The sequence below is a fragment of the Bradyrhizobium erythrophlei genome, from assembly GCF_900129425.1.
GTDB classification, from domain to species: Bacteria; Pseudomonadota; Alphaproteobacteria; order Rhizobiales; family Xanthobacteraceae; genus Bradyrhizobium; species Bradyrhizobium erythrophlei_C.
The window spans coordinates 795,783-908,374 of record NZ_LT670817.1; the positions used below are offsets into that span (position 1 = coordinate 795,783).

Sequence of the window (112,592 nt, forward strand, 5' to 3'; positions counted from 1 at the left end):
TCTCGGCGGTGCCGGCCTCGATCTCGCGGCCGTCGACGAAATTGCCGTGGATTTCGACCTCGATGCCGGTGGGTTTGGCGGAAATATTCAAGCGTCTCTTCCTTCCACGATGATCGCGTTGCGCTTGAGCGCCGGCAGCACGCGTTTTTCGGTTTGACTGATATGGGCCTTGATGATGCGCGCCGCGCCGCGCCCGTCGCGGCGCTGCATCGCCTCGATCAGCGCGACATGCTCGGCCACCAGCTGGGTCGGATCGTGGCCGCGCACATTGGCGACGCTCACGCGCACCAGGCGGTCGGCTTGTCCGATCAGGTCGCACAGCGCCGCCGCCATGCGGCGGTTGCCGGACGCATGCGCCAGCGCGGAGTGAAAGGCGCGGTTGTAGGTGATGAAGTCCTCGTGGTTGCCTTCGAACAACCTGTATTCGTCGAGCGCCTTGAGGATATCGGCGGACGCATGCTCGATCGCCTCGGCGACACAGGCCGGCTCCAGCGCCAGCCGGAACCGGAGCAGGTCGCGTGCGTCGGCAAGCGAGATCGGGTTGACGCGATAGCCCTGACGCGGCTGCACGGTGACGAGATGCTCGCGCTCGAGCCGGAGCAGGGCTTCGCGCACCGGCTGGCGGCTGACGGCATAGCGCTCGGCGAGCTCCTGCTCACGCATATCATCGCCCGGCGCGAGGCGGCAGGTCAGGATATCAGAGCGGAGGTTTTCGTAGACGTTATCGCGCAAAAGCATCAGAATTCCCTTGAATTCGGCGGTAATCTGGCAGCCGTGAAATATCACGTCAAGTGACAAAGGCTTGAAAAGGCTGAAATTTGATTTATCAATCGGGAGCACACCGACCCCGATCGCTGCCAGCGGAGGTGGTTTCCCAACCTTGAAAGAAAGACCGGCATGGACAGACTTTTCGCCAACGGCGCGGTCAATGCGGGCCAATCCGGCAACGGACCGCCGCTGTTTCTGTTTCATTCGCTGCTGTCGGACCGGGCCAGTTTCGACGCCATCGTCCCGGACTTGTCGCGATCGTTCCGGGTGATCGTTCCGGAATTGCCGGGTTTTGGCGGGTCACAGACCGTCAGCGGCGGTCTCGTGGAGGTCGCCGACCGCATGGCCGAGGCCGTGCGGGATGGCGCCGGCGGCGACGCGGCGATCGTGCTCGGCAACGGCTATGGCGGGTTCGTCGCGCTGCAGATGGCCATTCGCCATCCGAAGCTTGCCAGCAAACTCATCCTCGCCGATTGCGGCGCCGCGTTTTCGCAAGCCGGCCGCGAGGCCTTCCGCAACATGGCGGAGGCTTCGAAGGCCAAGGGACTCGCCGCGATCACCGACGTCGCGATGCGCCGGCTGTTCGCCCGGGCGTTTCAGGAACAGCATCCGGACCTGATGCGCGACCGCCGCGAGGCATTTTTGCGAACCGACCCCGAGGTGTTCCGCGCCGCCTGCAACGCGCTGGCCGAACTCGATCTCCGGCCCGACCTCGGAAAGGTCACGGTTCCCGTCCTCGTGCTGGTCGGCGAACACGACGAGGCGACGCCGCCGCCAATGTCGCACGAACTCGCCGCGGGCCTGCCGAACGCGCATCTCGAGATTATTCAGGGCTGCGCCCACGTCCCGCAGCTGCAATCGCCCAAGCTCTTTCTGGATGCGATCGGAGATTTTTTGCGGGGCTAGGACGCCTCGTGTCCCGGACGCGGTGCGGCGCCTCTTCGCGCTGCGGTGCAGAGCCGGGACCCGTCATACGCACCACGCCGCAAGACATAGCGCGTCTTAGACGCGCGTGAACGCGCTGATGGCGCTGCGCTGCATCCGCGGCACGATGCCCTCTCCACGCGCAATGCTGGTAGCGAGTTTGCGGAGACGCCCCCCACCCCCGACCTCGAGAGCGAGCTTCGCTCGCCTCGGACCCCGCCACTCGCTTCGCTCGCGGGAGGAGGGGAGCGCACTGTCGGTGACCGCAACAATCCCACTCCTCAACCCTCCTTCCACAAGGAGAGAGGGAGCCGAGCGGAGTTTGGAGAAAACAGCTCGCAAAACGAGTTCGAATGCAGCCCCACCGACATCTCTTTCTGCTCCCCTCCCCCCGCGCAGCGGTGGGGAGGGGTCGGGGGTGGGGGGCTTCCGCGCTCAATGCTGGCAGCGAGCTCGCAGAGCCCTACGCCCGCGCCGTCGCCTGCGAAAACACCACTTCGATCAGCGTACCCGAATGCGCGGCGGTCTTGATGTGGAATTGCGCGCGGTTGGCTTCGACCAGCGCCTTGGTCAGGGAAAGGCTGACGCCGGAACTGTCGGAGGCCTGGTCCGACGGCGGATGGGTGCGGAACGGCTCCATGGCGGCGGCGACCTCGTTGTCGTTGAGCCCGTGGCCGGTATCGCGCACCCTTAAGACCACCTCGCCGAAATCCGACAGCGCGGTGGAGACGATGACCTGGCCGCCGGCATTGGCGAGATGGATCGAGTTGCCGATCAGGTTCAGCGTGATCTGGCGCAGCGCGCGGGCGTCGGCGATGACAGGCGGCAGCGCGTGCGCCAGCGATGTCCGGATGATGATGCGTTCGCGGTTGGCCCGCGGCTGCATCACCGCGACGCAATTCTCGACGAGGTCGTTGAGGTTCTGGCTGGCGAAGCTGAGGTCGAGCTTGCCGGTCTCGATCCGCGAGAGATCGAGCAGGTCGTTGATGATGGCGATCACGCGCTCGCCGGAAGCGCGGATATCCTTCATGTATTCGGCATAACGCTCGTTGCCGAGCGCGCCGAGCCGTTCGCCGATCATCACTTCGGCAAAGCCGATGATGGCGTTGAGCGGCGTGCGGACCTCGTGGCTGATCCGCGCCAGCATGTCGGCCCTGGCGTTCGCCGCGCGATCGGCCAGCCGCCGCGCCTGCACCAGTTCGCTCTCGCTCTTTTTTGTCTGCGACAGATCGCGAAACACCGCGAAGAAATTCGGACCGTCGGGCCTCGTCCTTCCCATCGTCATCGACAGCGGGATCAGGCCGCCCCCGCGCACCCGGCCCAGCGCGTCCCGGCCGGGCTCGAGGCTGGCGACGCCGGCGCCCTTGATGCTCTCGAGATAATCCAGCACCGCGCGCTGGCTCTCCGGCGCGAACAACTCGGCGAGATTGCGTTGCACCAGCTCGGCGCCGTCGTAGCCGAACAGCGCTTCGGCGCTGCGGTTGCACGAATTGAGGTTGCCGCCGGCGTCGAACATCACGATGCCTTCGGCCGTGGTGTCGAGGATGGCGCCGAGTTCTTCGGCATTGGCGTGGCCGACGGGCGACGGTGGCTCGGACGGTGGCTCCGGCGCAGGGATCGCTTCGGCAATCGCCGCGGCGATGTCGACGCCTTCCGCCCGCGCTGCCGAACAAATCAGGGCCAGCGCGGAATCGTCGTCCCATGTGATCGTGTAAAGCCGCGCGTCGGTCGGCGACGCCGGCGCGTGTTCCGGCGAAGCCTGGGTCGCGGAAATCGTCACCGGCGTGCCGGTGTCCGATGTGCTGCTGGCGGTGGAGACGCCGGGCTCGACAAAGAGCGCGTCGAGACCGCCGGCTTCCTCCAGCACCTGAAGGCTCGGATAGCCCATCCGCTGGAGAAAGGCCGGGTTGGCATAGAGCAGCCGGTCCAGCCGGTAAATCAGGACGCCCACCGGAAGCAGATCGAGCAGCGTCCGGTCGCGCCGGGTTTCGCCGCGCGCGGGCGGCTCGGGATGCACCAGCCATTCCGGTTGGTCGCTGACCGCTTCGGGAGCATCCGGCGCGGCGGGCTGATCGATAATTGTTTCGGTCGCGTCGGCTCGCGCTGTGGTCACGGGGGTGTCGCCGTCTTCGCTGTCGAGCCGCGCCGCCAATTGCCGGGCGAGTTCGTCGAAGGCGTTGCTTTCAACCGGCGTCAGGGCCGGCGATTTCGCGTCGCCGATCGGCCGGAACGGCAGCACGTTCTGCAATGTTTCCTTCAATGTTTCCTTGGGCGTTTCCTTGGGCGTTTCCACGGCTGTTTCCAAATCGGTTTGCGGTGAAGTCTCAACAGCAATCGGGTCAAGCGATTCACGGGTATTGAACGAAACAACATCAGGGTCTGCGGACGAGTCCGCGGCAAAGGAGGCTTTGGCCGTATTGGCCTGCACGATGTCGGCCGAAAGCGTTTGCGGCGGCGGCTCGCTGAACAATTCAAAGCGGCGCAACGCGGCGAGCCGCGCCAAGCCGTCGAGGTCGCGGCAGACGCCAAAGCCCCGATAGCCGGCAAAATTTCGTGCCCGATCATAGATCGGCAGCCCCGACAATTCCACCGGCAATCGGCCGCAGCCATCGACCGGCCAGTCCAAGGTGACGCCGCTCCAGGTATTGCGCGTTGCAACCGCCTTGACGACGCGCCCGTCGGGATCGAGCCCGAATACCTCGGCGATTTCGCTCCACAGCCGGCCGAAGCCCGCGGCGGTGCGCATGCCGATCAGGCGGGTGAATTCATCCGAGCCTAGCGAGAAGCGGCCTTCGGCATCCATCTGCCACATGAACCGCAGCGGGTGCCGGCGCGTATTCGGCGCGGGCTCGTCGAGCCATGACGGCGCCTTGATGGGCTCGGATGCGAGTACCGGTGAGGTGGACGCCTCGCCCTCCGCTGGCGGCTCCGTCACGGGCGGAGCTAACGGCTCGTCGGCAACCGCTTCGATCGGCTCATCGGCGACCGCTTCGACATAGGGCGAAGGCTCGTTCTGATGAACGTCGGTTTCAGGCGGCGCCTCCGGGATCGAATGTTCGACAACCGCCGCCGCGGGCGATGCCGCGAACTCGTCGATCAGCGCGAACTCGGCGGGGGCCTCGCCTGAAATGGCGGGCTGTTCAGAGTAGGGCATCGGCTGATCCTCCACCGGAGCGACCGGTTGCGGCGCCGGTTCGGCCGATGCGGCTTCCGGCAATGCCGATATAGTATGCCGGGCGTGCGCGGCCTGCGTCGCGCCAGGCGCGATCAGCGCAACCAGGCCGACATCCGCGCCGCTGCCGACGCGCTGCAGCACCAGGTGATCGATGCCGATCCGGGTCTCGACCCGGCCCTGCTTCAGCGCATCGCTGCGCGCTTGCTCAAGCCCGGCCTCGGCGAGATTGCGAAAACCGAACAGCCAGCGCGCGGCCTCGCTGGCGCCGACGAGCGTGCCATCGCGGGCGAACGCCGCGATCGGGGTATCGATGCCTTCGACCAGCCGTTGCAACCGCTCGACCAGCGGCATCGCGCGGCCGACCGGTTCGGCGGCCACAATCAGAATGCCGTGGCTGCCATCGGCAAAATCAAGCCGCGCGCAGGCACAGGTCGCGAGCATGCCGAGCGGAGCACCGAAGCCGCGCAGCCGCTCCAGCCGGATCGGGCCGATCGCCGGCAGCCTCCCTGCGAGTCGCGCCACCTGGCGCCGGTGCGGATCCGCCGGGCCGAAAAGCTTCCGGGTGAGCGCTGCGCCATTGGCGGCGCCGAACCGTTTCGCGCCGACCGGATTGGCCCACAGAACCCGCGTGCCGTCGGCCGACCAAAGCCATGCCGGGAGGGGGCTCGTTGCATGCACCGCCAGTCGCGGATCGCCTAGGCCTCGCAACTGAAATTCCAAATCATTCATTGCAGTGACATGACAGCACTTTGGCTGGGGCTCGACGATTGGCGGCAGAACTCGGCGGCCAAACGATGACAGCCTTAACGGACCGTTAGTATCGCCCGCGGGAGACGACAGGTCCACGGCTTGACAGAAGCGGAGCGATCAAAGCCTCGATAACGTTAATTCGGTGCAACCGTCGTGAACCCTTGCGCCGGCTTTCGCGTTGGAGTGTCGCAAACGGCGATCGAAGGGTCACGTTGGATCTCCAGTCATATCGGCGAAGCGTCTTGCCCATAGGTTGATGTGGAAGCTCGACTCGAACGGTTTGATTTGGGCGAACCGGCAACCCGGTAGATGGCCGTGGATACAGGATCAGGAGTGGGACCATGAGCGAACAAGCACAGGAGCGTTTCGAGATTCCAAAGGAAATGCGGTCGATGGCCGAAGCAAGTCTGGATCAGGCCCGCAAGGGATTTGAGAAATTCCTCGCCGGCGCACAGCAAACCGCCGGCTCGATCGAGCAACGGGGCGAGACGGTTCGCGCCGGCGCCAGGGACATCAGCTCGAAGGCGATTTCCTGCGCCGAAAAGAACGTGCAGGCCTCGCTGGACCATGCGCAGGCCCTGCTGCAGGCCAAGGATCTGACCGAAGTGATGCGGCTGCACAGCCAATATGTGCAAGCGCAAATGCGGTCGCTGGCCGAGCAGGCCAGCGAAATGGGCCAGATTGTCAGCCGTGCGGCGATGGATGCCGCCAAGCCGAGAAGCTGAAGGTTCCAGGACTACCGAGGGTTTCAAAGCTGGAACGCGCATCCAGGCCGGGTCTGCCATGCGGCGTCGCACCTTAAATTGCGGTGCGTTGCACAAAATTGCCACACTGTGGGTATCTCGTGTCGGTTGCCCGAGGAAGGGCATTTCCCGCTACGTGATCCGCGTCGACGCTCTCGGATTCGCTTTCCGGGCGCGCCAGGGGTCACATCTCACCCCCAGTTGCGAAGGATACATTGCATGGCAAGTCCGTCCGACCCGTTCTCCTCTTCCGTGATCCCGTTCGAAGTCCCCGAGCAGATGCGTGCGTTCGCCGAAAAGGGCGTTTCGCAGGCACGTGACAACTACGCCAGGTTCAAGGACGTCGCCGAGACCCACAACGGCACCATCGAAGCCGTGTTTACGACCGCCAGCAAGGGCGCCAGCGAATACTCCGCCAAGCTGATGGAAATGATGAAAGCCAATACCACCGCGACCCTCGACTTCGCGCAGGCCCTGATCGGCGTGAAATCGCCCTCGGAAGCCATCGAGCTGTGGACCGCGCACACCAGGAAGCAGTTCGAAGCGTTCACCGCCCATTCCAAGGAACTCGCCGAGCTGGCCCAGAAGGTTGCGACGGAAACCGCCGAACCGATCAAGGCCAACGCGTCGAAGCTGTTCAAGCCGGCCGCCTGATCGATCGGCACTCTCGATTGTCTAAAAAAAGCCCGGGCGGTCCGCCCGGGCTTTTTGTTTGGTTGTCGGCATCGACAGGCGACGGTTAAAAAGCTGGGATCGTCGCCCTGGCGGCCAATTGCGCTGGGAGCAGGAGGATCCATAACCGCCGGCAGCCGTTGTTTCTCCGGGCTCCGGCTTCATCGCCTCATCGAAGTTCTCGGCCCCGCGTGGGGCGTGGACGGCGCCCGAAGTCGAGGCCCGCTTGGCCTTGCCAAAGCGGTGCGTTGCACCTAGTTTCCGCCCCGTTCGGCGACCCCTTTTTGGGGCCCGGCAAAGGATGCAGTTGTAGCTCAGTTGGTTAGAGCGCCTGTCTGTGGAACAGGAGGTCGGTGGTTCGAGCCCACCCAACTGTACCAGGCAACATTCTGAAAATACTTGACTTTTTATAGAATGGCTCGGGGCCCAGCATTGCGGCGCCTCTAAAAGGTTCCACTAAGGTTCCAAAAGCGCGCGGTGTGATCTCCTATCGCCCTTGGCTCTCGTACTGCAGCACATGGTTGTTACTCTTCGCGATTGAAGCCGGTCGAACGGGCTCAGCTCGCCGGATGATCACGGACCGAAGGCACCATTCGGGTATATCGCCATGCGGCCGTTCGAGGCGACCCGGAATGTGGCGCGGCGCTGCAGCAGATCGTGGAAAGATTTCACTCGCGAACTGACGCCGCCCCGCGGTTGGCGATGTTTGCTCATAGGTCCGTATTTGTTGAGCCGGTGCTGATCTAGGTGCGCGAGCAGCGCATCGACTTGCGAGGCGTCTAAGGTTTCGAAGTCTGCGCCTACATTAATCCCGCAAGCTTTCAGGATATCGCGGGCGCGCTTCGCCTTTTCGTGTCCTTCATTCATTAGGGTAGTCCCGGGTTGACGAGGCAGCTGCCTTGCCCGCCAAGCATAGGTCAGTTTACCTCATAGTGTTAGCCTGGAAAATCGGACGTTGCGCATACTTGCCTATCGCAATGCCTTTTCGTCATGTCGTGCTGTCAGTCTCAAGCCTGCGGCCATAGCCGGATGGGTACGTCGAATGTCTTGCGTCACCACCAAACGGTCGGTGCTGGCGTAGTCATCGCGTGCCGATACGCTGCGTAGCTCGTCGCGAAGGGACCGGTCGACTGACCGTCCGGCGCATAGCCGCGTCGGCGCGACCACCAGAACCAGCCAGCGCCGCATCTGCCGAACGTTTCCAGCGTGCGGTCCGAATAAAACACCTCGATGCTGATGCCGGTCCAAGGGTGGACGTCGAAGAGCGGCTCACGGTGCGCGCGTTGTCTGGGGTTGGATAGCGCCAGCGGTGCCGTCACGCTGCCCTCTCCGAGGGCTCGGCAAGGGCCAAGCCGCGCAAGTAGTCCGCAGCCTTGGATGCTTGGCTGCACGCCGTGAAAAATGCCCGTTTGTCGGCCTTTAACAGCTCGATCCAATTGGCAATGTAGCCCGCGTTCCGGACGTCACCGTCAAAACCAAATTCTGCGCACAGGAACGCCGCACCCAATTCTGCGATCAGTTCCTCCGCCGCGTAGTTGCGTGAGCCGAAGCGGTTCTTCAAATCTCGATCAAGGCGCGACTTGTGTCCCGACCAATGCGTTAATTCGTGGAATGCCACGTTGTAGAAGTGATCCGCACCCTTGAACCCAGCGAATGCAGGCATCGAGATAAAATCTCGGCTCGGGATGTAGCAGGCTTCGCCGTGGCCCTCCCGGATGTCCGCGCCAGTTGAGTGTAGGAATGCGTCGGCAAGTTCGTCGCGCGCGTCGGGATTGCGAACGCGCATTGGCTTACCGGTGTTGACACTATCGGGAAGGTTTTCGCATTGGTCGACGTTGAAAACCGTATACTCCCGCATCATCGGGACTAGGCGCATTGAAGAGTTATCGTCCGCCCCCTTGTCCTGAACCTGGAGTTGCTTCACGAAATACACCTTCGTGCCGCGCTCGCCCTTGCGCACGTTGCCGCCTAATTCAAGGGCCTGCTTAAATGTGAGAAAGCGCGGCGTGCGATACCCGGCCGCTTGTGCCATCCACAACAGAACGACGTTGCAGCCAGAGTAGGGCCGATTGCTGGCTGCATTGCAGGGGGTATTCGCGCCGGGGGTTGCCGACCATGGCTTAACCCAAGGGGCGGCACCGGCTTCTAAGTCTGCAACAATGCGCGCCGAAACCTCCGCATAGAGATCACGTTTCATAGCCTGCCTCGCTGTTATGGCTGACGCGACCGGGATTGGCCGCGTGCCATAGCCGCGTTGGGCAAGGGTCTCAGTTGGGCGTCAGGCTAAGGGCGCAATTCTACCCGGGGGGTAGCCTGGACTGGCCCCCCGGTCTCGCGCGCGCGAGACGGGGCTGAGAAATATCCCCGGGTGAAAAAGCGATGTTAAGAAAGTATTAAGGTTTGACGGAAGCGCACTATCGTCATTTGATCTCAGAACGAACCCACGATCGGACTGTACCGCGGCGAGACAGCACGATGAAAAAACCAAGCAAAACAGGTGCCGAACTTGAAACCTCTATCAAGGTAGAAATGGAGGATATCTGCGATTGGCCGACCAATATGGCGATTTCCGTTCAGCCTGATGGCGCCAGTTGGCAGGTGGCAGTTATGCAAGAAGGGTCAGAAGACGATGCCGATCGTCGCAAAATGGTAGAGCAAATCGCTGCGCGGCTCAGAACCGAATATGACTTGAAGGGCTGACCTCGCCATGCCTGCTCATGTCGCCAACGCTCCATTAGGACGGTGACACCGTTCAATACCCGGACCAAATCGAGAGGTATTGGCAATGCAGCTTGCCCCACTCACATTCAAATCAATCAGGGCGCGAGCAGTAGTGCTCAAGCTGAAGCGTCCGGTTGTCGCCCGGATTGCAACCATCACCGACTGGCCGCTAATCCTAATCGACCTCATCACCGAAGAAGGCATCGTCGGGCGGAGCTATCTTGAGCCCTACACTATCAAGGCGATGAGATATCTGATCCCGGCCCTGCAAGATTTCGGCGCTATGCTAAAGGGGCGGCGCGTCGCACCGGTCGAACTCTACGATCTTGCACGCAAGTCGCTGCACTTTGTGGGATATCAAGGGCTTTCCATGATCGCGGTGTCCGGGCTGGATATGGCGGCCTGGGATGCCCTGGCAAAGGCGGGTGGCGTGCCGCTTTGCGTCCTGCTGGGCGGTTCGGTAGGACCAGTCAAGGCCTACAACAGCAACGGATTGTGGCTTCAGGCACCGGACGTAGTGGCAGCGGACGCGATCGCGTTGCGCGAGGAAGGAGGCTTCACCGCGCTGAAGCTGCGGCTTGGCCGTGATCGGGCGAGCGACGATTTGGCCACCATTCATGCCATCAGGGCTGTCGTCGGCGATGACATGGAGCTGATGGCCGACTTCAACCAGGGCTTAAATCTTGGAGAAGCTCTGCAGCGGTGTCACATGATTGATGACGAGGGTCTCGCGTGGGTCGAGGAGCCGATCGTTTACGACAATCTCGATGGTTACGCGCAGTTGACCGCCGAGCTAAAGACCCCGATCCAGATAGGCGAGAATTTCTATGGCCCCCGCGATCTGCACACCGCGCTGCAGAGAAAGGCGTGTGACCTTGTCATGCCGGATTTCATGCGTATTGGCGGCGTGACCGGTTGGTTAAGGGCATCGGCCATTGCGGGTGCAGGGGGCGTACCGATGTCCACTCATCTTTACCCGGAGGTGGCCGCGCACGTGATGCGCGTCACCGAAACCGCGCATTGGTTGGAATGGCAGGACTGGGCCGATCCCGTTTTACAGAAACCCTATGAAATTCGTGACGGATTGCTGCACATTCCTGACGTGCCGGGCGTTGGCCTTGAGTGGAATGAGGAAGCGGTCGCGGCTAGCCAAGCCAATCTGTAGGTTCATCACCTCGTAGCAAGGTGCCACGGTAAGACCGAGCATCAAGGTGACGGTGGGCCTGTGCCTCGGAAGCGGATAGTGTGGTCGATTTTAGAGGGTTACGTCACGGCGGTATGTTTTGCCCGCCATTGGCAGATCGCCGAGGGACAACGCGCGGGCCCCAGATGATGAGCGGTAGAGTGACAAGATAGTCCTCGAACCCAACGATAGGCCTATTTCGGCCCGCCACTTTGTCGGCCGACCCGTCGCCCAACGAGATTAGTCACGGTCTCAAAGGAAAAATGCGCTGGCATTTCCACTGACTAATCATGTAATGTTTAGGGATGGGATACGATGGGATACTTTGTCGCGCTTGCGATGCCTGATAATCAGTTTCCAGTCTTTGAAGTAGCCTTGGAGATGCGCCGTCGAAAATGGGAGTGGCGCGTCAGTACGTCCAAAGGGGATGTGGTCATGCAGGGCTCGGAAAGTAGCCGACCCGCTGCCAATTACAAAGCTAACAGGGCACTCTTCCTGCTGTTGCTCTCCGCGCCGTATCGATCGAGCCGACTGAGCACGCCTCCGCAGCCCAGAACACAGAGCGGCGCGAGTTAGAACCGCTTACAGCTGTTGCGCCCGTTAGCGCGGGTGCCGAGCAGTATATCGGTAACTTCCGAACAAACGGTTTGCTCAAAAAGGATCGGCGCCCGGGGCATAATCGTCACCTTCGGCCACTGCCAAGCGTCCTGTGTTGATCTCGTCAATACGGACGCATGTACAAAGATTAATTGAAACCTAAAATATCTGGGTATAGAGATAAACCTTCAAAAGGGGCGCGCGCTCATTTAGTCGCGCCTCTTTTCGTTTACACGCTACCATCTGCGGCCAGAACCGAATGATATCTTCTTCCAATAGGATTGCTCTGTTCATCGATGGCGCAAATCTCCACGCGACCGCCAAGACGCTGGGTTTCGACATCGACTACAAGCGCCTGCTCAGGGAATTCCAGAGCCGCGGAATCCTGCTACGCGCGTTCTATTACACCGCGATCATTGAGGATCAGGAATTTTCATCGATCCGTCCCTTGATCGACTGGCTCGATTACAACGGCTATACCGTCGTCACCAAGGCGACCAAGGAATTCATCGACCCCAGCGGGCGCCGCAAGGTCAAGGGCAACATGGACATCGAGCTTGCGGTCGATGCCATGGAAATCGCCGAGCACGTCGACCAGATCGTACTATTTTCGGGCGACGGCGATTTCCGTTCGCTGGTCGAGGCGGTGCAACGCCGCGGTGTCCGGGTCACTGTGGTCTCGACGATTTCGAGCCATCCGCCGTTGATCGCCGACGAGTTGCGGCGCCAAGCCGACGTCTTCACCGATCTGGTCGAGCTGCAATCCAAGCTCGGCCGCGATCCGTCCGAGCGTCCGGCTCCGCGCGAGCCGCGTCATCACGCGCCCCAATTCCTGCAGCGCCCGACTAAGACACCGCCGAGGGGCGATGACGACGACGATCGCGACAATTCCGACGATCGATAGAGCTGCCTTGGAGGACGCCCCGACGGGAGCTTCGACCTAATCCTGATCCTTAAACGTCCTGACGGGCCGCTCTCGAACCCCACGAGCACCAAGACAGTGGCGGCGGGGAATAGCGACCAAACTAGATCGCAAAACAGGACGCTGAGTGCGTTATCTGGTAGCTTTTGGTCGCGGCGCCTTTGTCGCGCGACTTGAGGATCAACTGGTCATGGCCCCTCAGACGTTTGTGCTCAATATTCCCGATGCAGCTATCGCCGACCTGAAAAACCGCCTTAGCCTAACTCGCTTCCCTGATACCGCCCCCGGTGAGCCATGGGCCTACGGCAGCAGTGTTGAGTATATTCGTGAACTAACGACTTACTGGAACGACCGCTTCGATTGGCGCGTTCAAGAAGCCGAGTTGAATGAGTTTCCGCAGTTTAAGGTGCCATTGCACGACATCGATCTCCATTACTTGCACGTTCCTGGAGTCGGGCCGAACCCATACCCGCTACTTCTAATGCACGGTTGGCCGGGCTCAGTTTTCGAATTCCTCGATATTATTCCTCGCCTGACCGATCCCGCTCGGTTCGGGGGCGACCCGAAGGATGCTTTCACTGTCATTGCACCGTCGCTACCCGGATATGGGCTTTCCTTTAGGCCGGGACAGAAGCGGTTTGTTCTGCAAGACATTGCCGACTGTTTGCACGACCTGATGACGAAGGTGCTCGGCTTTGAGAAGTTTGCAGCGCAAGGTGGCGACTGGGGTGCCGGGATTGCCTCGCTCATCGGACAAAAATACCCATCGTCTGTTTGCGGCATCCACCTGAATTTGTTATTCGCCCCTCGCGACAAGATCCCCGCTGGCCAATCAGAACAGGAAACTCGCTACAGCGAGCAGCTTGCGCACTGGCTTAAAGAAGAGACCGGGTACCAACAAATTCAGGGAACTAAACCGCAGACACTGGCCTTCGGCCTCACGGATTCCCCCGCAGGTCTCGCCGCATGGATCGTAGAGAAATTCCGCTCATGGTCTGATAATGACGGAGTGCCGGAAAGCGCCATCAGCCCCGATCGCATGCTGGGCAATATTTCCCTTTATTGGTTCACGGCTGCAATCGGTTCTTCGTTCTGGCCATACTATGGGCGTCTACACTCGGGTTGGCCGATCTCACCAGATAAACCGATTACCGTTCCAACAGGTTATGCTGCCTTCCCGAAGGAAATAATTGTGCCGCCACGCTCAATCGCTGAAAAGACTTACACCAATATTCAGCGCTGGACCGAGATGAAAAAGGGCGGTCATTTCGCGGCCATGGAGCAGCCCGCCGCGCTCGCCAATGAGATCCAGCAATTCTTCCGTCAACTTCGCCGACCTGCGGCTTAATTTGACCTACGGCGGCGTGGAAGGGTGATACCTTAGAAAAGGCCCCTGTTATCGCTATTTCGCTTGGCCCATTGGGACCATTGGGTCGCCGCTGGATAAGCCAAAACCGTCGTTTTGATTATATACAAGCTAGTCTAAAGTTGGGTCTAGATGCCGTGCCTTTCCTTTAAACCGGTGATTGAGGGGCGTATCGAGCGGCCATGCCTCAGTAAGTATGATCGCTCCCGGCGTGCGCGCACTCAAAAAGCATTCTACTGGTTGCGACATGCGTTCGTTGCTATTAATAAGCGACGGAGATGGTTGGGGGGAAGCGCCTATGTCGATTGCGGCGGACATCCACTATGATGAGGCCGCACTGCTTGAACGGCTCACCACGGGCATTCAGCGCTCAAACCAATCAGTCATATTCCTAGTAGGTTCAGCTTTAACTGCACCGATCAGGGAAGGTGTGGCAGGCGTTCCCGGTGTCCGTGGAGTGATCGACCTCATAAGGGCAGAGTTCGACGCTACACAACAGATCGAACTGGAGAGACAACTTAGCGCCAATGCCAACCCATATCAGGCTGCCTTCTCATTTCTTCTAGGTCGGCGCGGGCAGCAAGCAGCCAACCAAATTATAAAACGAGCCGTGTGGCAAGCTCGCTCCGCCGTTGCTACTAAACTCGCTAGTTCATTCTCACTTGGCGAAAACACGCCCGATGATGTCTGTCGTTCTCTCGATGCTGATCTGGACGGTTGGAACCTTACGCCCGGAGTAGAGGCAATTGGTGGACTGATCGCGAGATACCCTGATCACTTCGGTCGGGCAGTGTTAACGACCAACTTTGATCCGCTTTTGAGTGTCGCAATCGCTCAATCAAGAGGAACTTTTTTTCGAACCGTCCTGCATCGCGACGGTAACTTAGGTCAAACGGAAGGATCTGGCTGCCATATCATTCACCTGCATGGTTATTGGTACGGCGCAGACACGCTGCACACTCCCCGCCAACTAAACCAATTGAGACCTCGTCTAAAGGCCTCCCTCAGCTCGTTGTTGAAGGCGAAGACCATTGTCGTATCAGGATATGGCGGCTGGGACGACGTTTTCACCGACGCTCTGATGGAAGTCGTATTAGATGACAACGCATTTCCTGAAATAATTTGGACTTTTCATTCGGCTTCCCCAAAGCCTGATGAACGGCTGATTGCAAAATTAACTCCCGGAATGGATCGAGGACGCGTAACACTCTATTCGGGTATCGACTGCCAGAGCTTCCTCCCAAAGCTACTGGCAGGTTGGGAGATGTTGCGGCCCACAGAAAATCCATCGGTCGAAAAATATCAATCGCGTGAACTTAAACTCCTGGCGGCCCTTGATAATGTTGAGGATCAGTTAAGCGAAGCCTCTGCGATATTAGAGGGTGGCGAAGAAGACCGACCTCCGCAGAGCGACATTTGTGTTGGCCGCGAAAAAGAACTCGACGAAATTACTCAGTCTTCACAACGGGCCTGCTTCATTACTGGTTTTGGCGGGCAAGGGAAGTCTACAGTAGCAGCGAAGTATTTTACAATCGCACAGGAAACTGACGCGTTTGATCTGTTTGTTTGGAGGGATTGCAAAGAAGAGGGGGAAAGATTTGAAAACCAAGTGATCGATATAATTATTCGGCTGTCGGAAGGGACCGTTTCCGCGAACGAACTATCTCAGCGGTCGATGGAGACGCTGGCAGAATTGCTTGCAAAGCTAGGAGGCGCGAACAGAATACTTTTTGTTTTTGATAACGTCGATCATTATGTCGATCTTGAAAATCAGAAGCTCACCGGCAATGCGGACGCATTCCTTTATGCATTTTTGAACCTAACATCGGCCTCACGACTTGTTTTCACGTGCCGCCCTGACATGCGTTATCAAGACCAGAGGATATTGACCTTAAGCATTAGTGGATTGAACCTACCGGCCGCTATGGAGTTGTTCGGAAAACGCAACGCTCAAGCGCAGCCTGCTGAAATTCGAGAGGCCCACAAGGTTACAAATGGACACGCCTTTTGGTTAGATCTGATTGCTGCACAGACCGCTAAAAATACACCAGACCTCAGACTACGGGATATTCTAGACCAAATTATCCAAGGAAGCGGCACTTTGCCTGCTTCGACATTATCCACGCTGGGTTCGATTTGGGAAACTCTGCACGACCGGCAGAAAATCGTCTTGCAAACGATGGCCGAAACAGTGCGCCCAGAAACGGTTCTGACGGTGGGCGACTATCTTCGTGGGAGAATTAATTTTAATCAGGTCAACCGAGCGATAAGAGGGCTGCGCGACTTGAACCTAATCGTCGTAAAGCCGAGACGCGGATCTGAAGACCTTCTTGAACTGCATCCGCTGGTGCGAGAATTTATTAGGCGCACGTTTCCTCTTCAGGAACGGATGAGTTTTATTGATGCAATTATTCAGGTCTACTTACGGTTTATGGGTATTCATAAACAAGAGACGGAACGCTCATATAAGGTTTTGGAGCATTGGACGGAGAACGCCGAGTTATACGTTGAGGCTGGAAAGCTTGATGCTGCTTTCAACTGTTTGGCGGAAGTCGAGGCCGATTTTTATAAGAGCGCCGCTCCGGGCGAATTTGCCCGGGCAGCGAGAATTCTTTTCCGTGCCATTAACTGGTCAGAGCACGCTTCCTACAAACGCTTTGACAGGGTGTTCAACGCTTTCTTCAAAATTCTTGTCAATTTGGGGCGTACAGAAGAGTATCTGAAGCTGATAGAGCAATACGGCGAAACAGTCCCAACAAAGGATGTTAGGTATATTAACTATTGCGACTTGTGCTGCATGATGCACTGGACGCGGATGGAGTTCAGCGAGGCAGTCGAGTGGGGAGAAAAAGGCAAGGAATTGAAAGAAAAGACAAACGTCGATACCCAATTTTCCACCGAACATAATTTGGCACTCGCACAGCGAGACTATGGACGGCCTGATACTGCGATCACTGCTTTTCTCAAAGGCGTACCAATTGAAAAGGTAATTGACGCCGACGAATTCGACGAAGAAAAAGATCCTTCGTTCTACGGAAACGTCGGTCGTTGTTTGCACCTGACGGGACAAATCGATCCGGCGTTGGTTTGCTATAGAAAATCCGCTTTGTTGCTGCAAAAAGTTCGAAACCCGCATGTCGAAAATCAAGGCTTTGTCAGAAGTTGGATTGGGGAGCTCTTGGTAGCAAAAGGTGACTTCTGTTCTGCGAAAGCGTTCTTGCAAGCGGCCAAATCAAAATGGAGAATGGTTGCTCCGCAGCGGGCCCTCCTTCTAGACGAGAAGCTGAGGGAAATCGAAAGCCAAACGCGCCACTGCAGTCCTCTAAACGCTTCAAATTCGGAGCGATATGTACTCGCTTGGATCAATGAAAGGCAGCAATACTTTGTTGGTATATGAACCATCACTTCAGGCCTTTCTGTGCGCTCGCCGTAAGGTGACAGAAGCTCATCGAGGATAGGGTCAGACTAACTGGGGGCCAAACAGGTGCGCGTTTTTATAAGCTGGTCGGGAGAACTCAGCCGACAGTTGAGTGAGGCCATTCGTGATTGGCTTCCGAGTGCCCTTCAATCTGTAAGGCCTTACTTCACCCCAAGCGATATAGACAAGGGAGCCAGATGGGCCACCGAAATCTCTGAAGCCCTTTCCGCATCGAAAGTTGGCATAATTGTTCTTACCCGAGACAACCTTCGGAGCAATTGGATAATGTTCGAGAGTGGTGCAATTTCATCAACTCTCGATAAGAGCCGAATTTGTCCCATCTTGTTTGATCTCGAACCAACTGATCTCCAGGGGCCACTTGCGCAATTTCAAGTAACCCGATTTGCAGAAGATGATTTCCGAAAACTGTTCCACACCATCAACTCGCAGTTGGGGGAGCACAGCCTGATTGAGAATGTCGCTCAGGCGGTATTCGATAAGTGGTGGCCAGATCTGAACGAAGAGCTTTCGAAGATAATGCAAGGACATACGGCAAAGGCCGATGTTCCTAAAATTCGATCGGACCGTGACCTTATCGAAGAAATGCTGCTGTTGGTTAGGGGACAAGCTGCGGCCCGTTCTGCGAAGTACGAGGGGTCTACGATGCAGCAATTTGCAGGTTTACTCAAATATGTCGTCGATGAGGATTGTTGGGTTAACGCCGACGAATTTAGCAAGAAATTGGTGAGCCTGAGCAATTTTACCAAGGAAAGGTTAGCTGAAGGCGAAAGTAAGAATGCAGTCCTTAGGGATTTGGAGGAATTGGTCAAGCGCACGCGACCGCTGCCCGGTCGGACGAGGGCTAAATTGACGAAGCCCGCCGCTGATGACGACGACATACCATTTTGAACCCGTGTCCTAGGCGTTTGGGGCAAATCGTATGCAAGAGAGCATCTTCATACATCTCAAGCCCTATGACTGGCGCCACAGGCGGCTCCACGGGACCTAAAGGCCGAGCGTTTCCGGCAACCGAGGGAACGCTCAGGCTGAAAGTGAACTACCGAGGATGTTCTGACCGCCTCGAATACGGTTAGTCGCAGCACCGGCGTTAGGATGAAACATGACAATTATCTTGTGCCCGGTGTGTAAGGGAAAGTGCCTGTGCGTCGCATGTGATGGGCGAATGGAAATCTATAACGAAGGCAAGAAGGAATGGCTGACGTGCCCGGTATGCAGCAGCCAGAATAAGAATGTTTCGGACAATGGCGTGTGCCAGACTTGTAGAGGCATCGGCACCATTGACGACACCGCACCTCTGCGTGGCGTTTCAGTCTGAAATCTGTGTACAAAAGCAAGCAGCTCGTTTTGCGCGTGCGGTGACCATTTTACAGCTACAATGGGTGACGGGCCATGGAAGGAAACTTTTGATGCCAACAGACTACAACTCGCTGCCCAGGTTGCTGGACCTCAGGATGCGTGTTCGCGAATGTCCCAAGAATGAGGATCATAAGGACGTTCGCGTTGACCTTCGGATTGATCGCGCGGAAATCGATGGCCCTGACGGTGCGGTTATTTCTGTTCAATTGCAGAGAGCAACGCTGTCCATGGACCTTTCCGGCCTAGAAGCCGTACCACAAACTCGGTTTGGAGAACCGGTCCTAGAAAATAAGATCGTCGAAAAGCAAACGACGAAAGTAACGACGAACCTTGATGGAAAAGTCGGACTGCACGCCGGGGCTGACATCACCAAAGTGGTTCCAGTAAGCCTACGACTAACGGCAGACGCATCAGCGGAGGCTAAAGCCGTTTCCGTCTATACGGCAAAGCAGGAAATCGCTGAGTTCCGCGTCAAAGCGCGCGGCGGAGATACATGGGAGGTCAGCGAGCCACGTACAAAGACCTCTGGCATGGAGGAACGAACGCTGGACGGAAGCTACTTGTCGGATGAGGTCCTATGTAAGGTTGCGACACAGAGAGGAGCGAATATGCTGAGCGTCGAGATGACGGCCTTGGCTAAGCAGAAAGAGATGACGCTTGAACTGAAGAAAGGGAAGCTGCTGCACACGTTCCTGAGCGTCGGCCAAGAGAAGTTGTTCAAGATTTTGGTAGCAAAGTCCTTAGGCCTTGAAGGTAACCCGTATGCAGGGATCGTAAAGCTATCGCGGTCGGAGATCGGTATTGAAGATTAGTGCTTTTGAAACAGAGGCTCTTCCGCCCGATTTTTGGGAACAGGCGCAACGGTTCCTCTCACTGAAAGAAGGCAACTTTATTGCGCAGGTGGACCATCTCGGCTGGGATCGTTCTCGCGACTTCAGGCATGCAGACCTTGCTGGCATCGACTTTTCAAATTGCGACCTGCGTGGATTTGACTTCAGCGGATCAGACCTGCGGAACTGTTACGGGACGCGAGTAAAGTGGGATGCGACGACCATATTCACCCGCGCCGACGCCAGAGGTTCGTTGTTTGAATACGCAATACAGAAGGCCGACTACTTCGACACTCACCCTGAGGACTACGAGACAGTCAAGCGGCTCGCTGGTGAGATATGGACTAACGCCATTCTAGGTGTTGAAGAACTGCTACAGCGAAACAAGAGGGGAGGATCGTCGCTGAAAATTGCTCAAGCTGTTTTTGACGAGACTAAGAGCACAGTTGTTCGCTCCGACATCCTTCGGTTTATGCGAATTGCCAGTGAGAGCGAAGAGGAGCACAAAGCGTTCATATTCAACACATTCGCGCGCTTTTCCGATCAACAATCGATTGTGGTTGCAGGCATCAGGGCGCTGGCCGGGTTCTATAGGGACGATATCGTAGTGTTCAACTGGCTACGGTGCTTCCTTAGGAGCGACAACAAAGACTCGAGGCGCGAAGCATTCAAAGGACTCATCGCATCGAAGCATTTCTTACGCGGTATCGGCGCGCTCAGGGACTATGCGATCAACTCCGGGGACAGCCTTACCCGTCGAATGCTCCTGGGTAGGTTAGCAGCAATCGCTGGTCCCCGTTACGTGCGCGCAGCCAGAGACACGGACGTCGAAAACTACTTGGATTTTATTCGGCCGATAACCCGAAGGAAGTTGGAGGACATGGCGCTTAGAACCCTAACTCTTCAACGCCTTAAAGGGCGTGAGGAGGCCACCAGTCACAATGTCACGGATGCTCTACCCCCCGTTCGCATTCAAGACAGCGAGATTAGTGAAATGGCGCGCGATTTCAGACAGTATCTTTCCGCTCTCAAGCAGCAGTACAAAATACCCTTCGTATTTGACCTGTAACGCCCCCGCTGTCGATCTCCAAGAAAATGGCGGCACTTCGGCCATAGTCTTTCTTCCTATCGGCCGAAACTCTGCCGGATAGCTTCCGCGTTTTCGCGCACGGCCTTGTTGGCGAGGCTGATGAAGATCGGAACAGCAACGATCAATAGTAAGCCCATCACTAAACGCGAGCGGCTCATAAGGCGCTTTGGACGCTTGATGTAATGGACGTTTGAGCGGTCGCGCTTCTCTTGTTGGTGCTGCTTTTCACGCGTCAAGCGATCCAGTCCCGCATTGGTTCGATTTTATTTGCTGTTCTCTATTTCAGCTATCATCTTCGTGAGGCTGTCGCTGTGCGACCGAAGTTCCGCGAGCTTATCTGTCCGTTCTGCTCAATTATTATGTCCAGTTTCCCAGCGGCCTTCTTTTCCCACTCGGCATTTCCAATGCCGCTAACGATATCTGAGATCACGGAAACTACCGCTGCTACAGTTTGCACAGCAGTATATGGATCGACAGCCCGGCCGGGACTAATCAGGAGAACTAACGTTAAGGGCAACGCTAGACAAAGTGGTCTGAAAAAAAGTTCATGCAACGCCACCCGTCCTGCAATATGATACATAACGGTATTTACTCAGCCTTTGGTTGTCTAGCTGTATTTCCTTTTATTTGCTCGCTCGTCGGCTTTCGAGAACTTCCCGGAATGGAAAGATGGGGTGGTCGGGATGGCGCAATGGAAGCCTTGGCCGCGCTCGCGGCGATAATTTCTGGGCTACAATCCTGAAGGCTTCGGAGCTTGCGAGATGGTAGCAGCAAGTGGTAGCATTCGCGAAGCAGGCAAGCTGATTTGTACCCGTTTTATCGGTGTTTCTGTGAGCGCGCGTCGTATCCCCTAGGGAGTGTCACCGCCGACGTTGGTATGCCCTTGCCGAGGGGTCCAAAGCAGCTTTCGAGCAAGTCTGGCTCTCGCGCGACAGTCGTCTCGACAAGGCGCCGGGCTTTGTAGCGTTTCACCTTCTCAAAGGTCCGGAAGCTGAGCACCACACGCTAGCAACGAAGCGCCTGATACTCCGGGATAGAAGGTAGTGAGTGAGGTCCCTACGCCATCGGCGTGGCAGGAACGGTTCAAGCGCGGAGCGCTACCGGCGGGCGTGGGCGCTCACATGAAGCGCTTTGCTGCCAAGAGGAAGATTAACACTGAGCCCGACGTCACTACGACCGCTGTCATGTTGAGCGCGCTGCATACGGCCGTCGATAGCACGATTGGAAAGCGCCCTGCGACCGCTTGCTTTGCGTGTTCGTTCTGGGATTTCGATCGTTTCTTGGTTGCCATATGAACCCGTTGAGGGGGCAGGCTGCATTTGCAGCCTGACCCTGACGCTTCCCTGTCGAAGTTGATCTTCGATCGTCCGCCACCGTCGCATGATCCAAGGCCCAAAACCTTAAGTACCGTGGTAAACTGGAAATGACTGCGGGTGATAGTTTATGAACTCTATGCGGACCGAGCGCCCGAATAAGACGCTCAGTGAGGTCCTTCACGTGCTCCGTTTTTCAGCGGTCCGTTGATGCCGAGCCCGTGCGCATCGCGGCCTTTTCAATGCTGCGCTCAAACGTCGCGCGCTCCGAAGGGCCGTGCACTGGGGATGAAGCGCCACCTCGCGGTTGTCAGATGCAGCGAAACCTCCGGCGGTGCATAGAGGCTGTTCAGCAGCATTTTCATATCCGCCATGTTCCGCGTCGGCTGACGCGTCTCGGGAAGCCGCTCAAGCGCGATCAAGGCAGTCGCGAGGGCCTCCCCGATGATGAAGTCATCACGGCCTGTCACCGATCCCAAACTGGCAGTTTTTGAAGAACTCATATCGCGCACCCTTTGTCAGCCCATGCGATACTGGGACTGTACCGGATTGCCCGGCCTGAAAGAGGCTAGCCTCGTCTTGCGGCGTTTCAAAGACTTCGGGAACGCCAGTAACGCACCTCGAAGGCTGAGCGGTCAGGACGTCCTACCTTTCTATAGAACGGGGCGGCGCACATGACGCTTACGGAGCGACTTGGCTTCATAAGTGCCAGACATCAATGTCCGAGTTCGGGAGCAAACCGGAAAACATGTGCTCGTAGCGAGTATTTCGCCTTTTGAGACCCGTCTCGGACTTCGGCAGGAAAATATTTCACCGGACCGCTCTCAAAGCTTTCCCGTAATCGGTTTACCGCTGCTCGGCGGCAGTCCGACTGTTCGGGTTGGCAACACTTCTTATCTTCGTCTGTTACACCACCCGCCCAAGGCTACCAATTAACCGCGCGTTAGCTCTGTACTTTCACCCTCGGTTAAGCATGAGCGTAAGAGACAATCATCGGTTAAAAAACACAAATTCAATTTCAGGCTTTGTTAGATCTTTCCCCTTTTAGCTAGGGCGTCAGTCAAAGAATTGACCCAAAAACCTAGAAAGGGAATTCTATCATGTCCGGTATCGTCCTCTCGGCATCCGTTCGCCAAAATCTTCTCTCCCTGCAGTCGACAGCTTCGCTGCTTGCGACGACCCAGAATGACCTCGCCACCGGCAATAAGGTCAACTCGGCGCTCGACAATCCCACCAACTTCTTCACCGCGCAGGGCCTCAACAACCGCGCCAGCGACATCAACAACCTGCTCGACAGCATCGGCAACGGCGTGCAGGTCCTGCAGGCCGCCAACACCGGCATCACCTCGCTGCAAGGTCTGGTCGCCAGCGCCCAGTCGATCGCCAACCAGGTGCTGCAGAGCCCGGTCGGCTATACGACCAAGTCCAATGTGACCTCGACCGCCATCACTGGCGCCACGGCGAACAACCTGCTCGGCCCGGGCACTGCTGGTTCGGTCACCGCCGGTGCTGTCGCCACGACCATCAATTTGGGTTCTTCGGGCTCCATAGCCTTCAGTGTTGCGGTCGATGCTGGTACGGCCAAGACCATCACGCTCAGCTCCGCAAATGTTACGGCGTACAACACGGCAAACGGTACTTCGCTCAACGCTAACAGCCTGAGCGCATCTGATGTCGCCAACCTCACCAACTACCAGTTCGGGTCCACCGTCGCTTCGGTTTCAGGCGGCAAATTGGTGTTCACTTCGGGCACAACGGGTACGAGCTCCAGCGTCACAACCACCGCCGAGGTCGTGACTGGCGGGGCCACCGGCACGACCGGCGTCGCTGTGGGAACCAACGCCGGCACGAACCCTTCGCTCCAGGGCGAGACGCTCACGATTGGCGCCACCGGCGGCGGCACGGCGACCAGCATCACCTTCGGAACCGGTAACGGGCAAATCTCGACGCTCAATGCGCTCAATACCGCGCTGGCGGCGAACAACCTGCAGGCCAGCATCAGCACGACCGGACAGATCAACATCGCGACCACCAACAACGCGGCTTCGTCGACGATCGGCACGATTGGCGGGACGGCAGCAGCAAGTGGTGCGGCTTTCAACGGCTTGACGGCTGCGGCTGCGGTCGCTGATCCGAACTCGCAGGCCACACGCGCCAGCCTGGTCGCCCAGTACAACAACGTGCTGCAGCAGATCAACACCACGGCGCAGGACTCGTCCTTCAACGGCGTCAACCTGCTGAACGGCGATACCCTTAACCTGACGTTCGACGAGACCGGCGCTTCGAAGCTGGCGATTTCCGGCGTCACCTTCAACACCGCCGGCCTCAGTCTCTCGACGCTTACCGCGGGCACCGACTTCCTCGACAACAACTCGGCCAACAAAGCGTTGACCGCGCTGAGCAACGCCAGCACGACGCTGCGCTCGGAAGCATCCGCGCTGGGTTCGAACCTGTCGATCGTGCAGATCCGCCAGGACTTCAACAAGAACCTGATCAACGTGCTGCAGACCGGCTCGTCCAACCTGACGCTGGCCGACCCGAACCAGGAAGCGGCCAACAGCCAGGCGCTGTCGACCCGGCAGTCGATCGCGGTCTCGGCGCTGGCGCTCGCCAACCAGTCCCAGCAGAGCGTGCTTCAGCTCCTGCGCTGATCGCTCCAGCAAAAACGACATTGAAGCGGCGGGGGGAACCCCGCCGTTTTGTTTTAGCAAAGTATTAACTAAACCGATGCCAAATCGAAGTTCTTTGAACTAAGGTTTGACATATGCCACTCAGATTTGACCTAGGACCATTCGAGAGTTTATTTATCGGCAAGAGCGTACTCACCAATCACGGTGACCGAACAACGTTCGTTCTGGAGGGTGAAATCCCCATTTTGCGTGCGAAGGATGTGCTTTCGCCTCAATCGGCGGCAACTTCTCTGGAGAGGCTTTATTGCTGCGTTCAACAGATGTACCTCGAAGATGATGTGGAAAAATATCGAGGGTCATATCTTGCACTGGCGGTTAAGGCGCTTTCCGAAAACTCCAATCTCCACGTCGATCTTCAGACCGCCGACCAAATGGTAAAAAGTGGTCAATTCTACAGGGCCTTAAAAGGTTTGAAAAAGCTCATTGGGGCAAATTCATCTTCTGTCCAAATGGCTACTGCTCGCAAGTAGACAGCTCGGCTAACAGACTGGCTTTCAAGACGGTGCCACCGTCTTTGAGGTCGGGTTCTGGCACAAAACGGACATGCCGATGCAGTCGCCGGATGTCCGCTGAGGGATGAACAGACCTAGCTAGGACATGGTCCAAGTACGACAAATCCAAGTTTCGCGCGAGGAGGGCGTCCTATCATTCCAAGGCAACGACCCTTCTTGCGGCAGGGGTTCGAGGTAGCCAGACGATGAAGCACGACAAGACGGTCTGACGCTTACGCCACGATTTAGTAGCGTGCGAGAGCCCAGAGTAAAGTCTCAGGTCAGCCGACTGCAGCACGAAAGACGCGCATATAGTTGCCGCCCGCAATGTTTCCGGCCTCTTCGGGCGTGAAGCCGCCGCGCAGCATCGCCGCGACCAGATGCACCCACTGCGAGTAGTCTTGCAGGCTGCCGGGGGTGACTTGCTGGTCAGTGCCGACGCAAACGTGCTCTACGCCGACGACATCGGCCATTTCTTTCAGGCCACCGACATATTTTTCGAGGCTCGGAAAGAAGTGCCAGATGCCGATTGCGCCGCCCGTCTCGGCAATTGCGCGTGCGTGGTCGCGGCTGATCTGTCGTGCCGTGAGCGGCGTCGGGCCCATCGCCGGAGAGCCGGAAAGCGCGGTGTGGGACAAGAGCAGGGGCTTGGTCGCGACTTTGACCGCCTGCTTCACCGTGTCCTCGGTCGCATGCGCGACGTCGCAGACAAATCCGAGCCGGTGGCAAGCGCGGACCACCTCGGCGCCGTACGAGGTGAGCCCCTGATGCGTGACGACGCCAGTCTGGAAGTCGCCGATGTCGTTGGGCGTGTAGTGCACGAGCTGAACGTGCCTGATGCCGCGCTGATGCGCCTGCTCGAGCCGCTCGAGTTTTCCCTCGAGGAAGTCGAGCCCTTCCACGTCACCCACGATCGAGGGGTGCCCCGCTGCGTGTGCGGCCTCGAGATCGGCTGCCGAAAGTGCGCGACGCAGGCCATGGTGGGCGACCATCTCATCCACCCAATCGAGGCGCCCAAGATGGTACTTGTAGAGCTGGCCCGGCTCCGGCGTGCGCAGCGCGCCGAGGACCCCGGCCGCATTTCTGCCGAGGATGGGACCATCCGGCACGTCTGCGAGGCACGCGACCGCCAACGATCCCGCCAGCATCCCGTTTGCGAGGGCGTCATTGGGAGGCGCTTGAGACGTAATTCCACTCGTTCCGCCATGCGTGTGGACATCGACAGAGATGGATTTTCGCAGCACGTCGAGCGCGGCAGAGGCGGTTTCGGCCGTCTGGGCGGCGGCGGTCGAACCGCGCGGCCCCACGCCGCCGCCAAGCATCGCGCCGACCGAAGATAGCACCGTACTCCACATCCACTGTCTGCGCGTGAGCGCGTGGCCGTGGCAGATACCGTGACCGCAGCAATCCATGCCGTCCTCCCGAAGTTGGGCTGGCGCGCCTTAGCCGCCGCGCTTCAGTGGTCGATTGAACCTCAGGGCGCCGCCCGGTTCAACAACATCCTGCAGCTTATGGTGCGCAGAAGTTTGACCGTCTCCCGACCATCAGGGCAGAACCGGGTTAGCTTGCTGGCTGGGTTGATACAAGAGTAGTTCGGTCCTCGCGGTTCTGTCAGGTAGCGCGAGGAGGGCGTTCTACCTTTGCACCTTGATAGAATTAATTCGTCGATCGCGCTTAATGGCTTTGGTTTTGGCGCAGTGTGGAACACCTTATTCGCTTGGTAGTATCGAAGCGGTGTCTGAGGTGGGCTTTTCACCCGGCTGCTTCAGCTGCTCAAATTCATCATCGCTGATCTCCGTTTGACCGACCAGAATGCTGCAGCGGAGGCGCTTGACCAGGTAACTGCCGACAGACCCGAACCACCATCGGGCTAGCAGCCCTTGCGGGCGATGACCAACGACGACGAGTTGCGCTCCTATTTCCTCGGCGACATCTGCAATTGTTTGCCCGGGATCTCCCGTTTCCAATCGTGCGGTGGGTGAAAAACCCAACGCCTTGAGACGCTCCACGCCTTCCGCAAGGGTGGCTTTGTAATTTGCCGTTTGTTCGTCTATCGGAATGGTAAGCCCAGCATCAGGGGTCACGATGTAAGATAGCTCTACAACAGCTAGCAGGAAAACCTCGGCTCGGCATAGCTGCGCGAGCTTGGCTCCCTCTCGCAACGCCCGCCGTCCTTCGATTGAGCCGTCATAAGCGAGAAGAACCTTCCTATACATGAGGCGCTCCCATGGATTTGCCGCGAAGATCAGCCGGTGAAGACTAGCACTAGTCGACTAGGACGGATCACAATGTTGACCCTAAGCAAAGGGGTGAGCTGGGGTCAGCTTCATGCCCCGATAGGCCGCTGGAAAAGGTGGCAGCTTGTCACCGTCACGGTGAGTGCGAGCCCGGTAGGCTCAGTTCGGTTGAGATGTCTAGACGGGGCTACCTTGGCACCTTGCGAAGAAGCTGCAACAGATCGCTGTCGGTTGTGAGCGACGCGCATTAGTCATCGTAAATCGAGCCAAAACCCTGCCATCGGCGCACGTGCCACCGGATGACAATGCTCGGCCAGCCGTATCGCATCTCTAAATGTTCGGGTGCAAATTGGCACATTTTCGAACGCGACGACGAGTGCCTGACATCCGCCCCGTTCGAAATCACGCCAGATGTACCAAAACTCGCCCCGCCGTTCGATCTCCAAGTAGACGGCATGCCTCTTGGGGCAATCACGATCAACGAAACAACACTCAAAACCAGTGCCGTCAGTGCTCGCCCTCCAGCCCCACGACTCATATGAGTCTGGGTAATCCTCTAACCCGCGAACCAAATCTGGGCCTGCGACGACAGCTCCCTTCGCTTCTCTAGGAAAATGTTCCGGCAGGACGGCCTGCGCACGGTCGATGAAGCACTCGAACAGTTGTGGCGCCACTTCGTCGGTATGCAATACGCTCATTTATATAGTCTCCTGTTCTTCAGTTAATCTTGCGCACGTATCCGCGCACCTGCTCCTTGTAGCCCCCTCGCGTGAGGTCGCGGACGCGCACCGCTGCCCATCCGAGCTCCGCCATGAGCTTAGCCAAGCGCCGGTACGTACCCGCTGTGCGGCTGCACTGGGGCACCTCAAGCATGTCTAGGATCGTCTGGCTGGTCACGCGCTCAAGGCCATCAAACTCAACCTTGCCGCGGACACGCTGCAAAGGTGCCAGCCATGGATCGGCGGGCGCCTCAAGTTCAACTCTGGCCGCTTTTAGTTGTCCTAGCAGTGCCATATGACCTCCCGAAGTGGCGACGCCCTTCAAGCAGCAGACCGCGAGCATCCGTAACTTGCCATGAGTTGCTCGTATTCTTTTGGTGGTGCCCAGAAAGCGCTAGGCGTCATGCCCTCAAGCGGGCGAGGTCGGAAACGCCTTATCAAAGTCTGGTCGTTTTCTAGGTTCCACAGCCCTTTTTCCACCGCGAGCGCCATCAACCCGCGGGCGAAGTCGTCGAACGATGGGTGCTTTTGGACGTCATAGCCTTGTCTAGAGAGCGACCGGGCGTAGAAGCCAACGACGCCCTTCAGACCTCTCGCGTCTCTGTAGTCCCCTACATCGGCATGCGAGAGAGGAAGTGGCGGCGCATCGGGCGGGCCGTTTAGAGCAAACCATTCGCGAGCGCGAAGTCGCGCAACCGCTTCCTTCTTTTGCGTCGCAATGGGGTCGAGACCCCAAACGAAACCTCCGCCTGTGACCGGGTTGTCGCAACACTCGCCGGGTTTGGCATTCAGTTCGGCGAACAGCCGGTCGACTTCGTTCTCTATCAGGCTCTTAAAATTGGTTGCCATGCGAGTTCTCCTATGAGCGCGCCGACGATCTGCCGGCAGAAATGCATCGATAGGAGGAGTGTTAGCCGCGAAAACTTATGACTTTATTCGGGATGGGTGGGCTGTTGAATATTAAAATATTGTCACCTTGGCACGGTGCCACAGACGGACATTATCGGTGGTTCCGCCGCCAGCGATCTGTCTCGATAATGTCTGGTCTAATTATTTGGAGGCAGATCCCTAATGGCAGGCGGACGATGACGTCTGCCTTGGCCGAGGCAGAGACTGCAAGGTGGCACGGGAGCACGGTGATGGCGTGGAGCGGTCGTGGGAAGTGGGGTCGGCGTGGGGAAGGGCAGGGCGGTGAAACCTTGCCACCCTGTAACCGAACCCGACGGGGGTGCCCGAAATTGATTTTCTTGACGGGTAAGCCGTCAACCTCAGAGATGGCCGTCAACCCAAAAAGCATTGTGGCATCGGGCTTAGGGCGGCTTTGACGTCTTTGACTACTAGAAAAGAAGAAGAAGATAAGAGATTGTACTGGGTGCATCCCACCACGGTCGATGACCCCGTCTCGGGCGGTACGATTTTCTCCCGGTCAAATCCGTCAAACCCGTCAAAATTCCTGTGGACCTTGGCTTTCCTGTATGACGACTCTTATGATCGCCAAGGAGCGTCAACGAGTTCGCTGCCTATAGTCCTTGACGCGAGGCTCCCCTCACGAATGCAGATACCGCCGCCGGCGAGGTCAAGCCCGTTACTGGATCAACGAGGTTCGCCTGCTTCCTGTGCACGCGGCTGCTCGACGGCTTGACCGGCGGAGAAACGGTCTCCTCAACAAGATCATGCTTCTCTTTTTTGAGCGGGCTCACTAGCTCGTCCAAGGCTAAGTCTGCCTCGTCGGGATGGCCGGTGTCCGCGGCCGATTGCGCTGTCTGGGTTCCGCCGGTACTTGCCCCCGGGTCTTCGCTATCCTGCTGATCGTGAGCCATCCACTCTTTGCGGCCGTCAAATTCAACCGCCGGGAATTTGTCATTGATCGACCTGCGCAGGTCCAGCAACTGTGGTGCTTCCCATCCTCTACTGTTGCCCAATGGCTTTGATTTGAAGCGCCAGGCCTTCAAGATGCCCGACAACGCCGTGTCGCTCATGCGTGCGAGCTTCGCACCACCGCGTGCTTTCATCACGTCGTACAGACCCGGCGTTTGAAGATGCTTAGGCAACCATCTTTCGCCATGCGCACGCGCGATCCACGGCCGTTTCGGCATGGCTCCTGGCAGGCATGCATCTTGCGCAAATTCTATGATTACCTTGTCACCGGGCGATGCGGAATTGAGCTTTTGCTGACGCCGCTCGTGAGTTTCGGGTATCGCCTCCGCGTTGAAGTCCCGGATATCGCGCTGCAGGAGGAGCCCGAGAAGAGCCTCGCTACCGCCATTCTTTAGCTCCGCAACAATAGGCAGGAAGTAGGCCTTCCGCTTCTTGGCCTTTTCAACTTCATCTCTCTCATGCGCGAACGCATCGTTTTCCCGAACATAGATTGACGGATACCGCCGGTCGTTGTGCTCAATCTGAATTGGGTGTTCGTCATTGGTAGCGAAAATCTGGCGTGCATAGTTATCGATCTGGATCGGGTCGATCCCTTTGCGTTCTAGCATCTTCGTCGTTTCAGAAACCATGGTTTTTAGGATTTGCGTATCCTTTTCGATTTCTGCATACAGGGCTTCATCGACAAAGATCAAACAAGTTTCAGCTTGGTGCGCATTGAACTTGCCGGTAACGTGCTCCCTCTGTGTTGCGTGTAGGAAATGCTGACCAAATAGCCGGCCGTACCCCAATGCGAAGACACCCTTCCCACACCCTGGATTGCCGCGCATGCTGATTGCGGAACGTCCAGGATCATCCGGGTGTTGAACGCCGCTCGCCATCCAATCAAGGATGTACTTGAACAGCGCCTCATCGCCACCGGCGATGTTCTCACGAATGTGCTCCAAGAACTTGGCGCACTTTTCTTCGCTCTTCACGAAGTCCGGTGTGACCGAGAAGCCCGAATAAGTATTAATGGTCCGATGAATACGACCCTCGCGCTCGACCTCAATGATTGGCGGCGCGCCGGGCTGAAAGGTCACGGCGTCAAATTCGTTGCGGCCGGGCAAGGCAAACCAATATGCGCCGCGCGGTGCCGGTTTCGTGCCATCCTGTTTGCCGTCCTGGTCGAATTTGGGCACGTGCACCCTTGGGTTTACAACGCCGTTTATAAAATCGTCCTTCGATAGAAATTCGACTTTCCGTTGCAGCGGGTATCGCGGGTGCAGATCGAACTTTGCTATGCGAAACTTGTTGCCGATGAAGCCTGCAGCAAACTCTCTATTCATCTGCTCAAGCACAGGATTGTCCGCGTATTGGTGAGCCTTCTCGATCACGCGAATTAAGAGCCGATCGGACGTTCGAGTATTGCTGCCAAACGCCCGGCGCTCGTCCATCAAGCATCGCGCGATGGTGCTCTCATCGATGCCGGCGCGCATGGCTGCGGTCGCAAAGGCCATCTCGGCGCGCGAGCGGTCGCCACCATACGCAGCCGCATAATCTCCTTCACTTAACATCTCAAGCCATCTAGCGGGAAGCTTAGCCAACAACGGATCGGTTGGATCAATCTGATCATATTCGTCCGATGGTTCGAAATGCCCCCCATGTTGATCTCCTTGATCCTTGGGCGCCTCGACGTGTTGCGGGAAACTCTCAATCGCGTGCGCAGCATCGTGGGTAAAGTCTTGCAACACGCTAGCCAACATGCTGGTCTTGCTGTTGACTGTTCCGGGCAATCGGGCGATGCGGTCAATATTGCGGCAGCCGTCGGCGAAGTGGTCGCCGAAGGCTTGCTCGATACCGCGGCCGTAGGATTCGACGGCCTCGGTGAGCGGTCCATTCACGTTATTCTTGCTGCCGTCCACCGCCGCCGGCTTGTCGAGTTTCCAATAGCCCCAGAAGCCGCGACCGCTATCAATCACGCGGTTCGGCCGCGGCAATCCATTAGGCAATTTGTTTGTGAGAAGCTCAAGCATGGCGGCGCGCTCGGCTTCAAGTGGCTCAGTCTTCCGCGGGTCAAGATCTACCCAAAGATGACGCGCTTCGACAATGTCGTTTTTGCTGGCTTTCTTGTGAAGAGTTCCCTTAACGGGGTTCGGGGTAAAATAGAGATCGAAGCTGGCGTTGCCGTTTTCGGTAATGAAAGCTTGCTGTCCCGCGCGGTCGGCCGCGTCGAAATGTTGGGCTTTGATTTCAGTCTTCCCATTGGTTTTTTTGATCCCAATAAGGTGCCGCTTATCCGGGCCAAAAATATCGTCAAGAAAATCTAGCGCCGGGTTCGATGACCGGCTCTGATTTGCCTGACCGGACCCCAACGACGATTGCTGCGCAGCCTCCACAGAGGTTGCGAAGCAGTCTGGCTCGGGCTCGGTGGTTTCGGTCAGGTTGGCAAGATGGGCGGCGGCCTCTTCTATGCCCGTCTCAACATGGTCGCTCCCAAACATGCTCATGTCACGCCACCCTATCGACACCTGCTTCGGGAGCCGCGTGCTCCACCTTCACGGCCGGTTGCCCAACCGGAACGGCGCCATTGGCGGGTAAGGCCGTGATCGGCGCCGGCTCGACGGCCTCGGACTTCTTGCAGTTCGCAAGGTCGGTGAGGAATTTCCCAAGCTTGGCGAGATCATCCGCCGGGACGGCTGTTGCGGCAAAACGCTTGGCCTCTCGCTTGTCAGTCCTTGTGATAAGGTCCAAGACCCTTGCGGTGAAGTCGGCCAGGGCAACATCCCCCGCCTGCGGGCTAGGTACGGCTGTTCGCTTCGTGCTTTCGATCATGCGCGCGTCGGTGCCGGCCCCGGCGTCATCGGTTTCGACCCTGTGAAGCGCACGTTGTTCACTCGACTGAACACGCTTCCGTAGCTCGCGACCGGCCTTTGAGCTGGGACCGAACGGAGTACCTACGCAACCGTGCCTCTGCCATTGCAGAAGCCGATTGACCCACGCGACCGATTTACCAACAGCTTCGGCGATCTCGCGCTGGGACGCCTTAAAGTCTTGTTGTGCGAGAGCAAGCGCCTCGGCGGCATCGTGAAGTAGTTGGTCCCCGGTCTCGATTGCATCCTTGGAGCGGCTCAACAGGTCGGCTTTAGTCGTCGTGTTGCCCTTGGCGAAGGCAGCCTCGAACCCGGTGGCGATGCTTTCGCTGCCGGCAATCGTGGCGTTAGCTTTGACAGTACCGGTCATGCTGTCGGCTCCCTCTCGGCAGCCTTGGCATCAATCAGTTGGTCGATCTCATGCTCAAGCCACGCGGTGCAACCCTTTGAAATCTTAATAGGCTTAGGAAATTCCCCTGAAGAACATAGCCTCCAGATCGTGGGCCCACTAAGACCTACCTTTTCAACTACCTGCCAAATGCGCAGGGTCCGCCTGTTCGCTGCTGCAGTCATTAGTATCTCCTCTAAGTTGGGAGGAGGTGACCACAGATGAGACGTGGCGAAGCGCAACGAGCCTAGGCTCGTTGCACTCGAATTTCTAAATGAAGAAGTTACCGGTTTCTCTCAGGAACTGGATGTCGGCCTGTATCGTCCGAACAGTCATGGGAGGCTTCCGAACCTTATCCCAAGGTAATTCTTCTATCCTGCGGATAATGGCCTGCGCGGTCGCAAGAGAACCATGTTTGGACTGAAGCCTACGCGGCAGTTGTTTGAAGAAAGAGGCGGTTAGGAGCCGACGGTGGGCGAGGTCGTGCCCGCGCTGAATTTTTCGGCCGCGCGCGGCCGCGTGCTGACGCAGTTGTTCCTGTGCGGACGGGGGACGCCAACCCGCCCGTTTCGCCGCCTCGTGCAGAACCCCGCGAAGTTCTTGAAGGAACTCCGGCGGAGTGCCGTAAGGGTCCAGCAACTCCGCGAATATCTCGACGAGAGGTTTTGGCTTCTTCACGTCAACTCACTCTGCCTGCCTACAAGCGCGGTTACGTTGTCGTGCCCTTTCTCAATTGCCTCAAGACGGTCAGCCACAGCCTGCAGCGACTCGCCGTGCTGTTTGCGGTAGCGGCCCTTATTGTAAATCCCAAGCAGGTGATTGCCCTCGGGGGTCTTGTGACCGAGCATGATACTTATGATGTGCGGCGCAACATTGAGGTCCGCAGCAAGTGTGGCACAGGTCCTTCGCAGGTCATGACGCGTCCAACCGCTCGTTCCCGTGCGCTTGAAGATAGACTTCGACCAGCGATCCCAGTTATCGAGTTTGCCGCCATGGGCGTTCGGAAACACAAGCACCCCCGTAGGTTTCCCCTCCCGCATCTTCACCAGCATAGAAACGGCTTGGCGGGGCAGAGGAATAAGGTGAGGTTGGGCCGGAAACTGCTTCCTTCGGGTCCGGCTGCGCGTGTCTTTCCGCCGCCCCGCTGCAACCGTCCATAAGCCGGTATCAAGGTCAAATTCATTCCACGTCGCGGAGCAGACCTCGTCCAGTCTGGCGGCGGTCCAAAGCATCAACTTGGCGGCCGGGCCGTGATGTCCCTGATCAAACTCAGGCAGCACGAGGGTGAGGGTATCCCGGTCAAGCACCGTGTGCCCGCCATCCTCAAAGCTTCGCTCCATGGGCTTTTCCAGTTCGGAAAACCCTCGTTGCATTAACCCGCGCTTCGCGGCCCACCGCGCCAAGGGCTTGAGGTAGGTGATGGCTCGGCTCGCCGAAGACGCACTCGGGTGGGCGTCGGCCGCCCGTTGCAGTTCCTGCACGGTGATTTCGGTTCCCGGTCGGTCGAGGTACTTGACGAATACATGTCGTATACGGGCTTGCTGCTCGCCCTTCGTCCGCAGCGACGCCCCATCTCCGTCGAAATACGCATTTATGACGCTGCCGAGCGTACCTATTCCGGCTCTCGCGTCCTTGGCCCGCTGCCTAACAACGCGACGTTCACCAGTCGGGTCGCCGCCCTGCTTAATCGCCTGTTTAAGCGTCTCCGCGCGCCGCCGTGCCTCCGCAAGGGAGATGTTATCACCGACATCGAACCGGCGCCGTTCACCCTTCGAGTTACGAATATTGAGCGACCAAAACCGACCGCCTCGGCTGATGCGCACTCGCAGGCCGGGCAACAGACCGTCACCCAGTTCAACAACTTCAAGGTCGCGCGGACGGACGCCATCCAGCTGTTTCGCAGTCAATGGTTGAATGCGCCTTGGCATATCAAGCTCTTTCAAAAGGTTCCAAAAAGGTTCCAAAAGATGTGAGATAGCCTGAGACGAAATGCAATGGCGTGAGTGCGAAATATGCCGATAAAATATGGTTAACTCGAATATTTGTCTGTCTCAGCGAGCATCATCTCGTATCATGAAATTCCAGCGAACCCTTACTGTGGAACAGGAGGTCGGTGGTTCGAGCCCACCCAACTGTACCACTTTTCAGTGGCTTAGCCTGACACCTCGAAATTTTTAGCTCTTTTCTGGCTCATGATTGGCGCTGACCGATTGTGAAGCCGGCAAAAGTATTTTTCCCGATCAAAGAAGTTTCACCCGCGCCGCCGGACCGTCGGTGGCTGGGGAAATGAAGGAATGGTGCGATTAAGGACGTTCGCCAGAAGCCCCGCGTCCGCTGCGATCGGGGTGGCTGAAACATGAGGATCAACCTAGCGATTGCCGCAACGCGGGCACGTGAGGCACTGGCCAGAATTTCCCACTTGCTCGGTTTGAGAACTGCTGGATGCCTTGGGAAGCGTTTAAGGCGGATCGTGCGGTTTTGTAATCGAGCCGAACATCTCAGCTATAGATTTTGGTTTTTTTCGAAATTCCGCGCGCTCTTTGAACTCTTCATAGCGATCTGTCAGGTCGTAAATGTATTCAATGATAGCGTGCATGAAGGCCTGTAAATCCTCGGCGTCGTCGCGTGAGATATAGAAGTCCTCACCGTGCGCGGCTAGGTTTCGAAAGGCTTGAAGCTGCTGGCTCCAATCGAACAAACGTTGATCGATGATATTCCGGTCTCTTAAGACCCTGATACCGGCGCCAAGCATGATTCGCTTCTTTGTTTTATCGGCAGCGTGCTTTTCTAATATGTCACGGCACAGGGATTCGAACGCGCGTCCAAACATGACGCAGGTCGCCAGATAGGCACCTGCCTGCAGCGTGCGATCTGCCTCGAGGAGCGAGTGAGTGACGGTTCTCGGAATTCTGTGGCTGGAAAACGTTTTGGGTGGCTTGGGATACACTCTTATTACATCTGACCATCCATCATAGTCATCGCCTTCGTACCCCTTGAAGTTCGTCTGCTGAGCGTATCCAGCGATAGGAATAGAGCAGCTTGGGCAAAGGCCAACGATGATCTTGTCGCCGTATGGCTCGCTGGCCTCGTCATCCCATCCAGTTCGCTGGGCGCAACCAGTTTCAGCAACGCCAACTTTTGCCCGGCATCGCGGGCAGTCGATAATAAACGTCGTCATCTCTCGCTCCCCTCAGCAAACTAGAGGGGGCGAGGAAGCTATACAAGTGTAAGTTGCTTTGCGTGTCGCTTGTCTGGCGGCGGTCGTCGGTCCTGGGGGCCCACATACATTGTGCGAAGTTAGTTGCGGCAGATCGGGCAACGGGGGTCACGAAACGATCATTCGCCCTGGATGCTGTCAGCGACAATCTGCTGTTGGCCATTTCGGTGCTGGAGCGGTGTGCCAATGGTGACTACTCCCGCGATGACACCCCTGACAGTTTACCGAATGCTGGGCTACAAGAACCAGCGCAACCTTCGCCGACATTGGGTGATGCGTTGAACGCGGACTACCTGTACCTTGAGGTTCGGTGCCTCGGGTGCGACACGCACCAGACCGTTGCGCTCGACATCATTCGCCGATCAAAAGGCGACGCCGATCCACGAGATTGAGCGTTACATGCGGTGCAAAGACTGCTCAAAGCTCCGAGGCTATCCGTATAAGCGCAGCCATTTGGTAGCGCTTCGGGGTACGAAGATATCGGCGGTAAATCCGCCGTCGATTTGGTGGCCCGGGGGAGCGGTAGAGTTCCTGCAAATGACACGAACAAATCAAATCACGATCATACTTGTGGCTCTAGTTGTCTCACTGACAAGCCTGATGTTTGCAGCAAGCGTTCATGAAAAGGCAAATCGTGTAGCTACTGAGACGCCTGTCACTGCAACGGTCGTCAAGGTTTGGACCGAACGAGCGCCGAAGGGCACAAGGCTGCTCTATTACGCCCACCTGATCTTCGACCGCAAACAAAGTGATGGCGAGGTCGTCCATTGTGATGTGCCAAAGGTCGGCCTTGGGCCGCAACCTGCTACGGTTGGAGGGGCGGTCACGATTTATCCTCGTAACACAAGCTGCTGGGAGCCCGACGTCATCTGTGAAAATTGCGATGCGCCGTACCCGTACATGTCCCTCAGAGGAATGCTGATAGTCGCGTCCATGTCTGGTTTGATTTGCCTTTTTCTGACATTGCGGGTCTTACGCGACATACGACGTAAAGGCACCTGCCAATCCTAGTGTGCAATCTCTACAGCATCACCACCAACCAAGCTGCCATTATCGCACTCTTCCGCGTGGTCAACCGCTACGTCGGCAATCTGCCGCCCATGCCGGGGGTGTTTCCTGACTACCCGGCTCCCCTGATCCGCAACACCGACAACGGCACCGAACTCAGCACCATGCGCTGGGGCATGCCGCCGCCACCGCGAACCCCAGGTCCACCTGTGACCAACATTCGCAACAACTGACATTGGACTTGATTTCCTGGCCCCCATCAGGAGGCATCGCGCTTATCGATAACTCTGCAGCCGGACGATTTCCCCAAGAGTGTTGCTGCCCAGCGACAGCTTGTACGGGAATCCGCGATACAATGCCACTTTCTAGCACCGGCTGCACTTTCGTTGCCTCTCGGAGATTTTCATGAAAAGCCTTTTTGTCTTAGCTTCCCTTCTTGCCCTCGGTGCGGGCGGCGCTTCGGCTGCTGATCTTCCCATGAAGGCACGGGTCATGCCTGCTCCAGTATACAGTTGGACCGGATTTTATGTCGGCGGGAATGCAGGTGGTGCATGGAGCCAGTCTGACGCCGTGACCACGACCATTTTCTCACCCACCGGCTACTTCGCGTCGACAAGCCCCGGCGCAATCGCGATTGCGGGCGCACAACGTGTCAACACCTCGGGTTTCACCGGCGGTTTGACGGCCGGCTACAATTGGCAATCCAGCAACTGGGTGTTCGGCATCGAGTCGGATTTCAACTATTTTGGTTTGAGCGGTTCGTCGAGGGCCTCGGGAATCTACCCGTGCTGCGCGCCGACCGGCTTCACCGTAAGTTCGTCAGAATCGAGCAGCTGGCTGATTACTGTCCGCCCACGTCTCGGCGTGCTCGTCACCGCGAGTTTGCTCCTGTACGGCACTGGTGGTCTCGCTGTGGCGAACGTGAAGAGCAACTTCCTATTCACCGACACGTTTGCGACTGCAGCGGAATCAGCCGCCATCTCCACGACGAGATATGGCTGGACCGCCGGGGCTGGCGCAGAATACGGCCTGATGAATGGATGGTCAGTTAAAGGCGAATACCTCTATGCCGATCTCGGCAGGTCCAGCACGACAAGTACCAATCTAACTGCCTTCACGCCGCCGATTGCTTTCCCTTCCAACATTTGGAACCACTCGATCGATCTGCGCACGAACATCGTCCGCATCGGTTTGAACTATAAGTTCGGTGGGGCGTACTGATCGCTCGAAACAATCTTCCCAAAACTCAAAGCCCCGGCGTTGTCTGGGGCTTTTTGTTCGCCTAAGGCGCACCTCTGCCCGCGGTGCCTACTGGAGTAGGACCCGACGCCAACACGGCTTCGCCTTGAATGCCGCTTGTGACCAACAGGAGACCTCCCCGACGCTCCGAGTTAGCCAATGGCGAAGCAACGCCTTCGTCTGGTAACATGATCAAACTGGACATGGACGAGTCCGCATGCCTGAACTTCATGAAATCAAATGGAGGAATGGAAAATGTCGATCCCTTGCAAGTTCGAACGCAGCCTCCTCAGCCACGAAGAGTATGAGACGATCCGCCTCACGCACCATCCCGCCATCTACGACATCGAGGCGGCTGAGCTTGAGGCCATGCGACCCCGCTTGCGCAAGATGCGCGATAAGGAGCGAACGCTCAGCCGTCAAAGGCGGCGAGAAGGGCGCGGAAAAGGCGAGGCTCGGGGCGCAAGCTTTCCAGGAACCGCCGAGCATGCATTACAACGCAAGCAAGTCTTCGCCGCGGCGCTAAAGCGGGTGAACAATGAGTTCAGGCGTCTTCACGACCTGGCAGCTCGGACCGCGCATGTCGAAGCGGCTCGAAAGGCTCTCGCAATGCATCGCGCCGCGAACTTCACGATTTATCCCGCTGCCGGAGCTACCGCGAACGAAGGCATGGTGCCGAAGGCGAGCGTACGCCGAAGAAAGATCATTACAGGTGCAAAGATCGGGCGGGTGTCGCAGTCGACGAGAGTGGTACAGGCGATGCGCGACGCGAGGTGACCCACAGCGGACTTCTAGCCAGAATTAGGAGGGCTGTGCCCGACACCGCCTCACCTTGAAGGCATCGACAGATTTATTACTGACGCTGCAGTCTATGTTTAGGCGGGTGTGTACCAGTAATTGCCCGATACCACGCGGCGTCTGATTGAACGCGCGCTCTGGCTGCCGCTAGGTCTGATTGTCCCCGATAGAACTCACTTAGGGCGAGATAGCAGTCGGTGCGCGCCGGTCCGTGAGGTATCGCGTCGCAGCTCACGTGAGCGCTCGCGACGTCCGGAGAACTCGCCAGCAAGATTGCGACGGCACTTGCGGTCCAATGTGTCATGCCGCCTCCTGATCGGTTTTCAGCTCTGTGCCCAAGCCGACATGCGAAGTGATGGCCACAATGTATGGCGTCAGGGGTAGAGCGGGCAGGGCTGATGGACCGACGACGTCGGTTGCTGGCCCGGTGCGCCTATCACGGTCATGTCTGCTTGCGGCGGCATCCGCCTTCTGAATTTCGACGATGCGAAGGCAGCGCATGCATTCGACGCGCAGCAGATGTCGCGGAATTTCCGAGAGGCGGCATTGCTGGATCGGCAGCGGTGGCCTGCCGGCGGCGCGCGGATCGGCCAGTACGGAATCCGCGAGGCAATAGCAGCCATTTTCACGGCAAAAATGGAACACCCGCACTCGCGATTGTGATTTGACGCTCGGTACCGTGTGAAGCGGTTCACAACTTCGGAGCAAGAGACTGGCGTAAAAGTCCGGCAGACTGCTCACCCACTAACGACAGAGGGCTGACATGAGGCCAGAACGGATCCAATGGAAACGGACGAAAGTCAGGAACCAATTACTGCTCGATAAAGTCTATGATGCTGTTACCGAAGAATTTTCCCGCGACGCAATGGCGTCGCTTGCCACCGTCCTCGCGCATATCTGCATCACCACCAATGTCGCAAAGCCGAAGGCCATTGAGGCTTTTGGCAACGTCTATGAGGAAACTCGCGACATGCTTTCGGGCAGCTGTGCCAATGCCTCTCTATTGAATTAGACGGGCTCGGAATGCCGCTGTCGCTCTTCGGACCATCAGCATCGCCTTCGGATGGATCGGCTTGGACTTGGTGCCACGGTCGCCGTTGAATGCCGTCCTTATCCCGGCGAACGCGAACAGCGAGTGATCGCGGGCAAGATGAGCCATCCAAGGCGCCTCTACAAATCGATCAGTATTGCTGACCAGTCGACGATGTCTGGGAAGCCGTGCGGCCTGTTAGGCTGGCGACATTTTGTCCCATCAGCATTCGAACCGACTTTTCGAACCCATGTAAGGACCTCCAATCATCCAAGGATGATCTCCAGTCATCGACAGGGGAGGGCCAACCATGAAGATTGTCGTGATCGGCGGCACCGGCCTGATCGGTTCGAAGACCGTCGCCATTTTGCACCAGGGCGGCCACGAGGTCGTCGCCGCCTCGCCCAAAAGCGGCATCAACACCATCACCGGCGAAGGCCTCAAAGAGGCCATGGCCGGCGCGCAGGTCGTGATCGACCTCGCCAATTCGCCCTCATTTGAAGACAAGGCGGTGCTGGAGTTCTTCGAGACCTCCGGCCGCAACCTTCTCGCGGCCGAGGCCGCAGCCGGTGTCCGTCACCATGTCGCGCTCTCCATCGTCGCAATCGACCGGACAGACAATGGCTATTTCCGCGCCAAGGTCGCCCAAGAGAAACTGATCAAGGCTTCCGGCATCCCCTACACCATCGTCCGCTCGACCCAGTTCCTGGAATTCCTCGGCGGCATCGCCGATTCAAGTGCGGATGGAAACCTGGTCAGGCTCCCGCCGGTCCTGTTCCAGCCCATCGCTTCGGACGACGTTGCTGCCAGCGTTGCCGATGTGGCGCTCGCGCCGCCGCGAAACGGCATCGTTGAGATTGCCGGCCCGGAACGAGCGCCGTTCAACGAAATCGTCGCCCGCTATCTGAAGGCGGTCGGCGACCCGCGCGAGGTCGTGAGCGATCCCGAGGCCCGATACTGGGGCGGCCGGGTTGACGAGCACTCGCTCGTGCCGTTGGGCGAGGCGCGCCTCGGCCGCATCGGTTTCGACGAGTGGCTCCGCCGCTCGCAGGCAGCAGCCTGATCCCGCATCGGAGGTACGCCCGGTCTGTCACGAGCGGGTCCCGGGCAACGAACGAAAGAGGCGACTATGACGATCAAACTCGTTGCGTTGGTTGTTCTGTGCCTCATGACCGGCACGGCGGTGGCTCAGGAGCCTAAGGTCACGTCGCTCATGTCCAAGGATCTTCCGGAGAATCCCGGCAGGGAGGCTCTGATGATCACGGTCGAGCATGCGCCCGGCGAGTCGAGCGCTATCCACCGACACAATGCACATGCGTTTGTGTACGTGCTGGAGGGTTCCGTCGTGATGCAGCTGAAGGGTGGACAACAGGTGACACTGACACCAGGACAGACCTTCTATGAAGGCCCTGATGACGTTCATGTCGTCGACCGGAACGCAAGCGGCACCGAGCCGGCGAAATTCCTGGTGCTCTTGATCAAGGACAAGGGCGCCCCGGCGGTCGTGCCCGCACAGTGACTGTTACGGCAACCCAAGTACACGAAAGGCAACGCGGTCAACAGGAGCCAAACATGAGCCTGGACAACACCTCACAGCCCTCGGCCAACTACTGCGCCGACAAGGTGAACTCGAAGTACATCCACGGTAGACCGGCGCCCGAGTTGGTTCCGTCGCGCTACGCGCTGAAGGTCGGCGAAATTGACGTCATGGTGGTCAGCGATGGGGTGCTATCGCTGCCAGGCGCGATGTTGGGCCACAACGTTGACCCGGCCGTCCGGGCGGCCTGGCTGGAGGACATGTTCCTGCCGCCGGACGTACTTGAGTGGGCGCTGAACGTGGTCGTGGTGCGTAGCGGCGGCCGGACCATACTCATCGACGCTGGGATGGGGGCGGAGTTCCCGGACTTGCCGCGGGCCGGGCGGACGGTCCAGCGACTGGAGGCCGCCGGCATCGATCTCGCATCCGTGACCGACGTGGTGCTCACCCACATGCACATGGACCACGTTGGCGGGCTGCTCGTCGACGGAGTGAGGGACCGGCTGCGTCCGGACCTGCGCATCCACGTGGCGGCCGCCGAAACCAAGTTCTGGGAGTCGCCCGATTTCTCCCACGTCTCCATGCCGCCGGGGTTCCCGGACGCGCTTCGGCGGACGGCCAAGCGGTTCTTGCATGAGTACCAGAGCCAGTTGCGGACGTTCGAGGAGAAGCACGAGGTGGCGCCGGGGGTGCTCGTCACACGCACTGGCGGCCACACCCCCGGACACAGCGTGGTCCGCCTGGCATCCGGCGGCGACCGGCTGACGTTCGCCGGCGACGCCGTGTTTCAGGTCGGGTTCGAGCACCCCGACTGGTACAACGGCTTCGAACACGACCCCGAGGAAGCGGCCCGCGTCCGGGTCCGTCTTTTGCGGGAACTGGCGGCGAACCGCGAGTCGCTGGTGGCCACTCACCTGTCGTTCCCGTCCGTCTGCCATGTGGCGGTCGCCGGCGACGTCTTTCGTTGGGTACCGGGCCCCTGGGAGTACTGACCGCTTGTTGGGTTAGGGCCGAACGAGACCACCGCATGCGTTTGAACGAAACGGATGGCCGGCGGTAGGGAGGCGATCATCATGGACGTATATGAGGCAGTCACAAGCCGACGGGCGGTGCGCGGATTCAAAGACGAGCCTGTGTCGAGGGAAGTGCTTGAGCGCGTGCTGTCCGCCGCAGCTTGGTCGCCGTCCGGATCGAACATCCAGCCGTGGAACACCTACGTGCTGACCGGCGCGCCGCTGGCCGAGCTCAAGACGCGCGCCGTCGAACGCGTGTGCCACGGCGACCCTTGGGACGAGCGGCAGTACGAGATGTACCCGCCCGCGCTGAAGTCCCCGTACGGGGAGCGCCGATCCGCGTTCGGCAAGGAGCGCTACAGCGCGCTCGGCATTGCGCGCGAGGACTGGGAGGCGCGCCAGCGGGCGGCCATCGGCAACTGGAACTGTTTCGGCGCGCCCGCCGCCCTGTTCTGCTACATCGACCGCGACCTGGGCCGGCCCCAATGGGCCGACGTCGGCATGTATCTGCAGACCGTCATGCTGCTGCTCCGCGCCGAGGGGCTGCACAGTTGCCCGCAGATGGCGTGGTCGCAGGTTCGCGAGACGGTCGCGGAGATCCTGTCACCCTCGGACGGGCTCATCCTCTTCTGCGGCATGTCGATCGGGTACGAGGACCCCACGGTGAGTTACGCCCGTACGGGCCGCGCCCCGCTCGACGAGACGGTCGCGTTCGTCGGCGGTTAGTTACTTGCGCTCGGAGACAAGAGACCCCTTCCATGATTCTTGCGTATGATAACGTCCTTCATCATGCGTGATATTGGTGGCATCCTGCGGCCATGACCGACGCCGCCGGCCAACTGCGGCCGTTCGAGGCGGAGTACGAGGTGGCGCCGGGAACGTTATCTGAGGCCTTGCGCGTGTCGCGGCTAACGCATTTTCCAGTTGTATCGAAACACAATCAGGCACCCAACGGGCCTGATGGTTCGAGACGCGCGGCGTTGCCGCGCTCCTCACCATGAGGGTCTCAGACCTCATCCTGAGGAGCATCGCGAAGCGATGCGTCTCGAAGGATGATGCCACTGAACTGGAAAGTGCCCCTAGCTCCTCCAATCCGGCCAGCATCCATCCTCCTCCAGCCGGCCCGTGCGGTTGCTGCAAGTCTGGTCGAGCAATCGCTGCCCGACATCTTTCCAGACGGCATGCGGTCCATAAAATCTGACCGCATCCGCCTTCTGTATTTCGACGATCCGAGCGCAGCGGATGCATTCGACGCGCAGCACGTGTCGCGGAATTTCCGAGAGGCGGCATTGCTGGATCGGCAGCGGCGGCCTGCCAGCGGCGCGCGGATCGGCCAAGACCGCATCCCACAATTCATCCGGCAGCGGATCGCTTGGTGCAGGGTCCGCCTTCTCGCGATCCGGCTGACGTGCGGCCTCGCGCGCCAGCTTTTCCATCTGCTTCGGGGAGGGCATTCGCCAGCTTGCCGGTCGCTCATTGGTCATGAGCGGACTAGAACAAAACGGGAACGATAAGTCCAGCCGCTAGGGATTGTGGTAGAATCAAAGAGGCCGCCAACCGGGGTGTTGAATGCGCGCTTATACCGCGAAAGAGAAAGCTAAAATAACTGCCGGGGCCGTGGCTTCCCTGGTCATTGTCGGATGGCTTGTCGTGCTGGCAATCGCGTCTCTTTCCGCGCGGTAAGACTGAGGCCGCCGACCGAGGCGGCCAAGGCGATCAAGGCCGGGGCGAAATCTGAAGTTCCAGCAGTGCCATGCGCTCCAGGACCTTTGGGTCTCTTTCGCCGTCGTTGGCTGTACGCAGAATTGTCTCGGCGACCGATTGAACATGCCCCGAACTGATGGGATGCGGAAGTGTACCGAGTGCACTCTCCATCGCTATCGTCATCGCTTCGATGGTCTCAGGTGGAAAAGACGCGTTTGAAAAATCTTTCATGGGTTCAAATCCGTCGAGTTTTCGCAGGATCTTTCCGCCGTTCAGCTTTCGCAAGCTGTCCTATCAATGCAAGCAAGCGCGGCGGCAAATCATTGGATTGCCGATCCAGCGCCTGACAAAGCCTTTCACCGACTTCCTCACAGACTGCGCCGCTATGAATGCGGTCGATTTGAACATCACTCTGCTGAACCGGATTTGACATCATTCATCTAAAACAACCATCGTGAACAATTGTTCCGATCACAACTTATGTTTGTGACCGGTGCTTTGCCCCTTGCGGCGGCCTATCGGACCACCTCTTCTCGCCCGTCTTCTTCCAACGATTTAATTTTGATTTGAGTATTGTTGAAATTAACGCCCATCAGTGCACCATCGACCCACTTCCGCCGGCAACGACGGAATACAGGATTGCCGAACCCGGTCAGCAGGAGGAAAAATTCATTCAGTTCGGCCACATGACCGGTTAGCTCGATCTGCGCTTCGCTGTCAGAAATTTCGATCAAACGGCCCTCACCACACCGCGTCCCATCGATCGTCATCACCTTGATGTCGAGTGGCTGATCGAATTTGACGTGAGGCTCATCCGTTCCGGATGGATCGATTCTCATAATCCCTCAAATCGTGCCCGCGCGGCCTCGCCATGGAATTCGGTCTTGTGCCTTCGGATCACATCGTGCCGCGCTTTGATCCTCGCATCATCGCGCACGTGTCGACGCCGGCGCTCCCGTTCTTCGAACCCTTTGCGTTCGGCATCAGCTTCGGTCAGCATTGTTGCTCCTTTTTATTCTTCGAAGTTGAGCAATCAGAAACGCAGCCTCGAGTTCTGAAACAATCCTCGATTTCGTTCGGATTTTCCTCAATTTTGAATCGGGGGAGATGGCAGAAGAGGTACCTTTGCAGGCTGTGTCAGAGGAACAATATTGTTTATGGCCGTTAGGTAGTCGTCTCCTCGAGGACCTTCGCAGCCTTAATCATCAAACAAAGGCTCCATTTGTTGTTTTGCAAACAACGACGGAGAAACCATGAAGCTCACCACAATAGCATTAGCCTCTGCGTTCGCGCTCGCCAGTACGGTTGCGCCTGCAAAGACGGTTCGTCATAGGCCGAGCGTCAGGACCCATCATTTGCATAGAGCCATACCGCCGGGCAGACCGGATTTTTCGTATCCGAACTACGGCAATCCAGGCGGTCCAACCGGCGTGTCCGCGGGCGGATTCATGTCGAACGGAAGGAGCGCCTCCGAGTTCGGCGGCTAAAGCGTGTTGAGGAAACTTTACCTCTCCCATAGGGGAGAGGTCGGCGCACCCGGATCGGCGTTTCGGCGCTGCGGGAATCGGCCACACGGCATCCCACGTTCCCGTTTGACTCACACATATCTCGGCGGTTATATATTAATCCATAGCCAGCAGGTTATCGATCCCAAATGCCGAACGCTCACAATCTGCTCTTCAGGACGCTGGCCGATCCGACCCGGCGGGCTCTGTTCGAACGATTGTGCCGTGAAGGCGAGCAGACGGTGGGGGCCCTGACGGCTCAGTCCGGGGTCTCGCAACCGGCCGTCTCAAAGCATCTCGGGGTCCTGAAGCAGGCCGGGCTGGTGCGCGACCGCCACGAAGGCCGCCAGACGCACTATAGCGCGCAGCTCGGCGCCCTGTCCCCGCTGATCGACTGGACCAGCCAAATGGCCGGCTTCTGGCAAAGCCGGTTCGATCACCTCGAAGATCTCCTCAAAAGGATGGACCAATGAGCAAACCTGCGACCGCAACGCTCTCCGTCGTTGCCAAACGAGCGACAGCGACCATGAAGAAGAAGGGGAGCGGCTCGAAGGAAGTAACAGCAGGAGACTCTCCCTCCCGGCTGATCGATGCGAGAATCAAGGAGCTCAATGATTGGCGCGGCGAGACGCTCGCTCGAATCCGAACTCTCATCAGGCAAGCCGACCCCGAAGTGGTCGAGGAGTGGAAGTGGCGAGGGGTTCCGGTGTGGTCGCACGGCGGAATCATCTGCACCGGTGAGACGTACAAGAATGTCGTGAAGATGACCTTCGCCAAAGGCGCCTCGCTGGAGGACCCTTCAGGCCTGTTCAACTCCAGCCTCGAAGGCAACACCAGGCGCGCCATCGATCTCCACGAGGGCGACAGGATCGATGAAAGGGCGTTGAAGGCGCTCATTCGCGCGGCCGTCGCACTGAACATGTCGGTGCGAGCTGCGGCTGGCCCCGCGCGCTCCCGGAACAGACCGCAGAGCGCTTGAGAAGCGGGTCATTGGCTGGTTTCACAGGCCAGTTCGATCACCTCGAAGATCACCCAAAAGGATGGACCAATGACCAAGCCTGCGCCCGAAACGCTCTCCGTCGTTGTCGAACGTGAGATACCTTATCCGCCGGAAAAGATCTGGCGCGCGCTCACGCAACCACACCTGATCGAGGAGTGGCTCATGAAGAACGATTTCAAGCCTGTCGTGGACCACCGCTTCAATCTTCGCGCCGACTGGGGCTCTGTCGACTGTCAGGTCGTGGCAGTCGAGCCGGACAAAACGCTGTCTTATACGTGGGGAGCCTACGGCCTCGAGAGTGTCGTCACCTGGACTCTCACCGCTACGAGCACGGGGACCCACCTGCGCATGGAGCAGTCGGGCTTCCGGCCGGATCAGCAACAGGCCTACCAAGGTGCCAAGGCTGGGTGGCCGCGGTTCGTCGCTGCGCTTGAACAGGTTGTGGCGCGGATAGACTGAAGTTGGCAAAAAAGCCCCGCAATGCGGGGCTTTCTCTTAGTTGTAGCCGCTGGTGCCGGGTGTCGAGCCACCCCACTGGGAGTCGCCGGTGCCGCTCAACGTGGTCGGACCGTCCGGATTGCCGTTCGGATTGCCGTTGTTCGGCCTAAGGTGGAACGTCGGCTGTTCGTCGCTCATGCCGTACTGATCGTACGCATTGCGATAGTGATTGGCGTCCGACCTATGATGATAGGTGTGCGCAAACGCGGCCGTGCCGGAGAGCGCGAACACAGTAGCTAGTGCCATTGCCGTGAGTTTCATGATCTTGTCCTTGTTGCCGTGTGTTGCCGTGTCGATGGTTGTTTTCCCCTTGCAATCGAGATAGGAAGCAACCGCGGCCGCTCCATTAAAATCTTCTTTAGACGCGATAGCGGAAACGCGAGCGAACGTGTCATGCCGTTCACATCTCGCAGACCGCCGATGCTGAGCGATCGTCCTGCATCGCGCATCATCGGACTTTGCTGGCCGGTCGGCTTCGTTAGCCCCTGAGCGATTCCGCATGAAGCGATGGCCGACAACGAGATAACGCGCGCCCCGTGCTGCCACGCCCTTGCCAACCCCGCTCCATTCACCCAGAATTCGTCAACAAACGCTTCGGGGGGAATCATGCTTGCTTTCCGGTCCGGAAATTTCCAGCTCGGCTTGGTGCTGGCCACGGCGTTTTCATGCTCGACGTTCCCGACGGCAGGCCGGGCCTATACGCCCGAGGAGCAGCAAGCCTGCAGCGACGATGCGTTTCGGCTTTGCAGCGCCGAGATTCGGGATGTCGATCTCGTCACGGTCTGCATGATCAGGAACAAATCGCAGCTCTCTCCGGGGTGCCGGGTATTCTTCAGACCGGAGTCCGCGGTGACGCCGGTCGTGGCGGGAAGTCCGCTGAGCATCAGGCCGGCGGCGTCGCGCAAGCCTGGCAGCGTCAAGCCGCGCAAACCGAAACAGCCGGCCAGGCCGGGCGCGACCAGACGCAGCAAGAACAAAAACGGATTATAGTTTCGTTCGTTTTGGCGCTGCAGTTGATAGTCGCCACTGATTTTCTGCCATTACAGGCTGGCCTGATCATGTCTGCCAACCCTCGCCGATCTCGCAACAGGCGTCACGGACGTCTTATTAATCATCGTCGAGCTTGCCTAGGAAACAACTAAGGGTTGCTGTATTGTCTAGCATGGCATTAGGAAGGTCTCTCTCGGCCTGATGCGAGAGGGAAGAAGATATGAAGACTGAACTTGTAGTGGCGATTATCGCGGGCGTTGTGGCTCTTGGCTCCGCCGGCGGCACAATTTGGAGCTCGGTGACCAACACTCGCCATTCCGACGCAAACACGAAGGCAATTGAAGAATTAAAGATAGCGAATGATCGAACTAAAGCTGCTGCTCAGCGAGAGAAAGAAATTTCGATTTTCAGGGAGCCGCTTGCCCGGTCAGCCTACGATTTGCAGAGCCGACTATATAACATTTTGGAACAGAACCTAATCCAGGTGTTTCTCGTCGGGGGAAATGATCGCGAGAGGTCTTACGTCACCAACAATACGGCGTTTCTTATCGGGCAATACTTATGTTGGACTGAACTGGTCCGCAGAAAACTTCAATTCATCGACTTAGGAGAAAGTTCGAAAACAAAAGAGCTTTTGGACCTTCAGGACAACATTTACGGCTTGTGGGGGACGGATGCACAACCGCCCTTGCTCCGAATCTTTGCCGGTGAGCAACGAGCAATTGGCGAGGCTCTTATTTCTACTAACGGAGAGACGTCGGAATGCATGGGCTACGGTGCGTTTCTCACGACCTTCACTAAAGGGAAAAACCCGTTGATTGATGCGATTAAGGCGGACATTCTTTCGCTCGAAACCGCATCCGGTCAAGCTAACGAGAGGCTAACCAATCTCCAGCATGCCTTAATCGACTTGCTCGCGATGCTCGATCCGAATTTTCTCCGATTCCCTGAGAAGAAAAGGTCCAAGGTGCAATCGAGAACCTGACGCATCACCGCGGTGCAGCATGTTAAATTACAGAAGACGTTCCCTGCTTCCGATAGCGGCATCTGCTTGCCAACCCCCGCGGCCGCGCTCACACTTCCTCCACAACAAAAACCGGGAGGAAGCCCATGTTCGTCAGGAAATTGGGACTGGCAGTCGCGGCGCTCGTGGCACTGTCGGCGCCCGCGGCGCTCGCCCAGAAGCAGTATGGTCCGGGCGTCAGCGATACCGAGATCAAGATCGGGCAGACCATCGCCTATAGCGGACCGGCGTCGGCCTATGGCACGCTCGGCAAGGTCGAAGCCGCTTATTTCAAATGGCTCAACGACACCAAGGGCGGCATCAACGGCCGCAAGATCACCTTCATCAGCCGCGACGACGGCTACTCGCCGCCGAAGGCGGTGGAGAATGTGCGCAGCCTGGTGGAAGGCGACGAAGTCGCGCTGATCTTCGGCGTGCTCGGCACGCCGCTCAACATGGCGATCCGGCCCTACCTGAACAAGCAGGGCGTCCCGCAGCTGTTCGTCGCCGCCGGCTCGTCGGCCCTGAACGACCCCGCGCATTTCCCCTGGACCATGGGCTGGCAGCCGAATTTGCGCGACGAGGCCAGGTTCTATGCCAAGAACCTGCTCGCCCACAATTCGAAGCCCAAGGTCGCCGTGCTCTACCAGAACGACGATTTCGGCAAGGATCTTTTGAACGGTCTCAAGGAAGGCCTCGGCGAAGACGCCGACAAGATGATCGTCAGCGCGCAGAACTTTCAGCCGACCGATCCGACCATCGACAGCCAGATGGTGATCCTGCAGAATTCCGGCGCCGACGCGCTGTTCCTGTTCACCTATGCCAAGCAGGCGGCGCAGGCGATCTCGAAAATGTCCGACCTGAAATGGAAGCCGGAGACCTATCTGCATCTTGGCGCGGCGTCGGTCGGCGCCACGTTCAAGCCGGCCGGCCTCGACAAGTCCACCGGCATCATGAGCGCTGGCTTCATGAAGGACGTCACCGATCCCAAATGGGCCGACGATCCCGACGTCAAGACCTGGACCGCGTGGATGAAGGCCAACATGCCCGGCGCCGATCTCAACGACAGCCTCACCGCGGCCGGCTACAGCTTCGGCCAGACAATGGAGCAGGTGCTGAGGCAGTGCGGCGACAACCTTACCCGCGAGAACATCATGAAGCAGGCGGCGAATTTGCGGGATTTCCGCACCGGCCTGCTGTTGCCGAACAGCCGCATCAACACCAGCCCGACCGACTATCGCGTGGTGACCTATATGCAATTGCAGCGTTTCAACGGCGCCAGTTGGGACGATGTGAAGTAGGGAAGTGGGCGTTCAGGACATTCCTCGCGGGGGTGTCATTCCGGGGCAGCCCGCAGGGCTGAACCCGGAATCTGGAGATGATCATCGCGAGATTCCGGGTTCGCGCCAACGCGCGCCCCGGATGACGGGGGCGAGTTGAGACCCGCCGCGGACTCGTTTTGTTCATCCTTTGCCTGGCGCTTCGCTCCCGATGAAGCGCAACGCTCGGCTAGGTCTGTGGAAACCGATCCCGCATCAACGCTCGGAATTTCGCTTGACCGCTGTTACCGGATACCGTCTCGATTCGATTTTCGGCTCTGCTGCAACGCACGGTGTGACTCAAAAGCCAATGCCGCTGATTAATCAGGGCTTCGCCATAATTAATTGCAAATTTTTCTTCCACGAATCAGCGCGCTGATTCATTTTCGCCTTCTGGGGTCAATCTGGAGGCGAAGGTATGAACGTCATTGTTTTCGCATCGCGTAAAGGTGGCACGGGAAAAAGTACCCTTACCGCCCATCTCGCTGCGCATGTCCATAAAGCAACCAAGCCGTGCCTGCTGATCGACGCCGATCCGCAGGGGTCGCTGACGCTGTGGCACAAGCTGCGCGGCACCAACGAACCGTCGATCAAGACCGCCGTCAATTCCGTCAGCGGGATTGTCGCCGCCGCCAAGCGCGACGGCGTCGAATGGGTCTTCATCGATACGCCGCCGAACATGTCGGCGGTCGTGGAAGATGCCATCAAGAATGCCACGATGGTGATTATTCCGGCGCGGCCGGGAGTATTCGACGTCAACGCCGTGCAGGAAACGATTCTGAGCTGCCGCGCCGCGCGCAAGCCCTATGCGGTCGTGCTCAATGGCGCACCGGCACGCAGGGACGAAGCCGAGAGCCCGATCGTTGCCATCGCCCGTGAATCGCTGGCCAAGTTCCGGGCGCCGGTATGGGGCGGCCAGATCACCAACCGCGCCGATCTGCTGATGGCGCTCGGCCATGGCGAGGGCGCGCGGGAATATTATGCCGAGGGCCGCGCGGCGGCGGAAATCGGCCGGCTATGGGCTGCGATCGAACGCTCGGTGAAGGCGATCCGCGGCAGTGCGTCGGCGAGCGGCACAATGCACAAGCAGGCGGCGTAGTCAGCCGCACTGCCGGTCTGCAAAGAACGCGCGGGCTCCGCGCGTTTTTCGGCTGTGTGCGCCCAATAGCGCCCTCCCGTCATTGCTATGACGGGAGGATGCGGATGGAGGCGCGAGCGAATTACGCCACCATCAGCACATAGAAGACGATCACCGGCGACAGGCCCAGAATCACCGACCAGATGCCGATCGACCAGAGAATGTCCTCGGTGGTAAAGCCTTGCTGTTCCGGGAATGGATTATCCTGAGTACTCACGACGTCCCCGCGTTTTTTGTTCTTGCGCGGAGTTTGATACACGCCGGCTTTTAAAAAGCCGGTCGCAATTTCGCTCGCATTTGACCACGGGTGCTACCGCGGATTAACCACGGAAGGCCCTGCCGCGATCGTCAGCTTCCCATCAGCATGTGGAAGGCCATGACCGGCGTCAGGCCCAGCAGCACCGCCCACAGCCCGAACGACGATACCAGAAGAAAATCCTGCATCAGTTCGGTCCGCTCGGAAGTCGGATAGCCGGCCGTCTGAATGGCTGAAGTGGTCATTGTTTCCCCCGTCCTTGGTTGTTGGGGGATTCAATAAGCCTCAAATTCTAAAGATACGGCCGCGGCACCGTTCGAATGTGAGAGGCCGGCGTCACCGCGCATTAACCAGGCCGGCCTGTGCAAGGCCGACCTCGGTGTCCCCGACAGCCATCGCTGACGCCGTGAACTACCGATCCGCGCGGCCGACCACGTCCATCAATTCCGCGATCTTGCGGCGCTGATCGGCCTTGTCGCCGGACGAAATCGCATGCTCGACGCAATGGGCGATGTGGTCACGCAGGATTTCCTCCTCGACCCGTCGCAGCGCCGCCTTTGCCGCGGCGATCTGCGTCACCACGTCGATGCAATAGCGGTCGTCCTCGACCATCCCGGCGAGGCCCCGGATCTGGCCTTCAATTCGTTTCAATCGTTTCAGGCAGGAGGTCTTGATCTCTGTTCTCATCACGCTCATATACCCCCCTAGGGTATGTTATTCAAGTGGCCAGGAGAGCTTTGATGGCGCAGGTGGATCAGGATCACGCACACGGTACCGGCGCGGCTCACGCCGGCCATCACCATGGCGCGAAGGCGCAATCCTGCTGCGGCGGAAAGTACGGCGACGGAGACAAGGACGCCGGAACAGCCGCGGCCATCGATCCGGTCTGCGGCATGACCGTCAACCGGGAGACCGCGAAGCACCGCTTCTCCTACCAGGGACAAGAGCATCTCTTCTGCTCGGCGCGCTGCCGCGGGCGTTTCGAGGCCGAGCCCGCAAAATACCTGCAGCCGAAACAGCCCGAGCCCGCGGCGCCGGCCGGCACCATCTACACCTGTCCGATGCACCCCGAGGTGCGGCAGGTCGGCCCCGGCAGCTGCCCGATCTGCGGCATGGCGCTGGAGCCCGAACAGGTCTCGCTCGACGATGCGCCCGACCCCGAACTGATCGACACGACCAGGCGGTTCTGGATCGCGCTGGCGCTGACGCTGCCGGTGTTCGTCATCGAGATGGGCAGCGATTTCGGCCTGATGCATCTGGTGCCGCCGGTGTGGTCGAACTGGATCTCGTTTGCGCTTTCGACGCCGGTGGTGCTGTGGGCGGGCGCGCCGTTTTTCGTTCGCGGCTGGCGCTCGCTAGGGCTTGATCCCGAAAAGTGGCTTTCCGGTTTTCGGACCGGATCAAGCCTCGATAAAAAAGCCACGCGCAATCTCAACATGTTCACGCTGATCGCGATGGGCACCGGCGTGGCCTTCCTCTACAGCGTGGTCGGCACGCTGGCGCCGCAGCTGTTTCCGCCGGCGTTTCGCGACATGAACGGCATGGTCGCGGTGTATTTCGAGGCGGCCGCCGTCATCACGGTTCTGGTGTTGCTGGGCCAGGTGCTGGAACTGCGGGCGCGCCAGCGCACGTCAGGCGCGATCCGCGCGCTGCTGGGGCTGGCACCGAAAACCGCGCGGCGCATCACGTCTGATGGTGACGAGGACGTCGCGATCGATGCGATCGCGCTCGGCGATTTGTTGCGGGTGCGTCCCGGCGAGAAGATTCCGGTCGATGGCATCGTCACCGAAGGCCACAGCTTTGTCGATGAATCCATGGTGACCGGGGAGTCGATGCCGGTGCCGAAGGCCGAGGGCGACAAGGTGATCGGCGGTACCGTCAATCAGCGCGGCGGATTGATCCTGCGCGCGGACAAGATCGGCCGCGACACCATGCTGGCGCGGATCGTCGACATGGTGGCGCGGGCGCAGCGCTCGCGGGCGCCGATCCAGCGGCTCGCCGACCAGGTCGCCGGCTGGTTCGTGCCGGCGGTGATCGCGGCGGCGCTATTGGCATTCGCGGCCTGGATGATGTTCGGGCCGGAGCCGCGCTTCACGTTCGGTCTGGTCGCGGCCGTGACGGTGCTGATCATCGCCTGTCCCTGCGCGCTGGGCCTGGCCACCCCGATGTCGATCATGGTCGGGGTCGGACGCGGCGCGCATTCAGGAATTCTGATCCGCGACGCCGAGGCGCTGGAGCGGTTCGAGAGCATCGATACCATCGTGCTCGACAAGACCGGCACGCTCACCGAAGGCAAGCCCCGGGTGGTGTCGATCGTCACCGCAGGCGACATCGACGAAGCCGAATTGCTGCGGCTCGCCGCCAGTGTCGAGCGCGGCAGCGAGCATCCGCTCGCGATAGCGATCCTGAAAGCCGCCGGCGAGCGCCAACTGAGCCTCGGCGAGGCCGGCGATTTTGCGTCGCCTTCCGGAAAGGGCGCGACCGGTGTCGTCGACGGCAAGAAAATCGCGCTCGGCAACGCGATGCTGATGAGCGAACTGAACATCGTCACACGGGATCTCGATGCCGCCGCCGAGGCCGCGCGCCAAACCGGCGCCACCGCGATCTATGTGGCGATCGACGGCCGCGCCGCCGGAATCATCGCCATCGCCGATCCGGTGAAATCCTCGGCGAAGGCCGCCCTGCGGAAATTGCGCGAGGACGGTCTGCGCATCGTCATGCTGACCGGCGACAACCTCACCACCGCGCGCGCGGTGGCGAACACGCTCGGCATCGACGAGATCGAGGCCGGCGTCCTGCCGGAGCGCAAGAGCGACGTGGTGCAGCGGCTGCGCGGGGAAGGCCGCCGCGTCGCCATGGTCGGTGACGGCGTCAATGACGCGCCGGCGCTCGCCGCCGCCGATGTCGGCGTTGCCATGGGCGGCGGAACCGACGTTGCGATCGAAAGCGCCGGGGTCACGCTGTTGACCGGCGATTTGATCGGTATCGTGCGGGCCCGGCGGTTGTCGGTCGCGACCATGCGCAACATCCGCCAGAACCTCGGCTTCGCCTTTCTGTACAATGCCGCCGGCATCCCGATCGCCGCCGGAGTGCTCTATCCCGTTTTCGGGATCCTGCTGTCGCCGATGGTCGGCGCCGCCGCGATGGCGCTGTCGTCGGTCAGCGTGATCGGCAACGCGCTGCGGCTGGCGCGTACGAAACTGGATTGAGCGGACAGGTCGATCGCGTCATCTCCGCTTCGTCTGCCCGCGTCATTACCCGAGCCGTATCTCAGCGCTGGCGAGGACGCGCTACCGGTTCTGTCCGGCGCGGGGCGCCGGGGCAGGTTTCACAAGAAGGATCATGCGTGTTAGCCTTTTTGGCGAGCAAGACTTTTCGGGATCATTCGATGACTGCGAGGGAGAATCTCGAAGCTGGAAGTTTCTCTCTTTCCCGGCGCGGGATTGTCGCGTGGGGAGTTATCGTCGCCTATCTGGTTTTGGTCGTCCTCTTTGCCTGGAATCCGACGCCCTTTGCCCAAGGGCTGGCAGCGATTGGTTTTGCGGGCGCTCTGGGCCATTGCGCGTTGAGCTACGGCTTGAAAAATACGCTGGCCTTGCTCGCCATTTGCATGGCCGTAACTTTCACGATGGAAAACATCGGCAGCTCCACGGGGTTGATCTTTGGCCGATATCATTTTGAGGTGGGTGCGCAACTACCCCACATTGGAATGATTTCCGTCATTGTTGGCGGCGTATGGTTCGGTATGGGCTATTTCGCCTGGATCGTCGCGGCAACCATGCTCGGTGAGGCTGACCGGAATTTGAACGAGCGCTTCAATGTCATAGCGCTGCCGCTTGTCGCCGCCTTCGTGATGACCCAATGGGATTTCGTCATGGATCCGCCCGAGGCGACGATTTCGAAAGCCTGGATTTGGCACGATGGTGGCGCGGACTTTGGCGTTCCGCTCACGAATTATCTGGGCTGGCTCCTGACCTCATGGATGTTCTATCAGCTCTTTGCCCTGTATCTTGCCCGGCGGCGCGATGTTCAATTGCCTCGGCGGGATATCGCGTTGCGCCTCGTCGCAATTTTGTTTTACGCGTTCTCGGGGCTCACGCACCTGACCCCTTGGCTTATGGGACAGGCCGGCGACGTCGCCGATGCCGCCGGCCATATCTGGCGCATCCAGGATTTGCGCGAAATGGCGGTCGCGGTCATGCTCTTCACCATGTTCTTTACCTCGATGCTCGCGGTGTTGCGGCTGATAAGAGACGATGGGTAATGCAATGGTGCGACAGCCACCTTCCCGATGTCTAACGCATTTTCCAGTTGTGTCGAACCACCATCAGGCACCCAACGGGCCTGATGGTTCGAGACGCGCGGCGTTGCCGCGCTCCTCACCATGAGGGTCTCAGACCTCATCCTGAGGAGCATCGCGAAGCCATGCGTCTCGAAGGATGATGCCACCGAACTGTAAAGTGCCCTAGAAAATCCGGATGGCTTCGTCGTGGAACCTGTCATCGGGCGCATTCGCGCGACCCGTTGGCTCGCAGTGACGACCGCCGCTCGATTTCCCTGTCGAGACGTGCGGCGAGCTCGGTGCTCACTTCCGTCATCGGCAACCGCACCTCGGCGCTCTCGATCAGTCCGGTGCGCCACAGCCAATACTTGATCGGCGCCGGGCTCGGCTCGGCAAACAACAGCCGCGTGAGCTCATCGACCGATTGCCAGAGCGTCAACGCCGCGGCGCGCTCGCCCGCTGCCATCAGCCGCCAGATCTTGGCAAAAATTTCCGTTTCGACATGCGCAGATGCCAAAATGCCGCCGTCGGCGCCATCGGCCAGCGCTTCCTGATACTGCGCATCCTCGCCGGTGAACACCGCGAAGTCATCCGGTCGCCGGCGCAACAGATCGAGCGACTGGGTGCGATCCGCCGAACAATCCTTCAGCCCGACGATGTTGGGATGAGCCGCCAACCGCAGCATCGCTTCGTTGCCGAGATTGACGCCGGTCCGGTAGGGAATGTTGTAGATCATCACCGGGTGCGCGGCATGATCCGCAAGCGCGGTGAAGTGCAGCTCCAGGCCGCGCTGCGACGGCCGCGAATAATACGGGCAGGAAATCAGATAGGCGTCGATCGGCCACGCCGCTGTTCGCTGCAGGGCATCCAGTAATGCACGTGTGTTGCTGCCGGACAGGCCGAGGCAGACTGGAAGCTTGCTGGCTTCGTCCCGCACGGTGAAGACCAGCCGTTCGGTCTCAGCGGGCTCCAGCGTCAGGCTTTCGCCGGTCGTGGCCGCAAGAACCAGTCCGTTGACGGGCAAATTGGCGTAGTGCCGCACCAGCCGCCGCAGCGACGGCTCGTCAAGCTCGCCATTGCAAAACGGCGTGATCAGCGGCAGCCAGAGGCCCTGCAGGCAAGTTCGAAGGTCGGAAGTCCGAAGGTCGTTCATGGTCCATTCTCCCTAGGGTTGAGTCGGAGACGGGGCATGAAAAAACCCCGTCCGGACGGCGGGGTTTTGCAGATCGGTGCGAAACACAAGGCCTATCGCATGCGTCGATCCGAACTCCCCGCAAGTGGAGCTTTTTTCGACAGCGTGACAGTGCACGGATTCGTGATCATTGGGGGATGATGGTGGGCGACGCCGAAGCTGTCAACGGCCGGAAACTGCGAAGCCGGGTGCCCGCGCGGATGCGCTGCAAAAAAAAGCCGGGCTCCAGAGAGCCCGGCTTAAGGTATTGGCCACGTGAGGCCGACACAATCACCTTCCAAGAGGGATTACTGAACGCCCGCGCCACTGGAGGAGGGGGACAAATGCGCAACGCGAATGCTCAGCGTACAAACATTATGATCCCCGTTGGCGACGTGCGGCAACCATTCGCTCCGCATGTCAGTCATGCGGGGATCGGGGGCTTATCGAGTGATAATCACGATGGCCAGCGCTGCGCTTTGCTCACCACGAAGTCGCGGAACACCTGCACCCGCGCCACCGTCTTCAACTCTTCGGGATAGACGAAGTAGGTATCGAGCTGAATAGAATCGGATTCTCCAAACAGCTGCACCAGGCGGTTATTTTCCTCCACCAGATAGTCCGGCAGCGCCGCGATCCCGAGTCCCTGCTGGCACGCGCGCACCAGTCCAAGGATGTTGTTGACCTTGAAAAACGCCTCGCGCGGCCCGGAGCCATTGCGGCCGGCATCGATCAGCCAGCTGCGGTTCGCAAGATGCGCCGGAACCTGGGAATCGCTCAGCATGATGATGCGATGGGCGTCGAGGTCGTCGAGGGTACGCGGTGTGCCGAAGCGCTTGATGTATTCCGGCGAGCAATAGGCATGGAAGCCGATCGAGAACAGCTTGCGCTGGATCAGATCGGGCTGGGTCGGCTTGCGGGTGCGGATCGCCACATCGGCCTCGCGCATCGAGAGGTCGAGGTCCTCGTCGGTGACGATCATGGAAATCCGGATCTCCGGATAAAGCGCGGTGAATTCATGCAGCCGCGGAATCAGCCAGTTGATGCCAAGCGCCGGCGGCGTCGTGATCTTGAGGTCGCCGCTCGGCCGCTCGCGGCTGTCGGTCAGTTTCGCCCGCGCCGCCTGCAGCTGCATGAACACGTCATGGGCGGTGCGAAACAGCAGGTCGCCCTGCTCGGTGAGAATGAGTCCGCGCGCGTGACGATGGAACAGCGATACCGAAAGCTCCTGCTCCAGCGCGCTGACCTGCCGGGAAACGGCCGATTGCGACAGGCCAAGCTGCTCGCCGGCATGCGTGAAGCTTCCCGCTTCCGCCGCCGCGTGAAACACCTTCAGCTTGTCCCAATCCATATCAGTAAATCCGTCGCGGGTTCGAGCCATGATTATTCTGCCGCCGCGCGATCGCTCGCGCGCAAGGCGATAAAGCGTTCGGCCTCAAGCGCAGCCATGCAGCCAAGGCCTGCGGCCGTGACGGCCTGCCGGTAGGTTTCGTCGGCGACGTCGCCGGCGGCGAATACGCCGGGCACCGAGGTCGCGGTCGAGTTCGGCGCCACCTCGACATAGCCGGACGGTTTCAGCTTGATCTGGCCGAGGACCAGCTCCGTCGCCGGCGCGTGCCCGATCGCGATGAAGACGCCGTCCGCCGGCAGTTCGCTCAAGCGGCCGGTTTTGACGTTCTTCAACCTGACATGGGTGACCTTGCCCGGGTTCTCGGTGCCGCAGATTTCGTCGACGGCGCTGTCCCAGACCACCGCGATCTTGGGATGCTTGAACAGCCGCTCCTGCAGGATGCGCTCGGCGCGGAAGTGATCGCGGCGATGCACGATGGTCACGCGTGAGGCGAAATTGGTGAGAAACAGCGCTTCCTCGACCGCGGTGTTGCCGCCGCCGACCACCACGACTTCCTTGCCGCGATAGAAAAATCCGTCGCAGGTCGCGCAGGCCGACACGCCGAAACCCTTGAATTTTTCTTCCGACGGCGTGCCCAGCCAGCGCGCCTGCGCGCCGGTGGCGAGAATGACCGTTTCGGCCAGATAGACGTCGCCGCTGTCGCAGGTCAGCCGGAACGGCTGATGCGCGAGATCGAGCTTGACGACGAGATCGGTGACGATCTTGGTGCCGACATGGGCGGCCTGCTTCTCCATCTGTTCCATCAGCCAGGGGCCCTGGATGACGTCGGCGAAGCCCGGGTAATTTTCCACGTCGGTGGTGATGGTGAGCTGGCCGCCGGGCTGGATGCCCTGGATCAGCACGGGTTCCAGCATGGCGCGGGCGGCATAGATCGCGGCGGTATAGCCGGCCGGGCCGGAACCGATGATGACGACCTTGGCGTGGATGGGGGCAGGCATGGGCAGATCCCTCTCTTAACGGAATTTGGTCAGTGTTTGAGTGGAAAGCGCCCGGAAACTCATCGCGGCGACGCCTAAGGTGTCAAATCCAAGTCTAGAATATCTGGCGAGCTATGCAAGAATTGCAATCCATATCGGCGAAATTTCCCCGCAACTGCGATAAATGGCGCAGCGCACGCGCAATAAAATTGCGCAAGGCCAGCCAGCTGCGCTAAGAGAGTTGCCGATATTGCCGCTACGCTTTCTCAGCCCAGGACCTGGACCCGCGTGTCGAAGAATCTTGACGAAATCGACCTTAAAATCCTCAGCGAAATCCAGGCCGACGGCCGAATCACCAATGTTGAACTGGCCAAGCGCGTCGGCATTTCGCCGCCGCCCTGCCTGCGCCGGGTGCGAACGCTGGAGGAGGAGGGATACATTCAGGGCTATCGCGGGCTGCTGGATCCGCGCCGGCTCGGCTTCGACGTCACGGTGTTCGCGTCGGTGCATCTTTCCAGCCAGGCCGACGCCGATCTGCGCGCGTTCGAGGAATTCGTGCGCGCCGAGCCGCTGGTGCGGGAGTGCTGGATGCTGTCGGGCGAAGTCGACTTCATCCTGAAATGCGTCGCGCCCGACATGGCGACGTTCCAGGATTTCGTCGCGCACCTGACCGGGGCGCCGCATGTGCGCAATGTCAGGACATCGCTAGTGCTGCACAATTCAAAATATGAAGCCGCGGTGCCGCTGGAATTCAAGGTTCGGAGCTGACGCCAGCGTCATTCCGGGGCGCGCGCCAGCGCGAACCTCGGATTTGCAATTGCACATCGGGGAATATCGAGATTCCGGGTTCGACGCTTTCGCGTCGCCCCGGAATGACAGCATAGTAGGGCGAGCGCGTCCTCAGCGTTTGCCGCGCATCACCGCATCGAGGCTCAACGGGCCGCCGCCGGCGCAGGTGAGATAGAGGCAAGCGAAGCAGAACATGATCGCGAGGTTGCCGCTGTTGAGCAGCGGGATGAAATTCCGCGGAAAATGCTCGATGAAATAGGCGAATGCCATTTCGCCGCACAGGATAAAGGCCGCGAGTCGCGAGAACAGGCCGAGGATCAAAAGTCCGCCAAAAACCAACTCAACCATCCCGGCGGTGCCGAACAACGAAAGCGCCTGCACTTTCTCGAACATCGGCACCGGCGGAAATTTCAAAAGCTTCGCCACGCCGAACTGAAACAGCAACAGGCCGGTGATGATGCGCAAGATGCTGAGAACCATCGGCTCCCCGGCCGCAAGCAATTTGTTGAACTTGTCCATGATCGCCCCCTCAATTCCGTTTCATCGCAGCGTCGACGCTCCACGGTCCTGCGCCCGCGGTCGAAAGATAGAGGCAGGCAAAGCAGTACATGATGGCGAGCGTGCCGCCGTTGACCAGCGGATAAAAGCTCTTCGGCGCATGAACCATAAAATAGGCGACGGCCATTTCGCCGGAGAGGATGAAAGCCGCCGGCTGGGTAAAAAGACCGAGGATCAGGAGCGCGCCGCCGATCAGCTCGATGAAGCCGGCGGCGCCGATCAGCGAAAACGGCTGCAGGTTGGCAAAGGCCGGTACCACGGGCCAGCCGATGATCTTGGCCATGCCGTGCTCGATGATCATCAGTCCCGTGATGATGCGAAACACGCTCAACGCACGCGGCGTCCACGCCGCGAATTTTTCATTCATGATAGTCCCCCAAAGGTTCGACGCGCTCGATTCGTATCGTGTCGCGGCTCAGAGGGAAAGCATTTCGCCATAACAAAATAGGCAACGTACCGCAGGGCAGCATAGGAATAATGCGGCCGGCAAAGTGTTGCCGGCCGGCAGGGAGGCGGTCTCAAGACAAAAAGCCGGGAATGATCCCGGCCCTTTGTCAGTTCGCGAAATTCAAGACGCCGGTGCTAGCGCCACTCGACCTTGGTGATCTCATAGGCCTTGGCGCCGCCGGGGGCGACGACTTCGACGGAGGCGCCCTTCTTCTTGCCGATCAGCGCGCGCGCCAGGGGCGAGGTGATGGAGATGCGGCCCTTCTTGGCGTCGGCTTCCGGCTCGCCGACGATCTGCCACACCGCTTTCTTGTCGGTATCCTCGTCGACCAGCGTGACGGTCGCGCCGAACTTGATGGTGTCCCCGGAGAGCTTGCTGATATCGATGATATCGGCGCGCGCAAGCTTGTCTTCCAGCTCGGCGATACGGCCTTCGTTGTGGGCCTGCTCTTCCTTCGCGGCGTGATATTCCGCGTTCTCCGAAAGGTCGCCATGCGAGCGCGCCTCGGCGATATGCTCGATGATGCGCGGACGCTCCACCGACTGGCGCTGCTTCAATTCGACCTCAAGGGCGGCATAGCCGCCGGCGGTCATCGGAACCTTTTCCATCATCTCTCTAATCCTTCAATCGCGCGCGCCATCTGGCAGCACGCACGAGACGCTTTTCAGATTGCATTTTCGGGGCGGTAAGCGCCGAAACAGAACATCCGCATGGCCGGTGAGTTCCAGCCATACCGCCTTTATTGCCAATCGGTTAGCGGGCGTTCCAGCCCGGCCACAGCGATCAGGGTTCGGAAGAAAAATAACTCTGCAGCGTGCGGACCTCAAGGTCCCCGTCCAGATAGGCGCGGATGCCCTGCGCGGCCGCCACGGCCCCCGAAAGAGTGGTGTAATATGGCACTTTATGCAAGAGGGCAGCGCGTCGCAACGAGCGGCTGTCGGCCAGCGCCTGCGGCCCCTCCGTGGTGTTGAACACCAGGTGGATGTCGCCGTTCATGATGGCGTCGACGATATGCGGCCGCCCCTCCAGCACCTTGTTCACTTTTTCGGTCGGGATGCCGAAATCGGTCAGGAAACGCTGCGTGCCCGAGGTGGCCATCACCTTGAAACCCAGCGAGTATAATAGCCGCACCGCTTCGGCGATCCTGACCTTGTCGATCTCGCGGACGGAAACGAACACCGTGCCCTTGCGCGGCACCCGGGTGCCGCCGCCGATCTGGCTTTTGGCGAACGCCACTTCGAACGAGCGGTCGATGCCCATCACCTCGCCGGTCGAGCGCATCTCCGGGCCGAGCACGGTATCGACGCCGGGGAAGCGGGCGAACGGAAATACCGACTCCTTGACGCCGACATGGCCGAGCTTGCGCTTCTTCAATTTGAAGTCCGCGAGCTTCTCGCCGGCCATCAGCCGGGCGGCGATCTTCGCCACCGGCATGCCGATCACCTTGGCGACGAACGGCACCGTTCGCGACGCCCGCGGATTGACCTCGAGCACGTAGATGTCGCCGTCCTTGATGGCGTATTGCACATTCATCAGTCCGACCACGTCGAGGCCGAGCGCCAGTTCGCGGGTCTGCCGCTCCAGTTCGCCGATCATCTGGGCGTCGAGCGAATGCGGCGGCAGCGAGCAGGCGGAGTCGCCGGAGTGAATGCCGGCTTCCTCGATATGCTCCATGATGCCGACGATGAAGGTGTCCTCGCCGTCGCACAGGCAGTCAACGTCGATCTCGATGGCGTCGGTCAGATAACGGTCGAACAGCAGCGGATTGGTGCCGAGTACGGTATTGATCTGGCCGGTCTTGTCGTTGGGATAACGCGCCTTGACGTCACCCGGCACCAGCTCGGGCAGGGTGCCGAGCAGGTAGTCGCCGAGCTGGCTTTCCTCGCGGATGATCTGCATGGCGCGGCCGCCGAGCACATAGGACGGACGCACCACCAGCGGCAGTCCGAGATCGGCGGCCACCAGCCGCGCCTGCTCGACCGAATAGGCGATGCCGTTTTTCGGCTGCTTCAGCCGAAGCTTGTCGAGCACGCGCTTGAAGCGGTCGCGGTCTTCGGCCAGATCGATGGCGTCGGGCGAGGTACCGAGGATCGGCACGTCGGCCGCCTCCAGCGCGCGGGCGAGTTTCAGCGGGGTCTGGCCACCGAACTGCACGATCACGCCGTGCAGGGTGCCGTTCTTGCGCTCGGTGGCGATGATTTCGAGCACGTCCTCTGCCGTCAGCGGCTCGAAGTACAATCGATCGGCGGTGTCGTAGTCGGTCGACACCGTTTCCGGATTGCAGTTGATCATGATGGTTTCATAACCGGCGTCGTGCAGCGCAAAGCACGCATGGCAGCAGCAGTAATCGAACTCGATGCCCTGGCCGATCCGGTTCGGGCCGCCGCCGAGAATGATGACCTTGTTCTTGTCGGACGGCGCGCTCTCGTCGGCGAGCACGCCGGCGAACGGCGATTCATAGGTCGAATACATATAGGCGGTCGGCGAGGCGAACTCGGCGGCGCAGGTGTCGATGCGCTTGAACACGGGGCGCACCCCGAGCGCGCGGCGCTGCGCCGTCACGGCGGCCTCGGTGGTCTGCGCCAGCACCGCCAGCCGGGCGTCGGAGAAACCCATCGCCTTGAGGCTGCGCATCCCGAACGCGTTGGCGGGCAGGCCGCTGTTCTTGATCTTGCTCTCCATCTCGACGATGCCGCGCATCTCCGCCAGAAACCACGGATCGATCTTGCAGGAGGTGAAGATTTCCTCGTTGCTCCAGCCGAGCCGCATCGCCTGCGCCACCTGCAACAGACGGTCCGGCGTCGGCGTGCCCAGCGCGGCGCGGACCGCGTTCTTGTCGTCGCTGCGGCCGAGACCCTCGATCTCGATTTCGTCGAGCCCGGTCAGCCCGGTTTCCAGGCCGCGCAGCGCCTTTTGCAGGCTTTCCTGGAAGGTGCGGCCGATCGCCATCACTTCGCCGACCGATTTCATCGAGGTGGTCAGCGTGGTGGAGGCGCCGGGAAATTTCTCGAACGCAAAGCGCGGGATCTTGACCACGACGTAGTCGATGGTCGGCTCGAACGAGGCCGGCGTGGCGCCGCCGGTGATGTCGTTGGCGATTTCGTCGAGGGTGTAGCCGACCGCGAGCTTGGCGGCGACCTTTGCGATCGGAAAACCGGTCGCCTTCGACGCCAGCGCCGAGGAGCGCGACACCCGCGGATTCATCTCGATCACGACCATGCGGCCGTCGGCCGGATTGACGCCGAACTGCACGTTGGAGCCGCCGGTCTCGACCCCGATCTCGCGCAGCACCGCCAGCGAGGCGTCGCGCATGATCTGGTATTCCTTGTCGGTCAAGGTCAGCGCCGGCGCCACCGTGATGGAATCACCGGTGTGCACGCCCATCGGATCGAGGTTCTCGATCGAGCAGATGATGATGCAATTGTCTTTTTTGTCGCGCACCACCTCCATCTCGAACTCTTTCCACCCCAGCACTGATTCCTCGATCAGGACTTCGTCGGTGGGGGAGGCGTCGATGCCGCGTTCGACGATCTCGATGAACTCGGCCTTGGTGTAGGCGATGCCGCCGCCGGTGCCGCCCATGGTGAAGGAGGGGCGGATGATCGCGGGCAGGCCGATGTCGTCGAGCGCACGCAGGCCGTCCGGCAAATTCTTGATCTGCACCGAGCGCGGCGTTTCCAGCCCGATCCGGGTCATGGCTTCGCGGAAACGGCCGCGATCCTCGGCCTTGTCGATGGCGTCGGCGGTGGCGCCGATCATCTCGACGTCGAACTTGGCGAGAGTTCCTTGCTTGCGCAGCGACAGCGCGCAGTTCAGGGCGGTCTGGCCGCCCATGGTGGGCAACAGCGCAAAGCCGCCGGGAACGACGTGCCGTTCCTTCTCGATGATCTTGGCAACGATTTCCGGCGTGATCGGCTCGATATAGGTGGCGTCGGCCAATTCCGGGTCGGTCATGATGGTGGCCGGATTGGAATTGACCAGGACGATGCGATAGCCCTCTTCCTTCAGCGTCTTGACCGCCTGGGTGCCGGAATAATCGAATTCGCAGGCCTGGCCGATCACGATGGGACCGGCGCCGATGATCAGGATGGTGGAAATGTCGGTTCTTTTGGGCATCAAGTCTCACGGACAGGGAATTAGGCACAAAAAAAGGGCGCGCATACCGCGCGTCCCTTGACCCCTAGCGCCAGGTTGCCCTTGCGCGCGGGGTGGTCTTTAGAACAGATTCCGCAACCGCGAAAGAGCCTTAAAGGCCCCATCAACCGGCATTTGGGCGTTTGAACCCGCGGAACCCGCCTACGCTCTTCGAGCTACGGCGCGGCAGCCTTCGTCGGAAGGCGGGAAGCGGCTTGCCGAGCCGAAGCTGCGGAGCAGCGAAGGCTGGAGGCCCGGCCTGGATTTGAACCAGGATAAAGAGCAATGCACTGCTCCCGCGTCGACGCTTTCCGCCACCGGGCCGATCCCGTTATCGCCGATCACGCCGGGGCGGGCCATGTTTACCGCTGATTAAGGATAACCGGTCGGCGCCGACTAAAACGCGGGCCACGCCACGAACGTCATCCGCCATGGATTGTGCCCGATATTGGAATGGGCGCGCGAGGCGGTAAATCCGGCTGCCGCGAGCTTCGCGACCATCTCGGTTTCGCCGTAACGCTGCAGCCCGACGCGCGCGCGCAATTGCCGGTAGTCCGACAATGCGGTTGAGACCAGCCCGATCAGGGCGTCTTTGAGGAAGCCATGGGTCGCCGCGAAGCGCAGCAGCGCGATCACGTCTCTGGCCATGCCGACCTCAGGGCGCAAAACGTCGCCCAGCACCAGCCGGCCGCCCGGTTTCAATAGCCGCCGGATCACCGCGAAAGCCTGATCGAGGTCGCCCGGCGCCATGTATTGGACCACCGAATTCATCACCGCGAGATCGATGGAATTTTCCTCCATTTTCCGCAAATCATCGAGCGAACGGACCCTGATTTTGGTGTTCGGGGCAAACCGGGCGATCAGCCGGCCGCGCACGCCCGGCGCGGGCTCGGCGAGGTAGAGCTTGCCGCAGGCCTCCGCTACCCGTGCGGCTGACAAGGCCTCGCCGCAGGCATAATCCAGCACCACCGCATCGGCTGATGGGATGTAGCCGATGATGTCCCTGGCGATCAGCTGAAAATGCAGGTCGCGATGCAGCCTGCTCGCATAAATCGTATGCGTGGAATCGTAGTAGTCGATCCAATCGTCCATGGTCGCGGGAGTCCGGCAAAACAGGGGTTCCGGCGGGGGAACCGGCATCTACATGATGCGTTAGATGGTCCGGCGGCCGGTGTCCAACGCCGTCAATGTCCGGGTTTCCTAACAGGAAGGTGCATCGTGAGCAAAGCCAAGTCTGACAAAGTGTCTCCCGATCTCGATACGCCCACTGATCTGCCGCCGGCGGCGGTCGAGAAGATCTCGGCGGCCCTCAACGTGCTGCTGGCGGATGCCTTCGCGCTCTACCTGAAGACCAAGAATTTCCACTGGCATGTCAGCGGACGGCACTTCCACGACTATCATCTGATGCTCGACGACCAATCGGATGCGATCTTCGCGAGCACCGATCAACTCGCCGAACGCGTCCGCAAGCTCGGCGGCACCACGCTGCGCTCGATCGGTCAGGTCAGCAAATTGCAGACCATCAAGGACAACAACGAAGAATATGTCCCGCCGCGCGAGATGCTGCGCGAGCTGATGGAGGACAACAAGCACATGGCCGCCGCGATGCGAAAGGCCCACGAACTCTGCGACGACCACAAGGATTCCGGTACCGCCGGGCTATTGGAAACCTTCATCGACGAAACCGAACGCCGCACCTGGTTCCTGTTCGAAGCCAGCCGCCAGGAAGGCAGCAACGCGGCGTAGATGCGGTTGCTGGCTCGCTTTGCGCAAAGCCTCGAGTGGAAAGGGCAAAGAAAAGAATCGGCGCCAGTCGCATCGCCCTCTCCCCTTGCGGGAGAGGGCATCACTGGCGCCAACAACAATTTCGCTGCGGTGAGGGGTTGGCTCCGCAAGCGCTTCGCTCGCGGACAGAACCCCTCATCCGGCAGCCTTCGGCTGCCACCTTCTCCCGCAAGGGGAGAAGGAAAGAGGGCACGCGCAATTAGCGCCGCTTCCACAACCTCACCAGCGGACCATCTGCCCCCATCACCGGGTCGGTCTTCGGCAGTTTGACCGCCGGAATCGTCTTCAGCGCTTTCCGGTGATTTTCGGGCGTCGGCCGCGTGACGTGCATTTTCGGGCCGGGCGGATACGCCCCGACCACGGAAAAATCAGAACTCGCCGACAGGCATTGATGGCCGGTGCCGGCGGGGAGAATGGCGACATCGCCGGCCGCGATCTCGAATTCCTTGCCGCCGTCGCCGCCGAAGCGGACCCGGGCATGGCCGCGCGCGACGCCGAGCGCTTCGTGCACCGTCGCGTGATAGTGCAGGTAATCGTAGACGCCGTTGCGCCACATATCGCCCCAGCCATTGGCGCCGAACAGTCCCTCGATTGTTTTCTCGGGGTGGTCGCTATCGACTGAAATCGCCCGCTTGTAGACCAGAAACGGCATCGGGTTGTTGGGGACTGACCCGTCGTCCGCAAAGACGAAGGCGAGCGGTTCGACGTCCGCGCTGACGACTGACATGGCCATTCTCCCGTGCTTGAGGATGAGCGCGGATTCAACCGATGTCAGCGCTTCACGTTCCCTTCGCGGTTTGCGTTGTCGTTTATTTGGCCGTTTACTTTGCCGTTTCCTTGGGGATCTCGAACACCAGGCAGGTCGTGGTGGCATGGGCGAGCAAGCGGCCCTTGCTGTCGGTGATCCGCGCCTCGGCGGTCGCGGTGCGGACCGCGCCGGTATCCCTGGTCATGCCCCGGATAAAACTGATCTTGAATTCGAGCGTGGTATAGCCGGTCCCCGGCGGCAGCATCGAGTGGACCGCAAGCCCCATCGCCGAATCAAGCAAAGTGGCGGCATAGCCGCCATGCACCGAGCCGATCGGATTGTAATGCCGGAAGCCGGGAACGCTGTGCATCACCACCACGCCCGGCTCGGCCGTGGAGTCGAAGGGCTCGATGGTCTGCATGATCGGCGGCGCCGGCAATGTTCCGTCGAAGATGGCGCGGACGAAATCGATACCCGCCATCGATGCCATCACTTGGGGAGGCGTGACGCCGTATTCGACGGCGGGGGCGGATGGATCGTCCATGGGGGCGGTTCCTGCGGCGGTGTATGATGATGGACATCATATTAAATGCTCGGGCGGCCCGCCAGCGCTTTTGATCCCACTCATTCGTCACGCCCGGACTTGATCCGGGCATCCATCATTCTTCGAAAAAGCTGGATTGCCGGGTCAAGCCCGGCAATGACGAGTTAGAGAGTCCCTGCGGTGCAGGGGAGCCTCTACCCGCCCTTGTTCGCCCGCATCAAATCCGCGAACCGCTTGAACAGGTAATGCGAGTCGCGCGGGCCGGGCGAGGCTTCGGGGTGGTACTGCACCGAGAATACCGGCTTGCCGTCGAGCTGGATGCCGCAATTGGAGCCGTCGAACAGCGAGATGTGGGTCTGGGTTGCTCCCTCGGGCAGGGTCGCCTGATCCACGGCAAAGCCGTGGTTCATCGAGGTGATTTCCACCTTGCCGGTGGTCTCGTCCTTGACCGGATGATTGGCGCCGTGATGGCCCTGATGCATCTTCTTGGTCTTGGCGCCGACGGCGAGGCCCAGCATCTGATGTCCCAAACAAATGCCGAAGGTCGGCATGCCCGAATTGATGACCTGCTGGATCACCGGCACGGCATATTTGCCGGTCGCGGCGGGATCGCCGGGGCCGTTGGAGAGGAACACGCCGTCGGGCTTCATCGCCAGGATGTCCTCGGCCGAGGTGGTCGCCGGCACCACCGTCACCTTGCAGCCTTCGCCGGCGAGCAGCCGCAGGATGTTGCGCTTGATGCCGTAGTCGATGGCGACGACGTTGAACTCGGGCGCGGTTTGGCGGCCAAAACCTTTTTCCCAGGCCCACGGCGTCTCGTCCCAGGTGAAGCGCTGGCCCGACGTCACCATCGGCACCAGGTCCATGCCTTCGAGGCCGGGCCATTCGCGCGCCTCTTCCTTGAGCCCGTGCAGGTCGAAGTGGCCGTCTTTGGCGTGGGCGATCACGGCGTTCGGCATGCCCTTGCTGCGGATCAGCGCGGTCAGCGCGCGGGTATCGATTCCGGAAAGACCGATGATGCCGCGCGCCCTCAGCCATTGGTCGAGATGGCGCGAAGCGCGGTAATTCGACGGGTCGGTGATGGCGGAGCGCAGGATCACTCCGCGGGCGCCCGGCGTCGCCGCCATGTTCACGGTTTCGATGTCTTCGTCGTTGGTGCCGACATTGCCGATATGCGGAAAGGTGAAGGTGATGAGCTGCCCGGCATAGGAGGGATCGGTGAGAATCTCCTCATAGCCGGTCATCGCGGTGTTGAAGCAGACTTCGCCGACCGCGTGGCCTTCCGCGCCGAGGCCGAAGCCTTCCAGCACGGTGCCATCGGCAAGCACGAGGAGCGCGGTCGGTTTGTGATCCGGCCAGGCTGAGGGGTTTTCAGGGGTTGTCATGAACGCATTACATAGTCGTCGCATGCGCGTGCGTCAAAGCCGGAAACTGCGGATTCACATGCGCTTTCCCGCTGATTTGACAGGCGGCGCGCGGGTCCTAATCTGCGATTCCCGCCGTCTGATCGATTTACCCCGAAAATTGCCCAATCCGGAGCCGTGCATGGACAATACGATGCCGATTTTGCTCGTTCCCGGTCTGGTTTCATCGCCCAGAATATTCGCACCCGTCGTGCCCGCTATGTGGCGATTCGGGCCCGTGACCGTGGCCAATCACAAGCGCGACGACAGCATCGGCGCGATCGCGCGGCGGATTTTGGCCGAGGCGCCGCCGCGTTTCGCGCTGGCCGGGCATTCGATGGGCGGCTACATCGCCTTCGAGATCATGCGGCAGGCGCCGCAGCGGGTAGCAAAACTGGCGCTGATCAATACCCAGGCGCGCCCCGATACGCCGGATGCGACCGCGCGCCGCCGCGGCCAGATGGCGCGGGCGCAAGCCGGCGGCTATCGCGCCGTGCTCGACGAACTGTTTCCCGGCTTCGTGCATCCGTCGCGGCGCGAGGACTCCGGCTTGCGCCAACTGGTGCACGACATGGGCGAGGATGTCGGCGCCGACGCCTTCGTCCGCCAGCAGACCGCTGTCATGGGCCGGGCGGATTCGCGGCCGACGCTCACCGCGATTGCCTGTCCGACGCTGGTCCTGACCGGCGATGAGGATAACACCATCCCCAACGCGCTGTCGGTGGAGATGGCGGACCGCATTCCCGGCGCCAAACTCACCATCCTTCCGCAGTGTGGCCACCTTCCGCAGGTGGAACAGCCGCAGGCGACCGCGGATGCTCTGGTCGGATGGCTGCTGATCTGAGTTGTCTGGTTGGCGCGAACGGCCTAGATCAGGGGCTCATGACGATGCGGCCCTTGGGGTTCGCGAGAGGACAGGACGATGCTGCGCGACGACATCAACAATGCGGTCAAGGACGCGATGCGGGCCAAGGACGAGCGCAAGCTGTCCACGCTGCGGATGGTCAATTCCACCATCAAGAACGCCGACATCGCCGCGCGCGGGGAAGGAAAACCGCCGCTCAGCGACGCCGACCTGCTTTCTGTGTTCCAGAAGATGATAAAACAGCGCCAGGAATCCGTGGAATTGTACGACAAGGGCGGCCGCGCCGAACTCGCCGCAGCAGAGCGCGAGGAGATCGCGATCATCTCGGCCTATCTGCCGAAGCAGATGTCGGAAGCCGACGTCAAGGCGGCGATTTCAGCCGCGATCGCCGAGACCGGTGCCGCCGGGATGAAGGACATGGGCAAGGTGATCGGCGTCCTGAAGGCGAAATACGCCGGGCAGATGGATTTTGCGAAGGCCAGCGGCATGGTGAAGGCGGCGCTGACGGGGTGAGTTTGTCGTCGCGCGGATCGTACCTCTTCCCTTCTCCCCTTGTGGGAGAAGGTGGCGCGGACGAAGTCCGTGCCGGATGAGGGGTCTGCATCCGCTGAGAGAGACCCCTCACCCGCCTCGCTTCGCTCGGCACCCTCTCCCACAAGGGGCTAAGGCGTGCACACATCTCTGAGTCTCCAACCCTGAGCCATTTGTTCGAAGCGATGCCAGCCACGGCGCATGGTGATTGGGCCCGGTGGGCGTTCGGAGGTGTAACCGGTCCAGCCACCGAGGCGCGCAACAATCCAGGCGAGCCAGCCGATCGATCGCCTGGGATGAGGATTTTTCTGCTTGGCTGTTTTGCCTTCGAGACGGATCTGCAAGGCCTCGAGCATTGGCAATTGTTCCACCGCTACCACGTCGGTGGCCGGGCGATCGACCGTGCCGTCGCGGGCGAGGACGAGCTGCATGATCTTGGTGGCGGCAATCATTGCGATGGCGGCAAGCTTGAACAAGGCATCGGCCGCTTCGACCTGGCTGCTCTCAAGGTCGAGACCCTGGCTCTTGCTGGTGCGGAACAGCTGTTCGACGTGCCAGCGCTCGCGATACCAACCAACGATCTCCAAGGCCTGCGCAACCGTCGTAACCTCATGAGTGGTAAGCAGACGCCAGTGGATCGGCCCCTCGACGGCGGTATCAAGCTCCCTGACCTCGACCAGACGCAAGGTCAATTGATGCGCGGCTGCGGGATCGCTGCAGTTGCCCGGGCGCTTGATCGTCACTTCGCCAAAGCGCAGCGCCACCTTGGCCGTGCGAGCCGGGCGACCGGGCTGGGCTCGGACCTCCAGCTTGAAGCGATGCCGGACCGGCCAGCTTTCGGTAATGCCAAACAGCCGACCGCCACCCACCAAGGCGCGATCACGACAGGCACGCGTGAGCAGATGGGTGCGCGCGTCAGGTATCCGGTCAAACTCTTCGTAAATATCGCTCTCGCGGTCGCCGATCACGGTGACCATCGCTGCCGCAGCAAGCGCGCTCTTGGCGCTCGCCGCCCCCTTAATCCAACGATAGGATTCTTTCTCTTCGATCGGTTGACGCCGGTAATCAGGGGACGCTGGCCCCTGACGCGTCCAGATCTGCATTCCAGCCAACCCGAGCAAGGCTCCGCTGCCCGCATCAATCGCCAGCACGGGGTGCACAAACAAGCCCGGATCGCGTCCGTTGCCGGATGGCCCAAGACCCCGGACCCGTCCGGCGTGCCTGGCATAGTTCAGTTCCGTCGTGTCCTGGATTGCAAGCACATGCAGGCCCGCGACACGGTCCGACAGAACTTCTGCATTATGCACAGCAATTTCGTTCGCTGTCACATTCGGATTATTCAGCCAGCGGCTGAACCCCACCCACTCAGCTCGGCCGTCGGACGCCGCACGCAGGTTCATCGTGACGCGTTCAACGGCGCGCTGCAACAACAGCGCCCCCTTTTGGCCAGTCGCACATCGCCAAAGCGACCGACTGACCAATCCATCCCTTCCATCAATGCGATCATCCTTCTTGTGGACCGCAATGCAAGGAATCAGACTCGATTCACTCATGGCAAGAAAAATGTTATTGAAATTGTGTGCACGCCTTAGCCCACAAGGGGAGAGGGTTTGTCCCGCGACCGCATTGGTCTAGTCTCTCCGCCATGCTCACCGAAGCCTCCAATTACGACGATCTCTATCGCAACTTCCGCTGGGAGATTCCGGCGCGGTTCAACATCGCGACCGCGTGCTGCGATCGCCATGCCGACGGCTCGGGCCGGCTGGCGCTGATCTATGTCGATGAGGACGGCGGCGGTGCGCGCACCTCGTTCGACGACATCAGCGAGATGTCGCGCCGTTTTGCCAATGTGCTGAAAGCCGACGGCCTTGCGCGGGGCGACCGCGTCGCGGTGTTCCTGTCGCAGTCGCTGGAACTGCCCATTGTGCACATGGCGGCGTTCCGTGCCGCGTTGGTGTCGATTCCGCTGTTTGCGCTGTTCGGCGAGGATGCGCTGGAGTTTCGTCTGTCGAATTCGGGCGCGAGGGCCATCGTCACCGACGAGACGGGATGGGAGAAGCTTGCAAAAATCCGCGACCGGCTTCCGGATCTTCGCAACGTATACCTCATTGGCGATGGCACTCATGCCGGCACCAGGTCGTTCTGGCCGTCGCTCAGGTCGGCGTCGGCGGAATTTGCGACCGTCGATACCGCGGCCGACGATCCCGCGATGATCATTTACACCTCGGGTACGACGGGCAATCCCAAGGGCGCGCTGCACGGCCATCGCGTGGTGCTCGGCCATCTGCCGAATGTCGAGATGTGCCATGATTTCCTGCCCAAGCCCGGCGACCTGATGTGGACGCCGGCCGACTGGGCCTGGATCGGCGGCCTGATCAACGCGCTGCTCGGCGGCTGGTATCATGGCGTGCCGATCGTCGGCCACCGCGCGCGAAAATTCGAGGCGCAGGCGGCGATGCAGATGATGGCCGACCACGGCATACGCAACGTGTTCCTGCCGCCGACGGCCTTGAAATTGATGCGGCAGGCCGGCGTCAGCCACGCCGGCGTCAGGCTGCGCAGCATCTTCACCGGGGGAGAGTCACTGGGCGGTGAATTGCTGGACTGGGTGCGCGCGACCTTCGGCATCGATGCCCACGAAGTCTACGGCCAGACCGAGTGCAATCTCGTGGTCGGCAGCAACGCAAAACTGTTTCCGATCCGCCCGGGCTCGATGGGCAAGGCGACGCCCGGCTTCGACGTGCGCATCGTCGACGCGGAGGGCAACGAACTGCCGCGCGGAAAACGCGGCATCATCGGCGTGCGCCAGCCCAATCCCTGCACCATGATCGAATACTGGAAAAATCCGGAAGCGACCGCAAAAAAATACGCCGGGGAATTCCTGCTCACCGGCGATCTCGGCGTGCAGGACGACGACGGCTATTTCTGGTATGTCAGCCGCGAGGATGACGTGATTACCACCGCCGGTTATCGCGTCGGGCCGTCGGAAATCGAGCACACGCTGATGAAGCATCCGGCGGTGGCGATGTCGGCGGTGGTCGGAATTCCCGATCCGATCCGCACCGAAGCGATCAAGGCGTGGATCGTGCTGCGGCCGGGCTTTGCGCCTACTGATGCGCTGGCGCGCGAGATCCAGGATTTTGTGAAAGTGCAACTCGCCGCGCATGAATATCCACGCTTCGTGCAGTTCGTGGAAACGTTGCCGATGACGGCGACCGGCAAAGTACTGCGGCGGGAGTTGCGGGCGCTGGGGTAGCGCCCACACACCCCCATCGTCATTGCCGGGCTTGACCCGGCAATCCATCGCTTCACGAGAATCTTGAAGGTGGATGGAGACGCGGGTCAAGCCTGCGTATGACGACTGAATACGTTGAAGCATCGCCGTGCTCTCTTAACCTCGCCCCGCTTGCGGGGAGAGGTCGAAATTCTCGCATCGCGAGAATTTCGGGTGAGGGGGACTCACCGCGCGCACCTCACCATCGATATTCGCGGATCGGTTCAACCGGCATGATTGTCGACACTTTGGACCGGCATGATCCCCGACAGTTTGGGTTGAGCGGCCTGTTCACCCGGGTCGCGGAGCCGCTCACGAAGCGGAGCGAACCGGGTGAACAGGCCGCGGCGATCGATGAGGCCGATGTCCAGATCGCAGAAGCGCACGATGTGGTCACCGGTCTGGAGCTCAGCAACGCCAACAAGTTCATCCACCAGCGCTTCACCGATGAATACAAACTCGCCTTTCCATTTGATCTCGCCGTTGCCGCGGACGCGACGGACCTGATGATCGGCGTCGTACCAGGGATCTTCCGCGCGCGGCGGCATGGTGCGCGGGGAGCGGCTGTAGAACTCTGCCGGCGGCCGTTGGTCCAGCGCTTCGTGCGGACGTTCCTCGTTGTAATGCTTTCGGAACATGTCAAAGCGGGCCTGCTGCTCGGGTGCGTTGCTGGCTGGCGGGACCGAGGTCTGTGCCTTCAGCGTGCGGTGCATGCGCTCGTGTCGGCCATTCTCCTGCGGCGAGGCGGGATGGATGAAGTGCGGTGTGATGCCGAGCTTCATCCACCAGGCCGACAGCCGGGTGAGACCGCCCGGGCCACGCGAGCCGAACGGCGAACCATTGTCGCAGCGGATCGCAAGCGGCAGGCCATGCTCACGGAAAGCCCGTTCAAAACAGGGGCGAACGCCCTCAATAGTGGGGGCGACAATGCGGAGTTCGATCAGAAAACGGCTGTGACTGTCTGCTACCGTCAAGGGATCGATCCGCCGCTGGTCGCGGGTGCGAAACCAGCCCTTGAAGTCCGTACTCCACTCATCATTGGCGCTCGTCACCGGCGTGCAGGGCCGCCGCTGGTCGAGCGGGCGACGGCGCCGCTTCACCGGCGAGACCAAGCCTGCGCGCTTGAGAATGTCCCCGATCGTCGAGGCGGCAGGCCAGGCGATCTCGGGGGCATCCCGATCAAGCACCGCCAACAGCTTGCGCGGCCCCAGATACGGAAATCGCCGCCGCGCCGCGATCACCTTCTCTGCAATCGCACCGTTCGTGGTCTGCCAACACTGCAAGGGCGCATGCGAGCGGTCCTGAAACCAGGCCGGATCGCCGCTCTCTTTCCGCTTGCGCCATTCGTAAAACGTGTCGCGGCAAATCCCGTAGCGCCGGCACACCTCCGATACGCTCCAGTTCCCGCTCTCGTACTCCAAAAACATCCGAATACGCTCTTCCATCCGACCGGTCTCTCTAAATGGCATCGAAGGGTCCTCCCTCCGGCGCATTCTGAAACCTGTCGGGAATCATCCCGGTCTAAAATGTCGGGAATCTATCCGGTCCGTACCATCGAAGAGCCCCTCACCCCAGCCCTCTCCCCGCAAGCGCGGGGCGAGGGAGCGCACCGGCCGCGCTCGTTCGCTACGGCGTCGCGATCCCCATCGCCTTCAGCGCCGCCAGCATCCGCTGCGGCGGCTCCATCTTGATCACGAGCGGTTCGCCAGTCTCCAGCAGGCTCTTCAGGCTCGACAGGATCGCGGGCCAGCCCGCTCGGCCACCGGAGAGGATGTCGTCGCTGATCGGCCGATCGTGGGCCTCGGTCATCGTCAGCCGTACGGCATCGCCGGCAGGCTCGATGTCATAAGTCACGAGCGTGAGGCCGAGCTTCTCGAGCAGATTGGGCCAGTTGACGTTCCAGGTGATGGTGAGCTTGCGCGGGGCAACGCATTCGATCACCCTGCCGTCGATGTGAACCGAACCGTCGGGCGCGCGGACCACGAACGCGCCGCCGACTTTCAGCTCGGCCTCCACCGCGAGGCCGGAAAAGTATTTTCGGGAGAACTCCGCCGTGGTCAGCGCCTGCCAGACTTTCTCCGGCGTGGCGGCAATGTAGATGGTATAGACGGTGGCCGGCTTGAAGTGCTCGAGATTCATGATCGATAGGCCTCTTCAAGCTCGTCGATGAACAGCGCGTCGAGCGGGATGACAAGCGCCTCGCCGGATTCCAGCAGGCTCTTCAGGCTGGACATGATCGCCGGCCATCCCTTCGAGATGCCGTCGATCACCACGCTGTCTTCCGCGAAGTCTTCATGTGTCAGCGTCAGCTTGACCAGCTTGCCGTGCGGCTCGAGCACGAAGGTGACGCGCGAGGGCCGCTCGTTCCGGGCCGCTTCGTTGAGGATATGGCGGAAGGTGTAAGATAGCCGCCGCGGCCGCTCGGCTTCGAGGACCTCGCCGACGTCAGTGGTCCTGCCGTTCAGCACCAGCGAGAACGGCGAGCCGACCTTCCAGTCCGAGACCACGCGGGTGTCCCACCAATAGCGCTTGGTGAAATCGCTCGAGGTCAGCGCCTCCCACAATTTCTCCGGCGTGGTCTCGATATAGGTGACGTAGATGAATTCGGGCCTAGGCACAGGCGGTTTCCTTCGCCACCGGTGGCGGATCGATATCGAGGACCCGTCCGGTTTCCAGCAGGCTCTTCAGGCTCGCCAGCACCATCGGCCATCCGCCGGAGATGTTGCGCAAGGTGACGCCGCGTTCATCGAGTTCATCATGCGTCACGGTCAGCTTGATGACCTTGCCGCGCGGTTCCAGATCGAAGGTGACGCGGGATGTGCGTTCGCGCTGTGCCTCGGGTGAACAGGAGTCCCAGGAATAGGCCAGCCGCTTTGGCGGGTCGACGACGAGGACCTTGCCCTGGATGGTCGGATGGCCTTGCTTGGAGAAACGATACTCCGAGCCGACTTTCCAGTCCGAGGCGCAGCGGTGGCCGAACCAGTAGCGCTCGGTGAAATCGCCGTCGGTCAGGGCCTGCCAGAGTTTTTCGACCGAGGTTTCGATGTAGGTGGTGTAGACGAATTCCGGCTTATTCATCGCGCTTCTCCAGTTGGCGTTTCAATTCGTGGAGCGCGACAAGCTTGCCGCGCTCGAATTTCCTGATCCACCGCTCGCCGATCTGATGGATCGGCACCGGGTTTAGATAATGCAGCTTCTCGCGGCCGTGCCTGAAGGTGGTGACGAGGTTGGCGGCCTCGAGAATCGCAAGGTGCTTGGTCACGGCCTGCCGCGTCATGGCAAGCCCGTCGCAGAGATCGTTCAGGGTCTGTCCGTTTTTGTCGTGAAGCCTGTCCAGCAGCGACCGTCTCGAAGCATCGGACAGCGCTTTGAAGACCTCATCCATGGCCGGCATAATAGGCAACCAAAAGGTTGCATGTCAAGACGGTGTATTGGCACCTCATTTCGCTGTGCTACCAATGCGATCAACCAACCAGGATTGGTTTGGGCAAAATGGGTGGAAAAAAGCATGACCGGTCATGTCAAACTGGCAACGTATCTCTGTCTCTCCTTCATCATATCGTTCATCACCTCCGGCGGCGGCGCTTCTGCGCAGCAGCAAGTGATCGGGGCGCCGCCCGAAGCCTCCAACATGAAACTGGTCGGGACCAACGACCTGCAGGCGCGCAGCGCCTATCAGCCGACGATTCATCATCAGGGCGATCGCTGGATCGCCTATATCGGTCACCACGGCGGGACCGACGATATTCCGGATCCGGTCAATCCGATGACCGGAAAGGCCGAGCCGAACGGCACCTCGATCGTCGATGTCACCGATCCCGCGCATCCGAAATATCTCCATCACATTCCCGGTCAGGAAGGAAAGTACGAGGGCGGCGGCGCGCAGATGGTGCGCGTCTGCGACGGCAAGACGCTGCCCAAGGGCGATCCCAACGCGGTTTACATGCTGCGCACCTTCGGCAGCGAAGCCCATGAAATCTGGAACGTCGCCGATCCCGCCAATCCGGTGCTGATCACCCGGCTCGGCGGGCTGAAGGATACCCACAAGAGCTGGTGGGAATGCGACACCGGCATTGCCTTTCTGGTGTCGGGCGCGCCGGACTGGCGCACCCGCCGCATGACCCAGGTCTACGACCTCAGCGATCCCGCCCATCCCCAGAAGATCAGGGATTTCGGCCTTCCCGGCCAGGAGCCGGGCTCGACCGGCGCGGTGCCCACCGAATTGCACGGGATGATCTCGACCGGTCCGAAGGACAACCGGATCTACTTCGGCTACGGCACCGACAAGGGCGGTTTCCTGCAGATCGTCGACCGCGACAAGCTGCTCAACGGCCCGAAGGAGCCGACGCCGGATAATCTTCGCTTTCCGGAAATCTCGAGGATGCCGATGTCCGCCTTCAACGGCGCCCACACCACGTTTCCCATGCCGGGAATGCCGATTGCCGAGTTCGCCAAGGACAAGGACGGCAAGACCCGCGACATCGTGATGATCGTCGATGAGGCGATCCTCAATGAATGCGGCGAGCCGCGGCAGATGGTGTGGTTCGCCGACGTCACGGTCGAGAATCGCCCGATGATGATTTCGAGCTACACCGTGCCGGAAGCCAGCGGATCGTTCTGCGAACGCGGCGGACGCTTCGGCTCGCATTCGTCGAACGAGAGCATGGCGCCGGTGTTCTACAAGAAGATGGCGTTCATCGCCTTCTTCAATGCCGGCGTTCGCGCGCTCGACATCCGCGATCCCTATCACCCGAAGGAAGTCGGCTATTTCATCCCCTCGATTACTGCTGCGACCGACAAGCGCTGCGTGCCGGTCGACGGCAAGGACCGCTGCAAGGTCGCGATCCAGACCAACAATGTGGAGACCGATGAGCGCGGCTATATCTACATCGTCGATCGCGCCAACACCGGCCTGCATATTCTGCAGCTGAGCGGCCCGGCGCGCAGTGTGGCCGGACTGCCGTGAGACGGTAGGGTGAGATGCGCAAGGTCCTGCTGACAGCGTTTGCGGTTTGCTCGCTGTCGGGCGTTGCCGCCTACCAGTACGCCCGGTCGGACACGGATGCCTGGCGCGAGATCGCCTGGCCGTTTCCGCGCGACGGATGGCCGGCGGGGCGCGCCTTCCGCTGTGCTGCGGCCGCGTGCGGGAATGAAGTCGAACTCTATGTGCGGCCCAAGATCGGCTTCTGCAACTGCGACTCCGGCGTCGCCGATGACGACGAGGTCGATCGCGTCGCCGATCTCGATCTGATGAGCGAGCGCTTCGTTCCGCTGGCGCCGGGCAAGGTCACCGAAATCGACGGCATGAAGGGACGGTCAAGGCCCTATGATCTCAGGATGTCCGACGGCTCGCAGCACACCGCGATCGGCATCGCGGTGTCGCGACACTGCAACCTGCTGGTCGCGGTCGCGCACGGCAAGGGCGCTGCGTCAGGCGTGCAGCGTGAGGCGGTCGAGTTTCTCGGCTCGCGCGACATGGCGCACTGGATGACCGCTGCGATCGATGGAGGCTAACTCGGGAGAAGGGCGCGAAGCGCGCCTCTCTATTGCCCGTGGCTGACCAGCACGTAGCGGCACGCGGCAGTTAGCTTCGGACGGTTTTCCTTGAGACAAGCCAGAATGGTAAAATCGCCTTGATCCATCAGCTTGCGGCAAAAACGCTGGACGTCGCGCGTGCATGCCACCTCATCCTGCTTTGTGCCGCTATGAGCAAGGGCGTTGGTCGAAACCGAAACAGACAGCAGGCTGAGCGCGATAAAAAACTTGTGCATTGTGTTCACTCCTTCAGACCTTAGACACTGGATTGACATTGGAGAGGCGGAGCGCCGTTCATTCCATCACCATCGCATGGTCGTTTTCGTCAGGCGTTGCGGCGCGCCGCAGCAGCAGGACGAGGGGAATGGCGGCAAGCGAAAGGATCATCATCAATTTGAAATCATCGATGTAGCTGATGATTGAAGCCTGCGTTTGTATGACCTGATCGAGTGCTGCGCGTCCGCTCGCGGTCCACGGGCTCCATGTTTGCAGCACCGTGCTGTTGTTGAACGCGTGATTGACAGCTGTGACATGGCTGGCGATGGTCGCGTGATTGACCTGGTTGTTTCTTGTCAAGAGATAGGAGACCACCGATATTCCTACGCTGGAGCCGACGTTCCGCGACAGGTTGTAGAGACCGGTACCGTCGGCGCGCTGTTCGGGTGCGAGCGTCGCGAACGTCACGGTCGTGAGCGGGACGAACAGGAATCCAAGTCCTGCTCCTTGGATGAATCCGGTTACCGCGATCGTCCACTGCGAGACGTTCGGATTCCATCCGGTCATGTCGTACATGGCCCAGGCGGTCAGCAGCAGGCCGGTCATGAGCAGCAGCCTGATATCGATCCGTCCGATCAGGCGCCCGACCAGGAACATGCAGACCATGGTGCCCAGACCGCGTGGGCCCATGACGATCCCTGCGGTCACCACGGGATAACCCATCAGCGTCTGCAGATAGGGCGTCAACAACGCCAGGGATGCCAGATAGGTTATCCCGACGATGAAGATGAACAGCACCCCGACCGAGAAATTTCGATCGAGAAACAGTCTGGGATTTACGAAGGAATTTTTCGCCGTAAAGGTGTGGACGAGAAAGATATAAAGTGCCGATGCGCAGACGACCGCCTCGATCAGAATTTCGACGGAGGAGAACCAGTCAAGTTGCGCACCCCGGTCCAGAAACACCTGCATGGCGGCAATAGCGAGGCTCAGGCTGCCGAATCCGAGCCAGTCGAGCTTCGCCGCCGCGCTGGTCTTCGTCTCCCTCAGAAAGAACGATATGCCCGCGAATGCGAGCACTCCCAGGGGCACGTTGATATAGAATACCCATCGCCAGCTGTAGTGGTCGGTCAGCCAGCCGCCGATCACCGGCCCCAGCACGGGCCCCACCATCACCGATACGCCGAACACGGCCATGGCGGACCCGCGTTCTTCCACCGTGTAGATGTCGAGCAGAACAGACTGGCCAAGCGGAACAAGCGCTGCGCCGAAGAATCCTTGCAGCAATCGGAAAGCCACGATCTGGACCAGCGACTGCGCAATGCCGCACAGCACGGATGCCATCACGAAACCGACGACGGCCGCCATCAGGACGCGCTTGCGGCCGAACCTGTTTGCAAGAAACCCCGATGGCGGGGTCATGATGGCCGCGGCCACGATATAGGAGGTCAGCACCCAGTTGATCTGATCCGCGCTCGCCGACACGCTGCCCTGCATATAGGGAAGCGCGACATTGGCGATCGTCGTATCCAGCGCCTGCATGACAACGGCGAGGATGACACACAGTGTAACCGCGGGCCGGTTGATCGGCCGCGGCGCATTTGCAGGGGCATCCGCCATGTTCAGCTTCCCGATCCAAAGAGATCGGTTATGAAACTGGGAAATCCACGGGCATGCCCGGTGTCGACATTCACCTCTACGCTCATGCCGACGCGCAGCGGTGGCTTGCCGGGCACATTGTTGACAAGGATGCGCATCGGAACGCGCTGAACGACCTTGACCCAGTTACCGCTGGTATTCTCGGCCGGAAGCAGCGAGAAGCTCGAGGCGGATGCCGGGCTTATGCTGTCGACCGTTCCGGTCCATCGCTCGCCCGGATAGGTGTCGACGTCGACCGTGACTTTCTGTTTGGGCTTGACATACGTCAATTCGGTCTCCTTCGGGCTCGCCTGAACCCAGACGTGATCGGTGGAAACGATGTTGAATGCCGTTGCCGCGGCGGCAAGATATTGACCGGGCTGCAGCGACGGCACGTTGGTCACGATGCCGGCGAAGGGGGCTCGCACCATCGTGTGCGCAAACTGGCGCGCGGCCTCATCGCGCGCGGCCAAAGCATCCTTGTATCGCGGATGATCCTCGATCGGCGCGTCGGGGTCGCCGTTGAGGTTGGCGGCGAGGCCGACGAGTTGCTGCTGCAGCGAGGCGAGCTTTTGCTGCGAGTTCTGCAGCGTATTGCGGGCGGCGTCGAAGGTGGCCCTTGGGGTAAAATTGTTGGCGATTAATTGCTCCTGGCGCTGGAAGTTGACGTTGTTGAAATCGACATCTTTCTGTGCCTGTTCAACCTGGGCCTGCATGTTGCGGTAACTGGCCTGGAGCGCGACGAGATCATTGCGCGTATTTCCGACCTGGGCCTCGGCGCGATCCAGCGCCAGTTGAAATTGCAGAGGATCGAGCTTGAACAAGACGTCGCCCTTGGCGACCTTTTGATTGTCGTGCACCAATACCTGCGTGACGATGCCGGAGACGTCGGTTGACAATCCGACCGTGTCGGCTTGCACATAGGCGTTGTCCGTCGACATGGTTGCACCGCCCGTCACATAAAAATATCCGCCGACAACGAGCGCCACGGGCAACAACGCGAACATTAACGGCCGACGCAACGATTTCTTCGACGTAACGGAACTGGCCGCCGCAAGGGGGTGAAGCGGTTCAGCCGATGGCCTCACCTCGGACTTGCGATCGTCCGGCCCGACCTTCGATTCCGGCTCGGCTGACTCGCCTGTGCCCGGACCCCTGGCCTCCGGCAGACGGCGCGTCAGACGATAGACCTTGTCGTCAGGGAGGCGGGGGCCGCTCGGTACGGAGTCGGCGCTGTGAATATTCGGCTCGATTTCGCTCGGATTAGCCATGACTTGCTCTTTTTTCCTGGTGCCCGCGCGTCACATCGGTCAGTCAGGTTTCGCGTCGAACCTGGCTGCGGCGCTGCTAGCGCCGGAGTTCGGCGTTGGCCGGGTGCGCGAGGGGTGCGCGTAACCCGCGGGTCGAGACTAACTTTACAAACTGCGCTCATACCGCTAGTCAAATAAAACCACACTGTATCGTTTATATAAGCCAACTTCAGAGACCTGACAAGGAGGATTGTGGATGACGAAGATGGAACCGACGTAAGGCGAGGCCAGTGCCGTGTTCGCGGAACCGGCAGGCACGTGATCTTCCCGTCGAGAGGGGAGAGCACCCGCGGTGCGATGGATACGAAGCAGTGACGGCGTCTACCGCCCAGTTCCGATGGCCTGGGCGAGTCCCGCAGCCGTCGTGATGATGGCCTGCCGCGGAAAGACCTTCTCCAGCAGCACCCGATGCACTTCCTCGTCGCCGTCAGAGCAGCAATCGCCGACGACCAGCAGTTTGTAGTCCGCGTCGGCGGCATGGCGCAGGGTCGAGAGTACGACGCCGCTGGTGACGATCCCCGTCAGGATCAGGGTCTCGATGCCGTTGGCGCGCAGCATCAGGTCGAGATCGGTCCCGGCGAAGGCGCTTACCCGATGCTTGGTGACGACGATTTCCTCGGCCAGCGGCGCGACGGCCGGATGGATCTTCGCATTTTCGGCACCCGCGGCGAATGCGCCCGAGGCCTTGAGCCCGCTGAACGTCGCATTTCGGCCGCTGACCTCCGGATAGCCGGGGCGGAAGCCCACGACCACATAGATCACCCGCATCCCGGCTGTGCGCGCCGCGGCGACCAGCTTCGCCGTCCGATCGAGCAGCGCCTCCGCACCGGCGGCATAGTTGTCGACGATCAGCATCTGGAAATCCATGACGAGCAGCGCGCTCGTCCGGCAATCGATCGAAAGATTGTCTGCCATTGCTGGTCCTGCTCCTGGGCTGCCCGCAGCGCTATGGGTGCGGGCGTTGCCAGCGCCCGAGCCTGGCGATGGCCGGTTCCGCGACGGGTGGGCGTAACCCGCGGGCCCAGACCAACTTTACAAACTGCGTTTAGTAAAATCAAACCACACTGTATCGTTTGTATACTCCAACTTCAGGGATCCGACAAGGAGGATTGTGAATGACGAAAGGGGAATGGCGGGGATGGTGGAGGCCATTTGGCTTGACGGTGCCCACGGCCTGCGGATCTCGATCAAGGGCGTCACGATGGAAAGTGGCCTGTCTCAACCGTCAAATTCGCGCAAAAGCAGATGAAGGTCGCGCCTCAGCGAGGTCTCACGCCGTTCAAGAAGAGCTTGACGGCAGCCTGTCTCCGCTGTTCCTGCATCTTGGGACGGGTTACGATGCCGTGGAGGCGGTCGGAAGTCCCCAGCACAAGACTGAGGAACAGGTCGGCCGCAATTGCGGGGTCCTCCAGCTTGATCTGGCCGCGGTCGGCAAACTGCTGAAGAAGAATCGTGACGGCCCGAACTCCACGCAGCCAACCCTCTTCATGGGCGAGCTTTGCCAGTTCCGGAAACTGGACGGCCTGCGCCGCCAGCGTCCGCCGCAGCATGATCACCTCAGGTGTCGAAGCGTGCACCATCATGAGCCGGCTAAGATCGTGCAGCGTCGTCTCGACGCTCTTCGGATTGACCTTCGCGGCCTCCGCCGCCGCCGATAGTGGAGCGAGCCAGCGTTGAATCGTGGCTCGCAGGACGGCCGCGAACAGATCACGCTTGTCATGATAACGCGCATAGACGGTCGGCTTGCTCACGCCGGCGGTTTCCGCGACCGCATCGATCGACGTGCAATCAAAACCTCGCTCCATGAACAGCTTTGTTGCGACGTCGAGCAAGCGCGCGTCACGCCGCACAGCCTCCTCGCGCGTGGGACGGCCGCCGCCCCCCCGCCGGACAGGACGCTCCGCAACAATTCCTTCCTTCGCCATCCAAAGCCCCTTGTCAGCCTGCTGAAGTTGGATTATGTAAACGATACAGTATAGTTTTTAGAGGTCGGACTATCAACGATCTTCGTAACATAAGTCGTAAAGCGCCGGATAGCCGCGCCTGTTGACGACACGACGTTCAACCATCCACCGCTAGCGCTGGCGAACAACCCCGTCCCCCGAAACGGTCGCCGCGCGAGAGCCGCCGAGCAGCCCCCTCGGCGGCTCTCATGGCTGGTCAGGCACATGTCCGGAGGGCAATTTTTCCCTTGCGATGCGATCGTGCATAGTCAAAACGGTCATTGCACCCCACGCGAGTCCCACCATGTCACTTCATCTCTATCTCGCCTTTGTCGCCGCCTGCATCGCGCTGGCGCTGTTGCCGGGACCGATGGTCACGCTGGTGATCGCCAACGGCGTGAGGCGGTGGAGTTTCTCGGCTCGCGCGACATGGCGCACTGGATGACCGCTGCGATCGATGGAGGTTGAGGCGTCGCCTTCTTCCCTTCTCCCCTTGTGGGAGAAGTTGGCACGGACGTAGTCCGTGCCGGATGAGGGGTTACGGTCTATCGATAGATCGGAACCCCTCACCCGTCCGCGATGCTTCGCGTCGCGTCCACCCAAGAGCGAGCTTCGCTCGTCTCGACTCCAACAAGGGGAGAGGGGAAGAGGCGGCTTTTTCCGCATCATAGAATGGTGCATAAGCAACCAGCCATTCGATCCACCCGCGAGTCCCACCATGTCCCTTCATCTCTATCTCGCCTTCGTCGCCGCCTGCATCGCGCTGGCGCTGTTGCCGGGACCGATGGTCACGCTGGTGATCGCCAACGGCCTGCGCCATGGCACCCGCGCCGCGCTGACAAACATCGCCGGTGCGCAGCTCGGCCTCGCGATCGTGATCGGCATCGTGGCGATCGGGCTGACCTCGCTGATGGCGACCATGGGTTACTGGTTCGATTGGGTGCGGTTTGCCGGGGCGGCCTATCTGGTGTGGCTCGGCATCAAGCTCATTCGTTTCCCGGTCGAGGGCGTCAAGGCAGACGCGCCGCCGCCGCCGCCGCGCGGCGGGTTCTTCCTGCAGGGTCTGCTGGTGCTGCTGTCCAATCCCAAGGTGCTGGTGTTCTTCGGCGCGTTCATTCCGCAGTTCATGGACATGAGCAAAGACCACGTCTCGCAGGTGACGTTGCTGGGCGTCACCTTCATGGTCACGGCCGGAATCACCGATGCGCTTTACGCGCTGCTGGCCGGCCGCGCGCGGCTGTTCTTCTCGGCGCGGCGGACGCGGCTGTTGTCGCGCGTCTCCGGCGGCATCATGATCGGCGGCGGCGTCTGGCTAGCGCTGACGCGGGCGCGCTGAGCGGCCAGTGCTTGTGGCTCACCCCCCTCCCTAACCCTCCCCCACAAGGGGGGAGGGAATGAAGTTATCCATCCATCCGCTGGACAAAGTATCGGGCGTAGCAGTCACAAGCTAAAGCATCCGTTGCGCTCGCAATTCCGTTTCGATCTCCCCGAAAATCCGCGCCAGCCGGTCTGCCCATTGCCGCTGGCCGGCGGGATCGGCGATCAGGTCCTGGCGGATTTCGATTCCCGTGTTCATCAGCCCGCGGGCCTCGCCGTGAACCGGAATGGTGTAGTCGGTCTCGTCACTCACCGCATAAGGTTCGTTGTCGCCGACCACGAGATCGGGCTCGGCGCGCAACCACTTTAACAATAGCGGCGGCAGTCTGCTGTCGCGATGATAGAGCGTGCCGATATGCCAGGGCCTGGCAATGCCGGCGTAGACCGGCGTGAAGCTGTGCAGCGACACCAGCACGGTCGGGACGCCGTCGCACAGGCGGCGGTCGATCACCTCGGCGATGCGGCGATGGTAGGGTTCGAAGATCGCTTCGCGCCGCGCTTGCGCCGCGTCGCGGGCGATGCCCTCGTTGCCGGGTATGACGGTCGCTTCGCTGATGCGCGGGATCGAACTCGGCGCGCCCGGCGGGCGATTGCAGTCGATCACCAGCCGCGAGTAGCGCTGCGCGATCAGGTGCGCGTCGATATCTTTCGACAATGCGTCCGCGACGCCGGCAATGCCCGGATCCCAGGCGATATGCCGCGTCAACTCGCCGGCCGGCAGCCCGAGATCGCCGAGGCTGCGCGGGATCCGCCGGCCGTAATGGTCTGACGTCAGCAGGAACGGCGAGCGCCCGGCGCTGTTACCTTCAAATACCGGCGGAACATCTTCGCTTCCGAGGAGTAATGATGTGTCGCCGGTACCGTCCAAAGCCATTTTTTCTTACTCGTTGCCTATCGAAGCAGCATACCGATTTAGGAATAAGCAGCGATCGGTATAGATTAGATTGTCCGAAGTGACGATGATTGCATCGACGATGCCCCTGCTGACGATCCATCACAAGACCGAATATCGCTATGCACACCCGGTGGCATTCGGCGAACACCGCATCATGCTGCGTCCGCGCGACGGCCACGATTTGCGCGTGCTTTCGAACAACCTCGAGATCGTGCCGGAGCCGATGTCGCTGCGCTGGATCCACGACGTATTCGGCAACAGTGTCGCGATTGCGACCTTCGACGAGCGCGCCGAAACCCTGTCGTTCGTCAACACCGCCACCGTCGAGCACAATCCCGCCGAGGAGTTCGCGCTGACCCCGGACGATCCGGCGTATTTCTATCCGTTTCTATACGACAACGAAGAGTTTCCCGACCTCGTTCAATTCATCAGGCCGCAATATGGCGATCCCGAGGGCGAGCTGTCGGCGTGGGCGCGGAATTATCTCGACGCGGAAGGACCGACCCCGACCTTCAATATTCTCAGCGGCATGACCTACGGCATCCGCAAGGCTTTCAGCTACCGCAAACGGCACGAGCAGGGCACCCAGCATCCGCTCGACACGCTGCAGACGAGGTCCGGCACCTGCCGCGACTACGCGCTGTTCATGATCGAGGCGCTGCGGCGGCTCGGCATCGCCGCGCGCTTCGTATCGGGGTATATTTCGATCCCGGGCGGCCGCGCGCGCGGCTATGTCGGCGGCGGCTCGACCCATGCCTGGGTGCAGGTCTATCTGCCGAGCGCCGGCTGGATCGAGTTCGATCCCACCAACGGCATCGTCGGCACCCGCGATCTCGTGCGCGTGGCGGTGGCGCGCGATCCGGGTCAGGCCATCCCGCTGCATGGCACCTACCTCGGTTCGGCCGATGCCTTTGTCGGCATGGACGTCAGCATCAACGTCGTTTCGGCGGACGAGCAGGCGGAGACGTAACATGGAAATCAAGGTAGGCTTCGAGATCGCTCACGCGACGCTGCAGCCGACGCCAATGGTGATCATGCTCAGCATTCACCCCTCGCGCCGTCAGGACATCATCGGCACCGAGACCATCGCCGCCGAGCCGAACGTGCCGATCAAATTCTATAACGACAGTTTCGGCAACATCTGCGGCAGGCTGGTGGCGCCGGCCGGCGGCGTGACGCTGCGCGGCAGCGCGCTGGTGCATGATTCCGGCCTGCCGGACGCGATCGCGCCGACCGCGCAGCAGAGTCCGATCGACCAGCTGCCCGACGACATTCTGCTCTACCTGATGGCGAGCCGCTATTGCGAGACCGACAAGCTGACCGACGTGGCGTGGTCGCTGTTCGGCAATACCCAGCCGGGCTGGGAGCGGGCGGCGGCGATCTGTACGTTCGTGCACAACCACGTCACCTTCGGCTATCAGCACGCGCATCACATGAAGTCGGCCCATGACGTCTACGCGCAGGGCGCCGGCGTGTGCCGCGATTTTGCCCATCTCGCGCTGACCTTCTGCCGCTGCATGGGGATTCCGGCGCGCTACTGCACCGGCTATATGGGCGACATCGGCATTCCCTACGATCCGGCGCCGATGGATTTCTCCGGCTGGTTCGAGGCCTACCTGTCCGGCCGCTGGTACACGTTCGACGCCCGCCACAACAAGCCGCGGATCGGCCGCATCCTGATGGCCACCGGCCGCGACGCCGCCGATGTGGCGCTGACCACGAGCTTCGGGCGCATGGACCTGATGAAATTTCTCGTCGTCAGCGACGAGGTGGTGGCGGCGTAAAGGCGGGACTCCCCTGTCATTCCGGGATGGTCCGAAGGACCAAACCCGGAATCTCGAGATTCCCCGATGTGCAATTGCACATCTGAGGTTCGATGCTTCGCATCGCCCCGGAATGACGGATAAGGTAGTGCATGACCTCCGATCGTCTCTTCGTCTACGGCACCTTGATGCGCGGCTACGCCCATCCGATGGCGCAGCTATTGTCGCGTAGCGCGGATTTTCTCGGCGAGGCCCGCTGTCGGGGCCGGCTCTATCTGGTGAAACACTATCCCGGGCTGGTGCTGTCGGACGACACAGCTGAGGTGGTGTTCGGCGAACTGTACCGGCTGCGTGCGCCCGTCGAACTGCTGCGCGAATTCGACATGTACGAGGCCTGCGGCGAGGGCTTTGCAACGCCGACCGAGTATATCCGCCAGATGCTGCCGGTGACCTCAGGCGAGGGCGCCGCCAGCGAGGCCTGGACTTATCTCTACAACTGGCCGATAACCCACCTGCCGCGCATCGCCTCGGGGCGGTTTCTGGAGAAGTAGCGCCTTCGTGTCCCGGACGCGGTGCAGCGCCCTTCGCGCTGCTCCGCAGAGCCGGGACCTAAACTTCCGTCGTGCATCCGTGGGCCCCGGATCAGCAGCGCACCACGCCGCAAGCGCGGCGCGCTGCGCAGCATCCGGGGCACGATGACGGTATGTGGCGGCACAGCCGCAGCGTCAGGCGCGCTTTTTCGGCTTGGCCTTCTGCTGCATGTAGGAACGCAGCACGGCGTTGATGCGGCGCTGATAGCCGTCGCCTTCGCTCTTGAAATAGTCGAGCACGTCTTCATCGACGCGAATGGAAATCGCCTTTTTCCTGGCGGGTATTACCAGTACGGCGTCCGACCAGTCGATATCCTTGAATTCTGCCCAATCAGGATCATTCGCGATCGAGGCTTCGACTTCCTCGTCCGTCATCGCGTCGAAACGCGCCCAGTCAGTCTTTCCCTTGCGCCGATCGCCCCATCGACGCGTTACGATACGCTCTTTCTTCATTCGGTCTCGGATGGCGCGCTGAGATAATCCTGATGACATCGTTTCGGCGAGTGAAAATCACCGACACGATTCGATCATGGGATTTCCCGATCGCGATCCATCTCTCCTCGCTATTGCGGTTTGATCCTCTGACGATAACTGGCCAGTAAAAAACTTCGCTGGCGTCCTCGAAGTCGATGCCATGCTTGATCAGGTTAGCCTTGCTCTTTTCTTCGTCCCACTCGAAGCCAGTCGGCACGAGAAATTCGAAATCAGAATTTTCTGAAGCCATCGCGTACCGCTCTTTCGGATCGATGAAAGCATAGTTCATCTCCCATGTGTGCGGACCACGGTGAATGGAAATTGTATATACAATTGTATTTCAATTGTCAACCCGCAAACCTTTTGACGCGAACCCCTGTGAATAGCCGGGGAAAATCCAAACAATCTAAATATTTACGCAGGCCACCCTATATCCATGGCCGGTTGGCAGCAGCCTCCGACTCACCGAAAATCACGCATGCGCTTTACGCCTCAATTTCTCGACGAACTGCGTGCCCGGCTTCCGGTTTCGGAAGTGGTGGGCCGCCGCGTCAAATTGAAGAAGGCGGGAAGGGAGTGGAAGGGGCTGTCGCCGTTCCAGCAGGAGAAGTCGCCGTCGTTCACGGTCAACGACCAGAAGGGATTTTACCACGACTTCTCCTCCGGCAAGCACGGCGACATCATCTCGTTCCTGATGGAGACCGAGGGCGTCGGTTTTGCCGAGGCGGTGGAACGTCTCGCCGCGATGGCCGGCGTGCCGCTGCCGGCAGTGACCCCCGATGCCGCGCGTCACGAGCAGCGCCGCAAGACGCTGTACGATGTGATGGAGCTATCAGCGAAATTCTTCGCCGACACTTTGGCCTCGCGCAACGGAGCGAAAGCGCGCGGCTATCTCGCCGACCGCGCGATTTCGCCGGCCGTGCAGTTGCAGTTTCGCATCGGCTATGCCTCAGGCGAGCGCTTTGCGCTGAAGGAGTATCTCGGCGCCCAGGGCATTCCGGTCGAGGACATGGTCGAAGCCGGGTTGCTGGTGTCGGGCGACGATATTCCAGTGCCCTGGGACCGTTTCCGCGACCGCGTGATGTTTCCGATCACCGACCTGCGCGGTCGCGTGATCGCGTTCGGCGGCCGCGCGCTGGAGAAAGATACGCCTGCGAAATACCTGAACTCGCCGGAAACGCCGCTGTTTCACAAGGGCGACAATCTCTACAATCTGGCGCCGGCGCGTCTCGCCACCCATAACGGCAGCGCGCTGGTGGTGGTGGAAGGCTATGTCGACGTCATCGCCATGGTCGGCGCCGGCTTTCCCGCCAGCGTCGCGCCGCTCGGCACCGCGCTGACCGAAAACCAGCTGGCGCTGTTGTGGAAGATGGCGGACGAGCCGATCCTGTGTTTCGACGGCGACAAGGCCGGGCAGAAGGCGGCGTGGCGCGCCGCCGATCTGGCGCTGCCCCATCTGAAGCCCGGCAAGAGCCTGCGGTTCGCGCTGCTGCCGGAGGGACAAGACCCCGACGATCTCGCGCGCTCGGGCGGGCGGGCTGCGATCGAGGAAGTGATCTCGGCGGCGCGCGGACTCGCCGACGTGATCTGGTCGCGCGAGATCGAAGGCGGCACCTATGCGACGCCGGAGCGGCGCGCGGCGCTGGAGGCGCGGATCGGCGAACTCTCCAACGGCATCCGCGACGAGGTGGTGCGGCGATATTATCGCCAGGATCTGGCCCAGCGCCTGCAGCGGACGTTCGCGCCGGAAGCCGGGCGCGGCGGCTATGGCCGCGGCAATTTTCGCGGAGCAGCCGGCAATTTCGGCGGCGAATCAGGCCGGCGCTTTGCCTCGCGCGGCTGGTTCACGCCGGGTGCCGCGGGCCGATTCGAGCCGCGCGGCGGCCGCGCGTCCGCCTCGGCCGGCAGCCAGACCATCAACCGCGGGCCCTATCAGGCGGCCAGCGCCCAGCTTGCGACCAGCCCGATCATGCGCGGCCAGCGCAGCGCCTTGTCCCGCCGCGAGGCGTTGATCCTGCAGACCCTGATCAACCATCCCTGGCTGCTGCACGACCATCTCGAGGAGGTGGCGGCGCTGGAACTGGCCCATCCCGAGGCCAACAAGCTGCGCGCCGCCGTCATCGCGGCTTTCGCCAGCGACCACCATCACAGTCCGGAGCCCGACGAACAGGGCGAGAAAATGCGGGCCGACCTAGAAGCGCGCGGATTTTCTCAAACACTTCAAAGGGTTGACCTGGCGATTACGACCTCGGCGGTGTGGGGCGCCAAAGCCCATGCCGCGCGCGAGGACGTTCTTTCCACTTGGCACCAGCTGGTATCCTTGCATCGCCAATGGCACTCATTACTTAGGGAATTGAAGGATGCCGAAGCGGCCTTGGGCGACGAGGCCAGCGAGGCCAATTTGGCGTGGCTGCGTGACGTGAAGGCCAGGATGGCCGAAGTCGACGGCACCGAGGCCCTGATCGAGGGTTTCGGCGAATCGTCTGGCCGGTTCCAGCGCAGCGTCTGACTAAAATTGATGCGGACGACGGGGGCCGGAGCCGCGAAATGACTCGCCAAATCCATGGTTTGGCGGCAAAAACAGGGTTAATCGAAGCTTAAGAGCCTGCGGGCTATAAGTAGGAAAATCGACGACAGCACGGACGGGGTGGCGGAGGTCTGCGCCGCCCTTTGCGCGTCGTAAGTAACTTCAGTTTCAAGGCGGGCGCGGCGACGTATCCTGCATGAGCGCGTTTCGGGAGCTATGAATGGCCAGCAAGGCAAAGACGCTGCAGGTAAAAGACAAGGAAAAAGACGACAAGGCAGCGGACGCCCCTGAGAAGGACTCAGCCGAAGCGCCGTCGCCGTTGCTCGACCTGTCGGACGCCGCCGTCAAGAAGATGATCAAGCAGGCCAAGAAGCGCGGCTTCGTGACCTTCGATCAGCTCAACGAAGTGTTGCCGTCCGATACCACCTCGCCGGAGCAGATCGAAGACATCATGTCGATGCTTTCGGACATGGGCATCAACGTCTCCGAGGCCGAGGACGCCGACAGCGAGGAAGAGAACAAGGAAGAGGCCGAGGACGAGACCGACAACGAACTGGTCGAGGTCACGCAGAAGGCCGTCACCGAGGTCAAGAAATCCGAGCCCGGCGAGCGCACCGACGATCCCGTCCGCATGTATCTGCGCGAGATGGGCACCGTCGAATTGTTGTCGCGCGAGGGCGAAATCGCGATCGCCAAGCGCATCGAGGCCGGCCGCGAGGCGATGATCGCAGGGCTGTGCGAAAGCCCGCTGACCTTCCAGGCCATCATCATCTGGCGCGACGAACTCAACGAGGGAAAAATCTTCCTTCGCGACATCATCGATCTCGAAGCGACCTATGCCGGCCCCGACGCCAAGAACAACATGAACCCGCTGCTGGCGGCGCCCGTCGGCGCCGACGGCCAGCCATCGGCTGAAGCCAACGGCAATGGCGCGGCGATGCCCGCCGCGGCCGCGCCTTCGCATATCGCCCCTCCCGCCGCGCCGCCGGCCCCGACCCCGTTCCGTCCCGCCGCGGCACCAGCCGCAGCCGCCGAGGGTGAAAGCACCTCGGAAGCCGCCGCCGACGGCGACATGGACGACGACGAGTTCGAAAACCAGATGTCGCTCGCCGCCATCGAGGCCGAGCTGAAGCCGAAGGTGGTCGAGACCTTCGATAAAATTGCAGACAACTACAAGAAGCTGCGCCGCCTGCAGGAGCAGGACATTTCCAACCAGCTGCAGAACGAGACGCTGTCGCCGGCGCAGGAGCGCAAATACAAGAAGCTGAAGGACGAAATCATCGTCGAGGTGAAGTCGCTGCGGCTCAACCAGGCCCGTATCGACAGCCTGGTCGAGCAGCTCTACGACATCAACAAGAAGCTGGTGTCGTTCGAGGGGCGTTTGCTTCGCTTGGGCGACAGCCACGGCGTCGCGCGCGAAGACTTCCTGCGCAACTACCAGGGCTCGGAGCTTGATCCGCGCTGGCTCAACCGCGTGTCGAAACTTTCAGCAAAAGGCTGGAAGAATTTCGTGCATCACGAAAAGGACCGCATCAAGGAACTGCGCCACGAGATCCAGTCGCTGGCCGCCCTGACCGGGCTCGAGATCGGCGAATTCCGCAAGATCGTGCACGGCGTGCAGAAGGGCGAGCGCGAGGCGCGCCAGGCCAAGAAGGAAATGGTCGAGGCCAATCTGCGGCTGGTGATTTCGATCGCCAAGAAATACACCAACCGCGGCCTCCAGTTCCTCGACCTGATCCAGGAAGGCAACATCGGCCTGATGAAGGCGGTCGACAAATTCGAATATCGCAGGGGTTACAAGTTCTCGACCTATGCGACGTGGTGGATCCGGCAGGCGATCACGCGCTCGATCGCCGACCAGGCCCGCACCATCCGCATTCCCGTGCACATGATCGAGACCATCAACAAGATCGTGCGCACCTCGCGCCAGATGCTCAACGAGATCGGCCGCGAACCGACGCCGGAAGAGCTCGCCGAAAAGCTCGGCATGCCCCTGGAGAAAGTTCGGAAAGTTCTCAAGATCGCGAAAGAGCCGCTGTCGCTGGAAACCCCGGTGGGCGACGAGGAAGACTCGCATCTCGGCGATTTCATCGAGGACAAGAACGCGATCCTCCCGATCGACGCCGCGATCCAGTCCAACCTGCGCGAGACCACGACGCGGGTGCTGGCATCTCTCACGCCGCGCGAAGAACGCGTGCTCCGCATGCGCTTCGGCATCGGCATGAACACCGACCACACCCTGGAAGAAGTCGGCCAGCAGTTCTCGGTGACCAGAGAGCGCATCCGGCAGATCGAGGCCAAGGCGCTGCGCAAGCTGAAGCATCCGTCGCGAAGCCGGAAGCTGCGGAGCTTCCTCGACAACTGATCCCGTGTCCCGGGCGCGGCGCAGCACAAAGTGATGCGCCGCAGAACCGGGACCCGGATTTCTCTTTCCCAACGCGTCATGCCGGGGCTTGACCCGGGCACTCATCGAAACAAAACGGCGGGCGAAAGCCCGCCGTTTTACGTTTGACGATTCCCGGTGGCCCCGCGGGCGGTCGGATTCGGTTCAGCTTGAGCCGGCCAATGCCACGGCATCGGCGCCGGCAGCAATGCGAAGCGGACACGACGGGTCGTTCGCCGCACGCCACACTGCTTCTGCCACGTCCAGCGACCGCGTGATCGCGGATGACTGCTGCCCTGCGAAGACACTCTTCGCCCAGCCGGCGTACGCCTCGGGGATGCCACCCTTCATCCGGGGCTGTGCGTTTTCACCGAAGCGGGTCTCCGGCGCCCGTCCCGGCAGCACGAGGTTCACCCGCACATTGAATGGCCGGAGCTCCAGCGCAAGGGACTCGGTGAACGCGTTCACCGCCGCCTTGCTCGCGGTGTACACGGAAAGCAGAGGGAGCGGCTTCAATGTTACGCTCGATGTGACATTGACGATGACACCGGCGTTCCGTTGCCTGAACTGAGGTAGCACCGCCTGGGTTACCGCCATCGTACCGAGGGTGTTCGTCTCGAAGACCTCGCGGGCGGTTTGCATCGAGGTGCCTTCGAGGACCCCCATCATGCCAATCCCTGCGTTGTTGACCAGGACGTCGATCGGCCCTGCGGCCTCCACGGCCTGACGAACGCTTTCCGAATCGGTGACATCAAGGGCGAGCATGCGCAGGCGCTCGGAACGGGGCAGAACGTCCTCGCGCGGCGTGCGCATCGTGACGATGACCTTCCAATCGCGATCGAGGAAGTAGCGGGCGGTTTCGAGACCGAACCCGGACGAGCATCCGGTGATCAGGACGGTTTTCATGGGGACTCCTGGAGTTGGTTGGCGATACCGAGACGGTAGATCGCAGCAACCGGACCCGCTATAATAGAAAGTCCAGGTTTCTTTCGCAGGAGTCCGGTAATGGTCGACCCGTTCGCGGAGGTTGTCAGGTTGCTCCAGCCGGGCGCCACGTTCTCGAAAGTCGTCAGCGGCGCAGGTCTTTGGCGTGTTCGCCGCTCGGAGGCCGGTCGGCCCTTCTACTGCGCGATCCTCGACGGTTCGTGCCGCCTCGCGGTCGACGGGCGCGAGCCGATCACCCTCCAGGAGGGTGACTTTGTCCTGATCCCTTCGGCACATGACTTCACCGTGTCGAGCCTCGAGCCGGTGGCATCGGACGACATCGATACCCGGCCCGTCGCGTTACTCGATGGAGAATTCAGAGTAGGCATTCAAAGCGGCCCGCCCGACGTCAGGCTGCTGGTGGGCCACTGCATCTTCGGCTCGCCGGACGCGGCCTTATTGGTTTCGCTGCTTCCGCAACTCGTGCACGTTCGCGGCGAGAGGAGGCTGACCACCCTGGTGCGGCTTGTAGGAGAAGAATCTCGCGAGCTGCGGCCCGCGCGCGATGTCATTCTGGCACGCCTGCTGGAGGTTCTGCTGATCGAAGCCCTCCGCTCCACCGCCGGGACTGCAGCGTCGCCGGGACTCTTGCGGGGGCTTGCCGACGGACGCCTCGCGGTTGCGATACGACAGATGCACGAAAGTCCGACCCGGCCCTGGACGGTGGCGCAGCTCGCAAAGGAGGCAGCCCTCTCGCGCTCGGCGTTTTTCGAACGATTCAGCCGCGCAATGGGCGTCGCCCCGATGGAGTACCTGCTCGCGTGGCGCATGGCGTTGGCAAAGAACCTGCTGCGCCGAAACGAAGGTGGCGTTGCCGAAGTTGCGGAACGCGTCGGCTATGGCTCCGCAAGCGCGTTCAGCGTTGCATTTACCCGCTACGTTGGCTTGCCGCCGATGCGGTATGCGCGGGAGCAGACGGAATCGTGACGCGTGTAGAGCCGTAGAACGGATTGAAGCCGACACGTCCGCCGCAGCTTCCACAGCGAAGGCGGAAGCCGTAATCCGCCATTATTCGTCAGATCGAGGCGAAGGCGTTGCGCATGCTGAAGCATCCGTCTCGAAGCCGGAAGCTGCGGAGCTTCCTCGACAACTGATCCCGTGTCCCGGGCGCGGCGCAGCACGAAGTGATGCGCCGCAGAACCGGGACCCGGATTTCTCTTCCCAACTCGTCATGCCCGGGCCTGACCCGGGCATCCATCGAAACAAAGCGGCGGGCGAAAGCCCGCCGTTTTTTATTGGAGTCGCAACTCGGAACAATTGCCTTTGATTATGCACGTCTGAATTGTAAGGTGCCCCTAACTGGGGGATGACGTGTATGAGTATCGAAGACGATAGCGCGGCTGCAACGCCAAAAAAGAAGAAGTCAGTTCGTAAAGCCCGAAAATCAAAGAAGGCAAAGAAGACCGGAAGAGCAAAGCAAGCTCGGTCTCCCGACGCAAACACGGGCGGGACCGCCAAATTCCCTAGGCATACCGTCGAAAAGGCTCTGCGTATCCCAAAGGCTATAATTGAACAAAATGCCGGAAGGGAATGCTCCGAGAATGATGCGGCGACGTACGCTGGAGTCGGACTCGGAGGCCCGTTCCGGCTGGAAATAAGCTCTGCAATAAAGTACGGATTTTTATCGCGGCCGCAAACCGGGTTTGTGGAAGTTACAGATAGAGGACGGCAAGCCATAAGGCCGCAAAAGCCTGGCGATGATATCGAGGCACTGCGCCAAGCCGTCTTGGATGCACCAGAAATATCAGAAGTTTATAAGCACTACCGAGGCGAAGACCTGCCAGACGGTTCGTTCTTCGAACATGCATTGGTTGATAAATTCGGAATTCCAGCGGAGAAGGTCGCTGAGTTCGTTCAGGTGTTCATGAGTTCGCTGCGGAGTGCGCAGCTCTTGGAGCAGCGCGGTGACAAGCATCGGATTCTCGATGTTACGTTGACTCCCGATCGGGACACGGAAACCAGCCTAAAGAAAACGTCAGCGGCAAAACTTGTGGCGGGAGATTCCTGTTTCGTAGTCATGCCATTCGGCGCTCCAATCGGAGGCTACTATCAAAACATCTACGAACCTGCCATCCAAAAAGCGGGACTTCGGGCGGTGCGCGCTGACGCGGATATTTTCGGTACAGGGAAAATCATCGACCAGATTTGGACTGGAATAAACAGCGCCAAGGTATTGATTGCTGAACTCACTACGCGGAATCCGAACGTTTTTTATGAACTTGGGCTGGCACATGCCCTGGATAAACCGGTAGTCCTGATATCCTCCAACAGGGAAGACGTCCCTTTTGATCTTAAACATATCAGGGTTATCTACTACGACGTTAGCGATCCATTTTGGGGGCAAAAGCTCATCGACAAAGTCGCCGAGAATATCGTGTCTGCTTTGAACAATCCTGAAGAAGCAGTCTTCAAACGAGCGTTAGAATCTGCGTGAATTGAAAAGTACTTGAACTGCATTGCGGTTAGCATTTCTGCAATTGCATTTGTGTGTGGGATGATCTGGCCAATTGGCTTTATGATATTTGGCGGCAAATTAACGCCTTAACAATTGGAAATAGCGGAAATCGTGCGGATTGTGTTTATTGTCTGGTATGACACCCGCCGCCCCGTCTGCGACGCCGGGATCGACTGGCAACGCAACAAGTTGCTCGCCGCAGTCCGCGCCGGCCGCATTTCATTCCGCGACATCAATGACGAACCCGCTTCGCTCGCCGCCTATGGCGCCTCGCTCGATGATGTGCGCCGCCGCCTGCACGCCACGGATGAATCGGGCCGGCTCGTCGTCGGCGCGGATGTGATGATCGCGATCTGGCGGGTGACTTCGGGCGAAGGCTGGCTGGCATCGCTGTTCGGCAATCCGGCGACGCTGCCGGTCACGCGCTTTGCCTATGATCGCTTCGCCGACGTGCTGTTCGCCTGGAACAAGCGGAAAGGGCATTGGTAATGCCGACCATCGCATGGTTTTACGGCATCATGATCCAGATGTACTACAACGACCATGAGCCACCGCACTTCCATGCGCGCTATGGCCGGGCAAAAGCCATCGTACGGCTCTCGGACGGCGAGATTATTTCAGGTGAACTGCCCCCGACCGCCACGCGGATGGTCCGACATTGGGCTCTGGCGCGAAAGGCCGAATTGCAGGATAATTGGCGCCGTGCCCGTTCGCACCAGCCTTTGGAAAAGATAGCTGGTCCCGATGCCGATGAATGAATTACCCATGGTTGACGTGCTGCGCCTTCGGGCGCTCGACGGCCATCGCTTGTGGGTCCGTTTTACGGACGGCAGCGAAGGTGTCCGCGATTTTTCGGATATCCTCGCCGAGGGCGGGCCGATGGTCGAGCCGCTGAAGGCGCCGGACTACTTTGCGCGCGCATTCGTCGAGATGGGCGCGCCGACATGGCCCAACGGCTTCGACGTCGATCCGATCAATCTCTACATGGAATTGCGCGACGCCGGGGCGCTGACGCGGGTGGCGGCGGAGTAGGCCCGGCAACTTCACGCCAAATGCCCACCAGCGCATAGGGCGGATCGGAGCCGAAGGCGTGATCCGCCATCTGGCTTGCGCGACCGGCGATGCCATTTGCGATTCTTCCCCGCGAGCCGAAACAAATTAGTCGGCGCGTTCGGCAATTGTGCGCGCTCAGGCGAACCTGTTTCCCCTCGAGACCCTCATGCTGGAATGGCGGATTACCCCTTCCGGCTTCGCCGCAGAAGCTACGGCGGACGTGCCGGCTCCAATCCGTCCTACAGACCGCGCCGTATCGTGAGACATGGCGCAACCCTCTCCCCCCGCGGCCCAACTGATTTGCCCGACGGGCGCCCCGCCGATTTTCCTGTCTAGCCCCCTTCGAAAAAATATTCTGGTTTTCCGAAGACCCGAATCAGCGCTATATCCAACGCTGTCTCGTCCCACTGAAAGGGGCGTATCGCGATCGTCACGAACGCGGGGCGGGATGCGGTGGACGCGGCAGCGTCGGCGTGCGACGGGATCGCAGGGCGGGTTCAAAGCCTGTGAGTGATTTCCGGCACGCAGGACGTACGGCGATTGCAGCGTACGGCGAAGGCGTGTGGTCCTGGCACCCGTTGCTGGTGTCAAGTCGGCGGAGGCGCGTCGGCCCGACCGGGCTTGGACAAACCTTAATCCGCAGGCGACGGTGGCAAAAGGAACTCGTCACCGGGGAGAGCACGTTATAAGCCGTAAAGCCATTGCGTGCGGGAATGCCGGGCTTTTCCGGTCACTCGCTGTGAATACTCGTGCGCACGCTACCCACACCTTCCGCGCACGAGGCTGCGGGTGCATCGGGCACCCGGCATTCCCCACGCCCTTTCGGGCGTAAGATTCATGCAACCACTCGGGCGCACCGCGCCGCGAGGCGCGCAGGTGTGTCTGGAGCAGGTGTGTCTGGAATTGGCGGCTGTGAAGATGGATGGATTGAGCCTCCACGAGGCCGACTCGTTGAGAGTCCCCCTCACCCGGATCGCATCTGCGATGCGATCCGACCTCTCCCCGCAAGCGGGGCGAGGTGGCGCGAACCGCCGGGTGAGGGGCTCAGCCTTGCTTCGCGCGCCCCAACGCCTACGCCATCCCCGTCGAGGTCTTCTGCCGCGTGCTGCCGACGAACACCGTCAGCTGCTGCAAGCCGTTATCTTCCGCCAGCACGTCCAGCGGGCGCTTGCCGTCGAGCTTGTCGCTGCGGGTATTGAGCCATTCGCTGAATTGCTGGATATCGCGGAAATATTGCCGCACCGCCGTGCGCAGCACGGTGATCCGGTCCGGCAACAGCGATTGCTCGGCGGCCAGATGCCGCCGCATGTTGACCGGCAGCATGGCGCCGAACACGAAGCCGAGCCCGCCATAAAGCACGATGACGAACTCCTGGTATTGCGGCGTGGCGTCGCTGAACGTCAATGCGACCGCCAGCAGCGCCGCGATCGCCATCGCGGACGCTTCCAGGGCGCCGGAGATCGCCTGTTCGCGGCGGGGAGCGACCGGACGATCGAGGGTATAGGATGTCATCGCCCCGCAGACCGCAGGCACGATCGCCCACGCCAGCTGGTACGTGAAATATTGCCAGAGCAGGTCGGGCGAGAGACCGCCATGGGCCGGAGCAAACGCCCTGAACAGATTGGGGCTGTAGAGCACGAGATTGAGGGTCGCCGAGATCAACAGGCATTTCAGGAAGATCTTGACGTAGGCCACGGCACGTCCGGTGCCGGATTCGGCGTAATAGGCGTTTTGCCCGATCAGTTGCGCGCGCATCGCCAGCGCCTGTCCGATCGCAAAGGTGTGGACGATGATGATGATCGCCAAGAGCTGCAGGATGTCGCGCGTGCCGGTCGGAATCTGCGTGACCTGGGCCGCACCGAGAAACGCATTCGCGGCCAAGAGCCACGCCGCGCCCAGCACCAGCGCGGCGGCGCCGGCAACCTTGAGAATCGGATCCCAGGGGATGCTCGGCGGCGGCGGATAGGGCGACACGAAACCGACCGCGCGCAGGCGATCGGAAGTGCGTCCACCGCCTTTTGTGGCGGTCACGGCGCAGGCGAATATCACATAGAGCCATTCGAGATTCTTGATCAGATCGCGCTGAATGCCGAGCAGCGCCGGCCGCCGCTCCTGCTTGTCCGCTGGCGGCAGGTCCCCCAGGCGGGCATGAATTGCCAGCAGACCGATACTGACGTTCTGTATTTCCGCGCGATATTGCTGGAACACTTCCGGATTGATGTTGGGCAGCAGATCGTTCGGGTCTTCAAAACTGGCGTCGCCGGACAAGGTGGCCGCGCGGGCGTACAGCATGACCACGCGGTCGAACGCGGAGGAGGCGCCCTTCAGGTCCGGCGCGGTCAAGGCCGGCTTGTCGAGGTCGATCGCATTCCACGCGTCGGCAACCTTGTCCGCCGGCAGCTCCATGTCGGAAAATCTCATATAGTTGAGCAGCCGATCCAGGTTTTTCGGGATGTAGGCCATGTGATGCGAGAAGCTGCGCAGGTTGATCTCGAAATCCAGGGCCTTCGGCAGATTGGGGTTGAGCCCCACCAGATAAAAGGCGACCAGAATTGGAAAGGTCGGATAGTTCTGCAGGGAGATCGCCGCAGCAGCAGTGTCGGTGGCGGCCGGCATGTCGGTCTGCGTGGCGGCCGCGGCCATCGCCTTCATGATCTGAAAAAACGGCGCCGGTCCGACGATCGAGACGGAAAGAAAGATCAGCATCATCGAGCCGCAATAAATCGTAAAGCCGATCAGGTATTGGCGCGGCGTGGTCTGGTAGCGCAGCACGACGAATTTCCACGGACAGCGGTCATCGGCGCTGACGGTCGGCTTGTCGAATTGATCGAGGCAAAACCGGTAGATCACGTAGCCGCCGGCGGCGAGGCAGAACAGAAACAGCAGCAGCGCGTTGCCGGTCGGGATCGTCGGCAGAAAGTCTTCCATGGGACCCTCACAACCTCAACAACGCGAAGCTCACAACGCGGCCTTCACGACGCGATTTTCACAACGCGATCTTCATAACGTCAATGACACCTCGAACTGATTGCCCTGCGCATTTGCGAGCCGCAGGCATACGTCGACCCAGGCCTTTTTGGTGAAGGCGCAAAAGGTCGTCTCGGTCGCCTGTAGCGAGCCCGTCTCGGATAATTTGTTCACCGGCGCGCCGCCGCCGCAGTACTGGAAATACTCGCACGCGCCGGCGCAGTTCTTCACGCCCTGGCTGATTTCGCGATAGGCCGAAACGAACCGCGCATCGGACAGAATGTCCGGCAATGCCGCGCATTGGTGAACGTTGCCGAAAATGAAGCGTTGCCGCTGCCCCGCTTCCAGCGCCAGCAGTTCGGGAGAGAAGGTGCTGATATCGCCGTTATGCGCGACGTTCAGGATTCGCAACGGGATGACCTGGTCATTATCCTCGGGCGTTCCGGCCAGCAGCGACGACAGAGTGCGTTGAAAATCCCGCAGCACGACGGGGGTGTCGCCCGGCCGCGCGGCCTCCAGCAGGACGTCGCCGATGAAGCGCTCGAAGGTCGTGCGATCGCAATTGTCATACAGCGCCGAACGGGTGTTGTGCGCCTCCAGCTCCTCGATGTTGAGCCCGATCGCGGTGGGGCCGAAGCGCTGATAGTAGTCGACCAGTTCCGCACCGCGCGAAAGACTCGGCGTCGTCACCACCCCGATGAAATGGAAGGGATAGCCGCGCGCCTGCAGCTTCGCGATTCCCGCGACAGCGCGATCATGGCTGCCGGCTCCGTTGCGGTATTTTCGGTTGCGGTCGTGCAGGTCGCGCGGACCGTCGAGGCTGACGCCCACGCTGATGGCGTGGCGTTCGAACAGATCGATCCAGTTATCGTCGATCAGGGTGGCGTTGGTCTGGATTCCATAGTGAACGTCGACGCCTTGCGAGCGCCGCCGTTCGATGATCCCGATCGCTTGCGCATAATAATCGGGCGACAATGTCAGGGGCTCGCCGGCATGCCAGACGATATCGAGATCGTGTTTGAGCAGGCGTGAATCGAAAATCAGGCGTGCGACTTCCCCGACGGTGGAAAGCTCCATGGTTTGACGGGGATTGGCGCGGTCCGGCAAGTAGCAATAAGCGCAATCGATATTACAGAAACCTGTCGATTGAAGGACCACCAAACCAATAGGACCAGCTACCAGCATCGGAGCCTCGCCTAGCAATTTCTCCAATTGGGACGCATGCAATTATGGAAGTTGAAAAACTGGACGATATTATCGATTTTGCCGCCCGGCGAGCCGTTGTCGGCCGGCGAAATGACGCGAAGTTTTTCCTTCAACTGCTCGACGCGAAGCGAAAGCAGTTCGGGGAAGGGATTGGCTGGCTCGGTGCCGACGGGGTAAACGCTGCTGTCAGCGGAAACCGAAAGACATAACACCGCCCCCGAGGCAGTGACCGCAGCCAACAGCTTGCGTTTCGATTTCATGGCACGCCCTAAAGCATCTTTAGGTTGCTGGGCAATTTTACTCCCAAAGGCTCGCCACCCGCAAGGGGCTTATCAGGCGCCGCTCGCACAGGCCGTGTCGCCTTGGGCGTTGGCTCTTCGCAGCGCGGTGGACGAAGCGCCATCGCAGCTGGCTCCGACTTACGTTCGAGCCCGAGCGTGTTACTGTCGACCCCGGATCACCTCGCTTGCCCTCCGGAAGGAACAACTCCCCCATGCTGCTCCGCCTCACCGCCGTTCTCGCCACGCTGACCGTCGCGAGCCCGGCCTTCGCCGCCCGCTGCGGCGGCGATTTCAACAGCTTCCTGGCCAGCATGTCGGCGGACGCACAGGCCGCCGGAATCTCGCAAGGCGTGGTCAGCACGGCGTTGAGCGGGCTGACGGAGGATAGCGCGGTGCTGAATTTCGACCGCCGCCAGCGCTACACCTTCAACAAGTCGTTCGAGCAATATGTCTCGACCCGCGTTGGCGCCGGCCGCATCAATGGCGGCCGGGCGATGCTGCAGCGAAACGCGGCGCTGTTCTCGAGCATCGAGGCGCGTTACGGCGTGCCGCGGCAAATCCTGGTGGCGATCTGGGGGCTGGAGACCGACTTCGGCAAGGGCGATATGGGCAAGCTGCCGGTGATCCGTACCCTCGCCACGCTGGCGCATGATTGCCGCCGTTCCGAACTGTTCCAGGGCGAGTTGCTCGCGGCGCTGAAGATCATCCAGCGCGGCGACCTTCCGCTGCGCGACATGATCGGCGCCTATGCCGGCGAAATCGGGCAAACCCAGTTCCTGCCGTCGTCCTACATCAAATACGGCGTCGATTTTGACGGCAACGGCCATGTCGATCTCCGGCACAGCGTGGCCGATGTGCTCGCCTCCACCGCCAACCTGCTGCACACCAACGGCTTCAAGATGGGGGCGCCTTACGGCGAAGGCACCGCCAATTTCGAAGCCATGCGCGAATGGAACCACGCCACCATCTATCGCAAGACCATCGCCTATTTCGCCGATCAGCTGGTCGGGCGGTGAGTTAGAGGCTGTCATTCCGGGGCGCTCGCAGAGCGAGCGAACCCGGAATCTCGAGATTCCGGGTCTGGTCCTTCGGACCATCCCGGAATGACGGGAGGGATGGCGTGCGCAGCGGCGAGTTCGCAAAGCTGTGGCTACACTCCGACCGTCATCATCCCGACCGTCATCATCCGCGAAAGCGGATGATCCAGTAATCCGAGACCTCTGTGATGAATCGAGAAGCCACGGCGTACTGGATCCCCGCATGCGCGGGGATGACGAGCGTTTGTGGAGCGGTGTCACCAGTCTCCGTCATTCCGGGGCGCTCGCAGAGCGAGCGAACCCGGAATCTCGAGATTCCCCGATGTGCAATTGCACATCTGAGGTCTGGTCCTTCGGACCATCCCGGAATGACGGAATTATTTCTTCGACATCTTCTCGATCAGGCGCGCCAGCAACGGCCAATAGGTGCCTGGCCGCAAGCGCTGCAGCAGGTCCATGACGCGGGCGTCGTTGCCGATCAGGATGCGCGGCTGGTTTTTCTCGATGCCCTGGATAATGCGCAGCGCGGCGGCGGCCGGCGTGGTCCTTGCCACCGCATCGAAGCGCTCGATCGTTTGGGCGCGGCGCGCATTGTCGGTCACGCCCACGCCGGTGCGGGAGTTGCGGGCGATATTGGTGGCGACGCCGCCGGGATGCACGACCGACAGCCGGACCGGGCTCGCCGCCATCTGCAGCTCGTGCCGCAGGCTTTCCGAGAAACCGCGCACCGCGAATTTCGCCGCCGCATAGGCGGTCTGGCCCGGCGGCGCGATGATGCCGAAGATGCTGGAGAGGTTGACGATGTGGGCCTCGCGCTGGCGCTGCAAATGCGGCAGGAAGGCGCGGGTCGAGTGCACCACGCCCCAGAAATTGATGTTCATCAGCCAGTCCATCTGCGCCTGCTCGATCTCGCCGAACTGGCCGAGCAGCGCAACGCCGGCATTGTTGATGAGGATGTTGAGGCCGGGATGGCCGGCGACGGCGGCCTGCGCGAAGTCTTCGATCTGCCCGGGATCGGCAACGTCGGCGCGGTGCACCGTGACCTTGCGCGCATGAGCCCGGCCGATCTCGGCGGCCACCGCCTGCAATCCCGCTTCGTCGCGATCCGCCAGCGCGAGGTCGCAGCCGCGCGCCGCGAGTTCAAGCGCCAGCGCCCGGCCGATGCCGCTGGCGGCGCCGGTCACGGCGGCGGCGGCTCCTGGGATCGTCGTCATTGGGGGGGCAGCTCCATGGAGGAGGGGAATGCAGAGGCGAGTTTTGTGCGGCAACCCTGATACGGTCGATGGGGTTTGGCAACGGGTCGGACGCCGGCCGGCGCGGCTTCCGCGGCCGCCGACGCCGTGATATTCACCGGCGTTATGACGCTGTCGTTCCTGCTGACGTCGCTGATCGTGATCGCCTCGCCCGGCACCGGCGTGCTGTATACGCTGGCGGCGGCGCTGACGCGGGGATCGCGGGCCAGCATCGCCGCGGCGTTCGGCTGCACGCTCGGGATCGTCCCGCATATCGGCGCGGCCATGCTCGGCCTCGCCGCGGTGCTGCACACCAGTGCATTGGCTTTCGCGGCGCTGAAATGGTGCGGGGTGGTCTATCTGCTGTACATGGCGTGGCAGGCGCTGCGCGAGACCGGGGCGCTTTCGGTCGATGCGCGGCTGGAGCAGCGCTCGGGCCGCCGGGTGATCGTCACCGGATTTCTGATCAACATCCTCAATCCGAAGCTGTCGATCTTCTTCCTGGCGTTCCTGCCCCAGTTCATTGCCGCAGGCGAGGGCCACCCGCTGCTGCGGATGCTGGAATTGAGCCTGGCGTTCATGGCGATGACGTTGGCGGTTTTCGTGGTCTACGGCCTGTTCGCCGCCGGTGTTCGCGACCGCATCGTGACCCGGCCCGGGGCGATGACCTGGCTGCGCCGCGGCTTCGCCGGCGGGTTTGTCGCGCTCGGCGCCAGGCTGGCGTTCGCGGAACGCTGATTGTCCGGGCTGCGATGTCGGCTCGCGCTAAGACGTCCCGGAATCAAAAAAGCGGGCCCGAGGCCCGCCGCTTCATGAAAATTATTTTGCGTGACGCTGGGAGCCCGGGCGGAGCGAGGCTCCACCCGGGCTTGAAGGTTACTTCTTGGCCTTCTTCGCCTTCTTGGCCTTCTTCGCCTTTTTCGCCTTCTTCGCTTTCTTAGCCATAGTATCCTCTCAAGGTTTAATGGATGGAAACGCGACACGAGGCATGCTCGGCGGAGGGCCAGCCTCGCAACATCCTCGAATGCAATCCCAACAGATTCGCAGGCTGCTGCCCCGCACTGTCACGCCAGTGTCATTGCGTTATCCACAGCTGTTATGCGTTTTGAGGTGCTTTTTGGCCGAGCGATGCGCCGCGTGCCGCCGCTTCAGGGTTAACGATGCTGCAATTCGGTGGCGCATTCTGCATCGATCCGGAACAGCCACGCCATCTTCATCAATTCAAAACCAAGGCGCCGATTGCTTCGCCGCGGTGAGGGTCCGTTAAGCGGCATGGCTGCATCTTGCGTCCGAGGCAACGGGGATCGTCATGGGCGGGCTGTTTGGTAACGGGGGAGGCAGGACCGTGCGCGTTCTGCATTCGCGATGTTGAGTATTCTGACGCTGTGGATGGTGTTCGTCGTCAACTTTCTCGCGCTGGGCCTGATCTGGGCCTACGTCATGGCCAGCTATCCCAGCTTCGAGGCTGCGCGGTTCTGGACCGGCTCGGCCTTCGCCGGAGCCGGCGGCGCGGCGGTGGCGACGCTGCGCTTCTTTACGGATTCACTGGTACCGCTGCTGGGCGCCGGCACCTTGCTGATTTTCGCCGCCTGTCTTGCCGCGATGGGTATCAAACGGTTCTACGACCAGCCGGTCTCCTGGCGCGCCTGCGCGCTGATATCGGGGCTGAGCTTCGCCAGCCTGACGTTCTTTATCGTCGGCTACGACAGCGTGTCGATGCGGATCTTTATCTATTCGCTGGGCCAGGCGCTGCCGCTGGCGCTGACGCTGAAGCTGCTGCTGTCAGGACGGCAGGACCACCGCAAAAACCCCGGGGCCCGGCTCGCCGGTGGCGTCGCTATTATCATTATCGCCATTTATGTCGTGCGCGCCGTCGGCGGCCTGTTCCATATCGGCGGCGATTTCACGTTCGCCCAGTCCAATCCGCTGCAGTGGGTGCTGGTGCTCGCGCTGATATTCCTGGCGATGGCGTGGAATTTCGGTTTCCTGCTGATGGCGATCGACCGGCTGCGCAACGAGGTCGCCGATCTGGCGCTGCTCGACGATCTGACCGGCGTCGGCAACCGGCGGCATCTGTTGCAACGGCTGACCGAGGAATGCGCGAGGTCGGAGCGCAGCGGTGCGCCGTTCGCGCTGCTGGTGATCGATCTCGACGGCTTCAAGGCGATCAACGACACCCATGGCCACGCCGCGGGCGACGCCTGCCTGCAGCATTTCACGCTGATGACGCAGACCCGGCTGCGGCCGGGCGACATGCTGGCGCGCACCGGCGGCGACGAGTTCTGCGTCGTGCTGCCCGCCTCGACGCTGCGCGAGGGCGCGATGATCGCCCGCCGCATCCTGGATGTGTGCCGCGACGACGCCAAGGCCTGCGTCGGCCCGGATATCCCGGTCGGCGTTTCGATCGGGGTTGCGCAATGGACCCCGGAGATCGGCGCGTTTCCGGACCGGCTGATGGCCGCCGCCGACCACGCGCTTTACGCCGCCAAGAAGGACGGCAAGAACCGCCATGCGGTTTACGACCCGTCGCCTCCGCTGGCGCCCGGATATGAGGCCGTCCTCGAGCAGGCGATGCGCGCGCACGCGTGAACCGTGCTAGGTAGCGCGTACGGCTCACTGGACGAGAGACCCATGAATTTGCGACTGCTCGTGGCGGCGCTCGGCGTCATCGCGATCCTTGCTCCGGCTGCCGCGCAAACGCCGGACCTCGCGAGCATCGCGCGCGGGTCAGGCACGCCGGAGATTCCCGGCCTCAAGATGGTCTGGCTGGCGCCGTGGGGCGAACTGTCCAAATCCCATCGCTGGCACAACATCATCGTGCACCAGACCGAGGGGCCGGCCGGCTCGGCACGATATGGCGCACAAGAGCAGGCCAGGAACCCGACGCGGCGCGGCGTCACCGTCTGGGTCGAAACCGACGGCACGGTGTATTGGGCGGTGCCGGAGAGCCTGGTTCCGACCCACGGCGATGGCGCCAACCGCAACGACAACAAATACATCGACAACGCCGCGACGTTTCACCAGGTGGTCGGCAGCAATTCGATCGGGGTGGAATTCGCCGGCAACTATCCCGACGTGACGCGCGGCGCTACTGAGGCGCAGATCGCGGCGTGGCGGATTCTAGCCCGGGTGCTGGAGGCGCGCTACGGCATTCCCGTCGAGCGGGTCTATGCGCATGACTGGATCGACTTCAAGGACGCGCGCTATTGCGAAGGCTGCGCGCTGGCGACGCTGGCGAGGCAGCCGGATTTTTGAGCTCGCGCATCGGCGCGCTATCGTCATTCCGGGGGCGCGCGTTAGAGCGCTTTCCATCTCACATGGGCCAGCACACTTTTCTTCTCCCCCCCCGCAAAGCGGCGGGGTCGAGACGAGCGAAGCTCGCTCTTAGGGGGCGGGGGTGGGGGGTCTATCAGCGTGCGCCGCTGGCAGCGAGTACGTTGAACTACCCCCCACCCCCGACCCCTCCCCACCACGCGCAAGGGCGCGCGGGGGGAGGGGAGTGAAGTGAAGAGCATCGTCAAGCGATGCCGCTCGAAGGATGAAGCATTGGAAGTGAAAAGCCGTCAGCGGCGAACCTCAGATGTGCAGTTGCACATCGGGGAATCCTTGGATTTTCGGGTTCAGCCCTACGGCTGCCCCGGAATGACGAAGTCCTCAAATCGGCTGCGTCATCCAGCGGAAGACACGGCTAATCAGGCCGGCCCGCCGCCGCGCCTGCGCCGGCGCATCGGCCGGCTCGTCCGCGGCGATGCAGCGCTTATAAAGATAATCCAGGAATACGATGTCGTTCGGCTCAGTGACGGTAAAGTGCTCCGCACCGATGAATACCGTGTAGTCGTAGAAGAACGGCCCGATGAATGGCGCGGTGGCCGGGGTGGCCCAGTCCTTCGAGATCACGAATTGCGATGGCTCGAGCCCATGCGCGACCATGGCCTGCTCGAGATCCGGCAGCTTGCCAATGAACTCGGCGGTGAACCCGCCGACGGTCGATTGCAGTGTAATCGGCATCGATACCCCCGCGCGGACGTTCGCGCCTCAATGGCCCGCAATCGTCTCCCGGTCTTGGTCTGGTCGAAAGTGCCTTGGGTTCAAGCAGGCCTCCGTCCAACAAAAAAGCCGGCGTTGCCGCCGGCTTTCGTGTCTTGCATTTGGCTCTTGCATTTGGCGCGAAAATTAAAGCGCGGCCTCCAGTGCGGCCTGCTCCTGCTTCGCGATCGTGCCCTTGACCGCCGACTGCACCTTTTCGAAGGCGCGAACCTCGATCTGCCGGACGCGCTCGCGCGACACGCCGAATTCGCTCGCGAGGTCTTCCAGCGTCATCGGCTCTTCCGCCAGACGCCGCGCCTCGAAGATGCGGCGTTCCCGCGGGTTGAGCACGCCGATGGCGCCGTTCAGCGCCTCGCGGCGATGATCGAACTCCTCGTGCTCGGCCATGATGGCTTCCTGGTTGGGCGAATTATCGACCAGCCAGTCCTGCCATTCGCCGGCCTCGCCGTCGTCGCGGATCGGTGCGTTGAGCGAGGCATCACCGCCGAGACGGCGGTTCATGTCGATCACGTCCTGGTCCGTGACGCCGAGGCGCTTGGCAATCAGCTTGACCTGGTCGGGGTGAAGATCACCCTCGTCCAGCGCCGAGATCTTGCTCTTCGCCTTGCGCAGGTTGAAGAACAGCTTCTTCTGGTTCGCGGTGGTGCCCATTTTCACGAGCGACCACGAACGCAGGATGTACTCTTGTATTGACGCCTTGATCCACCACATGGCGTAGGTAGCGAGCCGGAAGCCTTTTTCGGGCTCGAACCGCTTCACCGCCTGCATCAGGCCGACATTGCCCTCCGAGACGACCTCGGAGATCGGCAATCCGTAGCCGCGATAGCCCATGGCGATCTTGGCCACCAGCCGGAGATGGCTGGTAACGAGGTGATGTGCCGCGTCGCGATCGTCATGCTCGCGCCAGCGTTTGGCGAACATGTATTCCTGCTGGGGCTCCAGCATCGGAAATTTGCGGATCTCGGCGAGGTACCGGGAGAGGCCGGATTCTCCGTTGAGGACCGGCAGAGTAGCTGTACGGGCCATTTAGCGCCCTCCAGTGGTTCAGGCCCCCGATAGCGGCGGGCCCGGCAGGCGGCCGCTCTGTTAAAGCCAGTCGCGCTGCGATGTTCCGCGTTGGATATTCAACGCACATGCAACATACACCAAAACGGGGGGCATTTGGAAGGATAAGGGGGGTCACGTCACCGTGTGGCTGCCATAACCTTTTGGTATAACAGCGCTTTTTACAGACCCCTGCGTCATTGCGTCGCCCGTAGCGAATCCCGCAGAAGCCTGAGGTCATCGGGCAAATCCGCATTCCACTCCAAAATCGCCCCGTTTTGGGGGTGTTCCAGCGCCAGGAGGTATGCGTGCAGCGCTTGGCGGTCGAGGGCATCCAACGCCGCCTGGCCCCGGGGACCGAGGTGGCTGGCCTTGGTCTTGAAGTGCGGACCATAGACGCTATCGCCCAGCAGGGGATG

General features: G+C 60.6%; 112 protein-coding genes, 2 tRNA genes and 4 pseudogenes (2 of these 118 cut by a window edge). 59 read left to right on the plus strand and 59 right to left on the minus strand.

Translation table 11 applies throughout. From position 1 onward, the window contains the following. Together B5527_RS03865 and B5527_RS03870 are read right to left on the minus strand one after the other, a co-directional pair. Nucleotides 1-91 carry the 5' portion of an aldehyde dehydrogenase gene (locus B5527_RS03865; RefSeq protein ID WP_079600099.1) on the minus strand. 1,439 nt of this gene lie to the left of the window's left edge, so the window shows 91 of its 1,530 coding nt (coding positions 1-91); the start codon lies at nt 89-91; the stop codon falls past the left edge of the window. Next, a complete protein-coding gene (locus B5527_RS03870; protein ID WP_079607047.1) occupies nt 88-738 on the minus strand; it encodes a GntR family transcriptional regulator in 651 nt (216 codons plus the stop codon). Before B5527_RS03870 ends, B5527_RS03865 begins: the two co-directional genes overlap by 4 nt. 159 nt (nt 739-897) lie before the next feature. Here B5527_RS03870 and B5527_RS03875 point away from each other — a divergent pair, with 159 nt between their 5' ends. Next, nucleotides 898-1,674, plus strand: a complete 777-nt coding sequence (locus tag B5527_RS03875) for an alpha/beta fold hydrolase (protein WP_079600100.1) — start codon at nt 898-900, stop codon at nt 1,672-1,674. A 481-nt stretch (nt 1,675-2,155) separates the two neighbouring features. On the opposite strand, the gene B5527_RS03885 is transcribed toward B5527_RS03875, so the two are convergent. Then, nucleotides 2,156-5,596 (minus strand): PAS domain-containing protein, encoded by a 3,441-nt coding sequence (locus B5527_RS03885; protein WP_079600102.1) that lies wholly within the window; start codon nt 5,594-5,596, stop codon nt 2,156-2,158. Between the two features lie 362 nt (nt 5,597-5,958). Here B5527_RS03885 and B5527_RS03890 point away from each other — a divergent pair, with 362 nt between their 5' ends. The 3 genes from B5527_RS03890 (at nt 5,959) to B5527_RS03900 (ending at nt 7,412) form a co-directional block, all read left to right on the plus strand. Next, on the plus strand, nt 5,959-6,342 hold the full coding sequence (locus B5527_RS03890; protein WP_079600103.1) for a phasin: 384 nt from the start codon (nt 5,959-5,961) through the stop codon (nt 6,340-6,342). A 237-nt stretch (nt 6,343-6,579) separates the two neighbouring features. Continuing rightward, on the plus strand, nt 6,580-7,014 hold the full coding sequence (locus B5527_RS03895) for a phasin (protein WP_079600104.1): 435 nt from the start codon (nt 6,580-6,582) through the stop codon (nt 7,012-7,014). 321 nt (nt 7,015-7,335) lie between these two features. Continuing rightward, nucleotides 7,336-7,412 (plus strand) — tRNA-His (locus B5527_RS03900). 672 nt (nt 7,413-8,084) lie between these two features. Here B5527_RS03900 and B5527_RS03910 read toward each other — a convergent pair. Both B5527_RS03910 and B5527_RS03915 read right to left on the minus strand, forming a co-directional pair. Further along, nucleotides 8,085-8,351: a hypothetical protein gene (locus B5527_RS03910; RefSeq protein WP_079600106.1), complete on the minus strand. Its 267-nt coding sequence runs from the start codon at nt 8,349-8,351 to the stop codon at nt 8,085-8,087. Further along, the gene (locus B5527_RS03915; protein WP_154071992.1) at nt 8,348-9,229 is read right to left on the minus strand and encodes an ArdC family protein; all 882 of its coding nucleotides are present in this window, start codon (nt 9,227-9,229) and stop codon (nt 8,348-8,350) included. Before B5527_RS03915 ends, B5527_RS03910 begins: the two co-directional genes overlap by 4 nt. A gap of 278 nt (nt 9,230-9,507) precedes the next feature. Between B5527_RS03915 and B5527_RS03920 the strand changes: the two genes are divergently transcribed. From B5527_RS03920 to B5527_RS03955, 8 genes are all read left to right on the plus strand, one after another. Further along, the gene (locus B5527_RS03920) at nt 9,508-9,732 is read left to right on the plus strand and encodes a hypothetical protein (protein WP_079600108.1); all 225 of its coding nucleotides are present in this window, start codon (nt 9,508-9,510) and stop codon (nt 9,730-9,732) included. 133 nt (nt 9,733-9,865) lie between these two features. Beyond that, nucleotides 9,866-10,918, plus strand: a complete 1,053-nt coding sequence (locus tag B5527_RS03925; protein WP_245332491.1) for an enolase C-terminal domain-like protein — start codon at nt 9,866-9,868, stop codon at nt 10,916-10,918. Between the two features lie 874 nt (nt 10,919-11,792). Further along, a complete protein-coding gene (locus tag B5527_RS03930) occupies nt 11,793-12,437 on the plus strand; it encodes an NYN domain-containing protein (protein WP_079600110.1) in 645 nt (214 codons plus the stop codon). Between the two features lie 145 nt (nt 12,438-12,582). Further along, nucleotides 12,583-13,803: an epoxide hydrolase family protein gene (locus tag B5527_RS03935; protein ID WP_079600111.1), complete on the plus strand. Its 1,221-nt coding sequence runs from the start codon at nt 12,583-12,585 to the stop codon at nt 13,801-13,803. 316 nt (nt 13,804-14,119) lie between these two features. Then, nucleotides 14,120-17,218 carry an SIR2 family protein gene (locus B5527_RS03940; protein WP_172842474.1) on the plus strand — a complete coding sequence of 1,033 codons (3,099 nt, stop codon included), beginning with the start codon at nt 14,120-14,122 and terminating at the stop codon, nt 17,216-17,218. 87 nt (nt 17,219-17,305) lie between these two features. Beyond that, entirely contained in the window at nt 17,306-18,148 is an 843-nt protein-coding gene (locus B5527_RS03945; protein ID WP_245332492.1) for a toll/interleukin-1 receptor domain-containing protein, read from the plus strand. Between the two features lie 518 nt (nt 18,149-18,666). Continuing rightward, a complete protein-coding gene (locus B5527_RS03950; protein ID WP_154071993.1) occupies nt 18,667-19,428 on the plus strand; it encodes a hypothetical protein in 762 nt (253 codons plus the stop codon). Then, nucleotides 19,418-20,515 carry a pentapeptide repeat-containing protein gene (locus tag B5527_RS03955; RefSeq protein WP_079600115.1) on the plus strand — a complete coding sequence of 366 codons (1,098 nt, stop codon included), beginning with the start codon at nt 19,418-19,420 and terminating at the stop codon, nt 20,513-20,515. The genes B5527_RS03950 and B5527_RS03955 overlap by 11 nt, the downstream gene beginning before the upstream one ends. Nucleotides 20,516-20,571: 56 nt before the next feature. Here B5527_RS03955 and B5527_RS03960 read toward each other — a convergent pair whose 3' ends face one another. Beyond that, nucleotides 20,572-20,772 (minus strand): hypothetical protein, encoded by a 201-nt coding sequence (locus B5527_RS03960; protein WP_079600116.1) that lies wholly within the window; start codon nt 20,770-20,772, stop codon nt 20,572-20,574. Between the two features lie 640 nt (nt 20,773-21,412). On the opposite strand from B5527_RS03960, the pseudogene B5527_RS46075 reads away from it, so the two are divergent. Continuing rightward, nucleotides 21,413-21,562 (plus strand): annotated as a pseudogene (locus B5527_RS46075) (antibiotic biosynthesis monooxygenase family protein); the annotation flags it as partial. A 538-nt stretch (nt 21,563-22,100) separates the two neighbouring features. Here B5527_RS46075 and B5527_RS03975 read toward each other — a convergent pair. Next, nucleotides 22,101-22,361, minus strand: a complete 261-nt coding sequence (locus B5527_RS03975; RefSeq protein ID WP_154071994.1) for a hypothetical protein — start codon at nt 22,359-22,361, stop codon at nt 22,101-22,103. 588 nt (nt 22,362-22,949) lie between these two features. On the opposite strand from B5527_RS03975, the gene B5527_RS03980 reads away from it, so the two are divergent. Together B5527_RS03980 and B5527_RS03985 are read left to right on the plus strand one after the other, a co-directional pair. After that, on the plus strand, nt 22,950-24,500 hold the full coding sequence (locus B5527_RS03980; RefSeq protein ID WP_079600119.1) for a flagellin: 1,551 nt from the start codon (nt 22,950-22,952) through the stop codon (nt 24,498-24,500). A 113-nt stretch (nt 24,501-24,613) separates the two neighbouring features. Further along, the gene (locus B5527_RS03985) at nt 24,614-25,009 is read left to right on the plus strand and encodes a flagellar biosynthesis repressor FlbT (protein ID WP_079600120.1); all 396 of its coding nucleotides are present in this window, start codon (nt 24,614-24,616) and stop codon (nt 25,007-25,009) included. A gap of 302 nt (nt 25,010-25,311) precedes the next feature. On the opposite strand, the gene B5527_RS03990 is transcribed toward B5527_RS03985, so the two are convergent. The 11 genes from B5527_RS03990 to B5527_RS04045 form a co-directional block, all read right to left on the minus strand. Continuing rightward, nucleotides 25,312-26,352 carry a dipeptidase gene (locus B5527_RS03990; RefSeq protein WP_197689271.1) on the minus strand — a complete coding sequence of 347 codons (1,041 nt, stop codon included), beginning with the start codon at nt 26,350-26,352 and terminating at the stop codon, nt 25,312-25,314. A 387-nt stretch (nt 26,353-26,739) separates the two neighbouring features. After that, the gene (locus B5527_RS04000; RefSeq protein ID WP_079600122.1) at nt 26,740-27,246 is read right to left on the minus strand and encodes a universal stress protein; all 507 of its coding nucleotides are present in this window, start codon (nt 27,244-27,246) and stop codon (nt 26,740-26,742) included. A gap of 272 nt (nt 27,247-27,518) precedes the next feature. Further along, nucleotides 27,519-27,965 (minus strand): hypothetical protein, encoded by a 447-nt coding sequence (locus tag B5527_RS04005; RefSeq protein WP_079600123.1) that lies wholly within the window; start codon nt 27,963-27,965, stop codon nt 27,519-27,521. Between the two features lie 19 nt (nt 27,966-27,984). Then, complete coding sequence (locus B5527_RS04010) at nt 27,985-28,281, minus strand: hypothetical protein (protein ID WP_154071995.1); 297 nt, start codon at nt 28,279-28,281, stop codon at nt 27,985-27,987. A 26-nt stretch (nt 28,282-28,307) separates the two neighbouring features. Further along, nucleotides 28,308-28,835: a hypothetical protein gene (locus B5527_RS04015; protein WP_079600125.1), complete on the minus strand. Its 528-nt coding sequence runs from the start codon at nt 28,833-28,835 to the stop codon at nt 28,308-28,310. Nucleotides 28,836-29,506: 671 nt separating this feature from the next. Beyond that, nucleotides 29,507-32,350: a primase-helicase family protein gene (locus tag B5527_RS04020; protein ID WP_079600126.1), complete on the minus strand. Its 2,844-nt coding sequence runs from the start codon at nt 32,348-32,350 to the stop codon at nt 29,507-29,509. 1 nt (nt 32,351) lies between these two features. Continuing rightward, the gene (locus B5527_RS04025) at nt 32,352-33,083 is read right to left on the minus strand and encodes a hypothetical protein (RefSeq protein ID WP_079600127.1); all 732 of its coding nucleotides are present in this window, start codon (nt 33,081-33,083) and stop codon (nt 32,352-32,354) included. Then, the gene (locus B5527_RS04030) at nt 33,080-33,286 is read right to left on the minus strand and encodes a helix-turn-helix transcriptional regulator (RefSeq protein WP_079600128.1); all 207 of its coding nucleotides are present in this window, start codon (nt 33,284-33,286) and stop codon (nt 33,080-33,082) included. The genes B5527_RS04025 and B5527_RS04030 overlap by 4 nt, the downstream gene beginning before the upstream one ends. 85 nt (nt 33,287-33,371) lie before the next feature. Next, entirely contained in the window at nt 33,372-33,779 is a 408-nt protein-coding gene (locus tag B5527_RS04035; RefSeq protein ID WP_079600129.1) for a hypothetical protein, read from the minus strand. After that, nucleotides 33,776-35,029 carry a tyrosine-type recombinase/integrase gene (locus B5527_RS04040; protein ID WP_154071996.1) on the minus strand — a complete coding sequence of 418 codons (1,254 nt, stop codon included), beginning with the start codon at nt 35,027-35,029 and terminating at the stop codon, nt 33,776-33,778. Before B5527_RS04040 ends, B5527_RS04035 begins: the two co-directional genes overlap by 4 nt. Nucleotides 35,030-35,559: 530 nt before the next feature. Beyond that, a complete protein-coding gene (locus B5527_RS04045) occupies nt 35,560-36,279 on the minus strand; it encodes a DUF4145 domain-containing protein (protein ID WP_079600131.1) in 720 nt (239 codons plus the stop codon). 264 nt (nt 36,280-36,543) lie between these two features. On the opposite strand from B5527_RS04045, the pseudogene B5527_RS46080 reads away from it, so the two are divergent. The 9 genes and pseudogenes from B5527_RS46080 to B5527_RS04090 form a co-directional block, all read left to right on the plus strand. Further along, a pseudogene (locus tag B5527_RS46080) lies at nt 36,544-36,834 on the plus strand (hypothetical protein); the annotation flags it as partial. A 494-nt stretch (nt 36,835-37,328) separates the two neighbouring features. Then, a pseudogene (locus B5527_RS04055) lies at nt 37,329-37,553 on the plus strand (SOS response-associated peptidase); the annotation flags it as partial. A gap of 178 nt (nt 37,554-37,731) precedes the next feature. After that, nucleotides 37,732-38,547 carry an outer membrane protein gene (locus tag B5527_RS04060; protein WP_079600132.1) on the plus strand — a complete coding sequence of 272 codons (816 nt, stop codon included), beginning with the start codon at nt 37,732-37,734 and terminating at the stop codon, nt 38,545-38,547. Between the two features lie 273 nt (nt 38,548-38,820). Continuing rightward, complete coding sequence (locus tag B5527_RS04065) at nt 38,821-39,342, plus strand: hypothetical protein (protein WP_079607049.1); 522 nt, start codon at nt 38,821-38,823, stop codon at nt 39,340-39,342. A gap of 784 nt (nt 39,343-40,126) precedes the next feature. After that, a complete protein-coding gene (locus B5527_RS43385; protein WP_154071998.1) occupies nt 40,127-40,375 on the plus strand; it encodes a hypothetical protein in 249 nt (82 codons plus the stop codon). Nucleotides 40,376-40,703: 328 nt separating this feature from the next. Then, nucleotides 40,704-41,456, plus strand: a complete 753-nt coding sequence (locus B5527_RS04075; RefSeq protein WP_079600133.1) for an SDR family oxidoreductase — start codon at nt 40,704-40,706, stop codon at nt 41,454-41,456. A 66-nt stretch (nt 41,457-41,522) separates the two neighbouring features. After that, nucleotides 41,523-41,912, plus strand: a complete 390-nt coding sequence (locus tag B5527_RS04080; protein ID WP_079600134.1) for a cupin domain-containing protein — start codon at nt 41,523-41,525, stop codon at nt 41,910-41,912. Nucleotides 41,913-41,965: 53 nt separating this feature from the next. Continuing rightward, a complete protein-coding gene (locus B5527_RS04085; protein WP_079600135.1) occupies nt 41,966-42,922 on the plus strand; it encodes an MBL fold metallo-hydrolase in 957 nt (318 codons plus the stop codon). 81 nt (nt 42,923-43,003) lie between these two features. Further along, a complete protein-coding gene (locus tag B5527_RS04090; protein WP_079607050.1) occupies nt 43,004-43,669 on the plus strand; it encodes a nitroreductase in 666 nt (221 codons plus the stop codon). A 353-nt stretch (nt 43,670-44,022) separates the two neighbouring features. Here B5527_RS04090 and B5527_RS04095 read toward each other — a convergent pair whose 3' ends face one another. The 4 genes from B5527_RS04095 to B5527_RS43390 all read right to left on the minus strand — a co-directional run bounded on the left by B5527_RS04095 (nt 44,023) and on the right by B5527_RS43390 (nt 45,647). Continuing rightward, nucleotides 44,023-44,397: a hypothetical protein gene (locus B5527_RS04095; protein WP_245332493.1), complete on the minus strand. Its 375-nt coding sequence runs from the start codon at nt 44,395-44,397 to the stop codon at nt 44,023-44,025. A gap of 262 nt (nt 44,398-44,659) precedes the next feature. Beyond that, entirely contained in the window at nt 44,660-44,878 is a 219-nt protein-coding gene (locus tag B5527_RS04100) for a hypothetical protein (protein WP_079600137.1), read from the minus strand. A gap of 284 nt (nt 44,879-45,162) precedes the next feature. Further along, nucleotides 45,163-45,486 (minus strand): hypothetical protein, encoded by a 324-nt coding sequence (locus tag B5527_RS04110; protein ID WP_079600139.1) that lies wholly within the window; start codon nt 45,484-45,486, stop codon nt 45,163-45,165. Further along, nucleotides 45,483-45,647 (minus strand): hypothetical protein, encoded by a 165-nt coding sequence (locus tag B5527_RS43390; protein WP_154071999.1) that lies wholly within the window; start codon nt 45,645-45,647, stop codon nt 45,483-45,485. The genes B5527_RS04110 and B5527_RS43390 overlap by 4 nt, the downstream gene beginning before the upstream one ends. 654 nt (nt 45,648-46,301) lie before the next feature. Between B5527_RS43390 and B5527_RS04115 the strand changes: the two genes are divergently transcribed. The 3 genes from B5527_RS04115 to B5527_RS04125 all read left to right on the plus strand — a co-directional run bounded on the left by B5527_RS04115 (nt 46,302) and on the right by B5527_RS04125 (nt 47,611). Next, a complete protein-coding gene (locus B5527_RS04115) occupies nt 46,302-46,625 on the plus strand; it encodes an ArsR/SmtB family transcription factor (RefSeq protein ID WP_079600140.1) in 324 nt (107 codons plus the stop codon). 53 nt (nt 46,626-46,678) lie between these two features. Next, complete coding sequence (locus tag B5527_RS04120) at nt 46,679-47,131, plus strand: DUF1801 domain-containing protein (protein ID WP_079607051.1); 453 nt, start codon at nt 46,679-46,681, stop codon at nt 47,129-47,131. 69 nt (nt 47,132-47,200) lie between these two features. Further along, nucleotides 47,201-47,611 (plus strand): SRPBCC family protein, encoded by a 411-nt coding sequence (locus B5527_RS04125; protein WP_079600141.1) that lies wholly within the window; start codon nt 47,201-47,203, stop codon nt 47,609-47,611. Nucleotides 47,612-47,647: 36 nt separating this feature from the next. Here the strand turns inward: B5527_RS04125 and B5527_RS04130 are convergent, their stop codons facing one another. Next, on the minus strand, nt 47,648-47,911 hold the full coding sequence (locus tag B5527_RS04130; protein WP_154072001.1) for a hypothetical protein: 264 nt from the start codon (nt 47,909-47,911) through the stop codon (nt 47,648-47,650). Nucleotides 47,912-48,256: 345 nt separating this feature from the next. Between B5527_RS04130 and B5527_RS04135 the strand changes: the two genes are divergently transcribed. From B5527_RS04135 to B5527_RS04155, 5 genes are all read left to right on the plus strand, one after another. Next, complete coding sequence (locus B5527_RS04135; RefSeq protein WP_079600143.1) at nt 48,257-48,640, plus strand: hypothetical protein; 384 nt, start codon at nt 48,257-48,259, stop codon at nt 48,638-48,640. A 220-nt stretch (nt 48,641-48,860) separates the two neighbouring features. After that, entirely contained in the window at nt 48,861-49,625 is a 765-nt protein-coding gene (locus B5527_RS04140; RefSeq protein WP_079600144.1) for a hypothetical protein, read from the plus strand. Between the two features lie 125 nt (nt 49,626-49,750). Further along, nucleotides 49,751-50,944, plus strand: coding sequence for an ABC transporter substrate-binding protein (locus B5527_RS04145; RefSeq protein ID WP_079600145.1), 1,194 nt, complete (start codon nt 49,751-49,753; stop codon nt 50,942-50,944). A 253-nt stretch (nt 50,945-51,197) separates the two neighbouring features. Continuing rightward, entirely contained in the window at nt 51,198-51,341 is a 144-nt protein-coding gene (locus B5527_RS04150) for a hypothetical protein (RefSeq protein ID WP_154072002.1), read from the plus strand. Between the two features lie 39 nt (nt 51,342-51,380). After that, nucleotides 51,381-52,061 (plus strand): ParA family protein, encoded by a 681-nt coding sequence (locus B5527_RS04155; protein ID WP_079600147.1) that lies wholly within the window; start codon nt 51,381-51,383, stop codon nt 52,059-52,061. Nucleotides 52,062-52,182: 121 nt separating this feature from the next. Here B5527_RS04155 and B5527_RS47020 read toward each other — a convergent pair whose 3' ends face one another. The 3 genes from B5527_RS47020 to B5527_RS04160 form a co-directional block, all read right to left on the minus strand. Continuing rightward, on the minus strand, nt 52,183-52,317 hold the full coding sequence (locus tag B5527_RS47020) for a hypothetical protein (protein WP_276329311.1): 135 nt from the start codon (nt 52,315-52,317) through the stop codon (nt 52,183-52,185). A 131-nt stretch (nt 52,318-52,448) separates the two neighbouring features. Further along, nucleotides 52,449-52,601 carry a hypothetical protein gene (locus tag B5527_RS45175; protein WP_172842476.1) on the minus strand — a complete coding sequence of 51 codons (153 nt, stop codon included), beginning with the start codon at nt 52,599-52,601 and terminating at the stop codon, nt 52,449-52,451. Nucleotides 52,602-52,767: 166 nt separating this feature from the next. Beyond that, entirely contained in the window at nt 52,768-53,043 is a 276-nt protein-coding gene (locus tag B5527_RS04160) for a metal-sensitive transcriptional regulator (RefSeq protein ID WP_079607052.1), read from the minus strand. A 53-nt stretch (nt 53,044-53,096) separates the two neighbouring features. On the opposite strand from B5527_RS04160, the gene B5527_RS04165 reads away from it, so the two are divergent. Together B5527_RS04165 and B5527_RS04170 are read left to right on the plus strand one after the other, a co-directional pair. After that, nucleotides 53,097-55,565: a heavy metal translocating P-type ATPase gene (locus tag B5527_RS04165; protein ID WP_079600148.1), complete on the plus strand. Its 2,469-nt coding sequence runs from the start codon at nt 53,097-53,099 to the stop codon at nt 55,563-55,565. Between the two features lie 179 nt (nt 55,566-55,744). After that, entirely contained in the window at nt 55,745-56,620 is an 876-nt protein-coding gene (locus B5527_RS04170) for a carotenoid biosynthesis protein (protein ID WP_079600149.1), read from the plus strand. A 235-nt stretch (nt 56,621-56,855) separates the two neighbouring features. Here the strand turns inward: B5527_RS04170 and dapA are convergent, their stop codons facing one another. Next, on the minus strand, nt 56,856-57,791 hold the full coding sequence (gene dapA / locus B5527_RS04175; protein WP_079600150.1) for a 4-hydroxy-tetrahydrodipicolinate synthase: 936 nt from the start codon (nt 57,789-57,791) through the stop codon (nt 56,856-56,858). A gap of 36 nt (nt 57,792-57,827) precedes the next feature. On the opposite strand from dapA, the gene B5527_RS43395 reads away from it, so the two are divergent. Continuing rightward, entirely contained in the window at nt 57,828-57,971 is a 144-nt protein-coding gene (locus B5527_RS43395; RefSeq protein ID WP_154072003.1) for a hypothetical protein, read from the plus strand. 295 nt (nt 57,972-58,266) lie between these two features. Here the strand turns inward: B5527_RS43395 and B5527_RS04180 are convergent, their stop codons facing one another. Both B5527_RS04180 and trxB read right to left on the minus strand, forming a co-directional pair. Further along, nucleotides 58,267-59,190, minus strand: a complete 924-nt coding sequence (locus B5527_RS04180; protein WP_079600151.1) for a LysR family transcriptional regulator — start codon at nt 59,188-59,190, stop codon at nt 58,267-58,269. 2 nt (nt 59,191-59,192) lie between these two features. After that, nucleotides 59,193-60,158, minus strand: a complete 966-nt coding sequence (gene trxB / locus B5527_RS04185; RefSeq protein WP_079600152.1) for a thioredoxin-disulfide reductase — start codon at nt 60,156-60,158, stop codon at nt 59,193-59,195. 267 nt (nt 60,159-60,425) lie between these two features. Between trxB and B5527_RS04190 the strand changes: the two genes are divergently transcribed. Beyond that, a complete protein-coding gene (locus B5527_RS04190) occupies nt 60,426-60,905 on the plus strand; it encodes an Lrp/AsnC family transcriptional regulator (RefSeq protein WP_079600153.1) in 480 nt (159 codons plus the stop codon). A gap of 132 nt (nt 60,906-61,037) precedes the next feature. On the opposite strand, the gene B5527_RS04195 is transcribed toward B5527_RS04190, so the two are convergent. From B5527_RS04195 to B5527_RS04215, 6 genes are all read right to left on the minus strand, one after another. Beyond that, nucleotides 61,038-61,445: a DoxX family protein gene (locus B5527_RS04195; RefSeq protein ID WP_079600154.1), complete on the minus strand. Its 408-nt coding sequence runs from the start codon at nt 61,443-61,445 to the stop codon at nt 61,038-61,040. Between the two features lie 10 nt (nt 61,446-61,455). After that, the gene (locus tag B5527_RS04200) at nt 61,456-61,851 is read right to left on the minus strand and encodes a DoxX family protein (RefSeq protein WP_079600155.1); all 396 of its coding nucleotides are present in this window, start codon (nt 61,849-61,851) and stop codon (nt 61,456-61,458) included. A gap of 215 nt (nt 61,852-62,066) precedes the next feature. Further along, nucleotides 62,067-62,543 carry a transcription elongation factor GreA gene (gene greA / locus B5527_RS04205; RefSeq protein ID WP_079600156.1) on the minus strand — a complete coding sequence of 159 codons (477 nt, stop codon included), beginning with the start codon at nt 62,541-62,543 and terminating at the stop codon, nt 62,067-62,069. Nucleotides 62,544-62,715: 172 nt separating this feature from the next. Beyond that, nucleotides 62,716-66,048 carry a carbamoyl-phosphate synthase large subunit gene (gene carB, locus B5527_RS04210; RefSeq protein WP_079600157.1) on the minus strand — a complete coding sequence of 1,111 codons (3,333 nt, stop codon included), beginning with the start codon at nt 66,046-66,048 and terminating at the stop codon, nt 62,716-62,718. Between the two features lie 265 nt (nt 66,049-66,313). Then, nucleotides 66,314-66,390, minus strand: a tRNA-Ala gene (locus tag B5527_RS43400). 72 nt (nt 66,391-66,462) lie between these two features. Continuing rightward, a complete protein-coding gene (locus B5527_RS04215) occupies nt 66,463-67,158 on the minus strand; it encodes a class I SAM-dependent methyltransferase (RefSeq protein ID WP_079600158.1) in 696 nt (231 codons plus the stop codon). A 126-nt stretch (nt 67,159-67,284) separates the two neighbouring features. Between B5527_RS04215 and B5527_RS04220 the strand changes: the two genes are divergently transcribed. After that, nucleotides 67,285-67,812: a Dps family protein gene (locus tag B5527_RS04220; protein ID WP_079600159.1), complete on the plus strand. Its 528-nt coding sequence runs from the start codon at nt 67,285-67,287 to the stop codon at nt 67,810-67,812. 238 nt (nt 67,813-68,050) lie between these two features. On the opposite strand, the gene B5527_RS04225 is transcribed toward B5527_RS04220, so the two are convergent. From B5527_RS04225 to carA, 3 genes are all read right to left on the minus strand, one after another. Beyond that, nucleotides 68,051-68,578: a hypothetical protein gene (locus tag B5527_RS04225; protein WP_079607053.1), complete on the minus strand. Its 528-nt coding sequence runs from the start codon at nt 68,576-68,578 to the stop codon at nt 68,051-68,053. A gap of 94 nt (nt 68,579-68,672) precedes the next feature. Next, nucleotides 68,673-69,143, minus strand: a complete 471-nt coding sequence (locus B5527_RS04230; RefSeq protein WP_079600160.1) for a PaaI family thioesterase — start codon at nt 69,141-69,143, stop codon at nt 68,673-68,675. Between the two features lie 194 nt (nt 69,144-69,337). After that, nucleotides 69,338-70,528: a glutamine-hydrolyzing carbamoyl-phosphate synthase small subunit gene (gene carA, locus B5527_RS04235; protein WP_079600161.1), complete on the minus strand. Its 1,191-nt coding sequence runs from the start codon at nt 70,526-70,528 to the stop codon at nt 69,338-69,340. A gap of 160 nt (nt 70,529-70,688) precedes the next feature. On the opposite strand from carA, the gene B5527_RS04240 reads away from it, so the two are divergent. Both B5527_RS04240 and B5527_RS04245 read left to right on the plus strand, forming a co-directional pair. Next, nucleotides 70,689-71,390: an alpha/beta fold hydrolase gene (locus B5527_RS04240; protein WP_079607054.1), complete on the plus strand. Its 702-nt coding sequence runs from the start codon at nt 70,689-70,691 to the stop codon at nt 71,388-71,390. A 78-nt stretch (nt 71,391-71,468) separates the two neighbouring features. Beyond that, nucleotides 71,469-71,924 carry a GatB/YqeY domain-containing protein gene (locus tag B5527_RS04245; protein WP_079600162.1) on the plus strand — a complete coding sequence of 152 codons (456 nt, stop codon included), beginning with the start codon at nt 71,469-71,471 and terminating at the stop codon, nt 71,922-71,924. A gap of 149 nt (nt 71,925-72,073) precedes the next feature. Here B5527_RS04245 and B5527_RS04250 read toward each other — a convergent pair whose 3' ends face one another. Further along, nucleotides 72,074-73,372 carry an IS4 family transposase gene (locus B5527_RS04250; RefSeq protein ID WP_172842477.1) on the minus strand — a complete coding sequence of 433 codons (1,299 nt, stop codon included), beginning with the start codon at nt 73,370-73,372 and terminating at the stop codon, nt 72,074-72,076. Between the two features lie 215 nt (nt 73,373-73,587). Here B5527_RS04250 and B5527_RS04255 point away from each other — a divergent pair, with 215 nt between their 5' ends. After that, complete coding sequence (locus B5527_RS04255) at nt 73,588-75,198, plus strand: acyl-CoA synthetase (protein ID WP_079600164.1); 1,611 nt, start codon at nt 73,588-73,590, stop codon at nt 75,196-75,198. Between the two features lie 242 nt (nt 75,199-75,440). On the opposite strand, the gene B5527_RS04260 is transcribed toward B5527_RS04255, so the two are convergent. The 5 genes from B5527_RS04260 to B5527_RS04280 form a co-directional block, all read right to left on the minus strand. Further along, entirely contained in the window at nt 75,441-76,661 is a 1,221-nt protein-coding gene (locus tag B5527_RS04260; protein WP_245332352.1) for an integrase core domain-containing protein, read from the minus strand. 181 nt (nt 76,662-76,842) lie between these two features. Continuing rightward, the gene (locus tag B5527_RS04265; RefSeq protein WP_079600166.1) at nt 76,843-77,355 is read right to left on the minus strand and encodes an SRPBCC family protein; all 513 of its coding nucleotides are present in this window, start codon (nt 77,353-77,355) and stop codon (nt 76,843-76,845) included. Further along, nucleotides 77,352-77,834 (minus strand): SRPBCC family protein, encoded by a 483-nt coding sequence (locus B5527_RS04270; RefSeq protein WP_079600167.1) that lies wholly within the window; start codon nt 77,832-77,834, stop codon nt 77,352-77,354. The genes B5527_RS04265 and B5527_RS04270 overlap by 4 nt, the downstream gene beginning before the upstream one ends. Then, nucleotides 77,827-78,294, minus strand: coding sequence for an SRPBCC family protein (locus B5527_RS04275; RefSeq protein ID WP_079600168.1), 468 nt, complete (start codon nt 78,292-78,294; stop codon nt 77,827-77,829). The genes B5527_RS04270 and B5527_RS04275 overlap by 8 nt, the downstream gene beginning before the upstream one ends. Next, nucleotides 78,287-78,601 carry an ArsR/SmtB family transcription factor gene (locus tag B5527_RS04280; protein ID WP_079607055.1) on the minus strand — a complete coding sequence of 105 codons (315 nt, stop codon included), beginning with the start codon at nt 78,599-78,601 and terminating at the stop codon, nt 78,287-78,289. Before B5527_RS04280 ends, B5527_RS04275 begins: the two co-directional genes overlap by 8 nt. Nucleotides 78,602-78,724: 123 nt before the next feature. On the opposite strand from B5527_RS04280, the gene B5527_RS04285 reads away from it, so the two are divergent. Both B5527_RS04285 and B5527_RS04290 read left to right on the plus strand, forming a co-directional pair. Next, on the plus strand, nt 78,725-80,182 hold the full coding sequence (locus B5527_RS04285; RefSeq protein ID WP_154072004.1) for an LVIVD repeat-containing protein: 1,458 nt from the start codon (nt 78,725-78,727) through the stop codon (nt 80,180-80,182). Between the two features lie 14 nt (nt 80,183-80,196). After that, nucleotides 80,197-80,730, plus strand: a complete 534-nt coding sequence (locus tag B5527_RS04290) for a hypothetical protein (RefSeq protein ID WP_079600169.1) — start codon at nt 80,197-80,199, stop codon at nt 80,728-80,730. A gap of 29 nt (nt 80,731-80,759) precedes the next feature. Here the strand turns inward: B5527_RS04290 and B5527_RS04295 are convergent, their stop codons facing one another. The 5 genes from B5527_RS04295 to B5527_RS04315 form a co-directional block, all read right to left on the minus strand. Then, nucleotides 80,760-80,987 carry a hypothetical protein gene (locus B5527_RS04295; RefSeq protein WP_079600170.1) on the minus strand — a complete coding sequence of 76 codons (228 nt, stop codon included), beginning with the start codon at nt 80,985-80,987 and terminating at the stop codon, nt 80,760-80,762. 58 nt (nt 80,988-81,045) lie between these two features. Next, entirely contained in the window at nt 81,046-82,587 is a 1,542-nt protein-coding gene (locus B5527_RS04300; protein WP_079600171.1) for a DHA2 family efflux MFS transporter permease subunit, read from the minus strand. A gap of 2 nt (nt 82,588-82,589) precedes the next feature. Continuing rightward, a complete protein-coding gene (locus B5527_RS04305; RefSeq protein WP_245332494.1) occupies nt 82,590-83,876 on the minus strand; it encodes an HlyD family secretion protein in 1,287 nt (428 codons plus the stop codon). 360 nt (nt 83,877-84,236) lie between these two features. Continuing rightward, the gene (locus B5527_RS04310) at nt 84,237-84,830 is read right to left on the minus strand and encodes a cysteine hydrolase family protein (protein ID WP_079600172.1); all 594 of its coding nucleotides are present in this window, start codon (nt 84,828-84,830) and stop codon (nt 84,237-84,239) included. A 344-nt stretch (nt 84,831-85,174) separates the two neighbouring features. Continuing rightward, on the minus strand, nt 85,175-85,840 hold the full coding sequence (locus B5527_RS04315) for a TetR/AcrR family transcriptional regulator (protein WP_079600173.1): 666 nt from the start codon (nt 85,838-85,840) through the stop codon (nt 85,175-85,177). 322 nt (nt 85,841-86,162) lie between these two features. Between B5527_RS04315 and B5527_RS43405 the strand changes: the two are divergent. Together B5527_RS43405 and B5527_RS04320 are read left to right on the plus strand one after the other, a co-directional pair. Then, a pseudogene (locus B5527_RS43405) lies at nt 86,163-86,279 on the plus strand (LysE family translocator); the annotation flags it as partial. 297 nt (nt 86,280-86,576) lie between these two features. Then, nucleotides 86,577-87,194 carry a LysE family translocator gene (locus tag B5527_RS04320; RefSeq protein ID WP_079600174.1) on the plus strand — a complete coding sequence of 206 codons (618 nt, stop codon included), beginning with the start codon at nt 86,577-86,579 and terminating at the stop codon, nt 87,192-87,194. A gap of 111 nt (nt 87,195-87,305) precedes the next feature. Here the strand turns inward: B5527_RS04320 and B5527_RS04325 are convergent, their stop codons facing one another. After that, nucleotides 87,306-88,109 (minus strand): N-formylglutamate amidohydrolase, encoded by an 804-nt coding sequence (locus tag B5527_RS04325; protein WP_079600175.1) that lies wholly within the window; start codon nt 88,107-88,109, stop codon nt 87,306-87,308. 100 nt (nt 88,110-88,209) lie between these two features. Between B5527_RS04325 and B5527_RS04330 the strand changes: the two genes are divergently transcribed. The 3 genes from B5527_RS04330 (at nt 88,210) to B5527_RS04340 (ending at nt 90,444) form a co-directional block, all read left to right on the plus strand. Further along, the gene (locus B5527_RS04330) at nt 88,210-89,100 is read left to right on the plus strand and encodes a transglutaminase family protein (protein WP_079607058.1); all 891 of its coding nucleotides are present in this window, start codon (nt 88,210-88,212) and stop codon (nt 89,098-89,100) included. A gap of 1 nt (nt 89,101) precedes the next feature. After that, nucleotides 89,102-89,914 (plus strand): transglutaminase-like domain-containing protein, encoded by an 813-nt coding sequence (locus tag B5527_RS04335; RefSeq protein WP_079600176.1) that lies wholly within the window; start codon nt 89,102-89,104, stop codon nt 89,912-89,914. Nucleotides 89,915-90,045: 131 nt separating this feature from the next. Next, nucleotides 90,046-90,444 carry a gamma-glutamylcyclotransferase family protein gene (locus tag B5527_RS04340; protein ID WP_079600177.1) on the plus strand — a complete coding sequence of 133 codons (399 nt, stop codon included), beginning with the start codon at nt 90,046-90,048 and terminating at the stop codon, nt 90,442-90,444. A gap of 174 nt (nt 90,445-90,618) precedes the next feature. Here the strand turns inward: B5527_RS04340 and B5527_RS04345 are convergent, their stop codons facing one another. Next, entirely contained in the window at nt 90,619-90,936 is a 318-nt protein-coding gene (locus tag B5527_RS04345; protein WP_079600178.1) for a BrnA antitoxin family protein, read from the minus strand. Then, nucleotides 90,878-91,246: a BrnT family toxin gene (locus B5527_RS04350; protein WP_245332495.1), complete on the minus strand. Its 369-nt coding sequence runs from the start codon at nt 91,244-91,246 to the stop codon at nt 90,878-90,880. Before B5527_RS04350 ends, B5527_RS04345 begins: the two co-directional genes overlap by 59 nt. A gap of 189 nt (nt 91,247-91,435) precedes the next feature. Here B5527_RS04350 and dnaG point away from each other — a divergent pair, with 189 nt between their 5' ends. Together dnaG and rpoD are read left to right on the plus strand one after the other, a co-directional pair. Further along, complete coding sequence (dnaG, locus tag B5527_RS04355; protein ID WP_079600179.1) at nt 91,436-93,466, plus strand: DNA primase; 2,031 nt, start codon at nt 91,436-91,438, stop codon at nt 93,464-93,466. 238 nt (nt 93,467-93,704) lie between these two features. Further along, complete coding sequence (gene rpoD / locus B5527_RS04360) at nt 93,705-95,849, plus strand: RNA polymerase sigma factor RpoD (protein WP_079600180.1); 2,145 nt, start codon at nt 93,705-93,707, stop codon at nt 95,847-95,849. Nucleotides 95,850-96,032: 183 nt separating this feature from the next. Here the strand turns inward: rpoD and B5527_RS04365 are convergent, their stop codons facing one another. After that, nucleotides 96,033-96,773: an SDR family oxidoreductase gene (locus tag B5527_RS04365; RefSeq protein WP_079600181.1), complete on the minus strand. Its 741-nt coding sequence runs from the start codon at nt 96,771-96,773 to the stop codon at nt 96,033-96,035. Between the two features lie 99 nt (nt 96,774-96,872). On the opposite strand from B5527_RS04365, the gene B5527_RS04370 reads away from it, so the two are divergent. The 5 genes from B5527_RS04370 (at nt 96,873) to B5527_RS04390 (ending at nt 100,338) form a co-directional block, all read left to right on the plus strand. After that, nucleotides 96,873-97,778 carry an AraC family transcriptional regulator gene (locus tag B5527_RS04370; RefSeq protein ID WP_079600182.1) on the plus strand — a complete coding sequence of 302 codons (906 nt, stop codon included), beginning with the start codon at nt 96,873-96,875 and terminating at the stop codon, nt 97,776-97,778. 388 nt (nt 97,779-98,166) lie between these two features. Next, complete coding sequence (locus B5527_RS04375) at nt 98,167-99,285, plus strand: hypothetical protein (RefSeq protein WP_079607060.1); 1,119 nt, start codon at nt 98,167-98,169, stop codon at nt 99,283-99,285. Between the two features lie 141 nt (nt 99,286-99,426). Beyond that, nucleotides 99,427-99,795: a thiol-disulfide oxidoreductase DCC family protein gene (locus tag B5527_RS04380; protein ID WP_079607061.1), complete on the plus strand. Its 369-nt coding sequence runs from the start codon at nt 99,427-99,429 to the stop codon at nt 99,793-99,795. Beyond that, nucleotides 99,795-100,064: a DUF4160 domain-containing protein gene (locus B5527_RS04385; RefSeq protein ID WP_172842478.1), complete on the plus strand. Its 270-nt coding sequence runs from the start codon at nt 99,795-99,797 to the stop codon at nt 100,062-100,064. Before B5527_RS04380 ends, B5527_RS04385 begins: the two co-directional genes overlap by 1 nt. A 7-nt stretch (nt 100,065-100,071) precedes the next feature. Further along, a complete protein-coding gene (locus B5527_RS04390; protein ID WP_245332496.1) occupies nt 100,072-100,338 on the plus strand; it encodes a DUF2442 domain-containing protein in 267 nt (88 codons plus the stop codon). A 1,092-nt stretch (nt 100,339-101,430) separates the two neighbouring features. Here the strand turns inward: B5527_RS04390 and B5527_RS04395 are convergent. Together B5527_RS04395 and grrM are read right to left on the minus strand one after the other, a co-directional pair. Then, a complete protein-coding gene (locus B5527_RS04395) occupies nt 101,431-103,287 on the minus strand; it encodes an antitoxin Xre/MbcA/ParS toxin-binding domain-containing protein (RefSeq protein ID WP_079600184.1) in 1,857 nt (618 codons plus the stop codon). Between the two features lie 72 nt (nt 103,288-103,359). Beyond that, nucleotides 103,360-104,511, minus strand: coding sequence for a cyclophane-forming radical SAM/SPASM peptide maturase GrrM/OscB (gene grrM / locus B5527_RS04400; protein ID WP_079600185.1), 1,152 nt, complete (start codon nt 104,509-104,511; stop codon nt 103,360-103,362). A gap of 44 nt (nt 104,512-104,555) precedes the next feature. Between grrM and B5527_RS43410 the strand changes: the two genes are divergently transcribed. Together B5527_RS43410 and B5527_RS04410 are read left to right on the plus strand one after the other, a co-directional pair. Beyond that, nucleotides 104,556-104,741, plus strand: coding sequence for a hypothetical protein (locus B5527_RS43410; RefSeq protein WP_154072005.1), 186 nt, complete (start codon nt 104,556-104,558; stop codon nt 104,739-104,741). Nucleotides 104,742-105,025: 284 nt separating this feature from the next. Further along, nucleotides 105,026-105,829 (plus strand): lytic murein transglycosylase, encoded by an 804-nt coding sequence (locus tag B5527_RS04410; RefSeq protein ID WP_079600187.1) that lies wholly within the window; start codon nt 105,026-105,028, stop codon nt 105,827-105,829. Between the two features lie 398 nt (nt 105,830-106,227). Here the strand turns inward: B5527_RS04410 and B5527_RS04415 are convergent, their stop codons facing one another. Beyond that, a complete protein-coding gene (locus B5527_RS04415) occupies nt 106,228-107,064 on the minus strand; it encodes an SDR family NAD(P)-dependent oxidoreductase (RefSeq protein ID WP_079600188.1) in 837 nt (278 codons plus the stop codon). A 144-nt stretch (nt 107,065-107,208) separates the two neighbouring features. On the opposite strand from B5527_RS04415, the gene B5527_RS04420 reads away from it, so the two are divergent. The 3 genes from B5527_RS04420 (at nt 107,209) to B5527_RS04430 (ending at nt 110,337) form a co-directional block, all read left to right on the plus strand. After that, on the plus strand, nt 107,209-107,820 hold the full coding sequence (locus B5527_RS04420) for a LysE family translocator (RefSeq protein WP_079607063.1): 612 nt from the start codon (nt 107,209-107,211) through the stop codon (nt 107,818-107,820). A gap of 627 nt (nt 107,821-108,447) precedes the next feature. Next, nucleotides 108,448-109,671, plus strand: coding sequence for a GGDEF domain-containing protein (locus B5527_RS04425; RefSeq protein ID WP_079600189.1), 1,224 nt, complete (start codon nt 108,448-108,450; stop codon nt 109,669-109,671). 42 nt (nt 109,672-109,713) lie between these two features. Beyond that, a complete protein-coding gene (locus B5527_RS04430; RefSeq protein WP_079600190.1) occupies nt 109,714-110,337 on the plus strand; it encodes a peptidoglycan recognition protein family protein in 624 nt (207 codons plus the stop codon). A 399-nt stretch (nt 110,338-110,736) separates the two neighbouring features. Here the strand turns inward: B5527_RS04430 and B5527_RS04435 are convergent, their stop codons facing one another. From B5527_RS04435 to B5527_RS04445, 3 genes are all read right to left on the minus strand, one after another. Beyond that, nucleotides 110,737-111,090, minus strand: coding sequence for a hypothetical protein (locus B5527_RS04435; protein WP_079600191.1), 354 nt, complete (start codon nt 111,088-111,090; stop codon nt 110,737-110,739). A 165-nt stretch (nt 111,091-111,255) separates the two neighbouring features. After that, nucleotides 111,256-112,155, minus strand: coding sequence for an RNA polymerase sigma factor RpoH (gene rpoH / locus B5527_RS04440; protein ID WP_079600192.1), 900 nt, complete (start codon nt 112,153-112,155; stop codon nt 111,256-111,258). 215 nt (nt 112,156-112,370) lie between these two features. Next, a protein-coding gene (locus tag B5527_RS04445) for an RluA family pseudouridine synthase (protein WP_079600193.1) crosses the window boundary here: on the minus strand, nt 112,371-112,592 show its 3' portion. Its footprint extends 795 nt past the window's final position; only the last 222 of its 1,017 coding nucleotides appear in the window; its start codon lies off the right edge, out of view; it ends in the stop codon at nt 112,371-112,373.

Coding starts and splice junctions, on each gene's coding strand:
- B5527_RS03870 (WP_079607047.1), bottom strand. CDS start 738: ATGCTTTTGCGCGATAACGTCTACGAAAACCTCCGCTCTGATATCCTG.
- B5527_RS03875 (WP_079600100.1), top strand. CDS start 898: ATGGACAGACTTTTCGCCAACGGCGCGGTCAATGCGGGCCAATCCGGC.
- B5527_RS03885 (WP_079600102.1), bottom strand. CDS start 5,596: ATGAATGATTTGGAATTTCAGTTGCGAGGCCTAGGCGATCCGCGACTG.
- B5527_RS03890 (WP_079600103.1), top strand. CDS start 5,959: ATGAGCGAACAAGCACAGGAGCGTTTCGAGATTCCAAAGGAAATGCGG.
- B5527_RS03895 (WP_079600104.1), top strand. CDS start 6,580: ATGGCAAGTCCGTCCGACCCGTTCTCCTCTTCCGTGATCCCGTTCGAA.
- B5527_RS03915 (WP_154071992.1), bottom strand. CDS start 9,229: ATGAAACGTGATCTCTATGCGGAGGTTTCGGCGCGCATTGTTGCAGAC.
- B5527_RS03920 (WP_079600108.1), top strand. CDS start 9,508: ATGAAAAAACCAAGCAAAACAGGTGCCGAACTTGAAACCTCTATCAAG.
- B5527_RS03930 (WP_079600110.1), top strand. CDS start 11,793: ATGATATCTTCTTCCAATAGGATTGCTCTGTTCATCGATGGCGCAAAT.
- B5527_RS03940 (WP_172842474.1), top strand. CDS start 14,120: ATGTCGATTGCGGCGGACATCCACTATGATGAGGCCGCACTGCTTGAA.
- B5527_RS03950 (WP_154071993.1), top strand. CDS start 18,667: ATGCCAACAGACTACAACTCGCTGCCCAGGTTGCTGGACCTCAGGATG.
- B5527_RS03980 (WP_079600119.1), top strand. CDS start 22,950: ATGTCCGGTATCGTCCTCTCGGCATCCGTTCGCCAAAATCTTCTCTCC.
- B5527_RS03985 (WP_079600120.1), top strand. CDS start 24,614: ATGCCACTCAGATTTGACCTAGGACCATTCGAGAGTTTATTTATCGGC.
- B5527_RS03990 (WP_197689271.1), bottom strand. CDS start 26,352: ATGCTTGGCGGCGGCGTGGGGCCGCGCGGTTCGACCGCCGCCGCCCAG.
- B5527_RS04000 (WP_079600122.1), bottom strand. CDS start 27,246: ATGTATAGGAAGGTTCTTCTCGCTTATGACGGCTCAATCGAAGGACGG.
- B5527_RS04005 (WP_079600123.1), bottom strand. CDS start 27,965: ATGAGCGTATTGCATACCGACGAAGTGGCGCCACAACTGTTCGAGTGC.
- B5527_RS04010 (WP_154071995.1), bottom strand. CDS start 28,281: ATGGCACTGCTAGGACAACTAAAAGCGGCCAGAGTTGAACTTGAGGCG.
- B5527_RS04015 (WP_079600125.1), bottom strand. CDS start 28,835: ATGGCAACCAATTTTAAGAGCCTGATAGAGAACGAAGTCGACCGGCTG.
- B5527_RS04020 (WP_079600126.1), bottom strand. CDS start 32,350: ATGAGCATGTTTGGGAGCGACCATGTTGAGACGGGCATAGAAGAGGCC.
- B5527_RS04025 (WP_079600127.1), bottom strand. CDS start 33,083: ATGACCGGTACTGTCAAAGCTAACGCCACGATTGCCGGCAGCGAAAGC.
- B5527_RS04030 (WP_079600128.1), bottom strand. CDS start 33,286: ATGACTGCAGCAGCGAACAGGCGGACCCTGCGCATTTGGCAGGTAGTT.
- B5527_RS04040 (WP_154071996.1), bottom strand. CDS start 35,029: ATGCCAAGGCGCATTCAACCATTGACTGCGAAACAGCTGGATGGCGTC.
- B5527_RS04045 (WP_079600131.1), bottom strand. CDS start 36,279: ATGACGACGTTTATTATCGACTGCCCGCGATGCCGGGCAAAAGTTGGC.
- B5527_RS04060 (WP_079600132.1), top strand. CDS start 37,732: ATGAAAAGCCTTTTTGTCTTAGCTTCCCTTCTTGCCCTCGGTGCGGGC.
- B5527_RS04065 (WP_079607049.1), top strand. CDS start 38,821: ATGTCGATCCCTTGCAAGTTCGAACGCAGCCTCCTCAGCCACGAAGAG.
- B5527_RS43385 (WP_154071998.1), top strand. CDS start 40,127: ATGAGGCCAGAACGGATCCAATGGAAACGGACGAAAGTCAGGAACCAA.
- B5527_RS04075 (WP_079600133.1), top strand. CDS start 40,704: ATGAAGATTGTCGTGATCGGCGGCACCGGCCTGATCGGTTCGAAGACC.
- B5527_RS04080 (WP_079600134.1), top strand. CDS start 41,523: ATGACGATCAAACTCGTTGCGTTGGTTGTTCTGTGCCTCATGACCGGC.
- B5527_RS04085 (WP_079600135.1), top strand. CDS start 41,966: ATGAGCCTGGACAACACCTCACAGCCCTCGGCCAACTACTGCGCCGAC.
- B5527_RS04090 (WP_079607050.1), top strand. CDS start 43,004: ATGGACGTATATGAGGCAGTCACAAGCCGACGGGCGGTGCGCGGATTC.
- B5527_RS04095 (WP_245332493.1), bottom strand. CDS start 44,397: ATGCCCTCCCCGAAGCAGATGGAAAAGCTGGCGCGCGAGGCCGCACGT.
- B5527_RS04100 (WP_079600137.1), bottom strand. CDS start 44,878: ATGAAAGATTTTTCAAACGCGTCTTTTCCACCTGAGACCATCGAAGCG.
- B5527_RS04110 (WP_079600139.1), bottom strand. CDS start 45,486: ATGAGAATCGATCCATCCGGAACGGATGAGCCTCACGTCAAATTCGAT.
- B5527_RS43390 (WP_154071999.1), bottom strand. CDS start 45,647: ATGCTGACCGAAGCTGATGCCGAACGCAAAGGGTTCGAAGAACGGGAG.
- B5527_RS04115 (WP_079600140.1), top strand. CDS start 46,302: ATGCCGAACGCTCACAATCTGCTCTTCAGGACGCTGGCCGATCCGACC.
- B5527_RS04120 (WP_079607051.1), top strand. CDS start 46,679: ATGAAGAAGAAGGGGAGCGGCTCGAAGGAAGTAACAGCAGGAGACTCT.
- B5527_RS04125 (WP_079600141.1), top strand. CDS start 47,201: ATGACCAAGCCTGCGCCCGAAACGCTCTCCGTCGTTGTCGAACGTGAG.
- B5527_RS04130 (WP_154072001.1), bottom strand. CDS start 47,911: ATGAAACTCACGGCAATGGCACTAGCTACTGTGTTCGCGCTCTCCGGC.
- B5527_RS04135 (WP_079600143.1), top strand. CDS start 48,257: ATGCTTGCTTTCCGGTCCGGAAATTTCCAGCTCGGCTTGGTGCTGGCC.
- B5527_RS04140 (WP_079600144.1), top strand. CDS start 48,861: ATGAAGACTGAACTTGTAGTGGCGATTATCGCGGGCGTTGTGGCTCTT.
- B5527_RS04145 (WP_079600145.1), top strand. CDS start 49,751: ATGTTCGTCAGGAAATTGGGACTGGCAGTCGCGGCGCTCGTGGCACTG.
- B5527_RS04155 (WP_079600147.1), top strand. CDS start 51,381: ATGAACGTCATTGTTTTCGCATCGCGTAAAGGTGGCACGGGAAAAAGT.
- B5527_RS45175 (WP_172842476.1), bottom strand. CDS start 52,601: ATGACCACTTCAGCCATTCAGACGGCCGGCTATCCGACTTCCGAGCGG.
- B5527_RS04160 (WP_079607052.1), bottom strand. CDS start 53,043: ATGAGAACAGAGATCAAGACCTCCTGCCTGAAACGATTGAAACGAATT.
- B5527_RS04165 (WP_079600148.1), top strand. CDS start 53,097: ATGGCGCAGGTGGATCAGGATCACGCACACGGTACCGGCGCGGCTCAC.
- B5527_RS04170 (WP_079600149.1), top strand. CDS start 55,745: ATGACTGCGAGGGAGAATCTCGAAGCTGGAAGTTTCTCTCTTTCCCGG.
- dapA (WP_079600150.1), bottom strand. CDS start 57,791: ATGAACGACCTTCGGACTTCCGACCTTCGAACTTGCCTGCAGGGCCTC.
- B5527_RS43395 (WP_154072003.1), top strand. CDS start 57,828: ATGAAAAAACCCCGTCCGGACGGCGGGGTTTTGCAGATCGGTGCGAAA.
- B5527_RS04180 (WP_079600151.1), bottom strand. CDS start 59,190: ATGGCTCGAACCCGCGACGGATTTACTGATATGGATTGGGACAAGCTG.
- trxB (WP_079600152.1), bottom strand. CDS start 60,158: ATGCCTGCCCCCATCCACGCCAAGGTCGTCATCATCGGTTCCGGCCCG.
- B5527_RS04195 (WP_079600154.1), bottom strand. CDS start 61,445: ATGGACAAGTTCAACAAATTGCTTGCGGCCGGGGAGCCGATGGTTCTC.
- B5527_RS04200 (WP_079600155.1), bottom strand. CDS start 61,851: ATGAATGAAAAATTCGCGGCGTGGACGCCGCGTGCGTTGAGCGTGTTT.
- greA (WP_079600156.1), bottom strand. CDS start 62,543: ATGATGGAAAAGGTTCCGATGACCGCCGGCGGCTATGCCGCCCTTGAG.
- carB (WP_079600157.1), bottom strand. CDS start 66,048: ATGCCCAAAAGAACCGACATTTCCACCATCCTGATCATCGGCGCCGGT.
- B5527_RS04215 (WP_079600158.1), bottom strand. CDS start 67,158: ATGGACGATTGGATCGACTACTACGATTCCACGCATACGATTTATGCG.
- B5527_RS04225 (WP_079607053.1), bottom strand. CDS start 68,578: ATGTCAGTCGTCAGCGCGGACGTCGAACCGCTCGCCTTCGTCTTTGCG.
- B5527_RS04230 (WP_079600160.1), bottom strand. CDS start 69,143: ATGGACGATCCATCCGCCCCCGCCGTCGAATACGGCGTCACGCCTCCC.
- carA (WP_079600161.1), bottom strand. CDS start 70,528: ATGACAACCCCTGAAAACCCCTCAGCCTGGCCGGATCACAAACCGACC.
- B5527_RS04240 (WP_079607054.1), top strand. CDS start 70,689: ATGGACAATACGATGCCGATTTTGCTCGTTCCCGGTCTGGTTTCATCG.
- B5527_RS04245 (WP_079600162.1), top strand. CDS start 71,469: ATGCTGCGCGACGACATCAACAATGCGGTCAAGGACGCGATGCGGGCC.
- B5527_RS04255 (WP_079600164.1), top strand. CDS start 73,588: ATGCTCACCGAAGCCTCCAATTACGACGATCTCTATCGCAACTTCCGC.
- B5527_RS04260 (WP_245332352.1), bottom strand. CDS start 76,661: ATGGAAGAGCGTATTCGGATGTTTTTGGAGTACGAGAGCGGGAACTGG.
- B5527_RS04265 (WP_079600166.1), bottom strand. CDS start 77,355: ATGAATCTCGAGCACTTCAAGCCGGCCACCGTCTATACCATCTACATT.
- B5527_RS04275 (WP_079600168.1), bottom strand. CDS start 78,294: ATGAATAAGCCGGAATTCGTCTACACCACCTACATCGAAACCTCGGTC.
- B5527_RS04280 (WP_079607055.1), bottom strand. CDS start 78,601: ATGGATGAGGTCTTCAAAGCGCTGTCCGATGCTTCGAGACGGTCGCTG.
- B5527_RS04285 (WP_154072004.1), top strand. CDS start 78,725: ATGACCGGTCATGTCAAACTGGCAACGTATCTCTGTCTCTCCTTCATC.
- B5527_RS04290 (WP_079600169.1), top strand. CDS start 80,197: ATGCGCAAGGTCCTGCTGACAGCGTTTGCGGTTTGCTCGCTGTCGGGC.
- B5527_RS04295 (WP_079600170.1), bottom strand. CDS start 80,987: ATGCACAAGTTTTTTATCGCGCTCAGCCTGCTGTCTGTTTCGGTTTCG.
- B5527_RS04300 (WP_079600171.1), bottom strand. CDS start 82,587: ATGGCGGATGCCCCTGCAAATGCGCCGCGGCCGATCAACCGGCCCGCG.
- B5527_RS04305 (WP_245332494.1), bottom strand. CDS start 83,876: ATGGCTAATCCGAGCGAAATCGAGCCGAATATTCACAGCGCCGACTCC.
- B5527_RS04310 (WP_079600172.1), bottom strand. CDS start 84,830: ATGGCAGACAATCTTTCGATCGATTGCCGGACGAGCGCGCTGCTCGTC.
- B5527_RS04315 (WP_079600173.1), bottom strand. CDS start 85,840: ATGGCGAAGGAAGGAATTGTTGCGGAGCGTCCTGTCCGGCGGGGGGGC.
- B5527_RS04320 (WP_079600174.1), top strand. CDS start 86,577: ATGTCCCTTCATCTCTATCTCGCCTTCGTCGCCGCCTGCATCGCGCTG.
- B5527_RS04325 (WP_079600175.1), bottom strand. CDS start 88,109: ATGGCTTTGGACGGTACCGGCGACACATCATTACTCCTCGGAAGCGAA.
- B5527_RS04330 (WP_079607058.1), top strand. CDS start 88,210: ATGCCCCTGCTGACGATCCATCACAAGACCGAATATCGCTATGCACAC.
- B5527_RS04335 (WP_079600176.1), top strand. CDS start 89,102: ATGGAAATCAAGGTAGGCTTCGAGATCGCTCACGCGACGCTGCAGCCG.
- B5527_RS04340 (WP_079600177.1), top strand. CDS start 90,046: ATGACCTCCGATCGTCTCTTCGTCTACGGCACCTTGATGCGCGGCTAC.
- B5527_RS04345 (WP_079600178.1), bottom strand. CDS start 90,936: ATGAAGAAAGAGCGTATCGTAACGCGTCGATGGGGCGATCGGCGCAAG.
- B5527_RS04350 (WP_245332495.1), bottom strand. CDS start 91,246: ATGAACTATGCTTTCATCGATCCGAAAGAGCGGTACGCGATGGCTTCA.
- dnaG (WP_079600179.1), top strand. CDS start 91,436: ATGCGCTTTACGCCTCAATTTCTCGACGAACTGCGTGCCCGGCTTCCG.
- rpoD (WP_079600180.1), top strand. CDS start 93,705: ATGGCCAGCAAGGCAAAGACGCTGCAGGTAAAAGACAAGGAAAAAGAC.
- B5527_RS04365 (WP_079600181.1), bottom strand. CDS start 96,773: ATGAAAACCGTCCTGATCACCGGATGCTCGTCCGGGTTCGGTCTCGAA.
- B5527_RS04370 (WP_079600182.1), top strand. CDS start 96,873: ATGGTCGACCCGTTCGCGGAGGTTGTCAGGTTGCTCCAGCCGGGCGCC.
- B5527_RS04375 (WP_079607060.1), top strand. CDS start 98,167: ATGAGTATCGAAGACGATAGCGCGGCTGCAACGCCAAAAAAGAAGAAG.
- B5527_RS04385 (WP_172842478.1), top strand. CDS start 99,795: ATGCCGACCATCGCATGGTTTTACGGCATCATGATCCAGATGTACTAC.
- B5527_RS04390 (WP_245332496.1), top strand. CDS start 100,072: ATGGTTGACGTGCTGCGCCTTCGGGCGCTCGACGGCCATCGCTTGTGG.
- B5527_RS04395 (WP_079600184.1), bottom strand. CDS start 103,287: ATGGAAGACTTTCTGCCGACGATCCCGACCGGCAACGCGCTGCTGCTG.
- grrM (WP_079600185.1), bottom strand. CDS start 104,511: ATGCTGGTAGCTGGTCCTATTGGTTTGGTGGTCCTTCAATCGACAGGT.
- B5527_RS43410 (WP_154072005.1), top strand. CDS start 104,556: ATGGAAGTTGAAAAACTGGACGATATTATCGATTTTGCCGCCCGGCGA.
- B5527_RS04410 (WP_079600187.1), top strand. CDS start 105,026: ATGCTGCTCCGCCTCACCGCCGTTCTCGCCACGCTGACCGTCGCGAGC.
- B5527_RS04415 (WP_079600188.1), bottom strand. CDS start 107,064: ATGACGACGATCCCAGGAGCCGCCGCCGCCGTGACCGGCGCCGCCAGC.
- B5527_RS04420 (WP_079607063.1), top strand. CDS start 107,209: ATGACGCTGTCGTTCCTGCTGACGTCGCTGATCGTGATCGCCTCGCCC.
- B5527_RS04425 (WP_079600189.1), top strand. CDS start 108,448: ATGTTGAGTATTCTGACGCTGTGGATGGTGTTCGTCGTCAACTTTCTC.
- B5527_RS04430 (WP_079600190.1), top strand. CDS start 109,714: ATGAATTTGCGACTGCTCGTGGCGGCGCTCGGCGTCATCGCGATCCTT.
- B5527_RS04435 (WP_079600191.1), bottom strand. CDS start 111,090: ATGCCGATTACACTGCAATCGACCGTCGGCGGGTTCACCGCCGAGTTC.
- rpoH (WP_079600192.1), bottom strand. CDS start 112,155: ATGGCCCGTACAGCTACTCTGCCGGTCCTCAACGGAGAATCCGGCCTC.